The following is a 112430-nucleotide window of genomic DNA, read 5'->3' as shown; positions in this document are numbered from 1 at the left end:
CCTGGGACGGGGTGCCGGTGGACGCGATGGACGGGGTGATGTTCAGCCCCGGCGAGGCGTACCTGGTGTTCGGCACGTTCACCGACGAGGGGGAGCGGCCCAGCGACTACACCGGGCAGGACATCTACTACCGCTCGCTGCGCCGGCGCATCCGGGACACGCTCACCACGTACGACTATCTCTGGCGCTGGGACACCGACTGGTTCTGGTGTTCCTCGGCGTTCGGCGTGCAGCACCCCGTGGTGCGCCGGCTCTGGCCCGCGCGCTACCGGCGCAGCGACGTCTACCACCGTCTGGTCCGGCTCGAGCACCGCCACGGTGTCGCCGCCCGGATCGAGCGGCTACGCGGCCGGCCGGCCCGGGAACGGGTGGTGCAGGACGTGGAGATCCCATTGGAGCGGACGGCCGACTTCCTGCGCTGGTTCGCAGGCGCGGTCGGGATGACCCCGGTCTGGCTCTGCCCACTGCGACTCCGTGAGCCGGCGGGTCCCGGCTCGACCCGATCCTGGCCGCTGTATCCGCTGCGGCCGGGCCAGGACTACGTCAACATCGGTTTCTGGGGGAGCGTTCCGATCGCCGAGGGCGCCACCGACGGTGACGCCAACCGGTTGATCGAACGCGTGGTGTCGGAGATGGGCGGGCACAAGTCGCTCTACTCCGACGCGTACTACGACCGGGACTCCTTCGAGCGGCTCTACGGCGGTGCGACGTGGCGCGCCGTCCGGGACCGCTACGACCCGGAGCACCGGCTCACCGGACTGTACGAGAAGGCGGTGGCGAGAGCATGAGCCTGACCGATCGTGACCAGGGGGCCACAAGCGTCCCCGACACACCGCCGGCGGGGGGCCGGCGGTCGCGTACGACCGTGGCGGACGTGGTCCGCGCGGTGACCCTGGGTGATCTGCCGATACGGATAACGGGCTACGACGGCAGCGCCGTCGGTCCGGCCGACGCCGGGATCACGCTGGCCGTCCGCTCCGAGCGGGGGCTGTCCTATCTGCTCACCGCTCCGGGTGACCTGGGGATGGCCCGCGCGTACGTCAGCGGCGACCTGGGGTTGGAGGGAGTGCATCCGGGCGACCCGTACGAGGCGTTCCGGGTGCTCAGGGACGATGTGCGGCTGCATATGCCGGCGTTGGGCGAGGCGCTGACGCTGGTGCGGGGGCTGGGCTGGGAGCGGCTGCGGCCGCCGCCGGCCCCGCCGCAGGAGGCACAGCCGCGCTGGAAGCGGGTGATGGGCGGGCTGCGGCACTCCCGATACCGGGACAGCTCGGCGATCTCGCACCACTACGACGTCTCGAACGCGTTCTACGAGCGGGTGCTCGGCCCGTCGATGACGTACACCTGTGCGGTCTTCCGCTCTCCGGACGACACGCTGGAGCAGGCCCAGGCGTCGAAGTACGAGCTGGTCGCCGCGAAGCTGGCGCTCAAGCCGGGGATGCGGCTGCTCGACGTGGGCTGTGGCTGGGGTGGGATGGTCCGGCACGCGGCTCGCGAGTACGGCGTCAAGGCGCTCGGTGTGACGCTGTCGAAGGCGCAGGCCGAGTGGGCGCAGGCGGCGATCGAGCGGGAGGGCCTGAGCGAGCTGGCCGAGGTGCGGCACATGGACTACCGGGACGCGCCGACCGAGGAGTTCGACGCGATCTCGTCCATCGGCCTGACCGAACACATCGGGGTGCGGAACTACCCGGCCTACTTCGGGGCGCTGCGCGACCGGCTGCGCCCGGGCGGGCGGCTGCTGAACCACTGCATCACCCGGGCGGACAACCGGGCTCCGCACCGTTCCGGCGCGTTCATCGACCGGTATGTCTTCCCGGACGGTGAGTTGGCCGGGCCGGGCCGGGTGATCAGCGAGGTGCACGACGCCGGGCTGGAGGTGCACCACGAGGAGAACCTGCGGCAGCACTACGCGCTGACGTTGGCGGGCTGGTGCCGCAACCTGGTCGAGCACTGGGACTTCTGCGTCTCCGAGGTGGGCGCCGGCACCGCGCGCGTGTGGGGGCTCTACATGGCCGGGTCGCGGCTCGCGTTCGAGCGCAACAACATCCAGCTGCACCAGGTGCTGGCCACCCGCAACAACCCGGACGGGAGCAACGGCTACCCGCTGCGCCCGGACTGGCTGCCCTGACCCGCGCCTGATCCCCACGAACGGCCGCGCCATCCGCGCGGCCGTTCGTCGTTCGGTTCGCTGACATCGTCGGCCCGGTGCGCCAGTCAACCTTCGGGTGACCGCCGTCGTCCTTGTTGGGGACGGAAGGAGAACCGGTGCGGCGGAAGGAACGCTTCGAAGGGCTGGATGTCCTCGTCGCCGAACGTGGCCACGCGCTGCTCGCGACGGCGGTGCTGCTGACGGGCAGCCGTGTCGCCGGTGAGGACCTCGTGCAGGCGGCACTGGAGCGGCTGATGCGGAACTGGAACCGCGTGCACGGCGACCGGGAGGGGTACCTGCGGCGCACGCTGTACCACCTCGCGGTTGACCGGTGGCGGCTGCGCCGGCGGCGGCCGGAGGTGCTGGCCGAGGTCGAGCCGCCGAGTCAGCCGGACGGGACGGACGCTCTGCACGTCCGGCAGGCGCTCATCCAGGCCCTGGCCGAGCTGCCGCCCAGGCAGCGGGCCGTTCTGACGCTCCGTTACTGGGAGCAGCTCAGTGAGGCGGAAGCCGCCGACCTGCTCGGCTGCTCGGTCGGCACGGTCAAGTCCTCCGCCTCGCGGGGGCTGGCCCGGCTGCGTGAGCTGACGGCCGGCTGGGTTCTCGAGGACGCAGCTGTGAAGGGAGCAGGCGGATGAAGACGAATCTTGAGGATCAGTTGACCACTGGCATGCGTGACGAGGTCCGCGGTCTGGTGTTCAGTCGTGACGTCCTGGGAGACGCCGCCCGGCGGCACCGGCGGCGCGTCGCTCTGCACCGGACGGCGTACGCCGCCGGCGTGGTCGCTGTGGTGGGGGCATTGGCCACGGTCGCGACCATCGGTGCCGGTGCCCCCGAAGGCGCGGAGAGGCCGCATGGGCCGCTGGCCGAACGGCCTCCGGCGGCCAGTGCCGACTCGCCGCAGTTGCGGCTCGCCGCAGCGGCCGCGGCCAGCGAGAACATCAGCTACCGGGTGAAGGTCACGACGACCTCGAAGGACGAGGCGCCACCGGAGGGGGAGCTGCCCGAGACGGCGAGCGAAAGCTGGGTCACCACGGGGGCGTTCGATCCGACGACGGCCACCGGTTACCTCGAATCGCCGTACAACGGGAAGCTGCGGCCTGTCATCGCGGCGGGTTACGAGCACGAGCGGCTGGTCAACGGTGTCCGCTACACCGGGGCGCGGGACGGTGCGGACCTCGACAGCGGGAAGATTTTCTGGAGGAAGCACCCGGGGAAGCAGGACAACCTCGACTACGACATGGCGATGGGTGGCGGCCTGGGTGCCTCGGCGGATCCCCAGCAGCTGTTCCGGCTGCTGCGCCGGGCTGGCGCCACGGTGACGGAGAAGGCCGCCGGCGTCTATCACTTCGGGGTCACGGTGAAGGACGCTTCCGACGGAATCCTCGCCGACGAATTCGTGGGCGACGTGACGATCGGCGCGGACGACCGGATCGCGAAGGTCACCTACGCCCGTACGGCAGAGACGAGCATCCGCGGCAGTGACTACACGTACCACCTCGGCGTGGTCATCGAGCTGTCCGGTTACGGCGTGCCGGTGAAGGTTGAGGTGCCGGCCGGAGCCGACCTGCGGCCGTCCAAGTAGGCGCACGTCCCACGAAAGGCCGCGCGACACGCGCGGCCTTTCGTCGAACCGATTGACAAACAAATTTTGTACGTACAAACTGATTTTGCCATGAGAGATGTCCTGTACCTGGAACAGATCGAGCAGGCCGAGACCCTGCTCAAGCCGCAGCGCGTGGAGGTGTTGCGGCAGCTGGCCGAGCCGCGCACCTGCACCGAGGTGGCCGCCCGGTTGGAGCAGACGCCGCAGCGCGTCTACTACCACGTCAAGCAGTTGGTCGCGGCCGGCCTCGTCGACCTGGTCGCCGAGCGCAAGGTCCGCGGCATCACCGAGGGCATCTACCAGGCCGCCGCCCGGTCCTACTGGCTCTCACCCCGGCTGGTGGGCCGCATCGGGCTGCGCCGGGCTCGCGACGAGCTCAGCCTGGGCTACCTCCTCGATCTCATGGAGGAGGTCCAGGCCGACATCGCCGCCCTCGACCGGGCCGCGCCCGAACTGCCCTCGGTTGGGGTGTCGGGCGAGATCCGCGTGCCGGCGGAGCAACGCCAGCAGTTCCTGCACGACCTGCAGACCACTCTGCAGGACCTTTTCACCCGCTACGGCGGCGCCGAGGGAGACGCGTTCAAGCTCGCCGTGGCCTGCTACCCGAAGGGGAAAGACCGTGAGTGAACCGATGAAGCTGCACGCCCGTCTCGCCGCCCCGATCGAGGCGGTTCGCCAGGCCCTGACCGACGCCGCCGAGCTGCGCGTCTGGCTGGCCGAGCACGCCGAGGTCGAGCTGCCCCAGCGGTACGAGTTCTGGGGCCGCTACACCCCCGACGGTGACGCGCCGCGCCAGCGCCCGCTGCACGTCGACGACGAGACGCTGCGCTTCGCGTGGACGCTCGACGGGGTGGAGACCACCACCGAGTTCCGGCTGCGGGCCGAGAGCGCCGATTCGACGATCCTCAGCCTGAGCCAGAGCCACTGGGACTTCGCCGACGTGATCAGCGGCGCGATCCGCGGGGTGCTGCAGACGTACTGGTGCCTCTCCACCGCCAACCTCGCCCTGCACCTGGAGGGCGCGCCGCTGCTACCGAAGATCGACTTCACCTCCACCGAGATGCGCGGCGAGATCCTCATCGACGCGCCGATGGCCAAGGTGTTCACGTCGCTGACCGACTCCGAGCAGGCCAGCGCCTGGTTCGGCCACCCGATCGGCATCGAGCCGTGGGTCGGCGGCCGCTACGCCATGGGTGGTTTCGAGTCGGGTCACGCCGCGAAGGTCGTCGACCTGGACCCGGGGCGCAAGGTCTCCGTCGACTGGGGACCCATCGGCGTCACCACCTGGGAGCTGGCCGAGTCCCACGGGAAGACCAAGCTCACCTTCGTGCAGAGCGGCTTCGACGAGGCGCACCCGCCGTACGCGGGCTGGGCCGGATCGCTGAGCGGCCTGTACGAGCTGCGCCGCTACAACGAGCTGGCGGACTGGCAGCCGATGTGGCTCACCGAGGAGCCGAGCGCCGAGCCCGAGACGGTGATTACCGCCGGCTGACCCGCTGCGCCGAGGTGACGGTGTCCCGAGCCGTCGGGACACCTCCACCTCGTTGGTCCTGCTGCGGCTGCCTAACCGCGTAGCCCGTGTCGAGCCGGCGGGCATCCTGCGCAGAGCTGCTGTAGCGGGCACTCAGGCGATCGCGGCGATGTCGCCGTCGTCGAAGTAGATGGCCTGGTGCAGCCGTCCGCCAAGTGCGGCCGCGTAGCGGGCCACGACGTCCTGGCCGGAGATCCGGCCCTGCTCGATCTGGGACACTCTGCCCTTGGTGATGCCCATCCGGTCGGCGATCTGTTGCTGGGTAAATCCCCGAGCTCGGCGTATCTCCGCGAGCCGGTGGCCGACCACCTGCGCGAGGAGCTCGTCCTTGCCGGCCTGCACCGCGTCCTCGCCGCCCGCGCGTCGCACATACTCAGCCCGGATGTCCTGCCAACGCACATGACCGCTCATGCCGGTCCCCCTCCTGCTGTGCGCGCTCCTTCAAGTAGACCGCGTACCAGTGCTCGGCCAGCGGAATGGCCTGCTGGTACCAGGTCTTCCACTGTCCAGCCTTGTCTCCGGCGACCAGGAGAATGCTGGACCGCCATGGGGCGAAGACGAACGAGATGCGCACCGTTCCAGGCCGCAGTTCCCTCGTCCTGACCCGCTCGCCGAGTATAGCGATCGGTAAACATGGCGGACGGTGCCGAAGGTCAGGTGGCCGCAGGCCGGCACCTCGGTATCGGCCGACGGTGGCCCGGCGGCCGGCAGACGTCGGTCCCGGCCGGCGCGGGTTGCGCTCGGCCGGTGCGATCGCGGCCTATCCTGGCGGATCATGACGAGCAGCGAGCAGCGACTGACCGCCATCCGGGGCGGCGTGCCGCCGCGGCGGCACAACGCCCGGACGATCGCCGCGCTGACCGGCAACCCGGGCTGCACCCGGCGGGCGGTGCTGGACGGCGCCGGGGTCGACAAGACCGGCCTGGCCGAGCGAATCGGCTTCCCCGCCCGCTTCGGCCAGTCCCGGTTCGCCATCACCCGCGGCAACACCTTCGAGGCGCAGGTCAAGGCCGACGGCGGGGCCGAACTGCTCCGCCTGGTCGCCGAGCGGCTCGGCGTCGAGCCCGGCGACCGGGCCGACTGGACCGACCTCGGTGCCGCCGACGACCTGCCCGCGCGGCACACCCGGTCCCGCGAGCTGCTGACGGCCGCCGTGCCCACCGGCCCGCGCCAGCCGGCCGCACTCTTCGACCATCCGCTGCTCAGCCTGGAGGTCGCCGGGCGGCGCGTGCACCTCGAACCGGATCTGGTCGCCGCCCGGCTGGCCGGCCGGTTCCACGTCGTGGAGATCAAGTCCTTTCCGGTGATCGACGGGCAGGCCGATCCGGCGAAGGTGTCGGCCGCCGCGACCCAGTCCGCGGTGTACGTGCTGGCGCTGCGCGAACTGCTCGCCGCGTCCGGGCACGACCCCGAGCTGGTGTCACACGACGTGGTGCTGATCTGCCCGCTCGACTTCGCGAACCAGCCGGTGGCGAGCCTGCTCGACGTACGCAAGCAGCTGCTCGTGCTGCGCCGTCAACTGACCCGGATGGATCGCCTCGACGACCTGTTGGCCGCGGTGCCCGCCGACTTCACCGCCGACCTGACCGCCGACCCGGAGACACTGACCGCCGCGCTGGCCCGCGTCGAGGCCCGGTACGCGCCGGAGTGCCTGGCCAGCTGCGAGTTGTCCTACTTCTGTCGGCACGAGGCGCGTGGCCGGAGCGCTGCGATGGGACGGCCGGTCCGGGAGGCGCTCGGTGGGGTCGGCACCGTGGCGGAGGTGATGGCGCTCGCCTCCGGCGAACGCGCTCCCGAGCCGGAGCAGGCGGAGGCCGCCGCCCTGCTGCGCGCCGCCGCCCGGTTGCGCTCCGACGCCCTCGGCGCTCCGGCATGAGTACGCTGCGCGCGCTCGCGAAGGCGCAGGCCGTCGCCGCCGGGGTGGCCCAGCCGGTGGCCACCGTGCGCCACATCCACCTGCACGAACGCCCACTGGTGCTGGTGCCGCTCGCACTGGCCGGTGAGGCGAACGCCCCGTTGGCCGCCCTGGTCGGCGCGGCGCCGGACGAGGCGAAGCTGCTGATCGTGCCGCAGCCACGTAACCGGAGCCAACGCTTCGCGTTCGCAGCCGAGCTGGCCTCGGTCGTGCTGCCCCACCTGGACGCGTACCGGGGGGCGAGCGAGGCGGTGGCGGTCGACCGGGGGCGGGACGTCCGCCACCGGTACGTGGACGCGCCGCAGCTGTTGGTGCCGAACCCGGCCGGGATCACGTTCCTGCGGCTGCTCGGCCGGTCGACGCGGTTCCGCCGCCCGGACGGGGACTATCCGGTGCATCCGTCGGTGCCGCTGCTCGGGCGCTGGCTGACGTTCTTCGGCGAGCGGGCCGAACATCCCGGCTCGTCGGCGCTGCTGGCGATGACCGACGCGCTCACCCTGCACTGGGCGACCGGGCAGAGCGCGGTCGAGGACCTGCACCTGCCGGCGCTGTTCGGCTGGATCGACCCGCCGGCCGGGCTCACCGGCGCCGAGGCGGCCGCCCGGGCCGAGGATCCGTCGACGCACCCGCCGGCCGGGCCGGCCACCGATCCGGACTTCGACAACCACCGGCTCGCCCCGGCCATCGAGGCGTACGCCGAGGCGGAGGAGGACCCGCGGGCGCGTGCCGAGGCGTACGCGGAGCTCGAAGCGCTGCTGCGCGACCAGCTCGCCCCCACCTGGGAGCTGATGTGGCGCGGCGTCGGGCTGCTGCGCGGGCTGACCCCCGGCGCTCGGGTCGAGGGACGCTGGGCCGGTGACCGAGACGCTTTCACCGCGCACGCGGAGCACGTGGATTCCGGCGGTGGCCCACAACCCCGCCGGGACGGCGCGGTGGCCGCGGCGGTACGGCTGCACCGGCTGGAGCGGGCCCTCACCTCGTACGCGGTGCAGCGCGCCTACGACGATCCGCTGGTGATGGCCGAGCACCGGCTGACCGGTGAGGCGTTCGTCGGTGACGTGACGCTGGCCGACCCGAAGCGTGTCGACGACAGCGGGAAGCGGCCGGTGCTACGTCCCCGGATCCAGCTGGTTACCACCGAGCCGGTGCTCGTGCCGGTCGGTGCGACGTTGTACTGCCCGGCCCGGCCGTCGCAGAAGGCCCGGGTGGTCTTCGTGACCCCGGGCGCGGACGGCAAGACCGAGGTGGTGTTGGAGCTCTCCGGCGGGATGGGGCGCGGGCTGACCGCGCCGCCGGGCAGCGTGCCGGAGGTGGGGGAGCGCCTCTGCTACACCACTTTGTCCGATGCGTACCTGCTGTCGGGGGCGTTCCCCGCCCCGGAGGAGACGCCGTGGACCCACGGCGGCCCACCGGGTTTCGTGGCCGATGCTGCTGCCTCCGGTGAACTGCCCGGCTCGGACGGTGACCCCCGGGAGGAGTGGGCCTGATCCGGGGCAGCTCGACAGGGCGGTCAGGCAATTGTCCGACGAGCCGCCCGGTCCACTTGCGACACCGCGGTCGTGACCACGGTCCGTGATTGCTGCGCCCCGGATCGCCCAGCGGCGCGGGCGGGTGCGGAAGCACGTCAATGCGGTCGGCCGGGGCGGGGCGGGTGAGAGCCCGGAAGGTCGAGCAGGCCGCCATTGTCGCGCGAAGGTGACGCTGCGTATATCGGGAACCATCCGGTCGGCCCCTGGCGGGGCAGCCCGAACGCTGGCTAGGCTTTTCGCGTTTGGGCCGGGGCGGTCCGCGCCGCAGGGGTGCCCGCACGGGAGGGAGCCGGAGCGAGCGTGCCGCCTCAGGACCTGGAGCAGGCGCCCGCCTGCGCCCGCCCGGCGTCCGCCGACCGCGGGTCGCCCGACCGCCGCCGGACCGGCCGAGTGCCGTCCGGCTCGGCCCACCCGCGTCGGGTCGGGCTGCTGGTCGGGCTGGGCGGCGTGCTGCTGTTGACGATCTGGTTGGCGGCGGCGCTGCCGGGCGCGGCCCTGGCCAGCGACCTCGGCGCACTGCTGGTGTCCGGCTGGGCCGTGACGGCCTGCGTGGGCGCGGCGCGCCGACAGCCGGCTCCGCTGCGTCGGTTCTGGGCGCTGCTGGCCGCCAGTACCGGGCTCGCCGCGATCGGCCGGGCGCTCTGGGCGGCGCAGCGGCTCAACGGTGGCGAGTTGCCGCACATCGCGCTCGTCGCGGCGGTCTACCTCACCGGGATCCTCGCCGGCACCGTCGCGCTGCTCTGCGTGCTCACCGCGCCGCGCAGCTCGGTCGGCCGGGCCCGCGTCCTGCTGGACGGGGTGATCGTCGGGCTCGCCCTGGTGCCGATCGTCTGGGTGGTGGTGTTCCGCGACATCGACGCGGCGGAACTGGCCGATCCGGTACATACCCTCGGGCTGTTCTTTCCGATGCTCGATCTGGTGCAGCTGACCGTCCTGGTGGCGGCGGCCGGCACGACGCGTCCGGTCTGGCGGCCGATGACGATGATCGCCGGCAGCCTCGCGACGCGGGCGTTGGCCGACACGGCGTACGTCGCGCTCGCCGCGCGTGGCGACTACTTCGCCGGCCACCTCCTCGACGTGGGCTGGCCGGTGAGCTACCTGCTGATCGTCGCCGCGACCTGGTATCCGCCTCCGCCGGCCTGCACCGATCCCGACGACACCGCTGAGGCTCCGCTGCCGCCGTGGTGGCAGGTGGCCCTGCCGTACCTGCTGGTCGGTGGGGCGATCGGGGCGGTCATGCTGGCCCGGATGCCGACCGGCCAGACCCCGCACCTGGTGTTCGTGGGCATGCTGGGGCTGCTCGCCGCCCTGGCTGTACGGCAGGGCCTGGCCGCCAAACAGAACCTGTGGCTGGTGGCGCGGCTGCGCACGCTCGCCTACACCGACCAGCTGACCGGGTTGCCGAACCGGCTGATGTTCATCCGCCAGCTGCGGCGGGCGCTGCGCGTCGAAGGTCCGGTGGCGGTGCTGATGCTCGACCTGGACGGGTTCAAGCAGGTCAACGACCGGTTCGGTCACGCCACCGGGGACACGTTGCTGACCCGCCTGGCGGCGCGGATGCGCAGCGCCGTGGACGGCGACGGCACCATCGCCCGGCTCGGCGGGGACGAGTTCGCCGTACTGGTCGACGGGGAACGGTCGGCACCGCCGGAGCGGCTCGCCGAGCGGCTGCTCGACGCGCTGCGCCCCTCCGACGGTGAGGAACACGCGGGGGTGCATCCCTCGGCGAGCATCGGCATCGCCGAGTACGGCCCGCAGCACACCTCCCACACCGATCTACTGCGCGACGCCGACATCGCCATGTACGCGGCCAAGGCGGCGGGGAAGTCGGCGTACCGGGTGTGCACGCCGGAGCTGCGCGAGGCCGCGGTGTCCCGGGCGGAACTGATCGCCGACCTGCGCCGGGCGGTCGACGAGGGCCAGTTGCACCTGGAATTCCAGCCGATCGTCGACCTGGCCACCGGGGCGGTACGCAGCGCGGAGGCGCTGGTCCGCTGGCGGCACCCCCGGCTCGGACTGCTCGGCCCGGCGCGGTTCCTGCCGCTGGCCGAGGAGACCGGGCTGATCGTGCAGATCGACCGATGGGTGATCCACGAGGCGTGCCGGGCGGCGGCGACCTGGCGGGACCGGCCGACCGAGGCCACCGTCGCGGTGAACATCGCCGCCGCGCACCTGCGCCGGCCGGACCTGATCGCCACGGTCACCGCGGCCACCGCCGCCGCCGGGCTGGCGCCCCGGACGCTCACCCTGGAGCTGACCGAGTCGGCGCTGATCGACGGCAGCGAGGCGGTGTTGGAGCGGCTGCGTCAGCTGCGTGAACTGGGCATCCGGATCGCCATCGACGACTTCGGCACGGGCTACTCGTCGTTGAGTTACCTGCACCGCATCCCGGCCACCGAGCTGAAGATCGACCGTTCGTTCGTGGCCCGGCTCGACCTGGACGACGACCGGGCGTACGCCACCGTGGAGATGGTGACCCGGCTCGCCAACGCGTTCGACCTGTCGGTGGTGGCCGAAGGGGTCGAGACGGAGCGGCAGCACGCGGCGGTCGCCGCGATCGGCTGCCTGCACGGGCAGGGTTACCGGTACGGCCGCCCCGGTGGCCTGGTACAGCTGAACTCGCTGCTGGAGCGGGCAGAATCGGGCTTGACCCTCACGTAACGGCAGGCGGCAGCCTGGTTTCCGGAAGGGAGGGGGCCATGGCGTACACGGTGGGTCAGGTGGCGAAGCTCGCCGGCGTGACGGTGCGGACGCTGCACCACTACGACGAGATCGGGCTGCTCTCGCCGAGCGGGCGCGGCTCGACCGGCTACCGCCGCTACGACGATGCGGACCTGGAGCGGTTGCAGCTCATCCGGCACTACCGCGAGCTCGGGTTCCCGTTGGAGCAGATCACCGGGATCCTCGACGACCCGGCGGCCGATCCGGCCGCGCACCTGCGCCGTCAACACGAGCTGCTGACGGTACGGATCAAGCGGTTGCAGGAGATGGTCTCGGCGATCGAGTTCGCATTGGAGGCGAGGAAGTTGAACATCCGGCTGACCCCGCAGGAGCGGTTCGAGGTGTTCGGGGACTTCGACCCCGAGGCGCACGTCGAGGAGGCGGAGCAGCGGTGGGGCGGCAGCGAGGCGTACGCGGAGTCGAACCGGCGGGTGTCCCGGTACGGCACGGACGACTGGCTGCGCATCAGGCGGGAGAACGAGGACTGGGCGCGGCGAATCGTGGCGGTGATGTCCTCCGGCGCGCCGGAGGACGGCCCAGAGGCGATGGAGCTGGCCGAGGAGCACCGGCAGATTATCGGCCGCTGGTTCTACGAGTGCTCGTACGAGATCCACACCGGCCTGGCCGACATGTACCTGGCCGACGAACGGTTCACCGCGCACTACGAGAACATCGCGCCCGGCCTGACCGCGTATCTGGCTGAGGCGATCCACGCCAACGCGATCAGCCGCGCCTGAGCGTGGACCCCGTTCCGGCCCGGCGTACCCGGGGAGGGTCCGCCGGGCCGGACCGCCAGGATCACGGCTCGAAGGTGCCGGCCTGCGGTTCGACGAGGTAGTCGTAGACGGTGCGGGCCAGTCGCCGTACGGTCTCGTCGCCGCCGGCCATCGGGCCGGAGGTGAGGAATGCGACGGCGACCTGCGAGCCGGGGATGAGGTAGTAGCCGACGTCGTGCGAGGTGTCCGGCAGGTCGCCGGTCTTGTGCGCGACGGGAACCCCGGGCGGCAGCGCGGCCGGGATCTTGGTGTTCAGGGTCTGCTCGGCCATGAACGCGATCATCAGGTCGCGGGAGGCCGGGGTGAGGATCTGCGCGTCCCAGACGGCGCCGAGGAGCGCGACCACGTCGTCGGGGCTGGTGTAGTTCTCCTCGCCGCGCATGGCGGCCTCGGTGTCGAGCATCTTGCGGGCCAGGATCGTCTCCCGCTGGTTCATCGAGTCGATCAGATCGTTGACCGGCGCGAAGCCGCCGAAGTAGTCGATCAGCACGTTCGCGGCCGTGTTGTCGCTGTACTTGATCATGTATTCGGCGAGTCGGTGCAGGGTCACCACCTGGGGGAAGGTCTCGTGCTGTAGTTCGCCGGTGCCGTCGACGACCTGGGCCGGGGTGACCAGCACACCGTCGTCGAGGGAGACCTGCCCACAGTCGACCCGGCGCAGCAACTCCACCAGGATCCACAGTTTGATCACGCTGGCGGCCTTCGGGCGGAACGTGCCGTTGACCGCGATCTGCTGGTCGCCGTACCGACCGGAGAGGTCCCGCACGGTCACCCCTGCCGGGTTGGCGGTGGAGGCGTCGACGACCTGCTGGAGCTGCCCGGTGAGCGGGAGCAGCCGGCCACCGGCGACCGGGTCGCTGGGCGGCTGCGGCTCGGTGACGACCTCACCGACCAGCCCGTCCGGCCAGGCTCCGGGGCGGGTCACCTCGATGATGCCCCGGCTGCGGCCGACCAGCGGCACGTCGTACGCGTAGGTGGTTCCGTCCACCGTGACCTCGCCGCTGGCCACCCGGCCGCGTACCCGCATGCCCGGGTCGACGATCCGGCCGGTGTCGCCGTCACAGGCCCGGTAGCGCACGGTGCGGGTCTCGCTGTCGACGGAGAAGACTCCGCCCGGGAAGGCCAGCCAGGCGAGGGTGCTGGCCGGTGGTCGCCGGTCCGGCGGTCCCGGTGTCGGGGCCGGTCCGCCGCCGTCGGCCATGGCCGGTCCGGTGGGCAGCAGGGCGAGGACGACGCCCGTGGCGGCCAGCTTCGTGAGGCGTACGCGCCACGCGGGCCGTCGGGAAGATGAGACCTTCTTGTCGGTTTTCTTCACGTTCGTACGATATGAAGCCCGGGCGGCGGACGCCGTCGCCGCGGCTCGGGTCACCCGTCCGAGCGGCGAACCCAGGCAGCGGCCGGGCGGTCGAGGGGTTCGCCGATCACATCGGGGGTGGGGTGGGGATGGGTTCCGGGGGCAGGCTGGGCGCCAGCCGGCGCAGCGAGGTGAACGTCGGCACCAGCGCGTCGTACAGCTCGGCGAAGAGCGGCAACAGCGTCGCGTACGTGGCGGCGGCGGCCGGGTCGGGTTGGATGATCTCCTCGATCCGGACCAGGTCGGCCGCCACGTCGATGGAGGGGATCAGCCCGAGCGCCTGCATGCCGAGCAGCGCCGCGCCGAAGCTCGATCCCTCGTGCCCCGCCGGGAAGGCCACCGAGACGCCGAGCGCGTCGGCGAGGATCTGCCGCCACAGCCCGCTGCGGGCGAACCCGCCGCTGGCCCGGACCTCGCGTACCTCGTTGCCGGCGGAGCGTACCGAGGCGAGCACCAGCGCGAGCTGCTGGCAGACGCCCTCCATGGCGGACCGGACGAGATGCTCCCGGCGGTGCCCGTGGGTCAGGCCCACGTACGCGCCGCGGGGCAGCGCGCTCCAGTGCGGCGCGCGCTCGCTGAGCAGGTACGGCAGCATGATCAGCCCGCCGGAGCCGACGGGCGCGCGGGCGGCCAGGGCGACCAGCTCGTCCTCGGCGTGCGCGCCCAGCTCCGGGGCGAGCGCGTCGCCGGCCCAGCTCAGCACGATGCCACCGTTGTTGATCGCGCCGCCGACCGCCCAGCGGTTCTCGGTGAGCGCGTAGCAGAACACCCCGCCGAGCGGATCGACGCCCGGATGTTCCACCATGACCCGCATCGCGCCGCTGGTCCCGATCGAGCAGGCCACCATGCCGGGGTGCACCGCGCCGAGCCCCAGGTTGGCCAGCGGCCCGTCGCCGGCGCCGACCACCACCGGGGTGCGCTCGGGCAGTCCGGTGGCGGTCGCCGCCTCGGCCGTGAGCCGGGGCAGCACGGCGGTGGTGGAGACCAGTTGCGGCAGCTTCTCCGCGGTGATCCCGGCGATCGCGAGCGCCTCGGTGTCCCAGTCGAGCCGGTGGATGTCCATCAGGCCGGTGCCGGAGGCGACGGATTGGTCGGTGACCAGCATCCCGCACAGCCGCAACAGCACCCAGTCCTTGATCCCCACCCAGTGGGCGACCCGTTCGAAGAGCGCCGGCTGCTGCTCGGCGAACCAGAGCAGCTTCGGCAGCGGGGCCATCGGATGGATCGGTGTGCCGGTTCGCCGGTGCAGGGCGAGCCCGGAAGGTACGGCGCGCAGCCGCTCGGCCTGCCGGCTGGCACGTGAGTCGGCCCAGGTGACCGACGGGGTGAGCAGGGCGCCGGCACCGTCCAGCCCGATCAGGCTGTGCATCGCGGTGCCGAACGACAGGGCGGCGGGCGGGCGGTCCAGCTCGGCCACCGTGGCGCGGACCGACGTGACGACCGCGTCCAGGATGCGCTGCGGATCCTGCTCGGCGTATCCGGGCTGCGGCTCACTCAACGGGTAGCCGGCCGAGTTGCTGGCGAGCTGCCGTCCGGTCGTGTCGTAGGCGACGGCCTTGGTGCTGGTGGTGCCGATGTCCACGCCGAGCACCACCGGCGGGGCGTCGCCCGACCCGGCCATCGACGTCAACTCCCTCCTGCGCCGGCGGTGGCGAGTCCGGCTGCGGCTGACGTTACCGAGGAGTCGGCCGTCACGGAGGGCGATCACCGCTGGTCAGGCCGGGCATTGGCCGGTAGCCGGCCGGCCGTTCGGCGGCGTGGGGCTGTACGCGGGTCCCGCCGGCGACCAGAATGAGCGATCATCATGAATGTCCCTCGGACAGTGAGGTGCGGGGGTCCGGCACGGGGGAGGAATCGATGAAAACCTCAGTACGCCTCGGTGCGGCGGTGGCCGCCCTGGGGCTGATCGTCACCGGGCTCGGCAGCGTCCCGGCCGGTGCGCACCAGCGCGATCGCGGCTACTCCGCCGAGATCCGCCGCGCCTCGTACGGGGTGCCGCACATCACCGCGGCGAACTTCGCCGGCCTCGGCTTCGGCGCCGGCTACGTGCAGGCCGAGGACAACATCTGCGTCATCGCCGACACGGCGGTGACGGTCAACGGGGAGCGGTCCCGGTGGTTCGGGGCGAGCGGCCCCACCGACGCGAACGTGCGCAGCGACCTGTTCTACCGCAAGGCGATGGCGGACCGGACGGTCGAACGGATGCTCGTCGGCCGCCGCGACGGGGTGCACGCGCCCACCGACGAGATCCGCGACCTGGTGCGTGGCTTCGCCGCCGGCTACAACTCCTACCTGCGCAAGGTCGGCGTGGCGAAGCTGACCGATCCGGCGTGCCGTGGCCGGGCCTGGGTGCGCCCCCTCACCGAGCTGGACGTCTGGCGTACCAGCTGGGCCAGCATGGTCCGGGCCAGTTCGGCGGCGATGCTGGACGGGATCGTCGCGGCGGCCCCGCCGGACGCCACCGGACCCGCGGCCGTGCAGGACGCCCCGGGCGCGGCAGCGGTGCTCGCCGCCGCCGACGGCACGACCGCCGGCATCGGAAGCAACGCGTACGGGCTGGGTGAGGCGGCCACCGCCAACCGGGGCGGAATGGTGCTCGCGAACCCGCACTTCCCGTGGGACGGTCCGGACCGCTTCTACCGGATGCACCTGAAGGTGCCCGGCCGGTACGACGTGGAGGGCGCGTCGCTGATCGGCGACCCGATCATCGAGATCGGACACAACCGGAGCATCGCCTGGAGCCACACCGTCTCGACGGCGCGCCGCTTCGTCTGGCACCGGCTCGCGCTCGTCCCCGGCGATCCGACCTCGTACTACCTCGACGGCAAGCCGCGAAAGATGACCACCCGCACGGTCACCGCCCAGGTACCCGGGGCGAACGGCCGGCTCGTCCCGATCAGCCGGACCTTCCACGACACCCACTACGGGCCGGTCGTGGTGGTGCCCGGCACCTTCGACTGGACGACGAGCACCGCGTACGCCATCACCGACGTCAACGCCACCAACAACCGTGCCTTCGACGGCTGGCTCCAGATGGGCCGGGCCTCGAACGTACGGGACCTGAAGCGGGTGCTCGACCATTACCAGTTCCTGCCGTGGGTGAACGTGATCGCCGCCGACGCGCGTGGCGAGGCGCTCTACGCCGACCACTCGGTGATTCCCCGGGTCACCGACGCGCTGGCCGCCGCGTGTATTCCGGCCGAGTTCCAGCCGATGTACGCCGGCAGCGGCCAGGCCGTGCTCGACGGCTCGCGGTCGGCGTGCGCGCTCGGCTCCGACCGGGACGCCGCCGTGCCCGGAATCCTCGGCCCGGCGCGCCTTCCGGTCCGCTTCCGCAGCGACTACGTGACCAACTCCAACGACAGCTACTGGTTGGCGAACCCGAAGGCGCCGCTCGAGGGCTACCCGCGGATCATCGGTGACGAGGGCACTGCGCGCAGCCTGCGTACCCGGCTCGGGCTCGACCAGGTGCAGCAGCGGCTGGCCGGCACGGATGGACTGCCCGGGCGCGGGTTCACCGCCGAGCGGCTGTGGCAGACGGTCTTCGGCAACCGGGTGTACGGCGGTGAACTGGTCCGCGACGACCTGGTGGCGCTCTGCACCGCCCAGCCCTCCGCCTCCGCCTCCGACGGCACGACCGTGGACCTGCGCGACGCCTGCGCCACGCTCAGGCGGTGGGATCTGCACGCCGACCTGAACAGCCGAGGCGCGCACCTGTTCACCGAGTTCGTCCTCGCGGGCGGCCTGCGGTTCGCCGACGCCTTCTCGGTCGGCGATCCCGTACGCACGCCGAGGCGGCTGGCCGCCGCCGACCCGCGGGTGCTGACGGCGCTCGCCGACGCCGTGCGCCGCCTCGACGGCATCGCGCTCGACGCCCGGCTGGGCGATGTCCAGACCGAACCGCGCGGTGACCGGCGTATCCCGATCCACGGCGGACGCGCCGAGGCAGGCATCTTCAACATGATCGTCAACAACCGGGTGCCGGGTGTCGGCTATCCGAAGGTGGTGCACGGGTCCTCGTTCGTGATGGCCGTCGAGCTGGGTCCGAACGGCCCGTCGGGGCGGCAGATCCTCACCTACTCGCAGTCGACCAACCCGAACTCGCCCTGGTACGCGGACCAGACCGAGCTCTACTCACGGAAGGGCTGGGACACCATCAAGTACACCGAGGCGCAGATCAAGGCCGATCCGAACCTGCGCACGTACCGGGTGGGGGAGGGCCGCGGCCACTGACCCGCCGACTGACGCGCCCGCCGGACCCGCCTCGGGCCGGCGGGCGCGGCGCGTCCGGGGCCGCCGGTGTCGGGCGACACGCCCGGACCGGACGAACTACAGCGACAAAACCGCCCTATCGTCCATGTTGCTCCGCCGATCAGACATTTCGTCCACGTTGCCGGATGCGGCCCGAACGCCGCCGCAGTTAACACCTGTGACACCCCGGTTGGTGGCCTGCACGGCGAAGGAGTCGGCATGGCAAGGACTGATTCGACGGGTTCCACTTGGCGGTACCGCTGGGTGCACCGGCAGAACGAGCGCCGGCACCGGACGTACCGCAGCGCCGAGGCCGACTGGCGGCGGCGGGACGACGAACTGCGCCGGCTGCGCGCGCTCGCCGCCGACTTCCAGGGCTCCGCAGCCGCCGGTGGCGGCCTGCCGCTCGAACTCTCGCCCGACGAGGTGGTCTGCTGGGTGTGGCCCGCCGTACAGCTGGTCGAGGTGCGGCACACCGGCGTGCTGCCCGCGCCGGACCTGGCCGTCCGAGCCGAGGTGGCGTCGCTTCGGCCCCGCCGCCCGGACGGGGTGCGGGTCGCCGACGCCGGGATGGCCGTCGTCACCAGTCGCCGCCTGGTGCTGCTCGGCGGACGCGGTCGGCGCGACTGGGCGTACGGGAAGATGACCGGCCTCGCGCACGACCCAGCGGCACCGGTCACGCTGATCCAGACGCTCGACCGGCGCCGTACCTCCGGCGTGCTGCTGCCCGTCGAGGCGGCGGCCGATTTCCGGTTCAAGCTGACCCTGGCGTTCGCCGACGCGATCGAGCAGCGCGACGCGGTGCTCACGCAGCTCGACGAACTGACCGCCGAGCACGCGGAGCTCAAGCCGATACGGCCGGCCGTCGCCACGCCCGCGCAGGCTCGGCTCTCCGGCCTGGTGCCCGGCGGCCGGCGCACGGTCGCGGTCGCCGCAGCGATCGCCGTGCTGGTGCCCGCCGCGCTCATCGAGTCGGGGCCGTCCGACCCGGGCGCTGAGGTGGCGATCGCCGCCACCCCCGTCACCACCGCGAACGCCGCGCCGCCGGCCCGTCCGGCGGCACCCGCGCCGGTCAAGGCCGAGACGGTGGCCTCGGCGCCGGCCCTGGCGTCGCCCCGACCCAAGCGCACCAGCCCGTCACCGACACCACGCCGGGAGCGGCTCTGCGGCGCTCCGCAGAATCCGATGGGGTACGACTTCTGCGGCGGCAACCGAATCCGCAAGCCCGCGGCCGAAATCTGCGACCACTTCGACTGTGCCCAGGAGTTCTGGGCCGGCCGGGGTTATCTGGTGCAGTGCCGCGACGGTGTGGTGAGCCTGACCGGCGGCTACCGGAACGCGTGCGCCGAACACCGTGGCGTGCGCCGGACGGTGTGGACCTGACCAGGCTCTCTTCGGGCCGGTGGGCGGTCGCGGCAGGCCGCGCAGGATTTCCCGGACAGTAGGCGAATTCAGGCTTGATACCTCTGAGGCATAAATATGCCTCAGAGGTATCAGGCTCACGGTCGTAGCCGCCGCAGGTCGTTTGGGTAGCGGGCCGGCAAAGAGGTCGCACGCGAGAGGCCCCACCGTCGATGCCTTCTAGTCGCGATCGGGCCTGCTGTAAGGGTCGGTGTGCGCGCGCAGCGGTAGCAGGCCGGCGAAGACGAGCGCGGCGCCGACCGGCAGCAGGTCGAGGTTCGCCGCGAGCGCCAGGAAGCCGGCCAGGACCAGCGGCGGAGCCCAGCGTGGCAACCGGCGGGGCCGGAGGGTGGCGGCCTGGACGAGCAGCGTCAGCAGTCCGAGTTGGAACAGCAGTGGCCCGGCGGTCAACAGGGGATCCGGCAGGGGTGCCGCATCAGCGAACCCGGCGAAGAGGTCGCCGAGGATCACCCAGAGGAAGCCCGCGGCGCCGACCAGCGTCGCGCCGGTGGCGATCTCGGTGAGCGTACGCGGCTGCGGCTTGGTGCCCAGCAGCATCCGCCGAAGTTCCACGGCCAGCACGGCGAAGGCGACGATCGAGACGAGGAAGCTGGTGTGGCCGATGTTCCAGGCCCAGCCGGGTCCCCGGTCGCCGTCCAGGCCGTCGGCCAGGCGGCAAACCCCGTAGAACATGAGCAGGAGCGGCGCGGTGGCGGCGGCCAGCCGCATCCGGGGCACGGGCCGTAGAGTGACTCGGGCATTGGCTACAGTCATTGTTTCAGCCTGATCGGATGGCGTTCGGCGGGCCATCCGGGCTTCCCCGGAACGTGCCCGGAATCGCCATCCCCGAGCGTCCTCGGGGCTGCCGGGAGATCGGCGCTGCGAGTTGACCCCGGCTGATCATGTGTCCGTTTTGTTCATTAATGAGGTCTCCATCCGACATGATGCGGTTATGGAGATACGCTCCGACGATGGTGCGCGGCTGAGGCTCCGGCCGGTCGGCTACCAGCCGGGCGTCGAGCCGCCGGTCGATGTCGAGCAGGCGGAGGACTGGGACGACTGGCTCCTCATCGAGGCGGATGCCCGTACCGCGGACGGCCAGGCCTGGTCGCACTGCGATCCGTGCCTGACCGTGGCCGAGGCGGGGATTCTCGCCGACTGGCTGCGCCTGCAGGCCGAGCTGGGCGCCTCGCCCACCGCGCTGCCCGCGCAGCTGCGGTTCGCCGAACCGAACCTCGCGTTCCGTACCCGCGTCATCCGGCGCCGGCGAATGGAGCTGACCGTCGAGTTCTCCTACGAGTCGCTGCCGCCGTGGATGCGCCGCCCGCTGACCGCGGTGTACCCGCTCGCGCTGACCGTCTCGGCCGACGCTCTCGCCGTGGCGGCCGAGCAGTGGACCCGGGAGGCGGCGGCGTACCCACAACGGGTCATCTCCTGACACAGTGCGGCGTGAAGCCCAAATCTCTCTTACCGGAATAAAGGGAAGCATCGATCCCTGGCGCGTTTCCTGTCGTCCACGCGAGCGGTTGTACCGCCCGTGACCACCACATCACCCGGCACCCTTGTACCGGCGACCGCGCTGCCGACCTGGCGGGTCGCCTGGGCGGACCGCGAGAACGACCGTCGCCGCCGCGCCCACCACGCCGAACTCGAGACGTGGCGTCACCGCGCCGACGAGTTGACCCGGCAACGGATCGAGGCGGCCACCTTCCTCGGCTGCACCGAACCCCGCACCGGACTGCCCGTGGAACTCGACCCGTACGAACTCGTTTTCCGGATCATCCCCACCGCGGAGCTGGTCGAGGTGGTGGCCCGGCACGTACCCGGACTGCCGCAGCCCGCGCTCAGCGTCGGACCGCACGACCCGTCGAGCCGTACGCTGCCGAAGGGCCTGCGGGTCGCGGACGCCGGCGTCGCCATCGTCACCAGCCACCGCGTGGCGTTCGCCGGCCGCGACGTCCGTCGCGAGTGGTGGTACGAGGATCTCGACGCACCCGCCCACCACCCGGACGTGCCGCTCACCCTCCTGCACCCGAGGCGGCCGGGCAGGCTGGCCGGCCTGCGGGTGCCGACGGTCGTCGTCGCGAACACCCGCTTCTACCTCGCCCTGGCCCTCGCCTCCGCCCGGAACGAGCGCGGCGCCGTCGTCGCGGAACTCGACGATCTGCTGGCCGCCCACCATCGCAATCGTCCGATGCCGCCGGTGCCGGTCGAGCCGTGGCAGGCGCCGCTGACCGCACGGCGACCCGACCGCCGTGCCGCGGCCGTCGCCGCCGTCGCCGCCGCCGCGTTCGCGACGCTGACCGCCGGCGCGTACGGGTCGGGGGAGAGCGCCCCGCAGTACCGGGCCGAGTCCGGCGTCAGGAGCGACTTCGACCCGCCAATGGGGATCGGCGCCGTCATCCCGACGCTCGCCCCGGTGCCCGGCTCACCCGGCGGTGGGGCGGTCGCGCCCACGAGCCCGGCACCTGGAGGCACCTCAGGTGGCGGGCCGGAGGGCGACCCGACCGGACCGGCACGATCGACGGGCGCCGGCTCGACCGACCGGCCGGCGACCGGGGGCGCCGGCGGAGGCTCGCGCCCGGACGCGGCGCCGCCGACCACCGCCGCGACGCCCACCGCCCCGCCCAGCACGGCAGCACCGTCGAGCCCGGCTCCGGCACCGAGCAAGCCGCCGAGCAGCAGCCCGCCCCCGCCGGCGACCTCCTCACCCGAGCCCAGCAGCGCGCCCGCCGACGAGGACGACCGCCTGCTCACCATCTGCCTCGACCCGATCCGGCTACCGCTGCTGGACCCGCTGCTCTGCCCGCGCGACAACTGACGCCGGAGACCCGCCGTCCCTGACTCCGGGTCACCCGCTGGTGCCGAGGTCAGGGGGTTGCCGTCCTCACCCCGTGGCACCGAAGTCGGGGACGGTGAGGGTGCCGTCCGGCGCGAGCGGGAATCCGGGATTCCACGCGATCTCCCAGATGTGCCCGTCCGGGTCCGCGAAGCAGCCCGCGTACCCGCCGTAGAACGTCTCCCGGGCCGGCTGCGTCACTTCCGCTCCGGCTGCGGCTGCGGCGGCCATCACCTCGTCGACCTCGGCACGCGAACGGACGTTCTGGGCGAGGGTCATCCCGGCGAACCCGCTGCCACCGGGATCGTCGACGCCTGCGTCGACGGCCAGCTTGGCGCGGTCCCAGAGCACCAGCGCCGAGCCGCCGGCCTGGAAGAAGACCGTCTGCTCGACCTCCTGGCCGCGCCAGCCCAGCCGCTCGTAGAAGACCCGGGCCCGCGGCAGGTCGGCGACGCCGAGGGTGACGAGACTGATCCGCTGCTCCATGGTCACTCCGGCTTGTGCCAGACGGCTTCGACGTTGTTCCCGTCCAGGTCCCGGACGAACGCGCCGAAGTAGGTGGCGTGGTACTCGGGCCAGACTCGCGGTGCGTGCAGCACTTCCGCGTTGGTCGCCACTGCCGCGTCGTGGAAGGCCCGCACGGCGGTTCGGGTGTCGGCCGTGAAGGCCACGTGCGTCTCCCGGGCGGTGTCAGCGGCTCCGGTCGGGCCGAGCCAGAACTCGGGACGCTCCCGGCCGTAGCCGATCACGTTCGGGAACTCCAGCAGCCGCCGGCCCCCGAGCGGAGCGAGCACGGCGTCGTAGAAGGCGGCACTGGCCGCGACGTCGCGGACCTGAATGGACAGATGATCAAGCATCGAAGCTCCTTCGGCCGGTTGTCGGCCTCACGCTATGCGCTGCCTCTGACAACGGCCGGTGATGCGCGCGCGGCACGCCGGACTGAGCCGGGACAACCGGAACCAGGGCCTCACGCCGTACGTCCAAGGGGCATGCGTGGGAGGCTCATACACGGATTCCTGCTGGGTTGCGCGGCGATGGCGCTGATGGCCGGCTGCGGGCTGATGCCCGACCGTTCCGGTGGCGATCCTGCCGTCGGGAAACCGGAGAGCATGGAGCCGCTGCGGCAGCAGGCGCGGGAGGTCCTGACCCGCTACGACGAGGCGATCCAGGATGCCGGCGGTGAGCCGAGGTTCGCGCCGATTGGGGGGCTCACCGGCCAGCTCGGCGACTGGGAACCGCGCAACGGCGACAACAAGTTGAAGGTGAGCACCGGCAGCATCGTCGCCGCCGAGCCGTTGCCCGGCGCGCCGGCGCCGACGGGCACGGTGGCCTGGCAGGACGGGCGGGAGCGCGAGGTTCCTTTGCTCTCGGCGGGAGCGGCGCTGGACCGATTGAAGGCCGCCGGCGCCGGGGAGTGCCCGGGCTGCGTACCCCTGAAGGTCACCGGTGCGCGCCTGGCCACCGCGCGGATCCTCACGATGTTCGGCCCGGCGACCGTTCCGGTGTGGGAGTACACCGTCGAGGGCTCGAAGGTCCGGCTGACCCGGTTGGCGGTCGCCGACCAGGCCGTGGGCGCGGTGAACCGGCCGTCGTGGGATCCGAGCAAGGCGCTGGGTGCGCACGCGATCCAGTCCGCCTCCACGACGCGGGGTGGGCGGGAGCTCGCCGTCACGTTCTACGGGTCTGCGGGCCCGGCGAGTGAGCCGTGCGGGGCCGACTACGCCGCGGAGGCGGTCGAGTCGGCCGAAGCGGTGGTCGTCATCGTCACCGGCCGTGCTCGCGGATCCGCTCAGGTGTGTCCGGCGATCGCGGCGTCGCGTACGGAGAGGGTGCAGCTCGACCGGCCGCTGGGGGAGCGGGTGGTGCTCGAGATGCAGCAGGGCGTGCCGGTCCAGGTGACGATCATCGGATAGCTGACTCCGCCGCTGGGCGTCGGCAGGCACCGCGCGGACCTCCGCCAAGCCGGAGCGGCCGGCGGCGTGCTGTCATGTAGCCCGTGGAGGAGTCAGAGCTGCGGCACACCATCGACACGGTGTGGCGCATGGAGGCCGGGCGGATCGTCGCCGCCATCGCCGGGATCGTCCGCGACGTCGGGCAGGCCGAGGAACTGGCGCAGGACGCGCTGGTCGCCGCCCTCGAACAGTGGCCACGCGACGGCGTACCGGCCAACCCCGGCGCGTGGCTCACGACCGTGGGCAAACGGCGGGCGGTCGACCTGGTACGCCGCCGGCAGACCGGTGAGCGTGTGGTCGACGCGCTCGGCCGTGACCTCGACGAACAGATCACCGTGGACTTCGACGCCGCCGTCGAGGACCGGATCGAGGACGACCTGCTCCGGCTGATCTTCGTGGCCTGCCATCCGGTGCTGTCGCCGATCGCGCGGGCCGCCCTGACCCTGCGCCTGGTCGGTGGCCTCACCACCGGCGAGATCGCCCGCGCGTTCCTCACCACCGAGTCCACCGTCGGGCAGCGGATCACCCGCGCCAAGCAGACCCTCGCCGACGCCCGGGTGCCGTTCGAGGTCCCCGACCCGGCCGAGCGCGCCGAACGCCTCGGCTCGGTGCTGGAGGTCGTCTACCTGATCTTCAACGAGGGCTACGCGGCCACCGCCGGCGACGACTGGATGCGCCCCACCCTGTGTCAGGAGGCGCTGCGGCTGGCCCGGCAACTGCAGGGCCTCATGCCCGACGAACCCGAGGTGCACGGCCTCGCCGCGCTGCTGGAGATCCAGGCGTCGCGTCTGCGCGCCCGTACCGGCCCCGACGGGGAACCCATCCTCCTCAACGACCAGGACCGGACCCGCTGGGACCGGCTGCTCATCCGCCGTGGGCTCGCCGCCCTCGACCGGGCGGCGACCGAGCATCCTGGCCCGTACGCCCTCCAGGCCGAGATCGCCGCCTGCCACGCGCGGGCGCACGCGCCCGAGGAGACGGACTGGGAGCGGATCGCCGCCCTCTACGCGGAGTTGGCCCGGCTCGTACCCTCACCCGTCGTGGAACTGAACCGGGCCGTCGCGATCGCCCAGGCCCGCGGACCCGCCGCCGGCCTGGAGGTGACCCGGGCGCTGTCCGACGAGCCGGCGCTCGCGCAGTACCACCTGCTGCCCAGCGTGCTCGGCGATCTGCTCGCGAAGCTCGGTCGCCACGACGAGGCCCGGCGCGAGTTCGAGCGGGCGGCGGCCCTCACCGGCAACGCGCGCGAGCGGGAACTGCTTCTCGGACGCGCTGCCGCCTGCGCCGATTCGCCCGCGTCCGCACCTTCGGCTGACGCGTGACGCCCGTCACAACAAAACGTTGGCTCTTGATGTCGGATCGCGGCCGACACGATCGACGCGTCAGTGAGAGCCACCAAGACTCGCCGTTTGAGAGGAAGTCCTTCAGATGCGTTACATGCTCATGCACAAGCTCGACGAGGACCAGCCCGGCACCTTCGACCCGAGCCCGGAGTTCATCGAGCGGATGGGTGCCTTCGTCGGTGAGGCGGCGCAGGCCGGCGTGCTGCTCGCGGGCGAGGGGTTGCTGAAGAGCAGCAAGGAGTCGGGCCGCATCACCGTCGAGAAGGGCAAGACCACCGTCATCGACGGCCCGTTCACCGAGACCAAGGAACTCATCGCCGGGTTCGCGCTGTTGGAGGTGCGCTCCAAGGACGAGGCGATGGAGTGGGCGAAGCGGTTCGTCGACCTCTTCATCGCCGACGGGGTCGACGTCGAGGTCGACGTACGCCGCGTCAACGAGGGCCCGGTCGACTGACCGGCAGTTCGTCGCCGCTGGGTCGCTGAGCCGGGCAAAGGCCGAGGGCGCGGACCACGACGGTCCGCGCCCTAACCTTTTGCCCGTACACACCCGAGGTATATACGCGAGGTATACGCTCAGCGTATGGTGAGCGGCATGAGCGTTCCCATGACTCTCCTCGGCCTGCTCGAACGCGAGCCCAGCCACGGCTACGACCTGAAGCGCGACTACGACACCTTCTTCAGCCGTGGAAAGCCACTGCCGTTCGGCCAGGTCTACGCGACCCTCAGCCGCCTCGCCCGCGACGGCAAGATCGTGGTCGGCGAGGTCGAGCCGGGCGTGGGTCCCGAACGCAAGCGCTACGTCATCACCGAGCGGGGTGCGACCGACGTCGAGTCGTGGCTGACCGAGCCGGTCGAGGCCGAACCCAACCTGCAGAGCGTGCTGTTCACCAAGGTCGTGCTCGCGCTCATGCTCGGCCGTCCCGCCGAGGAGTACCTCGACGTCCAGCGCGCCACGCACCTGCGCCGGATGAAGGAACTCACCGAAATCAAGCGCAGTGGCAACCTGGTCGACACCATGTTGGCCGACCACGGCCTGTTCCACCTGGAGGCCGACCTGCACTGGATCGACACCACGGCCGCGCGGCTGGACGCACTCGCGAAGGAGGTGCGGGGATGACGGCCGTCGAGGCACGTGACGTGAAGCTGTCCTTCGGCGAGACCTCGGCGCTGCGTGGCGCCAGCGTCGCGGTGGAGCCGGGCGAGATCGTCGCCGTCATGGGCCCGAGCGGCTCCGGCAAGTCCACGCTGCTGCACTGCCTGGCGGGGATCCTGGTGCCGGATGCCGGTGAGATCCATTTCGACGGCCGGCGGATCGACACCCTCAGCGAGACCCGGCGCAGCGTCCTGCGCCGGGACCGGTTCGGCTTCGTGTTCCAGTCCGGGCAGCTCGTGCCGGAGCTGACCGCCGAGGAGAACGTCGCGCTGCCGCTGCTGCTCAACGGGGTGAAGCGGGCCGCCGCGCTGAAGCAGGCGCGGCCCTGGTTCGAGCGGCTCGACCTGGCCGGCCTGGAGCGGCGCCGCTCCGGCGAACTGTCCGGCGGGCAGGCACAACGCGTCGCGCTGGCCCGCGGGCTGGTCGCCCGGCCCGGCGTGCTGTTCGCCGACGAGCCGACCGGGGCGCTCGACTCGCTGACCGGCGAGCAGGTCATGGACCTCCTCGTCTCCTCCGCCCGCGAGGAGGGCACGACCGTCGTCCTGGTCACCCACGACGCCCGCGTCGCCGCGTACGCCGACCGGCAGGTCATCGTGCGCGACGGCAGGGTGAACGCGCTGGTGCTCTCATGATCCGGTTCGCGGTCAGGCTCTCCCTGGCCGGCGGGCGGGAAGCCGCCGCCCGGCTCGTCATCATCGCCGCGGCCGTGGCGCTCGGCGTCGGCATGCTCCTCACCACACTCGCCGGCATGAACGCGGTCGGCGCGCAGAACCAGCGCTACGGCTGGCTCAACAGCGCCGCCGCGCCAGCCTCCTCCGACGCGTCCGTGGACCCGATGTGGTGGCTGATCCGGGAGGACTACTACCACGGCGACTCCATCGGGCGGGTCGACGTGGCCGCGACCGGCCCGGACTCGCCCGTCCCACCGGGCATCCCGCGCCTGCCCGGGCCAGGCGAGTACTACGTCTCACCCGCCCTCGGCGAGCTGCTGCGGAGCACGCCCGCCGCGGAGCTCGCGGATCGCTTCCCCGGTCACGGCATCGGCACGATCGGCCGGGCGGCGCTGCCTTCCCCCGACTCCCTGCTGATCCTCATCGGCCGCGTCCCCGGGGAACTGGAGCAACTGGGAGCCCAGCAGGTCACCCAGATCATGACCACCTCCCCGAGCGACTGCAGCCACGGCTGCTTCATCGGGATCAACGGCTCCGGCATGACACTCGTGCTGTCCGTCGTCGCAGCCGCGCTGCTGTTCCCGGTGCTCATCTTCATCGGCACCGCGACCCGGCTGGCCGCGACCCGCCGAGAGCAGCGCTTCGCCGCGATGCGGCTGATCGGCGCCACGCCCCGGCAGATCTCAGTCATCTCGGCCGTGGAGTCGACAGTCGCAGCCGCAGCGGGCATGGCCGCCGGGTTCGGCTTGTTCTTCGCGTTCCGGCCGGGACTCGCGGCGATCCCGTTCGCCGGCGAACCGTTCTTCGCCGCCGACCTGTCGCTCACCGTCATGGACGTACTGGCGATCGCGCTCGGCATTCCGCTCGGTGCGGTCGTGGCGTCCTGGCTGGCGCTGCGCCGGGTGCAGATCTCGCCGCTGGGCGTGAGCCGGCGGGTGACCCCGAAACCCCCGCGCGCCTGGCGCGTGATCCCCCTGGTCGCCGGGCTCGCCGAGCTGTCGTACTTCATCGGCCGGCGCCCCGAGACGACCAACGGCCAGATCACCGCGTACCTCTCCGGTTTCCTGCTGATCCTGATCGGGCTCGTGCTGGCGGGGCCCTGGCTGACCATGATCGGCGCCCGGGTGCTGGCCGGGCGGGCGAGCCGGCCGGCCGCGCTCATCGCCGGGCGGCGCCTCGCGGACAACCCGCAGGCAGGCTTCCGGTCCGTGAGCGGGTTGATCGTGGCGCTGTTCATCACGAGCGTGGCGACCGGCACCATCACCACGTACGTCGCCAACCGTGGCGAACCGCGCACCGACTCGGTGGCCGCCACCTCACTGGCGAAGAACTTCTGGCCGGAGGACGGGCCAGCGCCGACCGCAGATCAGATTCCCGCCGGCCTCACCGCGATCCCGGGGGTGCGCAGTGTCACGGTCGTGCACCGCAACCCCGACCCGGACGGTTGGCACGGTCTGGTCACCTGCGCCGAGCTGGATCGCCTGGCGGTGTTCGGCAACTGCCCCGCCGGCGCAGAGGTCGCGGCCGTGCCCAGCGACCTCATCGGCATGCGCGCGGTCGACCTGACCAACGACACGTACGCCTGGGACGCCGCCGCCATCGCCCCCGTCGAGGTCGACCGGCAGCCGATCCTGTCGGTGGTCGTCAACACGACCAGCCGATCCGCGTTTGAGCAGGTCCGCACGATGCTGATCAACGCGTTTCCGCTCGGGCGCTTCCCGGCGAGCGTCGGCGAGTGGGAGGCGAACTCCGCACGGCAGATGGTGCAGTTCCAGCAGCTGGCCAACGTGGTCATGCTGGCCAGCCTGCCGATCGCCGGGTGCAGCCTGGCGGTGAGCGTCGCCGGTGGGCTCAGCGATCGGAAGCGGCCCTTCAGCATGCTGCGGCTCACCGGGGTGCAGCTGCGTACGCTGCGCCGGGTGGTGGGGCTGGAGACCGTCGTGCCGCTGCTGACCGTCGCGGCGGTGGCGATCGGGATGGGCTTCCTGGCTGCGCACCTGTTCCTGCGCGCGCAGCTGGACTACACGCTGCTCGCACCGAAGCCGTCGTTCTACCTGATGGTGGCCGCCGGGCTGGCGGTGTCGCTGGGCATCGTCGCGTCGACGCTGCCGCTGCTGCGCCGCCTCACCGGCCCGGAGACCGCCCGCAACGACTGAGTTCGTCCGGGGAGGACACGGCGACCTCGTCGGGTCCTCCCCGGACGCTGACGTGCACCCGGCGTCGGCGACCGGGATGCCGGATCGATCGATGCCGCCAGTCTTCGTGGTTCGGCAACCTCCGCGTCAACCCTCGCTCAATTCACGCGACCTCGCCCGTCACCTCCGGCCGAAAGCATCAATGCGTTCCGGCTGATCTCCCGAGCGAGTGAGGGTCTGTTGTGTCTGCCCTGGACGGTGCCGCACACCGAGCCCGGCGATTGTGCTGGGTGGTCCTGCCCTTGGTACTCGCCGGAGTGCTCGTCCCGGACCCCGCCTCCGCGCATCCCTTCGGCGCTCCACAACGGATCGAGGTCACGGGCGGGGGAGATCACGGCGTACGGGTCCGCTGGGTCGTCGGCGGAACCGATGACCTGAGCATGCTCGGCATCGCCCTCGGCGTACTCGGCAAGGACCGGGTGCTGCTCGACGGCGCCGTCACCTACGAGCCCGCCGACGCCGAGGCGCTCGGCAAGGCCCCCGAGTTCGCCAGGTACCTGACCGACCGGATCGGGGTGACCCAGGACGGGACACCCTGCGCGGGCCGGGTCGACGTCGCCGACGATCTCGCGTCCGACGGGGCCGAGGTGCTGTTCACCTGCCCCGGACCGGTCAGCACGGTGACCGTGACGTCCCGGATGCTCACCGACCTGCACGAGGCGTACCGGACGTTCGCCAGCGGCCCCGACGGGCAGCGGGCGGTCTACGACGGCGCACACGAGTCGGCTGACTGGCGTATCAGCGGCGGTACGGCCATCGGCCCCCGTGCCGAATCTTCCCGGACCCTCCCCGCGTCCGGCGTCACGCGCAGCGCCCGACAACTCCTGGTCATCGGGGCCGTCCTGCTGGCCGCGGTCGCCGCCGTGGCCGGCACCTTCTGGTACCGCCGACGCCGGCGTCCGTGCCAAGCGTCCCCGGACCTGACCTCAGCCACCTCCGGTGCCGACCCGGCACAACCAAAACACCCCCAACCGAAGGAGATGTCGTGACCACACGACCCCATCCGATCGCCCGAGGGTGGCGTCGCTTCGGCGCCACCGCCCTCGGGCTCGTGGTGGCCGGCAGCGCGCTGCTGCTACCCGCCCAGGACGCCGTGACCCCGGCAACCAGCCCGGTGGCGAACGCCGTCACGGTGCCGGCCGCCGACGTGCTCGACGTCGCCTTCACCGGCGGCACCACCACCGACCGTGCCCAGAGCCTCACCCCCACCACCTGGGGCGCGCCGAGCTACACCACCGACGCCACGGTCGGTCACGACATCCTGAAGGTCGACGGTGTCGACGACGCCGTCTCCTTCGACTTCGACGACCAGTGGGGCAGGTTCTCCACCGGCTTCGCCATCGAGTGCGTCTTCCGGGTCGACACCACGATGCCGGTGAGCGGCGAGAAGGACCTCTGCTCCGACAAGGAGGGCGGCGGCTTCTCGGTCTACGTCAACGGCGGCAACCTCGGCACGATGGCCCACCTCGGCGGCGGCTACAAGTCGGTGCTGACCCCGATCACCGGCAACCGCTGGTACCACGCGGTCTCGGTGTGGGACGGCCAGACGCTGCGCCTCTACCTCAACGGCCAACTCGCCGGCTCCACCGCCGCCGGCGGCGGGTTCACCCCGCCGGCCGCCACCGCCCGCCGCTTCGTGATCGGTGCCGACGCCGCACCCACCGGCATCGGGCAGGTCGCCCCGCCGTCCTCCTTCGCCGGCAGCAAGGTCTGGAGCGGGCCGCTGGACGCCGCCCAGGCCGCCGAGCTGGCGTCGGCGTACGGCCTCAAGCCGCCGGTGCCGGTCGCCGACGTGCTCGACGTCGACTTCGCCGACGGCACCCCGAAGGACGACGCGCAGAGCCTCGCCGTCACCACCGTCGGCGAGCCGGTAATCGCCGAGGACCCGGCCGTGAAGGTGCCCGTCGCGTCCTTCGACGGCGCCAATGACGCGTACGCCTACGCGATGGGCGACGCACAGTGGGCGAAGATCCGCGACCAGGTCACGATCGAGTGCACCTTCAAGGACAACGGCACCCTGCCCAACTCCGGTGAGCACTCGATCTGCTCCGAGAAGGAGAGCGGCGGATACTCGATCGTCGTCTACGGCGACAAGCTGACCTTCGCCGTGTACGCCAACGGCGCCTACCGCAACGCCCAGGTCCAGATTTCCTCCGGCCGCTGGTACCACGCCGTCGGCACCTGGGACGGCGCCACCGCCCGCCTGTACGTCGACGGCGCGCTGGCCGCCTCCGTCGCCGCGCCGGCGCCGCTCGGCCTGCCCAGCGGCGCCGCCCGCAACTCCTTCTACGTCGGCGCCGACTCGGTCAACCAGTTCTGGACGCCGGCCACCGTGCGCAACGCCCGTATCTTCTCCCGGGTACTCACCCCGGACGACGTGCAGACCCTCAACGCCGCCGCGCTCGGTGACGTCCGGGACGCGGGCGTCGCGATCACCTCGACCGTGCCCGCCGAGGGCGCCCACCTCAGCCGCCCGACCGAGCTGCGGGTGACCGTCAGCAACCAGGGCAACGCCACCGGCTGGACCTACCTGCTCGACGGCGTACCGGTCCAGGTCGGCCAGGAGGTCGGCGCCGGCCTGAGGTCCGGCGACCACACCCTGACGATCTCGGCGACCGACGTGTTCGGCAAGCCCGTCGGCAAGACGGTGCGGTTCACCTCCGACGCCATCCCGACCGGCGGCGGCACCGACGTCGGTCAGGGCAAGGGCCGGGTCACCCTGTCGGCGATCGCCCACAACCCCGACGGCGGCGAGGTGACCACCACCTTCAAGCAGGCCACCCCGAGCGTCCCGGCGGGCGGCTTCCAGGGCGTCGTCCCGGTCATGCCCGCCACGCTGGACTTCTCCTACACCGAGGGCGGCCAGATCGGCGCCGCCCCGCGCCCCGACGGCAACCTGGCGAAGAGCCCGTCCACCGGCAACATCCCGTTCCAGCGGTACGACGTCCAGGTGCCGGCCTCCGGCGCGGCTCGCCAGATCCTGTGGAGCGGCGTCGTCGACCCCGAGCGGGCGGTCACGCTGTTCGCGTGGAACCCGGACACGCAGGCGTGGGCCGAGCTGACCACCGCACGTGGCCAGGCCGAAGGCGACACCTCGGTGAAGGCCGCGGTGCGGCCGGAGCTGGTCGACAACGGCGCCGTCCACGTCCTGGTGATCGGTGAGGACCCGTTCGCCGACGACCTCGCCCCGCGTGACGGCTCCGCCGACGACCCGGCGAACCGGGACCACTTCGAGGACCCGTCGAAGTACGACTTCTCGCTCGCCCACTTCACGGACACGCAGTACCTCGCCGAGGGTGCGGCCGGCGGCACGTACGACGACTTCGACGGCGTCGACGAGCCCACCGACAAGATGACCATGGAGGAGCGGGCGCTCTGGCAGAAGTCGTACCAGGACACCACCAAGTGGCTGGCCGACAACGCCTCCGGCAAGAAGATCGCGTACACCGCGCACACCGGTGACGTCATCGAGAACGACTACTCCGACCCGCTCGCCAAGGACTCCAGCGGCAACCTGCTCTACCCGGGCCTGGACGAGCAGGTGACCCGCGAGTTCCAGTTCACCTCCGAGGCGCAGCGGACGCTCGACGAGGCCGGGCTGGTCAACCAGGTGATCGCCGGTAACCACGACAATCAGGGCGGCAACGAGACCGGCCCGACGTCCCGCTTCAACCAGTACTACGGCCCGGAGCGGTACTACGCGGGCTCCCAGAAGTGGCCGGCCGTGTCCAAGGCGTCATACCACGCGTGGGACGAGACCACCGACACGGCGGGCAACACGGTCACCCAGGGCGAGGACAACCAGAACAACTACGTCCTGTTCTCCGCCGGTGGGCTCGACTTCGTGGCCGTGGGCCTGTCGTACGGCGTCACCCAGGCCGAGGCCGACTGGGCCAGCTCGATCTTCCAGCGGTACCACGACCGCAACGGCATCCTGCTGACCCACGCCTACCTGGCCCCGTCCACCACGCCGGACGGCCGCGGCGCGAACTTCTCCACCGACGGATCCCGGGCCTTCTCGGCCATCGTCGCGTCCAACCCGAACGTGTTCCTGGTCCTCGCCGGCCACGAGCACGGCGTCGGCACCAACCTCAAGACCGGTGTCGGCGTGACGGTGGCGCACAACGTGGTCGAGCTGCTCGCCGACTACCAGTTCTACAAGATGAGCGCGGGCGAGCTGTGGCCGGAGAAGGTCGACGCCAACGGCAACCTCGACCTCAACGGCGACGGCACCGTCGACCACAAGTCGACCGACCTGCTCCAGTTCGGCGCCAGCTTCCTGCGGCTCCTGCAGATCGACGTCGACCGGGCCGAGATGAGCATCGACACCTACTCGCCGATGCTCGACAACTTCGGTGCCACCGAGTACGACGACCGCAAGCGCTACAACGGCGCCGAGGACAACATGGTGCTGCCGATCGACCTGTCCACCCGGACCACCAGCTTCGGCACGGACAGCCTGGTCGTCGTCACCCCGACCGACACCATCATCGGTTCGGCCAACGCCAAGTCGGGCTGGCCGGCCAGCGTCGAGTGGCAGGGCCTCACCGAGGGAGAGCTGTACGCCTGGACCAGCACCAGCCACACCGGCGACGGCGACCAGGTCGGCTCCGCCGACCAGTTCGGCGGCGTCTTCCTCGCCACCGCGGCCGGCACCGACGTCACCCCGCCAGTGCTCACCGTCCCCGCCACGACCTCCGTCGAGCAGGGCAAGACCTTCGACCCGCTCGCCGGCGTCAAGGCGGTCGACAACACCGACGGCGACGTCACCGACCGGATCCAGGTCGTCGGCACCGTCGACACCGGGACACCCGGCAGTTACCCGCTCACCTACCTGGTCTCCGACATCAACGGCAACCAGACGGTCGCCAACCGTGTGGTCACCGTGACGAAGGCCCCGGTCGACACCCGGATCAAGACGACGGTACGCGCCGACGACGTGACGGCCACCTGGCGCAAGAAGGCCAAGCTGACCGCCACCGTCCAGCCCGGCGCGGCTTCCGGTCCCGTGCAGTTCCTCCTCGGTGAGGACGTGCTGTGCGAGGCCCCGCTGAAGAAGGGCGTCGCCACCTGCGACGTCGACCGGCTGCCCAGCCCCGGCACCCACCGGATCCGGGTGGTCTACGGCGGCGACAAGAAGCACGCGCCGTCGTACACCGAGTTCACCCTGAAGGTGGTCGAGCGCCGGAATTGATCGAGCGCTGAACTGTGAGCGGGGCCGGTCCGGAAAGGGCCGGCCCCGCTTCTCGTCGCCAGGTCTCAGGGCGGCGGATACAGGAGTACTCGCACCTCGGGTAAGTCGACGAGCGCGGCCTCGATGAGGGGTCGGATGTCGGCCCAGTCGAAGCTGCCGTTGCCGCAGCCCAGTGCCGGCACCGCCACCGAGGTGATGCGGTGCTCGCGGAGGACGCGTACCAGATCGGGAAGCCCGGCGGCGACGTCAGCCAGCCGCGACGGGGAGCGCCAGTGGCGCTTCGTCGGGAAGTTGATCACGTAGCGGTGCCCGCCGGGTACACCCGAGTCGTACACGAACATCTGCCCGAGGCGGACGACGCCGGAAGCGCACGCGGCGCGGTAGGCCGCGTAGTTCGCGGGGTAAGCCTGCTTGAACGCCAGTGCGATGCCCTTGCCCATCACCCCGACGGTGTTGACGGCGTTTACGAGAGCCTCGGCGTCCGCGTCGAGCAGGTTCCCATGCCGAATCGTGATCACACGCTCGTGCTATCAGCCGGGTCCGACATGCTCTTGCCCTCGGCCGCGACGACGAACCGGGTTTGAGTAGATGGTTCGGCGCTGCTTGTGTTGACTGCCATCCGTGCTCGCCGATTGGTCGGCCGCGGCCATCTTGGCTCGGCCGGCGGCACAGACCTTCGAATCGGCGTCGGCAGACATGACGAAAGCGCGCGCCCCGTCCCACCAGCCGGAGCGGCTCGGTGAGGCGGGGCGTTTGGCTTTACAAAGCGGCGGGCCGTGTGGTTGAAGGTCAGCTCAGTGCGAGCCTCTCACCGTCGAACACGGCCACGAAGTCGGCTCGGCCATCCAGCGCCTCAATGTAGCGCTGCACGGTCCCGACCTCGGTGCGTGGTAGTTCGCCGTTCTCGATCGCGGCGACGCGGGGTTGTGTGACCTGCATCCGGTCGGCGACCTGCTGCTGCGTCATGCCGCGCCCCTCGCGAAGCTCCCGCAGGCGTGCGCCGCGCTGCTCGGCGACCATGCGCTCCTTGATCTGCGCGATCTTGTCTTCGTCGAGGTTCATGCGGGAGCGGACGTCCCGCCAGTTACGCGCCATCACTGCCTTCCCTTCAGCTCTCGCAGGTGTTCGGCGAACTTCTGGTCTGCGGCGAGGATGCTCGTCTCGTACCAGCCTCTCCAGTTGCCCGATTTGTCTCCAGCGACCAGAAGGATGGCTTCCCGCTGGAGATCGAAGGCAAACAGGACTCGGATCTCGCTCGTTCCCGCCGATCCTGGCCGGAGTTCCTTCATGTTGCGGTAGGTGGATCCCTTGACCTGGTCGACGAGCGGTCGACCCAGCGCCGGGCCCTCCGCCTCTAGCATGTCGATAGCAGCGGCTACCTGGTCAGCAGAGTCAGGATCGTTCTTGGAAAGTTCGAGCAGCCAGTCTTCAACCCTCTTCAGTGAGGTTGACTTCCCAGCTGCTCATGCGGCCACTATAACGCACAACATTACTCCTGCGTTATGTCGTTCGGCATCTTGGCGAGCGCATCTCGGACGCTCCACGCCTGGTCCCGGTGCCCGACGTCATGCACTGCGCCTCGGTCATCTGGCCGGGGAGGGTCTGGCGCCGGGCAAACCCTCCCGCCACCGGCACACTGGCGCCCCACCGCCAGTTGGCGATCGCGCTGACTAGCATTTCCCGCTCGCCGGGTTGCTGCCTGCGCCGCTGGTGCCGATACAACATCAACTGCCGATGAAGCGCGGCTGCGGGTGGTAGCCGGGCAAGCCCGAAAGGATGCCATGCCGAGCCGCGATCACACGGCTGTGACTATCAGCCGGGTCGACATGCTCTTGCCTGCCCTGCACCGACGACGAACCGGTTCGTGGCAGCCAAGCCGCAGCTGGGCGTCGCGGCGGACTAGGGGCCACGGCGATCGTGTGGGTTGTGCGAGCATGGTCTGTCCGTTGTGCACGGTCCCGATCCCGCCGGGAGGCAACCTCGTGGCAGACACCGCCCCGTCCGCCGTCACCGACCAGATCACGACGATCGACACCAGCGTGCCGCACTCCGCGCGCATCTGGAACTACTGGCTGGGCGGCAAGGACAACTTCGAAGCCGACCGCGCCGCCGGCGAGCAGGTCCGCGCCATCTTCCCGGCGATGGTCGAGACCGCCCGGCAGTCGCGGGCGTTCCTGACCCGCGCCGTACGCTTCCTCGCCGGCGAGGCCGGCATTCGGCAGTTCCTCGACCTCGGCACGGGCCTACCCACCGCGGACAACACCCACCAGGTGGCGCAGCGGGTCCGACCGGAGAGCCGCATCGTCTACGTCGACAACGACCCGATGGTGCTCGCCCACGCCCGTGCACTGCTCGTCGGCGCACCCGAGGGCCTGACGAAGTATCTGCACGCCGACCTCCGCGACCCCGACGCGGTGCTGCGCCAAGCCGCCGAGCACCTCGACTTCACGCAGCCCGTCGCCGTCCTGCTGTTCGGCGTCATGGGCCACATCGGCGACGACGACCAGGTCGCCGCCATCATCCGTACGCTGCTCGCCGCCGTACCCTCCGGCAGCTACCTCGCCATGTCCGACGGCACCGACACCAGCGAAGCGGTCGTCGAGTCGCACCGGCAGTACAACGAGAGCGGCGCCATGCCGTACCACCTGCGCAGCCCGGAGCAGATCGCCCGATTCTTCGACGGGTTGGAGTTGGTCGAGCCCGGCCTGGTGCCGTTCACCCAGTGGCGCCCCGAGGGCGAGGGCACCCCTGCCCTGGTCGACGGATACGCCGCCGTCGGCCGCAAGCCCTGACGGGTCTGCTGGGCGTCGGGTCAGGCTGCGATCGCTCGGGCGGCGGTGTACATGTCGGCGGGCAGCGCATGCTGCAACCGCCACAGGACGCGCATCGGGCGGTCGCCGGTGTGCGACTCGTATGTCATCAGTCCGGCGTACGTGTAGGGCGGGGCACCGAGGTTGCCGTCGGCCACCTTCGTCTCTCGAACGAACAGGTGCACCGTCGACCCGAGCTTCTCGTGGTTGATGTACCGCTGACCAGTCGCTGAGGCGGATGACGTCGTGCTCTGCGAATCCCACTGGAAGAGCGTTTCGGTGATGGCCCGGTCGGCGTACATCGTTGTGGGGGAGTAGTGCTGCTCAGACTTCACCAGCGTGACGAAGAAGAGGTCGGCCTGTTCGTTCGGCAGCCACTTCACGCCCTCCCGAAGCGATCCCGGGTTCGGCATGCCGAAGGCGGCGCAGGCTTCGTTGCGGGTGTACCGGGCGTGCACCCGCAGCGGCACCTTGCCCAGCCCGATCGGCTCGGTGACCCGGTGGATCCGTTCCCGCAGCACCTCGGCGACCTGGCGCAGTTCGTCGCAGTGGGCGGCGTCCTGGCGGAGCTGGTTCAGCCGGACACGCTGTTCGGCGAGAGGCACGTTCGGCCCCCAGAGGCTGAAATGCAGCATGTCCAAGAGCCGCCCCGTCGGCACTGACCCGCGAGCCGTTGCCTGCTCCCACAACTCCAGCCGGTCGAGGTCGTCCGTGTGGAGCATCCGGCCGATTGCCCGGCCCAGCTCGCGGTCGTCCGGCGCCGGCGTTGACGTGTCCAGGCTCGCGAGCCGTCGCAGCCCGGTCCAGCCGCCGAGCGTTGCTGACCGGTAGACATCCTCAATTTCAACACCGGTTTCCCGCAGGAACTCCGCGAGCGTCACGTTCCCGAGCTGGCGGAGTTCGGCCACCAGGCTGTTCTTCGAGGACGGCACGGCCCGCTCCAGATTTCGGAGCACGATGTCTTTGGCCACCCGATCCAGCTCGATGTGGCACCCGCTCGGCAAGGTCGGGAAGTCCTGCTCGACCGCGTCGTGCACCTCTCGGCGGCTGACCCCGGTCAGGGCCCGCCAACGGAGGTCAAACCGGAAGTTGGCATGTTGCCCGCCGATGAAGTCGAGGACAGTGAGGCAGGGTTTGTCGTCGTCCAGGCGCAGGCCACGGCCAAGCTGCTGAAGGAAGATGGTGGCGCTCTCGGTGGGCCGCAGCAGGAAAATCGTGTCGACCATCGGTAGGTCGACGCCCTCGTTAAACAGGTCGACGGTGAAGAGCGCACGCAGCTTGCCGGCTTTGAAGTCCCGAATGAGGTTGTGCTGCTCCGGACGGTTGACCTCCGAGGTGACTGCTGCCGACGGCACGCCGTGACGCGTGAACCATTCCGCCATGAACTCGGCGTGTCCGATGCTCACGCAGAATCCGAGCGCCCGCATCCGCCCCACGTCGACGAGCTTCTGAGCGGTCCGCAGCACCACCCGAGCCCGCGCCTGGTTGCCGGTGTAGAGGCCCTCCAACTCCGACCGGTCGTAGCCCTGCCCGCGTTTCCACGTCACCTGTGAGAGGTCCACGTCATCGTGTAGGCCGAAGTAGTGGAACGGCGCCAGCAACTGGCGGTCCAGCGCTTCCCGCAGGTGCAACTCCACGGCCGCGCGGCCGTCGAACCACCGACGTACGTCGCCACCGTCGGGCCGATCGGGGGTCGCGGTCAGCCCCAGGAGTACGCGGGGTCGCAGCCGCTCCAACAACCGCGCGTACGTGGGTGCCTCGGCGTGGTGGAACTCGTCCACGATCACCATGTCGAAGTGCTCGGGGTCGATCTCACGGCGGTGCAGAGATTGGATCGACGCGAACACGTGCCGCCACTTTGTCGGCTTGTCTCCGGCGACCAGCGTTTCGCCGAAGCTGCCGTCGCCCATCACGTGCCGGAACGTCGACCGGCTCTGCCGGAGAATCTGCTCCTGATGGGCGATGAACAGCAGCGAGTCGACGGTCTTGTTACGAACCAACCGGCGATAGTCCAACGCCGCGATCACCGTCTTGCCGGTGCCTGTCGCCATGACGACCAGGTTGCGCCACCGGCCGTGTACCTGCCGCTCTGCATCCAGGTCGGAGAGCACCTCCGCCTGATACGGGTAGGGCCGCACGTCCAGGTTGGCGATCTCGGTCGGTGGCTCGTCGCTTCGCTCACCCCGCAGCGCGTGCCCCAGCCGTGCGGCATCCTGCATCGGGTCGTACGCCTCGAACGCAGGGTCGTTCCAGTAGTCCTCGAAGGTGGCGGTGAATGTGTCTATGACGTGCGGCTGCTCGACGTTCGAGATCCGCACATTCCACTCCACGCCGTCGACCAGTGCTGCCTTCGACAGGTTCGACGAGCCGACGTAGGCGGTGGTCATGCCGTTGTTGCGGCGGAACAGCCACGCCTTCGCGTGTAGGCGGGTGGTCCTGGTCTCGTAGGAGACCTTGATGTCGGCCCCCAACTCGGCGAGCCGGTCCAGGGCGCGTTGGTCGGTCGCGCCCAGGTACGTGGTGGTGATGACGCGGAGGCGGCCGCCGCGAGCGGTCAGCTCCCGGATGGCGGGCTCAATGAGGCGCAGGCCGTGCCACTTGATGAATGCACAGAGCAGGTCGACGGAGTCGGCGGAGGCCATCTCGTAGGTGACCTCGTGGCCAATCCGCGGCTGGTGTTTACCGTTCACGAGGAGAGCGCCGCTGGCGAGCGGAGTCGTTGGACGCGGCGGGAACATGGGCTGCGCAGGCGGGGTCGGCGGCGCGGCGATGGCGTGCAGCAGATGCTTGGCGTCGGTCACCTGGTCGTGTGCGCTGGCGGCTTGCGGGCTGAGGATGGCGATTGCGTCCGCTATGCGGTTGGCGAGGACGACCTGGCGTTGGAGCTTGTCGTCTCCGGCCGGAACGGCTTGCAGGGCGCGGGCGGCCATGGCGGCGATGTGACGGGCGAGGGCCTGGTGCACGTCGGCGGGATCGAGCTTGTTGCGTTGGACCAGGGCGGGGTCGACATGCTGGAGGCGGTCGGCCAGCTCACGCGTGATGAGGTTCTCGTAGACGCCCCGCTCAAGATCCGTCATTCCAGCAACCTAGCCGTTCTGAAGCCTGGTTTGCGGCCCCGGCCGCATGCGATTCGTTAGCGGCGCCGGGGCAGCAGCACTGAGAAGCGTGCGGCGCCGGCTAGGGACTGCGACTGGTCAAGCCGCTTCCGGTCGGAGGACAAAGGCGTACATATCTATGATTTGCCCTGAGGTCGTTCTGTTACGAAGACCCCGAGCCCTTGATGGCCGTACAGTTCGCCGGTCTCGATGAGGATCGTGATGGCTTGGCGCACCGTTGTCGCGCTGCCGACCTCGTACATCTCGGCCAGCGCCTTGGTCGACGGCAGCTTGTGGCCGGGTGGCCATTCGCCCGAGGCGATGCGCCCTCGGATGTCGGCGATGATCCGTCGGTAGTGCGGTTCGAACTGTCGTCTGGGCATGCGAAGGACTCCCAGCTAAGACAGGCCCGGGGCGGGTGCCGGGGTCCGGCGGCTGCTCACACCGCGTCGCATCGTCTCCAAAAGGCTGAACCAGGAAGTCCGCTCGTGATCGGGCCCCTGAGAATCGCCGGCTCGGACCACCGCCACTCGGCTCTCCTGGAGCAGCTCGGTGCTGCGGACGAACGCAGGGTGGGCGGTCAGGGCTGGCTTTGCATACGGCAGGACGAAGATGGGGAGAAGTAGGCCGAGCGCGTCGTTGAGGATGCCGAGGGCGAGGTTGTCGCTGATGCCGAGCGCCCACTTGTTGATGGTGTTGAAGGTGGCTGGGGCGACCACCACAACGTCCGCCTTGGGCAACACGTCCGGCTCACCCGGCCGCCGCCATTCCGAGCGGACCGGGTAACCGGTCTGTTCGGCTAGCGCGTCCCTGTCGATCCAGGTCGCTGCGGTCGGCGTCGCGATCACGCAAACGGTCCAGCCGTCCGTCATCAGCAGTTCGATGAGTTCGCCGATCTGGAGTGCCGGCGGCGCGGCGCAGACGACGAGGTACAGGACCTTCTTGTCAGTCATGCGAGCAGTCCGGCGCGTACCGCCATCGGTCGGAGGCCGGGCGTCGTGGAGCGGCGTTCCTTCGAGAGCAGGTTGAGCAGCAGCGATCGTGCCTGGACGTTGGCGCCGAGCACTTCGGGTGCGACTCGTTCAGCCTCCAGGAGGTGCAGAACGGCGAGCGAGCTGCCGTCACTGCCGATCGCGCTCGCCTGCGCCAGGTCGAGGTGTACTTGTGCCCGCCGGCCGACCAGGGCAACCGGCAGCCGCGACGTGTCCAACTGGGCTCCGATTTCGATGGCGCGTTCGGCATTTCCGGCGGTCAACGCCGCGGACACCGTGTGGATGGCGACGTTGGTCGGGCCGAATCCGGTCCACAGCCGGTTCTGGTCGGATCCGAGGTCCGCGGCGACCGTCTGCGCCTGTCCGAGGTGACGGCCAGCAGTTCTCACATCACCCCGTCGTGCCGCGATGATGGCGGCGAGGAGCAGGAGCGCGCCTCGCGCGGAGATGAGGTCCAGGCTCGGTGATGAACGCAATCGCGCCAGGTGTTCGATGCTCGCATCGGTCACCGCCTCAGCCTCGTCGAGCCGGTCCGGTAGCCGGAGCAGGGCGCAGGCCGTCTGGTACGCGGCTACCGCCGCCAGGGCCTGCTCGCCGGCGAACTGCGCCGACGTGCCGGCCCGGTCGGCGGTGAGCAGCGCCGTCTCGCCGTCACCGACCTTGCAGGCGATTTTCGACGCCGCGACGTATCCCGCGGCGAGGAGTTTGAAGGCGGTCGCGCGGTGTGTGCCAGCTCCGGACTGGGTCAGCTCGGTCGCGGCGCGGAGGACGTCAGGGATGTACCGCGAGGCGGGCACGTAGCTGGCACGCTGATACAGCCCGTGTACCCGGGCAACGGCCCGCCGTACTTCCGGCAGGGAGGCGCGCACGCTTCCGGCGTTCTCAGTCGGTAGGTAGCGCGTGAGGAACGCACGCAGGCCGGCGAGCAGGTCGGCGCGGATTACGGGCTGACTGTGGCTGGTGTTGTCTCCCATGATGCTTCCTCGGGGCGTCGCGACGGAGACATCATCAAGGATCTCCTGGAGTCGGTCCAGGGGCACCTGCAGGGTTTCGGCGATCCGGATCCGATGCCAGGGCTGGGGGTCGTTCTCGGCCCGTTCCCACCGCACGACCGTGGAGCGTTCCACGCCGAGGATTTCGGCCAGTCGCTCCTGGCTGAAACCGAGCATCTTGCGCCGCTGCACGAGCCGGTATCGCTTGAGAGCCACGCGGTTCTCCTTCCGGACGACGCCACTCTAGTGACTGTGCGTCGTCCAGCGCGTGACAGGCGGTGCCTCAGTTTTGCCTCACTTGAGCGCCACGAGCGCTGTAGTTCCTGCTCACTGTCGGTCTCAGAGTGGGAAGACAAGGCCCTGGGGCGGGTGCCGGCTCCGTTCGGTACGGACGCGCGGTCGTATCGGGCGCTCCCGCCCGCCTCGGCGTTTCACCCCAGCGACCGGTGCCCTCGACCATGGAAAGGAACGCCATGGACTCGATCGACGAGATCCTCGGTGAGCTTCCCCTGCCGCCCTACGTGACCGCCGAAGACGTCGGCTTCGCAATCAAGGCGGTCACCGTGCATGCCGCCGAGCAGTGGCCGGACGGACCGCGCTGCCGTAACGACGGCGCCCCGCACCCGTGCCGGTTGTACCGCTGGGGCCGCCGCGTGATCGACAGTCGTGGCCGCACCGACCGGCAGGTTCGTTCGCTGATCGCCGAGCAGGAAGCACCACTGCCGTGATCTACGTGACCGGCCAGCGTCTCCAACCGCCGCACATCAGGATGGCGTCGTTCGACCGCCGCTGCCGAGGGCTCGACCCATCCCAGGTGCACGACTATCTCGACCGGGTCGCTGACGAGCTGGAGCGCCTGCGTCGCGAGCTGACCACGGCGAACACGGAGGCCGAACGCATCCGCCAGGCTCTACGGCAGTGGCAGTCGCGTCACAGCGACTGCCGCCATCGGCAGCCGGGTGCGGCCAACGGAAGGTGGCCGAGATGACCGCCTCCCGCTGGATCATTCACCTGCCGACCGCGCTGACCAGCGTCGACGGCGCAGCGATCCTTGCGATGGCTCTGCGCGACTCGCTCGGGCACGTCACAGCCATCGACTTCGGCGAGACCACGCTCAGCGAGGAGGACAGCCAGTTCCTGCGTACCCGAGTGTGGTGTGACGCCCGGCTCGACGGTGCCGGCCGCTGCCGGCGGCGCGACGGGCACGCCGGGCCGTGCGGCCTCGCCGACGAAGAGCTGCCCCCGATAGCAGCGACGGGTGGCACCGAGGAGGCACCACCCGTCGTCTGACGTGTTCCGCTACGCGCCGGGGACCACCACGAGACCGTTGTTGTAGTCGGCCAGCAGCACGTCCTTGTGGCCGTCGCCGTTGATGTCGCCGACCGCCAGACCGCGGTGCTCGTAGTGGGAGGCGTAGTAGGCGTTGTAGCCCTGCTGCTCCCGGCCCAGGCGGCCGTCGGGGCGCTGGAGCATGACGCCCACCTGGTACCAGCCGCCGTGGGCGACCACCACGTCCAGCCGCGAGTCGCCGTCCATGTCTTCGAGGACGACCGGCTCGGGCATGTCGGACGCGACGTAGACCTGCCATGCGCCGAGCGCCCCGGAGGCGTCGTGCGTCAGCACGGAGATCCGCGGGTCGGGCATGTTGCCGGTGACGGTGACAACCACGTCGGCCCGGCCGTCGCCGGTGACGTCGCCGGCCGCGAACGAGTGCGCGTCGATCTCCTGCCCCTCCGGCACGGGAATGCCGGCCGGAGCGGCGAAGGTGCGCGCGGAGGTCTGCTCCACGACGATGACCTTCCGGCCGTCGAGGCGTACCAGGTCCAGGCCGGGACCGCCGGTCACGTCGGCGACTCCCAGGACCGGACCGGAAAGCGGCGTGGTCACGGCAACCGGCGCGGCGAACTCGCCCGTCCCGGTGCCGTAGCGCACGAGCACCGACTCGTTGGTGGTCGCCACCAGGTCCAGCTTGCCGTCCTGGTCGAGGTCGATGACGTGTACGTCGCCGAGGGCCGCGCCGAACGGCAGCGCCACCGGTGCGGCGAGCCCGCCGGCGGACTGCCGGTACACGTCCAGCCCGTCGCCGGAGGCGACCAGCAGCTCGTTGCGGCCGTCGCCGTCGATGTCGGCGATGACCGGGACCATGCTGCCGCCGGTCGGCACCGACGTGGCGTAGCGGACGGGCGCGGCGAGCCGGTGCTCCGGCAGCTGGACGTAGAGGAACGCCGAGTGGTTGAGGTCCCCGGCGTCGGCCTCGGTCCCGGTGGTGAGCACCACGTCGGTGAGCCCGTCGCCGGTGAGGTCGCCGGCGGCGATGGCCGTTTCGGTCGAGCCCGCCCGGGCCGCCTCGGACGGGCCGAAGGACACCTCGCCGTACGCCGGGTCGACCTGCAACGGCAGGTCAGCCGAGGAGCTGCCACCGTTGTTCGGATTGGTGCCGTAGCCCTCGAAGCGGGCGTAGTAGGTCACCGAGCTGGCCGTCGGGGTGATCACCGTCGCGGCGTACCCGTGCCAGAGGGTGGCCTGGCCGACGACCTCGCCGCCGGCGACGAAAACCACCTTGCCCCACGGCTCGGACCCGTCCGCGGTGCGGACCCGCGCGGACAGCGCCACCAACTGGCCCTGCTCGGAGCGGGTCGGGTCGACGGCGATCGTGGTGGTGCTCGCCAGGCCGGTGTACGCGGCCCCGGACGCGAACGGGCCGGCCGCGCCGTTCGCGGCCAGGGCGCGCACCTTGTACTGGTAGTAGTAGCCGTCCGAGCGTCCGGTCTCGCGGAAAGACGGCTCGGTGGTCGTGGCGATCAGGCTGTCCCCGTCGATCGGGTGGTGCCGGTACACCTCGTAGCGGGCCGCGCCGGGAACCGCCGCCCAGGTCAGCTCCATCGTGGATGGGGTGCCGGTGAGCCGCAGGCCGCTCGGTGCCGCCAGCACCGGCAGGGTGGTGGCGCTGGCCTGGGGTGACTGGCCGGAGAGCTTGTTCCGGTACTCGGCCTGCACCACGTAGTAGTAGGTGGTGGCCGGGGCGAGCCCGGAGTCGAGGAATTCCAGGCCGGTGCTGCTGCCGACCTGGGTGTACGGGCCACTCGACCCGGTCGAGCGCGATACCCGGTAGGCGGAGGCCCGCGGCGCCGCCTGCCAGTTCACCCGGATCTGGGCGGACGAAAGTGCCGTCGCGCTGGTCGCCGGCGGTGGGGAGATCGCCGGCCCGGCCTGGGCGGGCGCCGCGGTCAGTTGGGTCACCGCGACGAGCGCCGCCACCAGGGCGATGCCGAGCCGTCGTAAGCGGGTGGGTGTGTGCGCCATCGGGCGTCCTCCGGTCCCCGTGATGATCATTCCGTGAGTACGGCGTCTCGCCGTCGTACCGCGTCACATAGACCGCCGGGCGGATCAAGCCTCTGGCGTGACGTCCGGCTCGACGGCGGCGGCCGTTGCCGGCGGCGCGCCGAGCACGGCGGGCCGTGCGGGACGGCGGAGTAGTAGCCTCCGGGGATGCCCGCCGCATTGATCGACGACCTGTTGACCGGTTTCACGCCCGCGCAGCCGTACACCGCAGCTTCCGCCGCCAGCGCCCCGGCGGCGCGCGGCGTGCACGTGGTCCTCGACGGGGGCACCGTCGTCTACGTCGGCTGGACAGCGAACCTGCGCCGGCGGCTGCGGCAGCACCTGACGGGCAGCCGGGATTCGTCGGTGCTGCACGAGCAGGTCGGTCAGCTCCTCGACACCCCGGACCGGGCGGCGACGGCCGAGGACATCGCCGGCTGGCTGGGCCGGCGCGAGGTCCGCTGGCAGGAGACCGACAACCCGGAGGGTACGAAGGACGCGCTGGTCCTGGCCCTCATGCCGTGTTTCAACCGGCAGGTCCCCAAGCCCCGCCGGCTCGCCTGACCGGGCGCAACCGGCCCGGTTGCCTCACGTGGTTCGTAGGCCGAGCAGTTCTGCCGTGCGGTCCCACAGGTGGGCCGCCAACTGGTCGTCCTCGGCGTGCGGGTGGACCGGGCCGTTGGGCTCGAGGCCGTGGTAGTAGTCGCCGTTGGCCGTCTCCGGGTCCGGCATCGTGGCCAGGTGTACCAGCGGCGCGGCTCCCTCCTCGACGGTGGCCACCGGGCCAAGTAGGCGGTACCGGGACAGCGCGGCGATCAGCGGGCTGCTCCGGTTGAGTTCGGTGCCGGGCACCACGCCCGGGTGGAACGCCGTCGCGGTCAGCCCGGTGCCCCGCGTACGGCGGGCCAGCTCGCGGGTGAACATGATGTTCTGCAGTTTCGTGATCCCATACCGGAGCATCTCGGATCGCTGGCGCGCGCCTTCCAGGTCGTCGAGGTCGATGCCGGCGGACCGGTTGGCCTTGCTGGAGGTGGCGATGACCCGGGCCGGTCCGGCGGTGGTGAGCCGGTCCAGCAGCAGGTTGGTGAGCAGGAACGGGGCCAGGTAGTTGACCTGGAACATCGTGTCGTGGCCGTCCTCGGTGCGGCTGCGCCTGGTCAGCACGACACCGGCGTTGTTTGCGAGGACGTCGATGCGGGGGTAGCGGTCCAGGAGGGTGTCGGCGAGCTCGCGTACGTCGGTCAGCCGGGCGAAATCGGCGACCAGGGGCTCGGCGCCGATTTCGCGGGCGACGGCGGTGGTCTTCTCCGGTGACCGGCCGACCACCGCCACGGTCGCGCCCAGCCGGGCCAGCCGGCGGGCCGCCTCGGCGCCGAGGCCCGCGCTGGCCCCGGTGATCACGACGGTCCTACCTGCCATGGGCCGATCGTTCACGGAATCCATCCTCACCGATGAGACGACGGCTCATCGTAGGAGATCGAACAGGGCGCCTGCCACCGGATCGGTGACAGGCGCCCTGGGCGCGAACAGCTCAGATCAGGCGGCGCCGCCCGGCTGGACGACGCCGTTGACCTTCAGGGTGTACGGCGCGTACTGGGTGACCTGCTCGGTCGGCTCGTCGTAGGCGACCACGGCGACGACCTTCGGGAACCTGCTCAGCTTCGCCAGCTGCGGCCGGTTGAGGGTGAGGTCGGACGTGCCGTCGAACTCGAACTGGGAGGCAAGTGAGTGCTTCTCGTCGATTCCGATGAGGCGCAGGTTCCAGTTGTCGACGGCGACCGGCTTGATCTCGGTGGGCGAGTCGAACGGAGCCAGACTGCTGCCGTCGCTGACCGTGGTGCCGCCGACGGTGATGTCGTCGACCAGCCAGCCGCCCTCGTTGACGCCGCCGTCGCTGACGTACCGGAAGCCGAGCAGGATCGGCTTGCCGGCGTACGCGGACAGGTCGTAGCTGTGCGCCTCGAACCCGTTGGTGGTGCCGTTGACGCCCGGGCCGAGCGGCCCGTCGACGGTCTTGTCACCGGGGATGACGGTGTAGGTGGCACCACCGTCGGTGGACACGGTGACGTAGCCGTAGTCGAAGCCGAGCTCCGCGCCGTACTTGGCGACGAAACGCAGCGTCGGGTCGGTCGTCGGCACGGTGACCTCGGTGACTGCACCCGCGTCGGTGTTGTTGCCGTTGCCGGAGAACAGCACCGGGTTGCCCGCGCGGTCCGGGTCGTCGGTCACCACGGTCCAGGCCTGCGGCTGCGCCGGCAGGGTCTTGCTGCCCTGGAACGACAGCGACTTCAGGTCACTTCCGCGCAGCAGCTTGCCGTTGGAGTTCTGCAGCGGCACGTAGTCGGCGCCGTTCGGGGCCGCGCCCGGGGTGGCGTACGCGGCCGGGTTGTCCAGGTTGACCGTGGAACGCAGGCTCTCGCTGGTCACCCGGCTCTTCGGCACGCCGAGCATGGTTCCGCGGTTGGAATCCCCGACGATCTTGTCGACCAGCGTCATCGTCTGGTAGTCGTGGATGACCTGGTACATGTCGTTGGCGCCCTCGGCCTTCAGCGCCTCCTTCAGGCTCGCCAGGCCCTGCCGGTCACCGTCGTTGTGCAGGCGGTGGACGATGTCGTTGCCGTACCGGTCGTAGAGGAACTGGATGAACGCGTAGGCGTTGCCGTAGTCGGCCAGCACCGCGTTCGCGTTGGGGCTCTCGTCCCACAGGTTCAGCGAGTTCTCCGGGCCGCCGCAGTCGCGCGGGTTCACGTTGTACGGCGTCTGCACGGTGCCGAAGCCCTGGTAGCAGAAGAGGTGACCGTCGGCGCCCGGGTCGAACACGGTCGCCTTGGTGTCGACGTACCCGGTGAGCGTCTGGGCGAAGTCGGACATGCCCTCGTTGAGCCAGACGCCCTCGAACGGGTCGGTGTAGTACTGCGCCAGGTGCTGCCACTCGTGGGCGAAGGTGCCCTCGTAGCTGAACGGCCGGGCCGGGCGGCTGGTGCACAGGTCGTCGGTCGGCTCGTTCGGCGGGTTCGCCCCGGTGCGGTGCAACCAGTCGTACGCGTCGATGGTCATCACGTTGCGGTCGAACAGCTCGTTGAGCTGCGCCGAGAAGAAGCCGGCGATGTAGGTGGGGGCGGCCGGGAAGTCGTAGTAGTTGTCGTCCCGGACGTTGTCGACCAGCGTGACCGTCTTGTTGCCGGCCCCGGTGTAGTCACCACCGTTGCCGTCGGTGTCCGGCCCGACCTGGGCGTTGGTGCCGTCCCGGTCCGGCGGCCGGCTGAACGCCACCGTCTCCTTCGGGTACATGTTGGTGTCGAACTCGTGGACGAAGTTCTGCACCTGCTCGTCGGTGATCTGCGTCGACGTGGCCACCTGGTTGCGGCAGTCGTCCGCCGGGAACGAGACGTCGTTGGCGACCCAGACCTCGATGTTCTCGCCGACACCCCGCAGCGTGTAGTCCTTGCGGTAGTAGGTGCCGTCGATGTCGTCGAGCCCGAGCCACTGGCGGACCGTGCCGACCGTCGGCGTCTGCGCCGCGGCCCTGGTCGCCGAGCGCGCCTGGGCGCGCGGCTGGTAGCGGCTCGGGGTCGTGACCTCGTGACCGTCGACCTTGTACGTCTTGCGGGCGAGTTCGCGGGTGTCGTCGCTGGGCCGGTCGTTCTTCGCAGCGGGCTGGGCGGGAGCGGCGGCCGCGCCGGACGCGGGAAGGACGCCCAGAAGCGGTAGGACGAGTGCGATGGCTGCGGCACCGGCTATCCGGGTGCGTGCCATGAGCCCCCCTTTGGGTTGGCTGAGTTTCGGTGGCTGACGCTCCGTTGCACGCCACCGGAATATCGCTCATGTTCGTACGCCGGATGGTTGCCCTGCGCAATGATCGGCCCGCATGATCCACAGCACTGTCCACAAAGCTGGACCAGGTCGGAAGCCCGTCGCGGGACCGGCGACGTCCGTCCGCCGACGGTCCGGCCGGGTCAGCCGACCCGGAGGGCGGTGGCGGCCGGCGGCCAGGTGCGGTCGTCGGTGACGTCGGCCAGCTTGATCCCCTTCAGGATTCTGACCATCTCGGCCTCGGTGAGCCGGCCGCCGCTGGCCACCTGGATGGTGGTCCTGCCGTCCGAGGTCCACGAGGTGCAGAAGCCGTTACCGCACCGCGGCTCGGGCGGCGGCTGCTCGCCGTCCTTCAGCGACTGGTTGGACCTGACGTTGGGCAGCACGAGGATCTGGAAGCTGCCCGGCGGGTCGTCGCCTTCGGGGCCGCCGTACGGCTCGGTGAGTCCGGTGATGGGCAGGGCCGGGGCGGCGAAGATGGCGCCGCCGTAGTTGCCGTCGCCGGCGCTGGCGATGCCGTTCAAGCTGGCGAAGGCGTGCTGGCCGATCTCGGCGGCGTGGTAGCCGGCGGGCACGTACCCGACGCTGAACGGCACCCGCGCCGGTGCGGGCACGCTGGGCCGTAGCCCGCCGACCAGTCCGCGCAGGTCGGCGAAGCCGACATCCGACGGGTCCGCGAAGGCCTCCGCGACGGCCCAGGCATTGTCGGTGTACTCCCAGGCGAGCGCCCGACGCAGGTTCTCGCCGTAGGACGGTCCTTCCTGCTCGATCGCCTGGTGCCCGTCGATGGTGAGCCGGTCCCCGGTGAACCTGTGCGGGTCGAAGGCGCCCGGACGGTACACCGTCAGGTAGGCGTAGAGGGACCGGTCACCGCCGTGCGGCCGCATGATCGTCGCGGCGTCGACGGCGTGGTCGTTGGTGACCAGCCCGTCGATGTGCAACGCGGCGATCTGGTACGCCCGGGACACGACGATCGGGTCCTGCACGTGGAGCTTGCCGGCGTCGAACCGCTGGAAGACGTAGGTGAACGGATCGTCGGGGAAGTCCCAGGTGGCGGCCGGGGTGAGCGGCGAGGCCGTCGCGGCCAGGGACGTGTCCGCGGGGGGCAGTTCACCGGCGGGCGGGCGGGCCGCGGTGCCGGGCAGACCGATGCTGACCGCCGCGACCACGCCGGTGACGGCGAGCGCGGCGGAGGCCATGGTCCACGCCGTACGGCGGCGCCGCTGCACCGTCCGGCCGGCGGCCACGATGTCGTCGACGGTGTACCGCGGCGGCGGCGCGTCCGACGTCGCCGTCTCCACCAGCTCATGCACGTGCACCGGTCTTCTCCCGTTCTGGCTCGATGGTCTCGTCGAGGTCGATCCGTTCAGCACCCAGCACCTCGCGCAGCCGGGCGAGGCCGCGGGAGGTCTGGCTCTTGGCGGTGCCGACGTGGCAGCCGAGCGCGTCGGCCGTCTCCTCCAGGCTCATGCCGAGGTAGTGCCGGCAGAGCACGGCGGCGCGCTGCCCTGGCGAGATGGACCGCAGGGCGGCCCAGACCCGCAGCCGTTCGTCGACCAGCGTCATCTCGTCACGCTGGGTCACTTCGGACAGGGCGTCACCTGCAGGGTGTTCCCGTCGCCACGGGCGGCGCTTCTCGTCGATGGCGGCACGAACCACCATCGTCCGTACGTACAGGTCGGGTCGGTCCAGTCGCCGCCACCGCGGGTACAGCTTGGCCAGCGCGTTCGCCACCGCGTCCTCTGCCGCGTGCCAGTCACCGCAGGTGACGTACGCGAGTTTCCGCAGCACCGGCAGCTGGGCGGCGACGAACTCCCGGAAACGGTCCTCGTCCTCGGCTTTCACGCCGGTAGGACGGTGCAGGTGTCGCCAAATGTTGTCGCGTGTGAGGAAGTTTTCTCCTCCGCCTTCCGGGGCCCGCCCGGCCGCTGCGGCGCTGGCCGCGATCAGCCTCGGTGTCGCGCCGGGCGTAACCCTGACCCGGCCGAGGCCAACTTCGTCGTCGACGCGCACAGCAACCGGGCCATCACCGGAAAGCTGAGCTGGTCGGGCAGCGTACGGAACCGGAAGACCGGGGCCGCCCTGCCACTGGAGTTCATCAACCACCCGCCGGTGATCCTCGGTGACAGTTTCTTCGCCCGCAATCCGCGCACCATCCGCCGGCACCACGCGGGACGGGAAGATCGTGCTCGCCACCATCGACGGCCGGCAGACCACCAGCGTCGGCACCACCATGGACGAGACGGCCGCCGTCGCCCAGGCGCTCGGCATGACCGACGCGATCAACCTCGACGGCGGCGGCTCCACCGCGATGGCCGTCGACGGTGCCCTGGTCAGCCACCCGAGCGGCGCCGAGCGAGCCGTCGGTGACGCGTTCGTCTACGTCGACGGCCGTTACCGCAACGGGCACTGACACCTCAGCAGCAGCGTGCGGGTGGTGCCGGCCATCGCGCCGGCGGCACCCGCACGCCGTTCTGCGTCGAGCCTTGGGGCGAGGGCTAGCACCTCGGATGCTTTCGAGCTGAATCGTTTGCGACAGCAGATGTCGGGGCTGGCTGGTGCATAAGACCCTGGTGCAAAAGACCCTGATGCGTTCGCGACATCAGCTCTGAAGGATATGAGATGGACGTCCCCACCGCGACCAGCCGGGACCCACCACACCGTTCTCCCGCCGAGCGGCCGGTGGGCGGCCAGCTGCTCAGGCCCCCGGCGGCTGGTACTTGAGCTGCTGGCGGGTGGCCTCGTCGACCTCTTGCGGCGTCAGCAGCGGGGTGACCCGCGTGTCGACGCCCCCGGCCGCCCGGATGGCGATGGCCAGTGCGGCCGCGGTCTTGTGATCGGGCAGCTCGCACACCACGTACGTGTCGTGCGCCCCGAGGCCGAAGCAGAGCGACTCCACCCGTCCGCCGAGTCCTTCGATCGCCTTGATGGCGGCCTCGGCCCGTTTGCTGCCGCCGTCCTTGAGCAGGCCCTTGATCCCGTCAAGGGTGTAGGTCGATTTGAGCAGGAACTTCGCCATTTCGGCGTCACCTCTCCACGCGTCGGTGCGCCGCACGGGCGCGCCGGCTCCGGACCGCTCGTGCGGCGTACCACGGCTGCGGTCAGCTGCCTTGGCGTTGCACCCGTTCGCTGCCTTCGACCTTGGCCCGCCCGTGGTCCCGTTCCGAGCCGGAGGTGCCGGTGGCGGCGCGCAGGTGCCGGCGCTCCGGCGAGCGTTCCACCTCCGAGCCTTGCCGGCCTCGGGCACCGCTGCCCGGATGACGTCGGCCGCGCGCCGACTCGCCGCCAGGATCGTGCTTGTTCGGCTTGTGGCTACCCATGGCCGGCGCGTACCCGGTCCGTCGGCGGCTAGTCCATCCGTTCCGCCTGGTACGGCTGCCCCGCCGCGACGGCGTCCGCACCGGTGCCGACGCCGTGGCTCGACCGGGCCGCACCGGCAGGTAGCCGGTAGGGTGCGGGCAGCGGCGAGTGGGGGTGAGGCACGTGCTGGCTGGGCTGGAGCTGCCGCCCGCGGTGGAGGCGGAACAGGTCATCGGGGCGGTCCTGGCCGACCTGCGCTCCGGCGAGCACCGTGGTGTGGTCGTCGACTCGCCGCCCGGCGCCGGGAAGTCGACGCTGGTCGTCCGGGCCGCGGTCGAACTGGCCGAGGCCGGCGAAACCCTGATCATCGTGGCGCAGACCAACGAGCAGGTCGACGACCTCATCGACCGTCTCGCCCGCAAGGCCCCCGAGCTGCGGATCGGCCGCCTCTCCGCCGCCGACTACCAGCCCTCGGAGCGGGTGCGGGGGCACGCGACGGTGCGGGTGGCCGCGAAGGTCGCGGACCTCGGCCGCCCGGCCGTCATCATCGGTACGGCCGCCAAGTGGGCCACGGTCAGCGAGGGCTGCTGGCCGTGGGCGATCGTGGACGAGGCATACCAGATGCGTTCGGACGCCCTGCTGCGGGTGGCCGGCAGGTTCGAGCGGGCACTGTTCGTGGGCGATCCTGGGCAGCTCGACCCGTTCTCCACTGTGGAAACGGCGCGCTGGACCGGCCTCAGCTGGGATCCGATGCAGTCCGCGGTGGCCGTGCTGCTGCGACACAACCCCGAGCTGCCGGTGCACCGGCTGCCGGTCTCGTGGCGGCTGCCGTCGTCGGCCGCGCCGGTGGTCGCCCGGGCGTTCTACCCGTTCACCGGCTTCCGCGCCGGCACCGGCCCCGACGACCGGGCGCTGTCGCTGACGAAGGCAGGGCCGGGGGACGCGGTCGACACCACGATCGAGGTGGCCGCCGCGTCCGGTTGGGGGCTGTACGAGCTGCCCGAGCGGCAGACCCTGCGTACCGACGTGGAGGCCGCCGCGGCGTGCGCGGCGCTCGCGGTGCGGCTGCTCGAGCGTGGCGCGGTCGCCGTCTCCGAGCACCACCCGGCGGGCGCGCCGGTGACCGCCGACCGGATCGCCGTCGGGGCGGCGCACCGCGACCAGGCGGCGGTCATCCGCGCGCAGCTCGGTGCGGCGGGCGAGGGCATCACCGTCGACACCGCCAACCGGCTGCAGGGCCGGGAGTACGACGTGACGATCGTGCTGCACCCGCTCTCCGGTCGGCGCGACGCCACCGCGTTCCACCTGGAGTCGGGGCGGCTGTGCGTGCTGGCGTCCCGGCACCGGCACGCCTGCATCGTGGTGGCCCGTGACGGCATCGCCGACCTGCTCGACGCCCACCCGTCGACCGAGCCCATGCACCTCGACGTGCCGGTCAGGTTCCCGGACGGCTGGGAGGCGAACCATTCGATGATCAATTACCTGAAGGAGCGCGGCCTCCGGGGCTGAACCGCAGACCGCGCTTCTCCTGATCGTCCGGTCAGTGACGGCCGATGAAGATGCCGATGCCGTTGGCGACCGCGCGCTCCGTTCGGCTCGCAGACACGATCCGAGGCGGGGTGTGCGGGCGATGGCCGGGCGCAGGACTCGACGCCGACGGCCGGGAGGTCAGGGCGTGCGATGCGTGCGACGGTCGCGCTCGGCCGCCCGGTCGTGGGCGCACCCGATCAGTCGCTCGACCTCGGCGAGGCTGCGTGGGCCCGGGTTGAGCACGCACGCCCAGGCGGCGGTGCCGTAGACCGGATGGGGCAGCACCTCGTCGAGGACGCTGCTGTCGATCGACGCCCGCCGGTCGTCGGACTCCGCCGGCGGGTAGCCGAAGAGGCGTTCGAACTCGCGCCGGCCGAGGTCGAGATTGAGCCGGAAGACGCCGGGACGGTCCAGCCGCGAGTCCTCGTCGAAGCCCGCCATGTCGCGCTCACCGATGGTCGCGAACGGCCGGCGGCGGTCCGCACCCACGTAGAAGAAGCGCCAGCCCCACGCCGCCTCCGGTGCGCCGGACTCCTCGGTGGCCACGGGCAGCTCGACACCGGGCAGGGCGAGGATCCGATCGGCGATCTCGTCGGCGGTGGGCCCGGATCCGACCGCGGGTGATTCAACAGTCATAACCTCAACCGTATCGTTGAACTTGCTTTTGAAACTTCACACGACGAACGACCGGGAGAAGCGTGCTTAACCCTCAAACCGCAGAACACTCCTACCGGCCGGTGGACCTGGCCCGGGAGCACGGCATCTCCACGCAGGCCGTACGCAACTACGAACGCGACGGCGTCATCCCCACCGCCCGGCGCAGCCCGACCGGCTACCGCGCGTACACCGAACTGCACGCCGCCGCGCTCCGCGCCTACCTGGCGCTCATCCCGGCGTACGGCTACGCGGTCGGCGCCGAGATCATGCGCGCGGCGAACCGGGGCGACGTCGACGCCGCGCTGCGCGCCGTGGACCAGGGCCACGCGCAGCTGCTACGGGACCGCGAGACCCTCGACGCCGTCGAGACGACAGTCGGCCTGCTCACCGCCGCGCCGACCGGTGACCGGCCCGAGCGGCCGCTCCCCGTCGGCGCCCTCGCGCACCGGCTCGGCGTGACCCCGGCGACGCTGCGCAAGTGGGAACGGGCGGGCATCCTCACCCCGGCCCGCGACCGGGTCACCCGGCAACGCCACTACGGCCCCGACGACGTACGCGACGCCGAGCTGGCCCACCTGCTGCGCCGGGGCGGCTACCTGCTCGACCACATCGCCACCGTCATGCGGCAGGTACGAGCGGCCGACGGCCCCGAACCGCTGGCCGCGTCCCTCGACGGGTGGCGGCAGCGACTCACGTCCCGGGGTCGAGCCATGCTGGTCGCCGCCGCCCGCCTCGGCGAGTACCTGGCGGCGTCCGGATACTGACGGCTCTGTCGCGTGGTCGTCGGCCTCCGGCTAGAGGGAAGGGGCTGGTTGCTCGGGTGGGCCTCCGCGGGCTCGGATGCCGTCCGCGATGGCGACGCCCAGCAGGACGAGGGTTGCGGTCAGGCCGGCCACCAATGCGGGTGCGAGCATCAGGGCGGGTCCGGTGACGACCAGTACCAGCAGCGCGACCAGTCGGGACGGTGACACCCGACTGAACACCTCGTATTCGAATCGCGCTCGTCCGACCAGGAACAATGCGGGACCGCCGACCATGATGGCGGCCAGCCAGGGCGTAGCGCGCTCGGCGGGGTGAGCGATGACGACTTCGAAACCTGCGGAGGCGACGACCACGCCGGCCACCATGATCAGGTGGGTGTTGGGCGCGGACCGCACGAAGCCGCCCGGATCCCGGGAGGATTCGATGGTGGCTTGTAGCAGGGCCCCGGCGCGGTGGACATAGATCTGCCACAGCAGCACGGTGGTGCCGAACGCGGTTACGAGCGCCGCCGTACGGCCGGCCGTCGCCCCGTGCTCGGCGTACGTCAGGGTGGTGAGGAGGATGAGATCGCCGAGGGTGAGAGTGAAGAATTGTTGGTAGCGCTCCGCCAGGTGGTCGGCTGCCACCCTGTACTGGGACAGCGGTACGCGACCGAGCCGGGGCGTGGGATAACGGAGCAAGGCCGCCCCGTAGTCGATGGCGAGCGCCGCGGCCCACAGCAGGCCCCGCGGCGAGCCTGCCACGAGCGCACCGGCGAGCCACGGCACCGCGGACACCACGAACCAGAAGATGAACCGGTTGGCGTGCAGTCGGGCGGTCCGCCCGTGCAGGGCGGCGACCAGGAAGATGCCACGCCCCACCTGAATCGCCACGTATGCGCCCGCGAAGACGAGCGCTTGGTCGGAGAAGGCGGTGGGCAGCGTGCCAGCCATCAGGATCGTTCCCAACATGACCCAGAGCGTCATGACGAAGATGGGGGGCCGCTGCGCGTGGTAAAGGTCGGTCGCCAGTGCGGTGACGGACCAGACCCACCAGATCGCCATCAGCAGCACCACGGTCTGGAAGGCGCCGGCCCAGCTGAGATTCAGCGCCAGGGTTCGTGACGTCAGCGCGAGCGCGGCGACGAACACCAGGTCGAGAAAGAGCTCCAGCAGCGTCGCCCGCTGAGGACCCTCACCCTTCCAGGCCAGCCCTACTGCTTGGTCGATCGTCATCAGTTTCCCGTCCATTCGCTCCGGGTCCCGTAGAGACTGGAGAGCGGCCTACGGCAGGCGGGAACCGGCCGAGTCGGGTGGCAAAGCGTCAACAATTTCGGTCGTATCATGCGGGCTGCCGTGAACACGGGGATTTGTCCGTATCAGCTGATATGGGCTGACTACCTCCAGATGGCCCGAGAACCTGCCGTGAGGCGTACGGTGAGCTTGGCGCTCGGGCTCCCGTAGCGCGTCCGCACCGCCGTCCGTGAACAGGACCCTTCCAGGCGGCTTCCCATGGGAGCATCGGATGAGGATCGCCAGGCAGCGGATCGTCAGCATTCTTCGCCAACGTGGCCAGCAGGTCAGGGCCGATTGGGTCGAGCGCGAGCTACCCGATTGGGTGGACGCCGACGACCACGCCGGGCTGCTCGCCACCTTGCATCTCGATCCAGCCGATCTCGTCGACCCGCCGTCAGCGTGAGGGATGCTCTGCTCGGACCGGGCTGGCGAGTTGCCGTAGCTGAGACAAGCCGACGGAGAAGATCAGCGGGAGCAGTCATCGTGAGCGATACCAGCCTCGGCACAGACCGGCAGCGGGGCAGCGACTACGCGGACCTGTCCCGGCTGGTCCGCGCAGCGGGTCTACTCGGGCGGCGGCACAACTACTACGCGCTGCGCATCGGCCTTGTCGTCGCTTCCTTCACCGGACTATGCGTCCTGTTCGCCAAGCTGGGTGAATCGTGGTGGCAGCTCGGCGTCGCGGTGGCCCTCGCCGTGGTCTTCGCCCAGGCCGGGTTCATCGGGCACGACGCGGGGCACCGGCAGATAACCCGCTCGCGGCGGGTGAACGACCTGATCGGCATCGTGCACGGCAACCTCCTGACCGGGATCAGCTACGGCTGGTGGGTGGACAAGCACAACCGGCACCACGCCCATCCCAACACGGAAGGCAAGGACCCCGACATAGGTCTCGAGCCGCTGTCGTTCACTACCGACCAGGCCCGGCGACAACACGGCCTCGGTGCACTGGTCGTGCGTTACCAGGCATATCTGTTCTTTCCGTTGCTCCTGCTGGAAGGCCTGCATTTGCATGCCAACAGCGTCAAGGCGGTCCTCGGCCCACGTCGTATCGCCCGCCGGCCCGCCGAAGCCGCACTGCTGGCCCTGCATCTGGGCGGCTACCTCACCGCCGTTTTCCTGCTCCTGACCCCCGCGCAGGCGGTCGCGTTCATTCTCGTCAATCAGGGCCTGCTCGGGCTCTACCTCGGCTGCTCGTTCGCCCCGAACCACAAGGGCATGCCGATCCTCGGCGCCGACGACAACCTCGACTACCTACGGCGCCAAGTCCTCACCTCCCGCAACGTTCGCGGTGGAGTGTTCCTCGACATCGTGCTCGGCGGCCTGAACTACCAGATCGAACACCACCTGTTCCCGAGCATGCCGTGCTCCAACCTGCGCCGCGCCCGACCATTGATCCGGAGATTCTGCGCCGAGCGCGGCATCGACTACCACGAAACCACGCTGGGTCGCTCCTGGGCCGAGGCGCTGCGCCACCTGCACGACGTCGGGTCCCTCGCGTCTCCGACCGGCGTCGCCCCGCGCTGAGCGGCCATGCCGCCCGAGCAGGAGCCAGGATCCCGCTACTGGCCCATCCGGTCGTCAGCCGGCGCCGCCACGGCGGTGGCGACGCCCGTCCATGGGGGGTCAGCGCCGGTTGTAGCGGTACATGGTGAGCGTGCCGAAGACCACCACGAAGCCGGCGCTCCACAACAGCAGCCACATCGTGTTCGTTAGATCCGACCTACCGGCCATCGCCGCACGTACCGCGGCCACCAGGTGGGTGATCGGGTTGGCCTTCACGAACGCTTGGAGCCAGCCCGGCATGGTGCTCGGCTCGACGAATACGTTGCTGAGGAAGGTCAGCGGGAAGAGCACCATCATGCTCACCCCCATCACCGACTTCTCGCTGCGCAGGACCAGGCCGAAGAACGTCCAGACCCAGGAGAACGCGAACGAGAAGACCACCAGCAGGCCGATCCCGGCGGCCACGCCCAGCACCCCGCCGCCCGGGCGGAAGCCGAGCACCAAGCCGACGCCGAGGATCACCACGGCCGCCAGGACGTACCGGAGCACGTCGCCGAAGATCATCCCGACCAGCGCCGCCGGCCGCCAGACCGGCAGCGTACGGAAGCGGTCGAAGACGCCCTTCTCGATGTCGCTGTTGAGTCCGACCCCGGTGTACATGGTGATCATGACGACGCTGGTCACCATGATGCCGGGCAGGAAGAACTGCAGGTAGTCACGCGGACTGTCGGCGAGCGCCCCGCCGAACAGGTACGTGAACATCAGCACCATGATGATCGGGAAAGCCGTCACGTCGAACAACTGCTCCGGCACGTGCTTGATCTTCAGCAGGGCCCGCCAGCCGAAGGTCAGCGACGCGGACAACGCGCTCGGTCTCGCCGGCCGCTCTCCAGGTGCGAGGACGGTCGCCAACGCCTCGGCGGACGGTACGAAGACGGACGGCGCGCGGCCGCTCGTGGTCGCGGCGTTGCTCATCGTGCTGCCTCCAGCTGCTCGTCCCGCTCGTCGGCCGGGCCGGCGGGGTGATCGGTCAGGGCCAGGAAGACCTCGTCCAGGCTGGGCTGGCCGAGGGAGAAATCGTCGACGACGATGCCCGCGCGGGCCAGGTCCGCCAGCGCGCGAGCCGCCTGCTCACCGGCGGCCAGATCGTTGCCCTCGCTGCCCACCCGGGCGGTGAGCGCGAGCGGATCGGCTTCGAGCTGCACCGGTACGCCGAGCGCCACCCGCAGCACCTTCTCGGCCTCGGGCCGCTGCGCCGCGTCACGCAGCCGCAGGTGGACGGTGCCGGAACCGACCGACGACTTCAACTCGCCCGGCGTGCCCTCCGCGATGACCCGGCCGTGGTCGACCACCGCGATCCGCCCGGCGAGCTGATCCGCCTCGTCCAGGTACTGCGTGGTCAGCAGCACCGTGGTGCCGTGCGCCACCACCGCCCGGACGATCTCCCACACCTGGTTGCGGCTGCGCGGGTCCAGGCCGGTCGTCGGCTCGTCGAGAAAGAGCAGGTCCGGGGTGTTCAGGATGCTCGCCGCGATGTCGATGCGTCGCCGCATTCCGCCGGAGTACTTCTTCACCTGCCGGGCACCCGCCTCGGTCAGCCCGAACGCGGCGAGCAACTGGTCCGCCCGCTCCCGGGCGGCCGGCTTGCGCAGCCCGAGCAGCCGGCCGAGCAGCACCAGGTTCTCGACGCCGGTCAGGTCCTCGTCGATCGAGGCGTACTGGCCGGTCAGGCTGACCCGGGCGCGAACCTTGTCGGGCTGGCCGACCACGTCGTGCCCGAAGACCCGCGCCCGGCCACCGTCCGGCCGCAGCAACGTCGCCAGCACCCGCACCGCCGTGGTCTTGCCGGCCCCGTTCGGGCCGAGCAGGCCGTAGACGGTGCCGGCCGGCACCTGGAGATCCATCCCGGCCAACGCCCGGGTCTCCCCGAACGAGCGGGTCAGGCCCTCGGCCTCGATGGCCAGGCCGGTCGTGCGCTCACTCATCATCTGAACCTTCCTTGGTTGCGTTCACGAGACATAGGGGCGCGCCGCAACCGGCTTGGCCTGCCACTCGTCGTACGCGAAGTCGATCGCCTGTTTCAACGAGGCCGCAAAGCTGTGGTTGTACTCGGGCGGGACCACCCGAACGCTTATGTCGTCCCGGTGCCATGCGTGCCCGCCCGGCCGTCCAGGTGCCGCACCCTGGTGGCGCGGGACGGCCGCCAGCTGCGTTCTGGCGGAAGTCCGACCGCATCGTCGAGGGTCGTCGCCGCGTTGTCGGTGGCATGCGGTTGACTGCCGGCCGACGACGAGGGGGGTGGGCATGGCGCAGGTGCGGATCACGCCGTGGAGCGAGGACGACCTGGCTCTGCTGCGAAGGCTCAACGCGCCGGAGGTCCGGGCGCACACCGGTGGCTCGGAGACCGACGAGCAGGTTCTGTCCCGGCACGAGCGTTACGTGCAATTCGCCGGAACAGGCAAGGGCTGCATGTTCACGGTGGTGCTTCCCGACGGGGCGAAGGTCGGCAGCGTCGGCTACTGGGACCGGGAGTGGCGCGGCGAGCAGGTCTACGAGATGGGCTGGGCGGTGCTGCCCGAGTACCAGGGGCGCGGGCTGGCGACTGCGGCGGTGCGCGCGGTCGCGGCGGCGGCGCGGGACCGTCGTACCCGCCGCTGGGCGCACGCCTACCCGTCGGTCGGCAATCCCGCCTCGAACGCGGTCTGCCGCAAGGCGGGATTCACCCTGCTCGGAGAAATCGACTTCGAGTACCCGCCGGGGGAGCTCATGCGCTCCAACGACTGGCGCCTCGACCTGACGACGGCGATCGAGCGGGCCTGACCCGGCCGGCGGTCCACGGTGAACCGGTTGGCCGCGTCATCCGTGCCGGTGGTGACCCTGTTCCGCTAACTGGAGTAACCGATGTCGCAGCCGGCCGATCCGTCGCAGAACCCTTACCCCAGCTACCCGCCCGCACCGTCCGGACCGCCGCCCGCGCCCGTGACGTACGGCCCCCCGTCGCGGCCGCCGTCCAGGACCACGTTCCTGCAGAAGATGCTGATCGCGGTCGGCGCGGTCGTCGTGCTGGTCGCGGCGGTCTTCGTGGGTATGGTCATCGCCAGCCCCGCCGAGGTCGACAGCGCCTCCGGGGACGCGGCCGGAACGGTCACCACCACCGGGAGCCCGCAGCCGTCGCAGTCCGCCGGGGCGGACCCGGACGTGCCCGGCCGGGTGGTGACCATCGCCGCGCCGCAGACCCTCGGGGGTCGCCCGAAAATCGATCTCGGGTCCGAGGACGGCGGCGTGTCCGCGGAGACGGGGCTCCCGGAGGATTCCGGGGTGCCGGCGGTGACCGCCACGGCGCAGGGTCTCTACGGCGACATCGCGAAGCAGGACATCGTGATCGTCAACGCGGTGGCGTCGACCGGCGCCACCCGCGAGAGCCGCCTCTCACTGTTCATCTCCGGGGTCACCAAGGCGCTCAGCGTCGGCGACTTCACCGAGGCCGACCCGGGTCCGCTCGGTGGGCAGGCGTTCTGCGGCGACGGCAACATCAACGGTGTGCCGGCCGCGGTCTGCGTCTGGTCCGACGGCGGCAGCACCGGCGCGCTCGTCCACGCGCTGCAGAGCCAGCAGAAGTTCCGGACGGAATTTCCCGCGCTGCGGGCCGAGATCGAGCAGGCCTCCTGACCGTCGGCGTGACGTGCCGGAAGGGGGACCTGCCAGGCCCCATCCGGCCGTCGCCGGCCGGTATCGCCCGCGCACGCCCGCCGGCTTCGCCGCGCTGAATGGCCGGCCGCGTCCGCGCACGAGGGCCGGGAGCGCCGGCAACGACCGGACAAGGGGCGAGCAACGCCCCATCCGGCCAGGCCGGGCCGCCGACGCGAATCGGCGAGCAGGCGACCGCCGTTAGAGTGGTCGGATGTCAGACGGTCAGGTCAGCGCCACGCGCGACCGTGAGATGAGCGGCAACGCGCCGGGTGGGAACGCCGTCGAGGTCACCGGCCTGACCGTCACGTACGGGTCGACGACCGTACTCGACCAGGTGGACCTCCAGGTGCCGACCGGGGCCGTGGTCGCGCTCACCGGCGAGAACGGGGTCGGCAAGTCCACCCTGCTGCGCTGCGTCACCGGCCTGCAGCAGCCCTCCGGCGGCACGGTCGCCGTCTTCGGTGAGCCGCCCGAGAGCGGTCCCGGGTTCTGGCGGCAGGTGGCGACCACCGTCGAGTCGCCGACCTGGTACCACGGCCTGACCGTGCGGGAACATCTGGACCTCGTACGGGTCGCCAACGGGGAGGACCCGGCCGACGGGCGTATCGACGAGGTGTGCGCGTTGCTGGGCATCACCGGCCTGGCCGACAGCCTGCCGATCACCCTCTCCTCCGGCCAGCGTCAACGGTTCCTGCTCGCCGCGACGTTCGTCCGCCCGAGCCGGCTACTGGTGCTCGACGAACCGGAGCAGCGCCTCGACACCGCGGCGAAGCGTGCCCTCGCCGCCCACCTGCGCGGCTACCTGGCCGGCGGCGGGACGCTGCTGATGGCCAGCCACGACGAGCAGTTCTGGCACGACGTCGGCGCGGACGAGGTCGGCCTGCACAGGGCGGAGGGCTGAGCCGGTGACCAGCATCCGCGTACGAGCGAGCGTGCCCGCCCGGCGGCTGAGCCGGTGACCACCACCCACATGCCGGCTCCCACCCCGGCTGGTCAGGTCGACATGCGCCGCCACGTCCGGCGGATGCGGATCGCCGCCGTCGGTCGAGTGGATCCGAGCAGCGTCTACTGCGTGCTGCTCGGGATCGTGATGGCCGTGGTGCTGTTCGGGCGGCCGCTCGGCATCGTCGTCTGGCCCGCCGAGGCCACCGGTCCGTCGGTGCCGGTGCTGGTCGGTGCCGCCCTGGTCCTGCTGGCCTTCCTCGGTGTGCTCCGCCGGCTCGGCCCGGTGGTCGTCACCCGTGCGGACGCCACCTGGCTGCTGCCCGCGCCCGTGCCCCGGCGTACGTTGCTCACCCCCGCGCTGCTGCTCACCGCGTTCTCGGCGACCGTCGTGGGCGGGTTGGTCGGGCTGGCCGTCGCCGGCCGCGTCGCCGAACGACCCGCGACGTCGACCGTCCTCCTCGCGGGGCTCGCCGGGGGCGCCGCCGTCGGTCTCCTGCTGGCGTTGCTCGCGGTACGCGCCCAGAACACGGCGCGTACCGGCCGGGCCGTGGACCTGTCCGCCGGCGCGGTCGCCGCGGCGCTCGTCGCGGCCGCGGTCGGCGAGCGGCTGGTCGGTGGGTACGCCCCACCGCGTGACGTCCTGCCGTCGGCGTCGGTGACGCTGGTGGCGGCGGTCGTCGTGTTGCTGCTCGCCGTCGTCGCCCTCGCCCGGGTGTGGTGGCGGCTGGGCAGCTGGCCCACCCACCGGATCGCCGAGGCGTCAGCCGCAGCCGGTTCGTACGCCGACGCGGCCTACGCCATCGAGCCGTCGTTCCTCTCCGAGCAGAGCAGCCGCCGGTACTGGCGGACCCAGACCGGCATCCGCACCTCTCAACTGCTGCGGGGCCGTCGACTGCCGCCGCTGACGGCCCAGGATCTGCTCCAGGTCCAGCGCAAGCCGGGGCGGCTGCCCTGGCTGGTGGGCAGCGCCCTGGCCCCCGCAGTCGTCGCCGACGGGCCGGTCTGGTTGCTGATCGGCGTCGTCCTGGTGGGTGCGCTCGCCGCGGCCAGTATCACCGGCGAAGCGACCCACGCGGACGCGTCGAACCCCGCCGCGCTGCGGCTGCTCGGACTCACCTCCCGGCAGGTCTACGGGCAGCGGCTCGTGGTTCCCGCCGCCGTCGCGGCCCTCTGGGGCGCGCTCGCCCTGGGGATGGTGCAGGCGACGGGTGTGCTCTCCGGCCCCTGGTGGGCGCTCGGCCTGGCGGCGGGCCCGGCTGCCGCCGTCGCCGCGCTTCACCGCGCGAAGGCCAGTGCCACCAGCCTCGGCCACATCTTCATCGACACCCCGCTGGGGGCGTTCCCCAGCGGGGTGCTGCTCTGGCTGGTCAACGGCCTGGACGTGATGGCCGTGCTGGCGCTGCCGGTGGTGATCGCCCTCGTGGGCGCGCGGGCCCCGGAACAACTCGACGGGTCCGCGGTGGTCGTGCAGGCGGCGCTGTCGGCCGCCGGGTGCCTCGTGCTGCTGCGACGTGGCTCCAACGCACGCACCATCGGGCTGTAGGAGGGCACGCGGTCGCACCCCGGCGAGCCCGCGCCCGGAACGTCACCAGGGCAGGACGCCGTAGCCGCCGCCGGCGTCCATCTGGAATCCCCAGAGCTGCCCGCTGGGTCCATCGGCCGGCAGGGTCGCCAGGTGCACGCTGACCTCCGCGCCCTGCTCCGGTGTGCGGAAGCCGCTGTTGTGGTTGAAGTCGGTGGCGCAGTAGCCCGGGTTGGCGGCGTTCACCTTGATCGGAGTGTCCCGCAGCTCCTTGGCGTACATGGCGGTGGTCATGTTCAACGCCGCCTTCGACGAGGGGTACGGCACCGAGGTCAGCTCGAACAGGGCTCCCTGCGGGTCGGTCATCACGGCGATCGAGCCCACCTCGCTGGAGACGTTCACGATCCTGGCGGCCGGGGCGTTGCGCAGCAGCGGCAGGAACGCGTTCGTCACCGCCACCACCCCGAACACGTTCGTCTCGTACACCTCGCGCAACGTGGCGACGGTGGTCTCGCTGGGCAGCGCCGACCCGTCCGCCCGGACGATGCCGGCGTTGTTGACCAGGATGTCCAGGTGGCCGTACTCCCGCTCGACCAGCTCGGCCGCGGCGGCGCAGGACGCCTCGTCGGTGACGTCCAACGGCACGAAGCGGGCGTCCACCCCGTCGCTGCGCAACTTCCCTTCCGCGTCCCGGCCTCGCGTGGCGTCCCGCGCGCCGACCAGCACGGTCATCCCACGTTCGCCGAGCTGGCGGGCCGTGGCGTACCCGATTCCCCTGTTGGCTCCGGTGACCAGGGCGATCATGTTCGTCGTCATGCCCTCGACGCTGCCGCCGCGGCGGTGCGCGCGGGAGAGACCCGGCGATGCTGGTATCGGCCGTACCACCCAGCCCCCCGGCAACCGGGGCATGCTTGGCTGCGTGACGAGCACCGGCCTGCGCCGCGACGAACTGGCGGCGTTCCTGCGTACCCGCCGCGCCCGGTTGCGCCCCGCCGAGGTGGGCCTCCCCGAGGGGTTACGCCGCCGCACGCCCGGCCTGCGCCGGCAGGAGGTCGCCCAGCTCGCCGGCATGTCGGTCGACTACTACATCCGGCTGGAGCAGGGGCGCGGCCCGCACCCGTCCCGGCAGGTGCTCGCCGCGCTGGCCCGGGCGCTGCTGCTCAGCCGGGACGAGCGGGCGTACCTGTTCCGGGTGGCGGGGGAGAGCCCGCCGCCGTCGGCGGGACCGAGCCGGGAGGTGAGCCCCGGGTTGCGGCACCTGCTCGACGCGATGACGGAGACCCCGGCGTACCTGGTCGACGCCAGCTATCACGTGCTCGCGTGGAACCGGCTGGCCCGCCACTTCGTCGGGGATCTGTCGGCGGTGCCGCCGGCCGAGCGGAACACCATCCGCTGGACGTTCCGCCAACCGGACGACGACGCCCACTGGAGCGACCAGGACGTCGTGAGCTTCGTCCGTACCTCGGTGGCCGACCTGCGCGCCGCCTACGGCCGCTACCCGAACGACCCGAGCATCCGGCAGCTGGTCACCGAGTTGCTCGGCACCTCGCCCCGGTTCGCGCAGCTGTGGGCCGAACACGACGTGGCCGAACGCCGCCCGGTCGTCAAACGGGTGGCGCATCCCGAGCTCGGGCCGCTGGAGTTCGAGTGCCGGGTGTTGTACGTGCCGGAGAGCGACCAGCGGCTGATCACGTACGTCCCCGAGCCCGGCTCGCCCACCCAGGCGACCTTCCGGCAGCTCGCCGAGCGCGTCGCCCCCTGATCGGACCGGCACGACGCCCTGAGCGGGCGCGTCCGGACGCGCCCGCCCAGGGGGTGGCTCAGGCGATCTTTCCGAGCGCGGTGGTGGCGAGCGGAGCGATCTTGGTGAGCAGCTCGGTCGCGGCGGCGAGGTCGCCGTTCTCACCCGACACGTCCAACTCCATGACGAAGTTGCCGCGCGTGACGAAGAGCGTGCACTGGTGCCGGGTCGAATTGCCCTTCAGGCGCTCGCAGAAGGTGATCACGTCGGGCCCGTTGGGGACCGGGGGCGGCGAGGGACGCACGATGGTGGAGATGCGGCCGTCGTTCGGCACCTCGTACTGCGTGCAGTTCTTCAGCACCGACCGCAGTTCGTCGGCGAGCTTGCGTCCGGGCACCTTCAGGTAGCCGACCACGTACTGCCGGATCCACACCGTGTCGCCGTCCCAGACCCGTTCCCGGTAGGCCGTCCGTTTGCGGTCCGACGGAAGGCTGTCCTTACACAGCGAGATCAGCTTCCAGGCGTCGCTGTTCTCCTCGGTGAACGCGGCCGTCTCCGGGTGGAACTTCTCGTCCAGGTCCAACATCGCGGTCTTCACCCGGGTACTCACCTCCGCCTTGGAGGTCGGTGCCGGTGGGGGCGGTGGCGGCGCCGGGGACTCCGGTGCGGCCCAGCGGGGCGCTCCGGCCGCCGAACTCGGGCCGCAGGCGGTGACACCGAGCAGGAGGAGCAATGAGAGCAGGGGGATGGTGGCACGGCGGAGCGACATCGCGGCGGCGCGATCCTTTCGTACGCGAGGAGGGGGCCTGACGGCCCCCTCCTGTGTGCGTCACGACCCCGCCGGGTGTTACGTCAGGCCGGCACCCAGTCGAACGTGTCGGGGTGGGCGCCCTGCCGCCCGGCCTCACCCCGGTCGAGGGAGGTGATCCGCTCCATCGCGGTGTCGTCCAGCTCGAAGTCGAAGATGCGGAAGTTCTCCTCGATCCGGGCCGGCGTCGTCGACTTCGGGAAGATGATGTCGCCGCGCTGCACGTGCCAGCGGAGCACCACCTGCGCCGGCGTACGCCCCACCAGCTCGGCGATGTCGGTGATCGTCGGATCGTCGAGCACCTTGCCCTGCGCGATCGGCGACCAGCCCTCGGTGAGGATGTTGTGCTTCTGGCCGTACTCGCGCACCTCGTCGTTGGTGAAGTACGGATGCACCTCGATCTGGTTGACCGCCGGCACCACCTGGGCCTCGGTGGCCAGCCGCTCCAGGTGCGGCACCTGGAAGTTCGACACACCGATCGAGCGGGCGCGCCCGTCCCGCTGGAACTCCTCCAGCGCCTTCCAGGTCGACACGAAGTCGCCGTCGTAGAGCGTGGGCAGCGGCCAGTGGATGAGGAACAGGTCGACGTACTCCATGCCCAGTGCCGCGAGCGTCGCGTCGAACGCGCGGCGGGCGTCGTCCGGCCGGTGCGCGGCGTTGCTCAGCTTGCTGGTCACGAAGATGTCGCTGCGGTCCAGCCCGGAAGCATGGATCGCCTGGCCGACCTCGGCCTCGTTGCGGTACATCTGCGCGGTGTCGATGTGCCGGTAGCCGACCTCCAGCGCCTGCGCGACCGCCTGCGCGGTGTCTCTCGGCTCGATCTGGAAGACCCCGAAGCCGAGCTGCGGGATGGTGTTGCCGTCGTTGAGGCTGATGGCGGGAATCGTGTTCGCCACTACGGCTCCTTCGCGCGTCGTCCGAAAAGTTCGGCCTGGGGCACGTCCCCCCGAACAGACCGAACCTACCAATCAACTCCCATACCCGGTCGGGTCGCCGCCTCACCCGCGACGCCGAAATCCGGAGAATCGGGCGTTCAGCCGGGAGCGTCGAAGAGTACCGGCCAGGGACGCTGCGTCGGCGCCTGCGGCGGCGAGCCGACCGTCGGCTCGGCGTCGGCCAGCACCTCGGCGGCGACCTGCGCGAACATCAGCGCGGCCGGGTGCGCGGAACCCTCCGGCCAGGCCGCCGAGGTGCGCTTCACCAGGGGGGTGCCGGCGATCGGCCGCCACGCGATGCGAGGCTCCCGGCGCGCGGTCGTGGCAGGCTCGATCGCCACCGCGCCGCCGGCCAGCACCAGCCCGAAGAGGAACTCCGGGTTGTGGGCCGGCCGTACCCGGCCGGGTGGGAAGCCGTGCCGCCGGCACACCTCCAGCAGGTGGTCGTGCCAGCCCGGCGCGGTGGCGCGTGGCGCCGTCACCAGGTCCAACCCGGTCAGCGCCGCCAGCTCCACCTCGCGCCGCCGGGCCAGCGGCGCGGTGCGTGGCAACAGCACCCCCAGGGGTACGTCGACCGGCGCGCCGAAGCGCAGTCCCTCCGCCTCGATCGGATGATGCACCAGCCCCACGTCGAGCCGGCGCTCGGCGAGCATCCGCAGCTGCTCGCCGCTGGTCAGTTCGTGCAGCTCCACGTCAAGCCCCGGGGCCCGGTCGGCGAGCCAGTCGAGCAGGGCGTGCAGTCGTACGGCCGGGGTGTCCGGCGGGACACCGGCCCGCAGTACGCCGAGCGCGCCCGCGCGCACCTGGCGCATCAGGTTGCGCAACCGCCCCTCGGCGGCGAGGAACTCCTCCGCCTCGCCGAGCAGCAGCTCACCGGCGGTGGTGAGGCGTACCTGGCGGCGGGACCGGTCGAAGAGTTCGACCTCCAGCTCCCGCTCCAGCCGCTGGATGGACTGGCTCAGCGGTGGCTGGGCCATGCCGAGCAGTTCGGCGGCCCGCCCGAAGTGCAGCTCACGGGCGACCAGCACGAAATGCCGCAGGTGTCGGAGCAGGTCCACGGGCCGGACCATACGCCGGCGCAGTGGGCGAGCCGTGGTCGTCGTCCCGGCGCCGTCCGGCGTGGATACCGTGCTGAGGTGGCAACGGTAGAGCACGTCGAGGGCATCTTCGCCCGGGCCGGGGTGACCGGGAACCTGCACGTGGTGGACCTCGACGACCCCGCCGCGGGGACCGGCGCCGGCGGTCGGGAGGTCGCCGTCGGGGCGGACGAGCAGGTCGTGATCGCCTCGATCTTCAAGATCCTGCTGGTGCTGGAGTTCGCCCGGCAGGTCACCGACGGTCAGCTCGATCCGACCGAACGGGTGCTGGTCACCGCCGCCGACCGGCTCGGCGGTTGGGGGCTGGCCGGCTGCGACGACGACGCCGAGGTGACGCTGCGCGACCTCGCCTACTTCGCCATGTCGGTCAGCGACAACACCGCCGCCGATCTGCTGCTGCGCCGGGTCGGCCCGGACCTGCTGCCGATGCTCGCCGCCGAGCTGGGTTTGGGCCGGACCCGGATTCTCGGTGGGCCACGGGAGCTCGTCGAGGTGATGCTCGCCGACGTCGGGGCGCGTACCGAGGCCGAGTTCGCGCGGATCTTTCCCACGTTGAGCGCCGACCGGGTCCGTGCCATGCGGGTCTTCGACCCGGAGCGGACCACCTCCAGCACCGCGCGGGACATCACCCGGCTGCTCGGTCTGATCTGGCGGGACGAGGCAGGCCCCGCCGCGGCCTGCGCCATGGTGCGCGGCTGGATGGCCCGCCAGCTCTTCTGGACCCGGCTGGCGGCCGGCTTCCCGCCGGGGGTGCGGGTGTCCGGCAAGACCGGCACGCTGCCCGGGCTGCACCTGGAAGCCGGCGTCGCCGAGTACCCCGACGGCGGCCGGTACGCGATCGCCGTCTTCGCCCGCACCGCTCAACTCGCCACCCGGCGGATCGACGTCGATCTGGCGATGGGGGACGTCGCCCGTACGGCGGTCGAGGCGCTGCGCGGGGAATGATTTTTCGGCCGTGGGACCGGCTTGCGCACCCGACCTGAACAGGTCCGATACCTGCTGGCATATCGACGGTACGGCTGGGTGATCTTGGACGTGCGGCCACCGGCGTTGGTTGGCTCTGCACCGACCGATCGCCCAGTTCACAGGGAGCGAAGCCCATGTCCAGTCTCGACCGCCGCCGGTTCCTGCGCGACGCCGCCGCCTCCACCGCCCTGGTCGCCACCGGTGGACTCACCTCGACCGCCCTCGGCGCACCGGCGCAGGCCGCGCCGGCCCCCGCCGCCGCGACCCGGCGCCGCCCCGGTCCGGCCGGGTTCCGCTGGTGGGGCACCGCCGGCTGGCGCATCGACATCGGCGACCGGACCGTGCTGGTGGACCCGTTCCTCAGCCGGATCGACACCGGGCTGTTCACCGGCGCCTTCACGGAGTCCACCCCGCTCCAGGTGCGCGCCGGCGTCGTCGACGGGTACGTCGACCGGGCCGAGACGGTGCTGGTGACGCACACCCACTGGGACCACTTCATGGACGTGCCGTACATCGCCGGGCGCACCGGCGCCCGGGTCTTCGGGACGTTGACCGCGTACCACCTCGGGCTCGCGTACGGGGTGCCGGCCGGGCAGCTCAGCGCGGTGAAGGGGGGCGAGGTGATGGACTTCGGCGACTACACCGTCGAGGTCGTCGCCTCGCTGCACAGCCGCAACGCGTCGTACGCGGTGGCGTTCCCCGGGGTGCGGGTGGACCCGCCGGCGAAGCCGGCCACCATCGCCGATCTGCCCGAGGGGGACACGTTGAACTACGTCCTGCGGGTCGCCGGTGGGCCGACGGTGTTCTTCATGGGCGCCAGCGACTTCGTGGCGCGCAACCTGGCCGGCATCGCGCCGGACGTGGCCATGGTGGCGTTGAACAGCACCACGGTGACCGCCGACTACGTGTCCCGGCTGATGGTGGCGCTGGATCACCCGAAGGTCGTCGTGCCGGTGCACTTCGACAACTTCGAGACCGAGCTGCGTAATCCGCCCATCGTGGCGCCGAGCGACCGTACCCGTCTCGACCAGTTGATCGCCGCGGTGCGGAAGTCGTCGCCGGGCAGCCGGGTGCTGGTGCCCGAGTACGACACGGCGTACCACTTCTGATCGGGGATGCGGGTGGTCGCGGGGTACGCGACCACCCGCCGGATCATCCGGCGGCCAGCTCCGCCAGCGCCCGTACCGACTTCCAGTTGCGGGTGGTGGCCACCACGCCGAGCTTCTTCTCCAGGTAGGCGTTGGTGAACTTCGACCGGCCGTAGCCGCCGTCGGGGTAGTGCAGGTAGACCTCCCGCCGGGCCACCGTGAAGGCCACGCTCTCCCCGCCGGGCGCGGTCAGCGCAGCCACGGTGGACGGTTTCGGGATGGTGCGCAGGAACGCCACCAGCAGCCGGGTGGGATCGGCCTCCCGGCCGGCGTACGGGTTGCCGTCGACGACCGCGGCCAGTTCTCGGGCGCTACGTACCAGCGCCGGCACGGTCAGCCCCAGCTCGTCGGCGATCACCTGCTCGATGCCGGCGGCGAGCCGCTCCGTGTCCGGGACGTCGCTGCCGAAGACGACGTTGCCGCTCTGCACGTACGTCCGGACGTCGTGATGCCCGAGCGCGCTGACGAGCCGGCGCAGGTCGGCCATCCCGATCCGGTTGGTTGCTCCCAGGTTGATCCCACGCAGTAGGGCGACGTACCGGTCCACTGGTGGCCTCCTCGTCCGTGGTTGTCCGGGGCGGTGCTACCGACAGCCTAGGCGCGCCGGGTGACGGTGCCGAGGATGTGTTGCACGGAACTACGTAACTTCGTAGTATCGAGTTATGACGGATCTGGAGCAGCGGCTGGCCGCGTTGGAGGCGCAGGTCGCCGGCCTCGTCGAGCGGTTCGCCACAGGAGAACAGCCGGCGGCGGAGGTTTCCGGCGACACCTTCTGGGCGCTCGAAGGGCTCAAGCAACGGCTGCCCGAGGGCGGCGGTGGGGCGGTGCTCTACACCGGCGCCGTTCGCCTCGCCGACCAGCACTACGACTGGCAGTACGGCCTCACCGTCGACGGCGTCCTCGACGCCGACTGGGCGGAGCTGGCCGGCACCCTGACCGCACTGGCCCATCCCGTCCGGCTCCGCCTGCTGCGCGAGATCCTCGGCGGCCGGCAGGGCACCGCCGAGCTGGGCGAGATCGAGGGGCTGGGCACCAGCGGCCAGCTGCACCACCACCTGCGGCAGCTCACCGCCGCCGGATGGCTGCGCAGCACCGGCCGCGGCCGGTACGCCGTACCGGCCGAACGGGTCGTCCCGCTGCTGGCCATCCTCACCGCCGCTCGCCGCTGAGCGGCCCCGCCCTACCCGACCACCGGCGGCACCCCCGCGCCGACGGATCGGCGGAAGGAGCATCATGCGCAAGCCGACCGCGATCGCGCTCGTCGTCGGGCTCGTCGCCACCGCGGCGGGATTCCTCATCGCGCCCGGCGCGCCCAGCCTCGGCGGCCGGCACACCGGAGACGCCGAACTGGCCGCCGCCACCCGGGCCGCCCTGGACGGCGCCCGAGGCTACCGGGGCCTCGCCGTCGCCCTGGTCGAGCCCGACCGGGTACGCACCGCCGGGCTCGGCGATCTGGCCCCCGGTGGTCCGCCCGTCGAGCCCGGCACTCCGTTCGAGATCGGGTCGATCGGCAAGACCCTGACCGGGATGCTGCTCGCGCACCGCGCCACCACCGACGCGGTGCGGCCGGACGATCCGCTCGGCGTCGTACTACCGCAGGTCACCGGCCCGACCCGCGAGGTCACTCTCGCCGAGCTGGCGAGCCACCGCTCCGGCCTGCCGCGGCTGGCCACGTCCCCGGTGGACCTGGCGCGACTCGCCTGGACGAACCTCAGCGCGGGCAACCCGTACGCCCGCTGGGACGTCGACCGCGTCGTCGACGCCGCCAGCGAGGAGAGCCCCGGCGACGGGCGCGGCGAGGTGCACTACTCCAACTTCGGGGTGGCGCTGCTCGGGCAGGCGTTGGCCGCCCAGGCCGGCACCGGCTACCCCGAACTGCTCGACCGTGAACTGCTGCGCCCGCTGGGCATGACGCGGACCGTGGTCGCCACCGGCCCCGGGCGGCTCCCGGCCGACCGGGCCGCCGGCACGAAGCTGAACGGCCGCCCCGCCGACCCCTGGCTCGGCGGCGGATACGCCCCGGCCGGCATCGGCGTCTGGTCGACCGCCGAGGACCTGGCCCGGCTGCTCGTCGGGCTGCTCGCCGGCACCGCCCCCGGGGCCGACGCCGCCACCCCCCGCTTCACCGAAGACGACCACACCCGGATCGGGTACGGCTGGTTCACCAGTCGACACGGCGACCGGGAGGTGGTCTGGCACAACGGCGGCACCGGCGGGTTCCGGTCGTACCTGGCGATCGAGCGGGCCACCGGCCGGGGCGTGGTGGTGCTCGGCAACACCGAGCACGACGTCGACCGGATCGGCCTGCGCCTGCTCGGCGTGCCCGACGACCCGACGGAGGACGGACCGGACGTGCCGCTCGCCGGCTGGATCGGGGCCGCCCTGGCCCTCGGGTTCTCGTTCCTCGGCGGGCTGGGCCTGCTGCGCGCGGCACGTCGGATGCCGGACCGGCTCAGCCTCGCCGGTTCCGCCGTGTGGGCCCCGCTCTATCTCGCCCTCGGGCACCGGCTCGGCAACTGGTCCCTGGTACCCGGCTGGCTCTGGCCGCTGGGGTTCGGGCTGTCGGTCGCCGGGCTGGTGGTGGCCGCGCGTCACTGGCCGACGCTGCCGACGATCGCCGACCCGCCGGCGTGGAAGCGCCTGGCCTCCCTCGCCGGCTCCGTGCTCGTCGCCGTGCCCTTGCTCATCGCCGTCGCCGCCTGACCCCGGCCACCCGCCAGCCCGACCAACCGCGCACCCGTTGCGACGGCGAGCTGCCGGCGTACCCGGCCGGCTTCAGTCTTGAGGGCGTGAGTCGAGTACCCGGCCGGGGGAGTGCGAGTCAGGTGCGCGAAACCGTCGCCCGGCCGGCGTCAACCCGGCGGGCGGGACGCGCGCCGGGCACCGGGATCGCGCCACGGCGTGGCCGGGCCGACCAGTCCCGTCTCGTACGCGACGATGACCAGTTGCGCACGGTCCCGCACCGCCAGCTTGGTGAGCAGCCGACCGACGTGCGTCTTCACCGTGGCGAGGCTGAGCTGGAGGTGCGCGGCCAGCTCCGCGTTGGACAGACCGCGGGCTATCAGGGTGAGCACCTCCCTCTCCCGCTCGGTCACCCCGTCCAGCCGGCGCGGCAGTGAGCGCGTCGGCTCCGGCCGCCGGGCGAACTCGTCGATCAGCCGTCGGGTGACCGTCGGCGCGAGCAGTCCTTCGCCCGCCGCTACTACCCGAACGGCGGCCAGCAGGTCGGCCGGTGGGGTGTCCTTGAGCAGGAAGCCGCTCGCCCCGGCCCGCAGGGCGCCGTACACGTACTCGTCCAGGTCGAACGTGGTCAGGATGAGCACCCGGGTACCCGCCGTCGCCGGGTCGGCGCAGATGAGCCGGGTCGCCTCGATGCCGTCCATCTCGGGCATGCGGACGTCCATCAGCACCACGTCCGGGCGGTGCCGGGCGGCCAGCGCGACGGCCTCGGCGCCGCTCCCCGCCTCGGCGACCGTGGTGCAGCCGGGGTCCAGGTCGATCAACACTCGGAAGCTGCCGCGCAGCAGGGCCTGGTCGTCGGCGATGAGCACCCGGATCATCCGACCTCCCGGTATGGCAGGCGGGCGGACACCGCGAAACCACCGCCGGGGCGCGGACCGGCCGAGAAATCCCCGCCGTGCAGCGCCACCCGCTCACGCATGCCGGTCAGCCCGTGGCCGTACCCGTTCATCCGGACCGGCCGCCGGCCGTCGTCGACGACCTCCACCCGTACCTCGCCGGGCTGCACGACGACTGTGGTGTGGCAGCCGGCCGGCGCGGCGTGCTTGACCACGTTGGTGACCGCCTCCTGCACGATCCGGTACGCCGCCAGGCCCACCGACTCCGGCACCGCGCTCACGCCCGGAACGTCCTGCCGCACGTCCAGCCGTACGTCCACCCCGCCGATCGCCGCGCGGTCGGCGAGTTCCGGTAGCTCACCGATACCGGGCGCCGGGGCGTACTCGATGCCCTCGCGAAGCGCGCCCAGCACTCGGCGGATGTCGGTCAGCGCGCTGCGGCCGGTCCGCTCGATGACCCGCAGTGCGTCCCGCGCCTCATCCGGGTCGGCGTCGGCGACATGGTTGGCCACCGCCGCCTTCACCACGATCAGGCTCATCGTGTGGGCCACCACGTCGTGCAGCTCGCGAGCGACTCGCAGCCGCTCCTCGGTGGCCGCCTGCCGCACCAGTTGCTCGCTCTGGCTGGCGGCGAGCGCGCGTCGTTCCCGTATCGACCAGCCCAGCAACCAAGCCGGCGCGATCATGACGGTGGCGTAGCCGGCCGCGCCACCACGGGTCCACAGGTCACCGGCCGTCGACGCGAGCCCGAGGCTCATCACCGCCAGGCAGACCACGGCGTATGCCAACGACCGGCGGGCGGGCTCGGCCACGGCCAGCGTGTAGAAGGCCAGCCCGATGGCGACCGCCGGAGCGGCTGCGGCGAAGTTCGGTATCAGACCGGTCACCAGCGCGACAGCGGCGGCCAGGCTAACCGCGACTGCCACCGTGACCGGCCAGCGTCGCCGGACGGCCACTGGCAATCCGATGACCAGCCCCGTGACCACCGAGACCCACACCGGTTCGCGCACGCCGCCGTTCTGCGGGGCCTCCAGCGCCGCGTACGCGCAGAGCGCCGCACCGAGCACGACGGCCAGCACACCGTCCACCAGGTACAGATCGATCGGCCGAGGCCGTCGGGCAAGCAGGTGGGTGCTCACCTGCGCAACGGTAACCGCCGGTCGAACCTCGCGCGTCCACCCGAGGCAGGTCATTCCCCAGGATGACAGCACGCCGACGACCGCCCCCGGTCTCCGCCCTGAGCACCATCGGAGAATGCAGTCCCCGGCGCGACGCGCCAGGCGTCGCCGAGCGGGCACCGTGGCGGCATGACCACAGACACGCTCACGCTGATCGGACTCCGGGCCGTGTTCGGCTCGGGCAACCGGCGGGTGACGGCGCTCGACGGCGTGACGACCAGCTTCGCCAGCGGCACGTTCACGGCGGTGATGGGTCCCTCCGGCTCCGGAAAGTCCACCCTGCTGCACTGCGCCGCGGGGCTGGACCGGCCGGTGGAAGGGACCGTCACCATCGACGGGATCCAGCTGAACCACCTGTCCGAGGAGGACCTGACCCGGCTGCGCCGGGACCGGATCGGCTTCGTGTTCCAGTCGTTCAACCTGGTCTCGTCGCTAACCGCGGCGCAGAACGTCGAACTGCCGCTGCGCCTGGCCGGCCGACGTCCAGCCGACCGGGACGTCACCGCGGCGCTCGCCGCCGTCGGGCTCGCCGGCCGGGCCCGGCACCGCCCGAGCGAGCTCTCCGGTGGCGAGCAGCAACGGGTCGCCGTCGCCCGGGCGCTGATCACCCGGCCGTCGGTGGTGTTCGCGGACGAACCCACCGGCGCGCTCGACAGTGCCACGTCCCACCAGGTGCTGCGGCTGCTGCGGGGACTCGTCGACGACCACGGACAGACCGTCGTGATGGTGACCCACGATCCCGCCGCCGCCGCGTACGCCGACCGCCTCCTCCTGCTCGCCGACGGTCGCCTCGCCGACGAGCTGACGGATTCGCTCACCCCCTCCTCCGTCGCCGCCCTGATCGCGGCCGCGACCTCCCCGGAGCCGTCATGATGAGCGCCCGACGATCGGCCGGCGCATTCGTCGCCGTCGCCATCGGAGTCGCGCTGGTCGCCGCGGCCACACTGCTGCTCGCCTCCGGCCGTCCGCAGACGCCGGACCGGCTGGCGCAGGCGGCCGTCGTCGTGACCAGTCCCAAGACGGGCAGCCCCGCCGATCCCTTCCCGCCCGAGCGTCCCTGGTCCTCGGCGAGGACCACCGAACTCGTCGCACGGCTCACCGCCCTGCCCGGCGTCGCGGCCGCCGTGCCCGACCGGACCTTCTACGCCCAGCCACTCGTGGACGGTCGACCGGCAAAAGCTCACGGCCAGCGGCAGGACGCCCACGAGGGGCACGGGTGGTCCAGCGCCCGTCTCGGTGGGTTGACGTTGACGGCCGGTGCCCCTCCGCACCGTCCCGGTGAGGTGGTTGTCGATGCCGCACTCGGCCTGCGTCCCGGCGCACCGGTCACCCTGCTGACGGCGTCCGGCCCACAGCCGTACACCGTCACCGGTCTGCTCGACGCGCCCGGAGTGCACGTCGCGGACGAGGTAGCCGCCGCGCTCGCGCCCGGAGTCCGCGTCATCGGCCTGATGCTGGCCCTGGACGCCGACCCCGGCCGGGTAGCAGCCGCCGCCGAAGGCGTGCTGGGCGGCGACGGCCGGGTCGTCACCGGCGACGGCCGGGGTGTGCTGGAACCCCGGGAGGATGCCCGTACCCGCTGGATCGGCATGCAGGTGCTCACTGCCACCGCCGCCCTCGCCGGCTTCGTGACGGTCTTCGTGGTCGCCGCGACCTTCGCGTACGCCGTCGCGCAGCGCCGCCGGGAGTTGGCGCTGCTGCGCGCCGTCGGTGCCACCCCTCGGCAGGTCCGCCGCCTGCTCTACCGGCACGCGATCGCGGTGGGCGCCGGTGCCGCGCTCGTCGGCCTGCTGGCCGGTGCCGCGCTTGCTCCCGCCGTCGGCCGGCTGTTGGTGGACGTCGGGTTCGAACCGTCGACCTTCCGCGTCCGGTACACCTTTTGGCCGGTCGGCGTTTCGCTCGCGACCGGGCCGGTGGTGGCGCTACTGGCCGTCTGGGCGGCGGCCGGGCGTGCGGCGCGGGTGCGGCCGCTGGAGGCGCTGCGCGAGGCGGCGGTGGAACAGCGGCCCCTCGGATGGCTGCGTGCGACGATCGGCGGGCTTCTCGTCGCGGTCGGCGTGGCGTTCGGGCTCGCGACGGCCGCGGCCGGCAACGCACAGGACGGGGCGGATCGTGCCCTGCCCATGGTCATGGCCCTGGTCGGCGGCGCCGCCGTGCTGGCCCCGGTGTTCGTCGGTCCGATCGCGGGCCTGCTCGCCCCGACGGTACGGCGACGCGGTGGGGCGGTCTCGCTGCTGCTGCGCGCCGGAGCGCGGACCGCCGCCCGGCGGTCCGGAGCGACTGCCGCGCCCGTGCTGCTCACCGTCGCCTTCGCGGTGCTGGTGTCGGGAATGGTGCGCACGTCCACGCCGGTGTACGCGACGAACCGGATCAACGCCGTCAATGCCGACTGGGTGCTCCTCCCGGACCGGGCCCCCGGCCTCTCCGACCAGGCAGTCGAGGCGGCTTCCGGCGCGGCCGTGTTATCGACCACCGTGTTCGTCGACGGCGACAGTTCGGCGGAGCAGATCCGTCCGCTGACCGCGCTCGGCATCGATCCGGCGGCATTCACCGCGGCGAACCGGATGCTCACCGTCATCAGCGGATCCCTGGCCGACCTGCACGGCGACGGCACGGCAGTGGTCAAGGCCTCGCTGGCCGGTACGACCGCGCTGCCCGACCAGCCCTACCCGGTGGTACTGCCCGACGGGGAACGCGTGCCGCTGCGCATCGTGGCCGTGGTGACCGACGACTCCTTCCCCGGCGATCTGCTCCTGCCCCGGGCCGCAGTGCGGGCGCACGACCCCTCCGCACTGACCGAGGCGGTGTACCTGAGTTCCCCGATCGCCCCGCCGGTCGGGGCGCGGGTGGTCGACGTACCCACCTGGGCCGCCGAGGTGGATCGGGCCGAGGACCGGCTGGTGTGGCTGGCCACCCTGCTGCTGATCGGGGTGACGGCCGGCTACGGCGGAATCGCCGTGGTCAACACGTTGCTGATGGCGGCCGTCGGCCGGGCACGCGACCTGCGGCTCATCCGGCTGGTCGGGGCGACCCGCCGACAGGTCGTCCGGCTGGTGGCCGCGGAGTCCGCGCTGGTGGTACTGGTCGGTGCCGTGCTCGGCGGGGCGGTCGCGTTTGTCGGTCTGCTGAGCCTCCGGGCGGGCCTCGTCGAGCAGGTCGGCGCCCCGGTCGACCTCGTCGTCCCCTGGTCGGTGGTCGGCGGGGTCGTGGGGCTGTGCCTCCTGCTCGCGCTGGCGTCGAGCGCGATACCGGCCTGGCGGCTGCTCCGCCGACGGTCCACCGCGGACGCAGAATGACGAGCTGCACGCCGGCTGCCGCGTCGCGGGTGGGACAGCGCCTGCGACGCGGACCGGCTACGGTGCCGAGATGCGATTCGCGCGCCCGGCCGGGCTGCTCCTCGCGATCGTCGCCGCCGGATTCTGGGCGGTCAACATGACGGTCCTGCAGCCCCTGACCGAGCCGGTCGGGCCGTGGCCGGAGGCACTTCCCGGCAACAACGCCTACTGGGCCCGTGACCTGCGGTTCGCCAGCATCGTCGCGGTCGTCCTCGGGCTGCTGCTCGCCGGGCGGGGCGACAGCTGGTGGCTGCGCCCGGCCGTGGTGCTGGGCGGCGTGTGGATCGCCGCCGACGTGGCCGTCGACCGGGCCGACCCGACCGGCACCGGGTGGACGGTGCTGCTCACCGCCGGCGGCTGCGCGGTGGTCGCGGCGTTCGCCTTGTCCGCCGTGCTCGCCGTACGCCGCAGGCGCGACGCGGCCCGGCCGGGCGTACACCGCCGGACGCTGACGGGCGCGGCCTGTGTGGCGGCGGCGATGACCCTGGTGGCCGCCGGCATCGAGTCGCCGACGGATCGGGAACCCGAGCTGCACCCCGCCGCGTTCGGCACCGCCACGCTGCTGCTCGTGCTGGCCGTGAGCTGCGCCCTGACGGCGGCGCCGGCGCCGACCCGGCCTCGGGGCTGGCTCGCCGTGGCTGTGGGCGCCGCGAGCGTGCTCGGCGTCCTGTTCGTCCGCGTCACCTCGCCGGGCGGCGGGCTGCTGCCGTACTCGCTGCTCGGCGGGGTCCTGCTCACCGGGGTGACGCTGCTGGCCTGGGACTGGCCGGGCGGCCGGCCGGCCTGGTCGCGGCACGGCCTGGCCGCGCTCGCCGCGCTGATCGTCCAGCCTGTGCTGCTGTTCTGCGCGGTCATCATCATGATGGTGCTTCCCATCGCCCGATCGTTGACCCAGCTGGCCGGCAACCTCGCCATCAACGCCGCGGACTCCGACCTCCTGCACTCGTTCGCCGGGGTGCTCTCCGGCCTCGGGGTGTCGCTGCTGCTCGCCTGGCCGTCGGTGCTGGCGGAGCGCCCCGCCCCGGTCGCGTCGCCCGGTAGCTGACCGTCGCAGGCCCCGCCCGGTCCCGGCAGCTACCAGGACCGGGCAGGTCACCTCACCGGCGATCGGGCTCCGGCTCGCTCGGCTGGTCGGCGGTGGGCAGGACCGCTCGCCCGGTCAACCGCCAGTACTGCCGCCGCTGCTCGTCCCGCACCACCACCCCGAGCCGGCCCAGCTCCCGGCGCAGTTCCCGGGCGTCGTCGCGGCGATCCCGTTCGATCGCGCGTTCCCGGGCCCGCAGCAGCGCGTCCGCGCCGGCCGGCAGCCCGGGCAGCTCGGGCACCCACAGCCGGTACGCGGCCCGGTGCGGATCCTCCTCCGCCCACGGCCAGCCGTGCGCCCGGAACGCCGCCCGTAGCCGGTCCCGATCCAGCTCCGAACGTTCCCGGAGCAGTTCGCCGCCGTCGCCGTCGAGCAGCACCAGGTCGCCGCCGTCGACGAGGACGACCCGGACCTGGTGCCGGGGCGTCTCCTGTTGCTTGCCGTCCCGGCGTAGGGCGACCCGCTCACGGTCGACGGTCACGGTGAGCCGTTCGGCGGTGCCGGCCCCGGCGAGCAGCAGACCGGCCAACGCCCCGAGCACCGCCGCGCCGATGGAGACCTGCGGCTGCGGCAGCCGGGACAGCGCCTCGAACAGGCCCTGCAGCGGGACCCACGGCAGGTCGGCGATCCAACCCGCCGCGGAGGCGAGCAGCCAGCCGGCCCCGGCGCCGAGCGGCGGGAAGCCGCCCCAGAGCAGTACCAGCTCGGCCGGCCCGCCGCCGACCCTGGTGCGGGCGTCGCCGGTCATGGTCAGGCCACCTCGCGGCGCAGCGTCCGGACCAGGCCGGCGGCCAGCGGCACCACCACCCAGACCAACAGCGACACCCCCAGCCGGGCCCACTGGTCGCCGGCCATGGAACCGGTCAGGAGCGGCTCCATGGTGCGGCCGGTGTCCAGCCAGCCAGCCGCCCCATGCAGCGCCGGCACCAGTTCGCCGACGATCGACCACACGGTGGGCAGCAACAGGTAGGTGACGATGGCGAGCGGCGTGTTGAGCAGCAGCAGTCCGAACCCGACGCCCATCAGCACGTTGGCGAGTTGGAAGACGACCGAGTTGAGCAGCAGGGTCTCGTCGAACTCCCACCGGCCCGCCGCGCCGGTCGCCCCGGCGATCAGCGTGCCGACCGCGGCCACCGCGAGGCTGATCACCAGCGAGGCGAGGGTGGCCAGCACCAACGCGGCCAGCTTCGCGGCGGTCACCCGTTCGCGCCGGGGCACCAGGGCGTACGTGACGAGCGCCGTGCGCTGTGACCACTCGGACGTGATCGAGAGGATGCCCAGCACGGGCAGGAGCACCCCGACCGGCAACAGCGACGGCACGAAGAAGTTCACGAAGGTTTGGTCCGCGGCGTCGGCGAAGATGAGCTGGAGGGTGACGATGACGGCGGTGGTCAGCCCGATGATGATCAGCAGCCAGAGTCCGGCCCGGGTGTCGGCGAGCTTGCGCAGCTCCACCGCGGTTAGCCGCGGCAGCGACGGCCGCCGGACGCCGGGACGCGGCACGGGCTCGACGCTGCTCGCGTGGGGTGCGGTCGTGGTGGTCACTTCCCGGCCTCCTTGGTCGACTCGGCGGTGAGGGTGAGGAAGAGGTGCTCGAGGCCACCGCCGGCCGGGCGCAGCTCGGTCAGCACGACCCCGGCGTCCGCGGACGCCTGCCCGACGGCCTCGGTCTCGGCGTGGACCAGCAGCCCGTCGCCGGTCTCCTGAACGGTGAGCCCGGCGGCGGCCATGGCCCGGCGCAGCGCCTCGGCGTCGCGGGCGCGCACCAGCGTGCCGTTGCCGGAGAGCAACTCGGTCTTGTCTCCCTGGGCCACGATCCGGCCGCCCCCGATCACCACCAGCCGGTCCGCGACCGCCTCCACCTCGCGCAGCAGGTGGGAGGAGAGCAACACGGTGCCGCCCCGGTCCGCGAAGTCGCGCAGCAGGCCGCGCATCCAGAAGATCCCCTCGGGGTCGAGCCCGTTGGCCGGCTCGTCGAGGATCAGCACCCGCGGGTCACCGAGCAGTGCCAGCGCCAGGCCGAGTCGTTGCCGCATGCCCAGCGAGTACGCCCGGACCCGCCGCCTCGCCGCCGCCCCGTCGAGCCCGACCAGCTCCAGCTTGGCCGCGACCGCCCGCCGGTCCAGACCCATGGTGTACGCGGCCACGCCAAGGGCCTCCCGGCCGGTCCGCCCGGCGTGCTGGGCCGAGGCGTCCAGTAGCACCCCGATCTCCCGCCCCGGGTTCTCCAGGTCCCGGTACGGGCGTCCGACCACCGTCGCCCGGCCGGTGGTCGGCGAGGTCAGCCCGCAGATCATCCGCAGGGTGGTGGACTTGCCCGCCCCGTTCGGTCCGAGGAATCCGGTCACCGTTCCCGGTTCACAGCGGAACGACACGTCGTCGACGGCCTGATGCCGGCCGTACCGCTTGCTCAGGTTCTCCACGCTGATCATGCGTCGAGCCTGCGCGAGCCGCCCGGCTGCCCGCAGCGGCCGACGGTCGCCGATCGCAGCGACCTTGGTCTACGCGAGGATCTCGACTTTGGTAGCTGGCTGGCCGGTGCCCGCGCTGCCTAGCATTGGCGCGTGACCAGCGCCGTCGTGCCGGACCACCCCTGGCTGCTGCCCGGGGCGCTCGCCGTGCCGGCCGAGCGGGCCCGCTCCCGCCTGCGGCGCACGACCCGGGACTGGATCGTCGACAGCGTGGCCTTCGTGCTCTCCCTGTTCTGGGTGCTGTTCGCCACGCTGGACGCCCTCACCCCGGCCCCCGAGCTCGCCACTCGGCTGCCCCACGGCTGGATGATCGTCGTGGACTCCGTGATCGGGCTGGTCTGCTGCGGACTGCTGTGGGTGCGCCGGCGCTGGCCGCTCGGCCTGGCGGCGGCGACCCTGCCACTGACCGCGTTCTCCATGGCCGGCGCCTTCCCACTGGTGATCATCTACTTCACCGTGGTGGTGCACCGACGCACCACTGTCGCGTTGGCCGTCACCGCGGCCGGACTCGGCACCAACTTCGCCTTCGGCTACCTGCGGCCCGAGCCGAACCTGCCGTACTGGGCGGCCACCGTGTGGGGCGTGGTGCTCAGCGTGACGGTGCTGGCCTGGGGGATGTTCGTGCGCGCCCGCCGGCAGTTGGTGGTGTCGCTGCGGGAGCGCGCCGAACGGGCCGAGGCGGAGCAACAGTTGCGGGTGGCGCAGGCCCGCCAGTTGGAGCGCACCCGGATCGCCCGGGAGATGCACGACGTGCTCGCGCACCGGATCTCGCTGCTCAGCCTGCACGCCGGGGCGCTCGAGTTCCGCCCCGACGCGCCGCCGGACGAGGTGGCGAAGGCCGCCGGGGTGATCCGGGGCAGCGCGCACGCTGCGTTGCAGGATCTGCGCGAGGTGATCGGTGTGCTGCGTACGGAGAGCGGGGTCGAGGAGGATCCGGAGCGTCCGCAACCCACCCTGGCGGACCTGCCGGCGCTGATCGAGGAGTCCCGGGACGCGGGCGTACGAGTCAACGCCACCCAACTGGTCGCCGCCGCGGACGCCGTGCCGGCGGCGGTCGGGCGCAGTGCGTACCGGATCGTGCAGGAGGGGCTGACCAACGCCCGTAAGCACGCTCCCGGCACCGTGGTCACCGTCGGCGTGGCCGGCGCGCCGGGCGCGGGGCTCAGCATCGACATCCGCAACCGGTGGCCGGTCGGTGGGGCGACCGACGCGGGGATCCCCGGTACGGGCACCGGGCTGGTCGGCATCGCCGAGCGGGTCACGCTGGCGGGCGGCCGCATCGAGTACGGGCGGGACGAGATGGGCGACTTCCGCCTGACGGCGTGGTTGCCGTGGGCGGCGTGACCGGGCCGGGCCAGGCCAGGCCGGCATGAACGACCCGGGCCCGGTCGGGCAGGGCGTGGACGTCGACCCGGCCGCCGGGGCGTCGGATGCCGCAGGCACGGCGTCGGACGGCGGGCCCGTGCGGGTGCTGATCGTCGACGACGACCCGTTGGTCCGGGCCGGGCTGTCGATGATCCTCGGCGGTGTGCCGGACCTGCGGGTGGTGGGGGAGGCGGCCGACGGTAGCGAGGTGCCCGCCGCTGTCGACACCGGCCGGCCGGACGTGGTGCTCATGGACATCCGGATGCCCCGGTTGGACGGGCTGGCCGCGACCGAGGCGCTGCGCGCGTCGCCGGACCCGCCGGAGGTGCTGGTGCTGACCACCTTCCACGCCGACGAGCAGGTGCTCCGGGCGCTGCGCGCCGGCGCTTCCGGTTTCCTGCTGAAGGACACCCCGCCCGGGGAGATCGTGCAGGCGGTGCGCCGGGTGGCGGCGGGCGAGGCGACCCTGTCCCCGGCGGTAACCCGGGCGTTGATCGCGCACGTCACCGGTGCTACGCCCGCCCCGACCGGGCCCGACCCGCGTCGGGAGCGCGCGTTGCGGCTGCTGAGCACGCTCAGCGAGCGGGAGCGGGAGGTCGCCGTCGCGCTCGGCGAGGGCCGGACCAATGCCGAGATCGCCGCGGAGCTCTACATGAGCGTGGCGACCGTGAAGGCGTACGTGTCCCGGCTGTTGTCCCGCCTCGACCTGAACAACCGGGTGCAGGTGGCCCTGCTCGTGCACGACGCCGGTCTGGTCTGACCAGCACTGCTTTCCACCAGGCCGTCGCGGGAGACCCGGTACAACGTCGCCGACCCGTACCTCCGGTTCTGGCTGTCGTTCCTCGGGCCCTACCTGCCGGAGATCGAGCGCGGACGCGGCGACCTGACCCTGGGCCGGATCAGCACGGCGTGGACGACCTGGCGCGGACGGGCCATCGAGCCGGTCGTACGCGAAGCCCTGCGCCGGCTGCCTGCGGACCGGCTGCCGGAGGGCACACGTGAGATCGGCGGCTACTGGACCCGGACCGACGACCCGGAGATCGATCTCGTCGGGGCCGATCGGGGGCCGATCGCCAAGCGGATCACCTTCATGGGTTCGGTCAAATGGTTGGAGAATCGGCCCTTCGACGCGCACGACCTGGGCCGGCTGCTTCAGCACCGCTCCCGCGCTGGGCCGCCCGGGCCGCGCCGGTCGGAGAGAGTGGGACGCTGCGGCAGGACGCCGGCCCGGCGCGGGATCCCCCCATCCCCCGTACCGGGCCGGCGTCGCTGCGGCGGTTGCTCAGTTGTTGCGGACCCCGCAGTCCGGCGCGGACCAACTCGTGCTGTTGCGGATGCCGTCATCGTTGTTCTCGCGACGCGAGTCCACGTGCACGTGGTCGTCGTGGTTCGGGTAGCCAGGCCCGAAGATTCCGCTGAAGCCCTTGGTGCGGGCGTCGCGGGCGACCTCGCAGAGCGACGAGGTGCGGGACACCACGTCGGCGGCGGTGCCGTAGAGGTGCTGGCTGTCCGACGCCCCGCCCACCTGGTTGTTGCACGCCTTGCTGCGGAAGCCGCTGGTCACGTAGAGGGGCTTGTCACCGAGGCTGCGGCGCAGCGCCTCCAGCTTCCACATCGTGCGCAGCGCGTTCTGGCGCGTCTCGCTGGCCGACAGCGGGCCCCCGCTGTACCCGCCCTGGCCGCAGCCGCCGTCCAGCTCGCTGTAGGTGAAGTGACGCGGTGTGCAGTCGTTGTCCTGGAGTTCGTAGAGCTTGGCGTACGTCTCGGGGCCGGCGATGCCGTCGACCCGCAGCCCGTACGCCTGCTGGAACCGCCGGACCGCGGCGTCGGTCTTCGGCCCGAAGATGCCGTCGGTCTCGACGATGTCCCGGTTGCCGGCCCAGCCGGCCACCCGGACCTGCAACTCCCGGACGTCGGAGCCGGATCGCCCCTGGTAGAGGTTGCGGTCCCACGTGTAGCAGCCGTCGGCATGGGCCGCTGGCGCGGCGACCACCGCGGCGATCGCGGCGCCTGGCAGAGCCAGGGCGAATGCGACGGCAGCCCGCTTCAGGGTGTTTACGCGCACGGAAGTCCTCCCGATAGGAACGTGAATGGGGTGGCCTTCGGGACATTGACCGGGGCGTCCCGTGATTTCCACCCTGGCAGCTATCGGACGCGTTGGGGGCAGTTAACGAGAATCGTCCTCATGATTTGCGGTTGCTGAGCGGTCGCTGTAAATGTGGTGGATCAGCGAATCAGCCAGTCCTGCCGTGAAACGTCGAGTAGGCGTAAAGGCGGCGAAACTTGCGGAATGCCCCACCCGGGGTGATGTTCTCCCGGATCCGCTGAGCGGTAACGTCAGCCTCCGGGGCGACGCGCGGGGGAGGTGGACGTGGCGCGGGGAGGCGTCTTCTGCGTCGAAGGTCAGTGGCACCGCGACCTCAACGAGCGGGGGTCCGTGCTGCCCACGCTCGAACTGCTCGAGCGGCTGGGCAAGATCCGGTTCATCCACAAGGACGCGGCGACCCGCGACGAGCTCTTCTACTTCCTCGACCGGTGGTTGCTCAAGCAGTACGCCGACCATCGGGTGGGATTCTTCGCGATGCACGGCGAGCCGAGCCGGCTCCGGCTGACCGACTGGAACTCCGTCGAACTCTCCGACGTCGCCGAACTGATGGCCGGGCGTTGCGAAGGGCGGCGGCTCTACTTCGGCAGCTGTTCCGTGCTGCGGGCCTCGGACGCGGCGCTGCGCGAGTTCCTCCAGCTCACCGGAGCCGCACTGATCTGCGGTTTCACCCGGGACGTGGACTGGGTCGAATCGGCGGCCTTCGAAACCGTCCTGCTCGACGTACTGGCCAACGGTCAGCGGCACAACGCCGCGGAGTTGCGGATGGGTTCGGCGCACTGGGCGCCCCTCGCCTCGTACCTGGGATTCCGGGTGATCTACGCCAACGGGCGCGCCTGGCGGCCATCGATGAGGCCCCGGGTGCCCGCGCAGCAGGTCGCGGAGCGCAACGCCATCCGCCCCGACTGAACGGGACATCCGGCGGCGGGCCTGGTAGAAACGACCCGTGGCACGCAGCATCGCGACGAACACCAAGGTCGACCGCGACGGCCTGATCGAATTCCTCCGGCCCCGGCACCGCGTGGTGCTGATGACGACCCGAGCGGACGGCCGACCGCAGGCCTCGCCGGTCACCGCGGGCGTGGACACCGCCGGCCGGCTGGTGATCTCCACCTATCCGGAACGGGTCAAGGCGGCCAACGTCCGCCGCGACCCGCGGGTGTCGGCCTGTGTGCTCTCCGACGACTGGAACGGGCCCTGGGTGCAGATCGACGGCACGGCCGAGGTGCTGGACCTGCCCGAGGCGCTCGAACCCCTGGTGGAGTACTTCCGCTGCATCTCGGGCGAGCACCCCGACTGGGACGAGTACCGCGCGGCCATGGTGCAGCAGGGCAAGTCCCTGATCCGGCTGACCGTCGAGCGGTGGAGCCCGATCGCCACCGGCGGTTTCCCCGCCCGCCTCGCCGGCTGAGACCCGGCTCCGCGTACGAACCTCAGTACGCCACGCTGAAGCGCATGTTCTCGTGGCGCGGGTTCTCGATCTCGTCGACGATCGCCACCGCGAGGTCCTCGTAGGTGAGCACCGAGCGGCCCTGATCGTCGGTGACCGGCTCGTCGGTGCCGGTGCGGTAGTGCCCGCTCCGCTCGCCGGGGTGGAACTCCAGCGGCGGCGGCGAGACGTACGTCCAGGTCACCCCGTCGGCCTGGCTGCGGTAGTAGTCGAGGGCGTCGGCCTGCCCCTGGGCCGAGTCCTGGTACGCCTCGGGGAAGTCCGGCTCGTCCAGGTACCGCGTCCCCTTCGGGGTGAGCAGCGTCGACCCGCCGCCGAGGTGGATGATCCGGGGCGCGTCCGGCAGCCCGCGCAGCGTGGTGACCAGCGCCCGCGCCGCGTCGAGCCAGAGCCCGCGCTCGCCTCCGCCGATCGCGACCAGCATGACGTCGGCCTCCGGGGCCAATTCCCGTACGCTCCGCTCGCTGGTGGCGTCCCCGGTCACCACCTGCACCCCTGCGGGCAGGTAGGAGACCGCTTCCGGGCGGCGTACCGCGGCGGTGACCCGGTGTCCGCGTCCGACCGCCTCGGCGGTGACCCGGGAGCCGGCGGTGCCACCCGCGCCGAACACCACGATGCTGCTCATGACCGCCTCCCGCCGGACGTGACCTCCGGTCCTCAAGGCTATTGACCGGGTCGGCCGCCGGTGGCGTTACCGGGAGAACCCGAGGCTGGTCAGTCCACGAGCGCCGAGTAGACGAGTTGGCGCAGCTGCGGCCGGATCGGGTACGCGCTGGAGGGCATCAGCTGGGTGAAGAAGAGCGCCGTGATCTCCTCCACCGGGTCGACCCAGAAAGCGGTGCTCGCCACGCCACCCCAGTAGTACTCGCCGACGCTGCTCGGCACCCGGCTGGGCATCGGGTCGTCGACCACCGCGAAGCCGAGCCCGAAGCCGATCCCGTCGAGGGTGGTCTCGGCGAACCCGCCGGTGGAGAGGGTGCCCAGGTCCTGGCCGCCGGGGAGGTGGTTGCGGGCCATGAAGCGCACGGTGCGCGGGCCGAGCAGGCGTACCCCGTCCAGCTCGCCGCCACGCAACAGCATCTGGGTGAAGCGGTGGTAGTCGGCGGCGGAGGAGATGAGACCACCTCCGCCGGAGAACAGGGCCGGTTTCCGGTACGCGAGCGTGCCGAGCTGGTCGTGGCGCATGGCCCGCCCGGTGCGTGGGTCCGGGCCGTAGAGCGCCGCTAGCCGGCCGGCCTCGTCGTCCTCGACGTACCAGCGGGTGTCGGTCATCCCGAGCGGCCGGAAGATCCGGTCGCTGAAGAACGCGTCGAGGCTCTGCCCGGAGACCACCTCGATCAGCCGGCCGAGCACGTCCGTGGCGACCGAGTAGCCCCAGGCGGTGCCGGGCTGGAACAGCAGCGGTAGCTGGCCGAAAGCGGCGCAGGCACCCGCCAGGTCGACGTCCGACGGGGGGTACAGGTCGTAGCCGGCGGCCCGGTAGAGGCCGTCGACCACCGAGGTCTGCATGAAGCCGTAGGTGAGGCCGGAGGTGTGGGTGAGCAGGTGCCACACGCGGATCGGTTCGACGGCAGGCACCGTGTACGGCTTGAGCGTCGAGCCCTTGGCGTAGACCCGCAGGTCGGTGAACTCAGGCAGCCAGCGGCTGATCTCGTCGGTCAGCTCGAAGCGCCCCTCCTCCCAGAGGATCATCGCGGCGACCGAGGTGACCGGTTTGGTCATCGAGTAGATCCGCCACAGGGTGTCCGCCTCGACCGGGGTGCCCGCCTCCCGGTCGCGCAGCCCGTACGCGGTCGAGTGGACCACCTCGCCACGGCGGGTGACGACCGCCTGCCAACCGGCGAGCCGGCCATCGTCGACGTACCTGCCGAAGTGCTCGTCGATCCGCGTCAGCCGCGCCGGGTCGAAGCCGACCTGGTCCGGATCGATGCTTCTCACCACACTCACCTCGCCGAACCTACCCGGCGGTACCCCCGACGGGAATAGCCACCGACCACACATGTCGGTGTTCGTCGGTAGCCTGGCCCGATGCCCGAGCTGACCGAGGACGCGACCTTCCGCAACGAGGACTGGTACGGCGAGGAACTGACCGATCGGCGCTTCGTCCGCTGCTCGTTCTTCGAGGTCGACCTCACCGAGGCGGTCAGCCGGGGCGCGGTCTTCGACGGCTGCACCTTCGGCAACGTGACGTTCAACGCCTCCCGGCACACCGACTCGGCCTTCACCCGGTGCGCCTTCCAGCGGTGCAACCTCTTCGAGGCCGAATTCACCGGCTGCAAGCTGGTCGGCAGCACCTTCGCCCAGTGCGACCTGCGACCGTTGACGATCGCCGGGGGCGACTGGTCGTTCGTCGCCCTGCCCCGCGCCGACCTGCGCGGGGTACGGATCACCGACGTGCGGATGCGGGAGGTCGACCTCACCGGCGCCAATCTGACCGGCGCCACGATCGCCGGCATCGACCTCTCCGCCGCGCAGCTGCACGGCGCGCGGCTCTCCGGCGCCGACCTGCGGGGCACCGACCTGACCGCACTCGATCCGCTGGTGGTGGAGCGGGCGGGGGCGATCATCGACGTGGAGCAGTCGCTGGTGATCGCTCAGGCGCTCGGCTTCGAGATCCGTTGAGGGTCCGACCTCTCTGGTCCTCGGGAGCCGGCCGCGGCATCGGCAACGGCTTCGAACCGGCCGTCGCGCTGAGCTGAGCCGCGCCTCGGGCCGATGGCCACCGTCGTTCCTTCGCCGGACCGTGGGCGTAGCCCGGCGGTAGCGTGGGCGTCGACTGCGAAGGATCCGAGAGGAGTCGCCCATGACCGCGAGCGAGGACGTGCTGGACAGCCCCACGAACTGGGTCGCCAGCCACATCCACCGGTATCTCGAGACCGACGGGGCCGACGGGCACGAGTGGCGGCCGGGCGTGTTCACGCTGCTGCTGACCACTCGGGGCCGGCACAGCGGCAAGCTGCGTCGCACCGCGCTCATCTACGGACGGGACGGCGAGAACTACCTGGTCGTCGCCTCGCAGGGCGGCGCGCCCCAGCACCCGGCCTGGTACCTCAACCTGCTGACCGACCCGCAGGTCGACGTGCAGGTCGCTGGCGAGCGGTTCACCGCCCGGGCCCGGACCGCCACCGCAGAGGAGAAGCCCCGGATGTGGGCGACGATGGCAAAGATCTGGCCCGCGTACGAGGAATACCAGACCAAGACGGACCGGGAGATCCCGGTGGTGGTGCTGGAACGCGTCTGATCCGCCGCCGGGTGCCGGCGCCGACCGCGCCCGGCCACCGTCCGGCCGGTCATCGCGATCCCCACCCGGAACGCGGGACAGTTTGTCCGTCGCCCTCGGTCGATGGCGTCGTAACTTTCTGCTGTCCCGGTCCGACCATCCTGTGTGGAGGATTGTGCAGATGAGCATCAGCACCGCCCACCGTGTCCGTCCGGTCGTCCAGGCCGATCCCGCCGAGTCGCCCGACGACACGCTGCGGGAGATTCCGCTGCCGCCGTACGTGACCGGCGAGGACGTGCAGTTCGCCCTCCGGGCGGTGGTGGTGCACGCGCCGCAACGCTGGTCCGGCGGGACGATCTGCCGCAACGACGCCAATCCACACCCCTGCCGCCTGCACCGTTGGGGCGCGCGGGTGTTGGCGCTGCGCGGGCTGCGCGACGCCGACATCGACGCGCTCATCGAGCGCGGCGACCCGGCGGCGCCGCTCCCGCCCCGCCCGAGTGCCTGACGTGCCGGGCCCCTGTTCCGGGGCCCGGCACGAGGAACCGCCTCTCGCGAACGGGTTCGGTGAGGAACGGACCCTGCTCAGCAGGCGATCGGCTTGACCCAGGAACACTCGAAGCCCTCGGGCACCTGCGGTGCCTCGGGCGTGGCGCGCGGCGCGACGCGCGCCACGCCCACGCTCTTCTCGCTGTAGCCCGCGAGCGCGACCGCGATCTGGTCCTCCAGCCCCTTCACCGACGAGACCAGGTAGTTGTTCAGCAGGATCGAGAACGCCAGCACCCGGCCGTCGGCGTCGGTGACGTAGCCGGAGAGGCTGGAAGCGCCGGTGAGGCTGCCCGTCTTGGCGTGCACGTTCCCGGCCGCCGGCGTGCCCTGCATCCGGCTGCGCAGCGTGCCGCCGACGAACCGCTCGGGCTGCCCGGCGATGGGCAGTGCCGCGTACCAGGCGTCGAACCAGGGTTCGGCGCGGACGGCGGCGAGCAGGTCGACGAACTCGCCGGCCGGGATCATGTTGCGACGGGAGAGGCCGGAGCCGTCCCGCTGCCGCAGCGTGCCGGTGTCCATGCCGACGCTCGCCACGTACCCGCTGACGGCGGCGAGCCCCGCTGACCAGGTGCCCGAGCCGGCCACGACCCGGCCGATCTCCTTGGCGAGCACCTCGGCGTGCCCGTTGTTGGAGAGCTTGAGGAACGGCACCATCAACTCGGCCAGCGTCATCGAGTCGTGGCGGGCGACGGTGGTCGCCGCGGTCGGGGTGGGCTGCCCGAGCAGCGTGCGCCCTTGAATTCGTACGCCGTGCCGTTGCAGGGCGGCCCGGAACACGTCTGCCGCGTAGCCGGTCGGCTCCCAGACCGTCACCCAGTCGCTGGCCGGCTCGCCGCCCGTCGCGATCTGGCCGGTGATCACGATGGTGTTGCTGCCGTGCTCGCGCTCGAACGAGATGGCCGTCTCGCCGTCGGCCACCGTCTTCGCTCGGTTGTCGAACCGCAGGTAGTCCGTCGGCGGGGTGGTGGTGAGCACGGGTGCCTCGCCGGCCCGTTTTCCGGGTGCGGCGTGCACGATCACGGTGCCCGCGTCGTAGTCGGTGTCCGGTGCGACGGTCAGCGCGGAGACCTGCGCCGCGTAGTACCAGGGTTCGTCGTCCCAGGTCCAGTCCGGTCCGAGCCGGTTGTGGTCGTAGCGGGTGTCGTCGGCGACCAGGTCGCCCTTCACGACGCGTACGCCCGCAGCCGCCACCTGCGCCGCGAGCGCGTCGTAGTCGGCGGCGAGCATGGTCGGGTCACCGCCGCCGCGCAGGTAGAGGTCGCCGGTGACCACGCCGGCGCGGCGCTTGCCGCTGGTGCGTACGTCCGTGGTGAAGCGGTGGTCCGGTCCGAGCAGCGCCATGGCCGCCGTGGAGGTGAGCAGCTTGGTGTTGGAGGCCGGCACCAGCCGGCGGTCGCCGTTGCGGTTGTAGAGGGTCTGGCCGGTCGCAGTGTCCGCCACCACCACCGACGCCTGTGCCCCGGCCAGTCGGGAGTCGGCGAGGATCGCGTCGATGGTCGCGTTCAGGCGGGTCACGGACGGGGCGGGGGACTCGGCGGTCGCACCGGGAGCGCCGGCGGTCGCGGCGGCGGCGACCAGCGCGACCAGGGCGAGCGTGCGGGGGAAGAGACGACGTTGCATGCCTCGATGCTGTCATGGCGATAATCGCCGGGAAAGGCTCAATGGCGAAGGTTTTTGCCGGCCAGGGTTGAGTCGTCGGTGCGCCGGACGGCGGCGACGGACGGATCGTGCGGTGGCGTCCGGACGTCAGGCCGGCTGAGGCTCTTCGGCGTCCCCTGGCACGGACGGGGGTGTGTCCGGCCTGGCGAACAGCGGTGCCACGAGTGCGGCCAGTGCTCCACCGAACAGCGGGAAGACGATGAACACCCACAACTGCCGCAGCGCGGCCCCGCCCTCGAAGACGGCAGGGCCGAAGGATCGGGCCGGGTTGACCGACGCACCGTCCAGGGCGACGCCGACCAGGTGCGCCACGGCGAGCGCCAGCCCGATGGCGACCCCGGCGACGGAGGTCTGCTCGGCGCGGCTGGTCACCACGAGCACCACCAGTACGAACAGGAACGTCAGCAGGGTCTCCAGCAGCGCGGCCCCGAAGCGGTTGATGTGCGCGCCGTATCCGTTGCTGCCCAGCGCCCCGGTCTGGTCGACCACGTCACCCCACCGGGTGAGCGCCCACAGCAGGAAGGCGCCGACGGTGGCGCCCGCGAACTGGGCGATCCAGTAGGCGACCGCGCCGACGGGTGAGATGCGGCCGGACAGCAGCATTCCGAGGGTGACCGCCGGGTTCACGTGACTGCCCGTGAGTGGGCCGAGCGTGTAGACGAGGACCAGCATGACGAATCCGAAGGCGAGTGCGACCACCACCACGCCGCCCTGGACCCGGGCGGCCACGGCACTGCCCACCCCGAAGAAGACCAGCAGCAGAGTGCCGAGGAACTCGGCGGCGTAGCGCCGTATGTCCGTCATATCGGCAGTTTATGGGCGTGGACTCCGATGTCGCGGCGTTCGCCCGGCGGGTCGGCCCGCGGATGTGAGCGGGGAGACGACCGCGGCGGGCAGAACGGCCGAGTGTTTTCGGTTGCACGGTGCGTGGACACGCGCTCGGTCGACGTGGTGGTGATCGGTGCCGGTCAGGCCGGCCTCTCCGCCGGATATCACCTGCACCGGACCGGCTTCACCCCCGGAACCGGCTTCGTGATCCTGGACGGCGACGACGGCCCCGGCGGCGCGTGGCGGCACCGCTGGCCGACGCTGACGGTGGACCGGGTGCACGGCTTCCACGACCTGCCCGCCATGCCGTTCCCCGCCGCCGCACCGGACCGCCGGGCATCCGAGGTGGTCAGCGACTACTTCGCCGCGTACGAGCGGAAGTTCGAACTGCCGGTGGAGCGCCCCGTCCGGGTTGAGTCGGTGCATTCGCTGCCCGACGGGCGGCTGGACGTGCGTACGGACGGTGGACGCTGGACCGCGCGAGCCCTGATCAACGCCACGGGTACCTGGAGCCGGCCGTTCTGGCCGCACTATCCGGGCCGGGCCGACTTCCGCGGCCGGCAGCTGCACACTGCCGACTACCGGGGCCCGGCGGAGTTCGCCGGCCAGCGGGTGGTGGTGGTCGGTGCCGGCACCTCGGCGGTGCAACTCCTCGGCGAGATCTCCCCGGTCGCCGCGAGCACCACCTGGGTCAGTCGTCGCCCGCCCGACTTCCGCGAGATCGAGTTCACCCCCGAGCACGGTCGGGCCGCGGTGGCCCTGGTCGAGGCCCGGGTGCGGGCGGGCCGCCCGCCGAGCAGCGTGGTCGGGGTGACCGGACTGCCGGTGACCCCCGAGGTTCGCCGCCTGCGCGAGCAGGGCGTGCTCGATCGTCTACCCATGTTCGAGCGGATCACGCCCGACGGGGTCGCCTGGGCGGACGGGCGCTTCGTCGCCGCCGACGTGATCCTCTGGTGCACCGGTTTCCGGGCCGCCATCGACCATCTCACCCCGCTGCACCTGCGCGGCGCCGGCGGCGGAATCGTGATGGACGGGACCCGGGTGGCCGCCGACGGGCGGATTCACCTGATCGGGTACGGCCCCTCGGCGAGCACGGTCGGGGCCAACCGGGCGGGCCGTGCCGCCGTACGGGAAATCCGAGCGCTGCTCGGCTCCCCGGCCGCGCTCGACTGATCAGGGTCTATTTGACGGATCGCCCGGCGACGTGCAACGTAGGTAGTGACGGGGCTCTCACCTGCCCCGATGCGGTTGGCGGCGACTGAGTGCCGCGCAATCACCTCCCACGTGCACCGGCCACGTGCTCATCACCGGTCTGCGCCGTTTCGACCGCGCTCCGAGCGAATCCACGAGGAGTTTCCAGCATGCTCACCATGACCGACAACGCCGTCCTGGTCATTCGCGATCTCGCCAACCAGCAGGACGTCGGCGAGGACGGCGGGGTGCGCATCGCCGCCGACGCGGCGGCGGGCTCGCTCACCGTCGAGTTGGTCGCCGCGCCCACGCAGGGCGACCACGTGGTCGACAACCAGGGGGCCCGAATCTTCCTGGATTCCGACGCCGTGGAAATCCTCGGCGACGCCTCGGTCGACGCGACCGTCGACGACCAGGGCATCGTTCAGTTCGGTTTCACCGAGAAGCAGTAGTTCGTTCTCGCCGCACCCCGCGGGCCCCACGGCCCCGCGGGGTGCGCCGTGCCTCCACCGGAGGATCAGGCGGTCGTGCCGCCCCTGCGCGGCCACCACCGCGGAAGCCCACCCGGACCCCGCCGCGCGGGTGCCGGGTCAGTCGTCGTCATCGTCGTCGGCCTGCTCCTGCTCCGCCCGGAGTACCGCGCCGTTGTCCCGGTCGACGTCGATGTCGTGCTCGACATCGCCGGACACGATCTCGACGCTCCACACCGGGCGGCCGTGCTCCTGCTCGGCCTCGATTTCCGTGATCCGACCGCCGCCGGCCCGCGCCAGCGCGATCTCTGCCGCCCGCTGCGGTCCGATCCGGTCGCCGCCGGTGTTCCCCGACGGAGCGCCGCTGCTGGACGGGGCGCCGCTCGGCGTGCCGGCCGTGGTGCTCGGCGCGCCGCTGCCGGCGCTGTCATCCGGGGCGGCACTGTCGTCCGGTGCGGTCGGGGCGGTGGTGGCGGCGGCCAACGTGGTGTCCCGGTCGCGCCGCTCGTCGGCGACCGTGGCGCCGATCGCCACACCGGCCACCGCGAGTACGGCCGCGCCGCCGGCCGACGCCAGGAGCATTGAACTGCGCTTCATCGTCCCCACCTCTCTCGGTTCCTACCGATGAGGATCGGTCCGGGGCGGATAGGGCGGCGCTGCCGGAAGACTAAGGCCGGGTTAAGAAACCCTCGGCGGACCCAGCCGGAGCCGCACCTCGGCCCCGCCGCCCGTCGCCGTACCCAGTTCCAGCCGCCCGCCCGTGGCCTGCGCGGCCCGGCGGGCGATGTCCAGGCCGAGTCCCGTCGAGCCGGCGGCGCTCGCGCCCCGCCGGGCCGCGTCAGCCGGCAGGCCCGGACCCTCGTCGGCCACGGTAAGCACCACCTGCCCGTCGCCGACGGCCAGCCGCACCGTGAAAGGCGTGCCGTCCGGGGTGTGCGCGAAGACGTTGCCGAGCAGCGCGTCCACCGCGGCCGCCAGTTCGTCGGCGGGCACGCCGACCGGCAGCGGACCGGGCGCTAGGTCGAGCGTCACCGGGCGGCCGGTGTCCTCCGCGAGCACCGACCAGAACGCCACCCGCGCGCCGACGATCGCGGCCGCGTCCGAGCCCGTCGGGCCGGCCGCCGAGGTCCGCCGCCAACGGGCCTGGCGGATGAGGCCGGTGACGGCCCGTTCGAGGCCGTCCACAGCGGCGGTGATCCGCGACGCGTCGTCCGGGTCGCGCAGCGACTCCGCCTCCAGCCGTAGCGCGGTCAGTGGTGTACGCAACCGGTGCGACAGGTCGGCGACCTGCTCGCGTTCCTGCAACAGCAGCACCTGGATCCGTCCGGCCAGATGGTTGAGCGCACCGGCGACCTCCCGCAACTCGGGCGGTCCCGACAGGGTGACCCGGGCGTCGAGCTCGGCGTTGGCGAGCCGGTGCGACACCGCCGAGAGATCCCCGATCGGCCGGACGAGCGTGCGGGCCAGCCGGTCCGCGACCACCAGCCCGATGAGCACCAGGAGCAGGCCGAGCAGGGCGAGCACCAGCCAGGCGCGGGTCACCCCGTCGGTCAGCTCGTCCCGGGGCACCGCGACCCGGATCACCCCGGTGCCGTCGGTCCGGCCCTGTACGGCGATGACGACCTCCCGGCCGGAGGCCGACTCCCCGGTCAGGCTCTGCCCACGGGCGGCCAGCGCGACCGCCGGCGTACGAGGCACGGGCGTGCCGAGCACGCTGCCGTCGGGCAGGTACACGCTCACCGGCCGGCCGGAATCGGCGGCCAACTGCTCGACGGTCAGCCGGATGGTGGTCGCGTCGGCGGTGCCCACCACCGGGACCAGACTCTGCGCGTCGGCGGTGGCGCGTACGGTCGCGCGGTCCTCGGCGACGGTGCGCACCAGCAGCGCCAGCGGCACCAGGAACGCGATCAGGATGAGCACGCTGACCGCGGCGACCAGGAGCGCCAGCCGCGCCCTCATCCGGCTGCCCGCGGCGCTTCCAACCGCACCCCGACGCCCCGCACGGTGTGCAGGTAGCGCGGCTCCTGGGCACTCTCACCCAGCTTGCGGCGCAGCCAGGACAGGTGCACGTCGACGGTCTTGTCGGCGCCGCCGTACGGGATCTGCCACACCTCGGTGAGCAGTTCACGCTTGGTGACCACCTGTCCGGGGTGGGCGGCGAGGTGGTGCAGCAGATCGAACTCCCGTGGGGTCAGCTCGACCTGCGTTCCGTCCAGGGTGACCTGCCGGGACCGGGGATCGACGCGCAGCCCACCGACCACGAGCGCCGGTTCGGGGGTGCCGCCGCCGGGCGATCGGCGCAGCACCGCCCGGGCGCGAGCGTCCAGCTGCGCCGCGGTGAACGGCTTGACCACGTAGTCGTCGGCGCCCGCGTCCAGCACCCGGACGATCTCCGTCTCGTCGTCGCGGGCGGTGGCCACGATCACCGGCACCGAGCTGACCGCGCGCAGCATCCGCAGCAGTTCGCGTCCGTCCAGATCAGGCAGTCCGAGATCGAGCACGACGAGGTCGGGCCGGTCCTCCAGCGCGTCGCGCAGCCCGGCCATCGCCGTCGAGGCGGCGGCCACCGCGTGCCCGCGCTCCCGCAGCGCCCGGATCAGCGGCGTACGGATGGTGAGGTCGTCCTCGATGAGCAGCAGGCGGGCCACGTCTGGCAGGCTAACCGCTGCCGTCGTGCCAGGCCGGATCGTTAACCGTCTCTTAGCGTCGCGCCGTGCCGGGGCCAACCTGCGGTCGGGCACACTCGCAGCATGCGTCGCCGTTGGCTCCTCGTCGTGGTCGGGTGGTTGGCCACCGCCGCCCTCGCCACAGTGATCGGCCTCGGCGCGATCCGGCTGGTCGGTGAGAGCCTCACCGGAACTCCCGGCGGGGTGCGCGGCGAGGACGAGATCGCTCGGGCGCTCGCCTCCGCCCCACCTGCACTGGCGCGCTCCGGTGCCCCGTCCACTTCGTCGCCGTCCGCGCCGTCGGCGGGCGACTCGCCGGTCCGGCGCACCTTCACCACGGGCGGCGGCAGCGCGGTGGCCGAGTGCGTGCCGGAGGGAGTGCGGCTGGTCTCCTGGGCGCCGGCGCAGGGCTTCCGGGTGCGCGACGTCGACCGGGGGCCGGACGACGACGTCGAGGTCAGCTTCGAGGGGGGCGCCGGAGAGTACGAGCTGAAGGTGCGCTGCCTCGGCCGGGAACCGGTCGCCGTCGAGGACGACTGACAGCCGATGCGCCGACGGTGCCGGCCCGGCCGAATCGGGCGCGGACGAGCGCACGGCGCCGCCCGACCCAGGTCGGAACGTCGCCGCGCTCTGGCCGTCTCCCACCACCGCAGCCGTTCGGCGGTACGACAGCGGGGACCTGGCTCAACCGACGGATCGCCGGTCTGAGAACCTCAATCCCCGGCCGGTACGGCTGCAAACCTCGGTGAAGTGGCGAATTCCACCATCTGCGAGTCCCGGAGTGGCACGACGACCGAACGGGTATGGCGTCGGCATGGAGCATTTCACGATCGCGACCGTCGCCGAGAAGAGCCCCGACTTCCGCCGAGTGCTGTGGACCGGTGCGCACACCCAGTTGGTGATCATGACGATCCCGCCGGGTGGTGAGATCGGCGAAGAGGTACACGAGGGCATCGACCAGATCCTCACCTTCGTCAGCGGCACCGGCGAGGCCCGCGTGGCGGGCGAGAAGCGGGAGGTGACGCAGGGCGATCTCGTGGTCGTGCCGGCGGGTACGAAGCACAACTTCGTCAACACCGGCCCCAACCCGCTGGTGCTCTACACCGTGTACGGCCCGCCGGAGCACGCCGACCAGGCGGTGCACCGTACGAAGGAGGAGGCGGACGCCGCGGAGGCCGCCGGCGACGACGAGCCACCGAACTGACGGAGCGGCTTCGTTGGATCCCGCTCGATCGGGGTACCCCTGGCGGGTGGGTCAGCCGGCGATCTCCGACTACGGATTCCTCTCCGACTGCCGTTCGGGGGCACTGGTGAGCCGGGACGGCTCGGTCGACTGGTGGTGTCCGGACCGGTTCGACGGCTCCGCCGTCTTCGCCAGAGTCCTCGGACCGCAAGCCGGCCACTTCCGGCTGGCCCCGGTCGGCGCGGGCCGCCCCGGTCACCGGGTCGAGCGGAGCTACCACCCCGACACGCTGGTGCTGCGCACCGTGCACCACACCCCTGAGGGGAGCGTCGCGGTCACCGACGCGCTGGCCGCCGAGATCGGGGCTCGGGCGCACCAGCTCGGTATGAACTCCCCAGCCGTGCTGCTCCGGGCGGTCGAGGGGTTGAGCGGCCGGGTCCGAATGGCGCTGGAGTACGTACCGCGCCCCGCACACGGCCTGCTCACGCCGTACCTGCACGATCAGCCGGACGGCAGCGTGCTCGCCACCGCCGGTTCGGTCGTGCTGGTGCTGGGCACCGACGGGCTGCCGTTGAAGGCCGAACAGGACCGGGTGTACGAGGAGTTCGAGGTCTGCGACGGGCAGGTCGTCGGCTTCAACCTGGCATACGGCGAGGCGTACGGGAGACCACCGGTCCGGCTCGACCCGCTGACCACCCTCGCCGAGACGATCCAGGCGTGGGAGGCGTACCGGGAGACGCACCAGTACCCCGGTCGGTACCCGGAGCTGGTCCGCCCCAGCGCCACCCTGCTGACGGGTCTCACGTACGCGCGCAGCGGCGCGGTCGCGGCGGCGGCGACGACCTCGCTGCCCGAGCAGTTGGGCGGCGATCGCAACTACGACTACCGCTACTCCTGGCTGCGTGACTTCTCCATGACGTTGCGCGCACTCTGGGTGGCGGCCTGCCCGCACGAGGCGTCTCGCCTCTTCGCCTGGGTGACCCGCTCGATCGGTCGGATCGGCGACAAGCCCGTGCCGGTGGTCTTCGGGCTCGAAGGGGAGCGGGACCTCACCGAGCACGAGTGCCCGCACCTGCCGGGCTACGCCGGGTCCGGGCCGGTCCGGATGGGGAACGACGCCTGGTGCCAGCGGCAGCTCGACGTGCCGGGCGAGATCATGACCGCGGTCTGGCGGCTGCGCGACTACCTCGGCGAGACCTTCGACGAGGAACTGCGCGAGATGGTGCTGGGCCTGACCGAGCAGGTGGCGTCCACCTGGCGGCTGCCCGACCGGGGGATGTGGGAGACGCGCGACGAGGAGCGCCACTACCTGTCGTCGAAGGTGCTCTGCTGGGCGGCCATGGACCGGGCGGTGAAACTGGCCGACCGGCTCGGTGACCGCGCAGATCCACGGCGCTGGGCTGTGATACGCGACGAGATTCGCGACACCGTGCTCCGTGAAGGCTGGAACGACCGGCTCGGCGCGTTCACGGCCGCGTTCGGCTCCACCGAGCTGGACGCCTCGGCGCTCTTTCTGCCGGTGGTGCACTTCCTGCCGGCGAACGACCCGCGGATGCGCGCGACCATCTCGGTGATCGAGCGCGAGCTGAGCACCGAGGGCGGCTTGGTCCGGCGCTGGAACAGCGATCCCGCGGGCTTCCTGCTCTGCTCGTTCTGGCTGGTCGAGTGTCTGGTGATGACCGGTGAACAGCGTCGGGCCGAGGAGCTCTTCGAGCGTGTCTCCGGGTACGCCAACGACGTCGGTCTGTTCAGCGAGCAGATCGACCTGATCACGGGGGCGCAGCTCGGCAACACCCCACAGGCGTTGTCGCACATCGGCCAGATCAACGCGGCCTGGCGGTTGACCGACCCGACCGCGTTCTGACCGGCCCCTACGCCCTGGTCGGCCTCACGCCAGCACCGGCACGGCGGAGACGTCCACCGTCTCCGGGTATTTCAGGCCCGCACCGGTGTTGAGCACCACCACCCGCTCGCCCGCCCGGATCCAGCCGCCGGCGCGCAGCTGCCGGGCCGCGGTCAGGCAGGCCGCACCCTCCGGGCAGAGGAGCAGCCCTTCCCGGGCGGCGAAGCTCCGCAGGTCGGTCAGGATCTCCTCGTCGGGCACGGCGACGGCCGTACCGGCGCTTTCCCGCAGCGCGGCCAGGATCAGCTCGTCGCCGAGCGGCGCCGGCACCGTGATGCCGAACGCGACGGTGTGCGCGTCCACCCACGGTTCGGCACGCTCCTCACCGGCCGCGAACGCCCGCACGATCGGTGCGCAGCCGGTGGACTGCACCGCCACCAGCCGGGGCAGCCGGTCGGAGATCCAGCCCAGCTCGCGCAGCTCGTGCAACGCCTTGTGGATGCCGATCAGCCCGACGCCACCGCCGGTCGGATAGATGATCACGTCGGGCACCTGCCAGCCGAGCTGCTCGACGATCTCGTACCCCATGGTCTTCTTGCCCTCGAGCCGGTACGGCTCGCGCAGCGTGCCGGCGTCGAAGATCGCTCCGCCGGAGTCGCCGACGAGCTGCGCCACCCGGCGGCCGGCGTCGCTGATCAGACCGTCGACAAGGCGCAGGTCGGCGCCGGCGGCCACGCACTCGCGCCGGCAGATGGTGGGCGCGTCGAGCGGCATGACGATGGTCGCGCCCATCCCGGCCCGGGCCGCGTAGGTGGCCCAGGCCGCGCCGGCGTTGCCGTTGGTCGGCATGGCGATGCGCCGCACGCCCAGCTCACGGGCCCGGCTGATGCCGACCGCCGCGCCGCGGGCCTTGAACGAGCCGGTGGGGATGAGGCCCTCGTCCTTGACGATGAGGTCGGTGACGCCGATCTCCGCGCCGTAGCTGGGGGCGCGCAGCAGCGGCGTCCAGCCCTCACCGAGGCTGGTGACGTGCCGCGGGTCGGCGACCGGCAACACCTCCCGGTAACGCCACAGGTCGGCGGGACGCAGCGGGAGCTGTTCGGGGGTGACCGCGCGGGCCACGGCGGCGAGGTCGTACCGGACCAGCAGGGGCGAGCCGCAGTCGCAGAGGTTCTGCGGCCGGTCCGCCGGATGCTCCTTGCCGCAGCGCGGGCACTCCAGGTGGGTCAGGTACACGTCGCTCCTCGCCGTCAGGTCGCGTCGATGCTCAACCAGCGTCGGCTGCTTCGGCCCGCCTCGTAGCCCGAGTCGAGTCGCTTCGCCACCACCCCGGGGAGCCCCTGCTCTCGGCTGGTGCGCAGGGCCTCGGCGCCGGTACCGGGGAACCACGGCGGAGTCTGCCAGTGCGCGCCCGCCAGCGCCAGACCGTCGAGCAGCTCGCGGCGTTGGGCGTACGGCAGATCGAGACAGGTCACGCCCTCCAGCCAGAGCAGGTCGACCAGGAGGTACTGGGCGCCGGCGGGCACCCGGCTGCCCGAGGTGGGCGGGGCCGGGCGCACCCCGCCACCGCCGCCGATGCGGACCAGGAGGCCGTCCAGCACCGCCTCGGTCGGCGCCATCGCCTCGGCGAGATCGCGCAGCCAGGAGTACCCGCCGGTGATCTCCTCATCGGTCTCGGAGAGCAATCGCAGCCGCCCGCCCGACACGTACGCGATCGCGCGGGTTCCGTCCCAGCGCAGCTCGTACCCCCAGGCGGTCTGGTCCCGGGGGAGGCGGGCGGCGGGAGTGGGACGCATCGGGCGGACCAGCTCGGGCATGCTCGTCCAGCCCTCCGGTGCGGGGTCCATCCGCCGGACCATCCAGTCCCGGCCCTCCTTGCCGCCGGTGGCGAAGAGGACGTACCGCCCGGACGTCCGCTCCCCGTCGAGCACCACGATGACCTCGTCGTCGCGCCATTTCTCGCGGCGATAGGTCCCGCGGTCGTGGATCGTCATCGTGCCGCCGCCGTACTCGCCGGCCGGGATCTCCCCGTGGAAGTCGAGGTACTCCATCGGGTGGTCCTCGGTGTGCACGGCGAGGTGGTTACGACCCGTGTCCCGGGGCAGGCCGCGCGGCACCGCCCAGGACGCGAGCACTCCGTCGTGCTCCAGCCGGAGGTCCCAGTGCAGGCTGCGCGCGTGGTGCTGCTGGATGACGAAGCGGCCGGTCTCGTCGTCGCTCCGCCGCCGGCCGCGCGGCTTCTTCTCCGGCACCGGCTCAGGGGTGCGGGCCGCGTCCCTCCGGCGTCGATACTCGTCAAGCCGGTCGGTCACAGCCCGCATTCTCCGGCAATCCCGGGGTCTCCGCGGGGCGGAGCGGCGCGTTGTTTCGCTCGCACGGCGGGGCGATGACGGGTAGAACGGTCGTCATGGACCACGACGACCAGCCCACCATCCTGCTGCCGGGCGAGGTGCGGATGCCCCTGCTCGGCTTCGGCACCTGGCGGGCCACCGGGAAGGCCGGCTACGACGCCGTACTGGCCGCGCTCGACGCCGGCTACCGGCACATCGACACCGCGACCGTGTACGGCAACGAGAAGGAGGTCGGCCAGGCGGTGCAGGAGAGCGACCTGCGCCGGGAGGACCTCTTCATCACGACCAAGCTGCCGCCGGACCGGGTGGGCCGGGAGCGCGAGACGCTGGAAGCGAGCCTGCGGTCGCTCGGCACCGACTACGTGGACCTGTGGCTGATCCACTGGCCGCCGTCCTCGCCCGGCGACAGCATCCCGCTCTGGCGGGAGCTCCTCGCCGCCAGGGAGGAGAATCTGGTCCGGGCGGTCGGGGTGAGCAACTACAGCACCCCTCAGATCGACGAGTTGATCCAGGCCACCGAGGAGAACCCGGCGGTCAACCAGATCCGGTGGAGCCCTTTCCTGTACGACCGGCAGCGGCACGCCGAGCATCGGGACCGTGGCGTCGTGCTGGAGGGGTACAGCCCGCTCGACACCAGCGACCTCTCCCACCCGGTGCTGGCCCGGATCGCCGCCGCGCACGACGTCTCGCCGGCGCAGGTGGTGCTCCGCTGGCACATCGACCACGAGATCGTGGTCATCCCGAAGAGCGTGACGCCGGAGCGGATCCAGGCCAACGCCGACGTCTTCCGCTTCTCGCTCACCGCCGAGGAGATGCGCGAACTCGACGCGCTCGGCTCGGCCTGACCGCTTGCCAATTTCCTTCACCCGCGCGGCAGGGATTGAAGGGTGCCGACCTTCGCGTACCTGTGGCGGTAGCGTGCCGCCATCACGTCCGTCGATGCGTTGTGACCCCCTCCGCCGCGCGGACCAGCTGAAGGAGTCTCATGGCCACGTCCCGATCCCTCGCCACCGCCGCCGGAAACCGCACGGTCGCCGTCGACCAGCGCGCCACCGGTGGCCAATGGCGCACACTCGGGGCGTTCGCCCTGCCGACCGGCGACACCAACCGCGTGGCGGTGAGCCGGTGGAGCTCGGCCGGCGGTCTGGTCATCGCCGACGCCGTGCGCCTCACCCGCGTCTGACCAGCGCTGTCGGTCGGGCACCGGCAGCCGGGCGGGGCGGCTCCGTGCGTCAGGCGGGGTCGCCCCATCGTTTCGGCGGGCCCCGGTCGCCGATACCGCCGCCGTACCCGCACGCTGGCCGCCCCCGCGGCTGACCTGCCCGAACGCCCCGACCGGAGCGTGCGCCCTCCTGGCACCAAAGCGCCGTGCACCTTGGTGCCACCGCCGTTCTAGTGACTTACCCGGTGCCGCTGGCCATTCTTGTCTCACGGGCCGATCGAGCCCCGGAATTAGGCCGGAAGGGGAGCGGAAGAATGAGGCGGGGAGTTCGAATGACGGTAGTGGCGATCGCAATCTCGATGCTGGGCGTCGCCGTTTCGCCAACGATGGCATCGGCCGCGCCCGCTCCTATCTCAGGGCCGATGTCCGGGGGTAGCGAATGGGGGTGACGTGCACATCGTCAGGGTGGACATGCGGTACTGCAACACAGGCTCACCCTCGCTTTCCGCAGCAGTCATCACCGACCTGATCTGGGCGTACGCCCTACCCGCCGACGGCGTTGAGCACCTGAGGGTGCGGTTGTCCGACCGTCTGGCCTCAATCGTCATCTTCGTTCGCGCTGCCGGGCCGGACCAGGCGCTAATCAAGGCCGACGGCGTCGTGAGACGGGCCGCGAGGTCTCCGGGTCTGCGCGGTTACGAAATTCTTTAGCAAGCATCTGAACGCGTCTGGACGACGCTCCCGCGGGAGACGTTGTCGCGATGTTTCGCGCCCAAAAACAGGCACCTGAAGGAGTATGAATATGTTCGAGAGCAACATTGCGCTGCGGCGCGCCGTCACCGGTCTCGTCGGGGTCTCCCTCGCTGCCGGGCTCGGTGTCCTCGGCGGCCTCGCGACGGAGGTGACCGCCGCGCCACTGGCCGCGTACGCCTCCTCCAACCAGGGGGGCGAGATCACCCGGTCGGAGGTCCTGGCCCGGGCACAGGACTGGGCCGACCACGACTACACCTACACCCAGACCGGCTACGCCTCGGACGTCGAGGGAGACCACTCCTACCGGCGCGACTGCTCCGGCCTGGTGTCGATGGCGTGGCACCTGACCACCTCGTACAACACCGGCGACTACATGAACGGGGCGGCCAGCTACACGCTCGGCAGCCTGAACGACCTCAAGCCGGGGGACGCGATGGTGCGGGACGGGCACATGGAGCTCTTCGCCCGGTGGAAGAGCGACTCGGACCACTCCCAGGGCGCCTACGTCTACTCCTTCAACACCTCCGGCGAGACCGTCCGTAGCCCCAACGGCGAGAGCAACTTCGGCAACCGCGGCTTCAACTCCTGGTCGGAGATGTCCACCTACCGACCCATCCGGTACGACAAGATCGTCGATGACCCGACGCCCACGCCGCCGGAGGACATCCCGATCTCGGGCGACTGGGACGGCGACGGCGACAAGACCATCGGCGTCTACCGGCCGACCACCTCGACCTTCTACCTGCGCAACGTCAACAGTGGCGCCGCCACGATCATCTTCAAGTTCGGCCATGGTCCGTCAGGTGACATCCCGGTCGTCGGTGACTGGAACAACGACGGCAAGGACACGGTCGGTGTGTTCCGGCCGAGTGAGTCGATGTGGTACCTGACGAACGGCACGACGAGTACGGACCTGTCGTTCAAGTTCGGCCATGGTCCGTCGGGCGACCTTCCGGTGGCGGGTGACTGGAACAACGACGGCAAGGACACCGTCGGTGTGTTCCGGCCGAGTGAGTCGATGTGGTACCTGACGAACGGCACCACGAGCATGGACCTGTCGTTCAAGTTCGGCCATGGTCCGTCGGGCGACCTTCCGGTGGCGGGTGACTGGAACAACGACGGCAAGGACACGGTCGGTGTGTTCCGGCCGAGTTCCTCGACGTGGTACCTGACGAACGGCACCACCAGCACCGACCTCTCGTTCATCTACGGCCACGGCCCCTCCGGCGACGTGCCGGTGCCGGGCGACTGGGACGGCGACGGCGACGACACCCCCGGCGTGCGCCGGCCGAGCGACAACACCGTCTACCTCCGCAACACCAACAGCGGCGGGGCGGTGGACAGCCAGTTCGTCTACGGCATCTGAACCGATCGCCAGCGATGCGGGGCCCGGGATCCTTCCCGGGCCCCGCCGTCGTGCTCGTACGGCGACGTTCAGATCCAGCCCCGTCGGCCGGCCTCCAAGCCGGCCTGGAACCGGCTCCGCGCATCGAGGCGATCCATGAGGTCGGCGGCCATGCGCCGGACCGTACGCAGGGAGACGCCGAGCTTGCGGGAGGCCATGTCGTCGGTCTGCCCGACGGCCAGCAGTTCGAGGAGCTGCCTCGTCTGTGGATCGAGCCCGTTGGCGTCGACCGGAGTCGATTCACCGAACGGCACCGCCCCGGCCCACAGTTGCTCGAACAACGCGAGCACGGCCGCCACCACGCCGGGACTGCGTACCTCCACCGCGCCGAGCCTGGTGTTGGCCGGGTCGAGCGGGAGCAGGGCGACCTCGCGGTCGTAGACGACGGCGAGCAGCGGGATCGTCGATGTCGTCCGCAGCTGACCGCCGAGCCCGGTCAGCCACCGGGCGTAGGTGACCAGAGCCGGATCGTTGCGATAGCTCTCCTGGTAGATGCAGCGCAGCTGGATCCCGCGACCGAGCATCTGCTCATTGAGCCGGCCGCTGGCCGCCTTCGCGTCCGGCGTCTGGGCGCTGCGCGGGTTGAGCGAGACGCACTCGGTGCGCGCGCCTCGAGTGAGCTCCTCGATGCGGGCTCGAACCGCCCCGACACCCTCCAACCGGGTCGCGCTCTCTCGCTGTGTCTGCCGTTGCTGTTCGAGTGCGATGGCAGCGATCGCGTCGCGTGTCTCCACAAGCTGGCGCTGGCGATCGAGCATCTCCGACTCGGCCTTGGCCAGCAGTGCGCTCAGCCCAATGGTCGGCTGGACCACGCGCACGCCGTCACCGATCCCGTCCTCGGCCAGCAGCGACAGATCGGCGAGTTGGTCCAGTGCCTGTCGGACCTGCCGTTCGGAGGCGCCCAGGCGTTCCGCCAGGTGCTGCACAGTCCAGGTGTGGTCCGACAGCATCGCCCGGTACACGGTCTCGGTGAATTGATTGATGCCTAACGAGGACAACACTTGTCACGCTCCCATATGCGCATGCGCATGCGGGAGTATGAATGTACGCCGAGTTGACGCACAAGATCCGTTGCGTGACGGGGCGGTGCGCGTCTGGCGGGGTGTCCTGACGCTGCCGCGTGACGCGTTCGACTACCGACGGGAGCGGTGAACCCGGGTCCGAGGCCGCCGGGGGACGGGTGGCCGGAAGTGGGGTCCTCCGGTTGGTGCCTTCGTCCGGGTGCGGGCGGCCCAGGCGGCAGGCCGGTCGGGCCGGGCAGCGGAACGAGATCACCAGGTGGCAGGCGCGTACGGCCCAGCCGGCGGGGCTGACCCACCCGGCGACCCGAACCTCCCTCCACGTGACCGACCACGACCACCGCCGGGAGCGTTCCCGGTGGCCGATCAGCCCTGGTGTGCGCTGATTGCACCGAGTAGTGTCCTGTATCCGACGCGTGCCGAACCCCTCCGGAGGCGTGTACCACCATGCGTGGCTCCCCCCTGCGCATCCTCATCGTCGGCGCGGGCATCGCCGGCCTCGCCGTCGCCCGGGCGCTGCGGTTGGCGGGCTTCCGCCCCGACGTGACGGAGAAGTTGCCGCCGGGGGAGTCCCACGAGACCGGTCTCTACCTTCCCGGCAATGCCGCCCGAGCGCTGCGCCGGCTGGACCTGCACGACCCGGTGCGCCGGCTCGGGCACGTCGTCAACCGGCAGCGCTTCCTGGACGCCGCCGGCGAGCCGCTCTGCGAGGTCGACCTCGACACGCTCTGGGCCGGGGTCGGCGAGTGCCGCGCCCTGCCCCGGGCCGAACTGCACCGGGTGCTGCTCACCGGTGCCGGTGGAGCGGTGCGGCACGGTGCCGAGGTGCGCACCCTCGACCTGCTGCCCGCCGGCGTCGGGGTGACCTTCGTCGACGGCACCAGCGCCGAGTACGACCTCGTGATCGGCGCCGACGGGCCGCGCTCGTCGGTACGCGCCCTGGCGGCGCTCGGCGGCCCGCCCCGTCCCGCGGGCCAGGTGGTCTACCGCACGGTGCTGCGCGACGCCCCGCCCATCACCGAGTGGACCGCGCTGCTCGGGCAGCGCTCCGGTTTCCTGATGGTGCCGATCGGCGCCGGGCGGCTGCACTGCTACGCCGACGAGGCCGGCACCGAACCGCCCGCCGACCCGGTGGCCCGGCTTCGGGAGGTCTTCGGCTCGTACGGCGGCCCGGTGCCCGAGGTGCTCGACGCGGTGCAGTGGGTGAACGTGGGTGTCACCGACGAGGTGGAACTGGGGCGCTGGCACCGGGGACGGGTGTTGCTCGTCGGCGACGCCGCGCACGCCACCGCGCCGACGCTCTCCCAGGGAGCCGCGATGGCCCTCGAGGACGCCGTCGTGCTCGCCGAGTCGTTGACGGCCGCGGGCGACGTCGAGACGGCCCTGATGGCGTACGAGAGTCGCCGGCGCCCGCGTACCCGATGGGTGCGGGACCGCACCCGCGACCGCAACCGGACCCGCGACGTCCCGCCGGCCCTGCGCGACCCGCTGCTGCGCGGTCGGGGCGGCCGCATCTTCGGCGCGCACTACCGGTTGCTGTTGGGTCCGCTCTGAGCCGTCCGGCGCGGCCGATGATCGTAGCTGCCCACCCCACGCAGCGCTGCCACCTGCCGGGGACTATCCTCCTTGCGGATGACGGCTCGCCAGTTCAGCGCGTGCCGAGCGGGACAACCGAGAACCGGAGGCCACTCGTGACCACCGTCGCACCCAAGCCGGTCGTGACCCGGCCCTGGCCGGTCCGAGAACCGGTCAAGGGGTCGGCCATCGCGCGGCTGCTGCGGACCACGGACGCGAAGCAGATCGGGATCATGTACATGGTCACCGCGTTCGCGTTCTTCATGATCGGTGGCCTGATGGCCCTGACCATGCGGGCCGAGTTGGCCCGGCCGGGGCTGCAGTTCCTGTCGCCGGAGCAGTACAACCAGCTCTTCACCATGCACGGCACGATCATGATGTTGTTCTTCGCAACGCCGATCGTGTTCGCCTTCGCCAACTACCTCGTGCCGATCCAGATCGGCGCGCCCGACGTCTCCTTCCCGCGGCTGAACAGCTTCGCCTTCTGGCTGTTCGTGTTCGGCGGCGCCATCGCCACCGCCGGCTTCCTCACCCCGGGCGGTGCCGCCGACTTCGGCTGGTTCGCCTACGCCCCGCTGAGCAGCGTGGAGCACTCCCCGGGCGTCGGCGCCAACATGTGGGTCATGGGTCTGGCCATCTCCGGTCTGGGCACCATCCTCGGCGCGGTCAACATGATCACCACGATCCTGACCCTGCGCGCGCCCGGCATGACCATGTTCCGGATGCCGATCTTCACCTGGAACATCCTGGTCACCAGCCTGCTGGTGATCCTGGTCTTCCCGCTGTTCGCCGCCGCGCTCTTCGCTCTCGCCGCGGACCGGCTGATCGGTGCCCACGTGTTCGACGCGGCAACCGGCGGGCCGATGCTCTGGCAGCACCTCTTCTGGTTCTTCGGCCATCCCGAGGTGTACGTGGTCGCGCTGCCGTTCTTCGGCATCATCAGCGAGATCATCCCGGTCTTCTCGCGCAAGCCGATCTTCGGCTACAAGGGTCTGGTGGCCGCGACGCTCTCCATCGCCGCCCTGTCGATGAGCGTGTGGGCGCACCACCTGTTCGCCACCGGCCAGGTGCTGCTGCCGTTCTTCAGCTTCCTGAGCTTCATGATCGCGGTGCCCACCGGTATGAAGTTCTTCAACTGGATCGGCACCATGTGGCGCGGCCAGGTCAGCTTCGAGACGCCGATGCTCTTCTCGATCGGCTTCCTGGTGACGTTCCTCTTCGGTGGTCTCACCGGTGTGCTGCTGGCCAGCCCGCCGTTGGACTTCCACGTCTCCGACTCGTACTTCGTGGTGGCGCACTTCCACTACGTGCTCTTCGGCACCATCGTGTTCGCGGTCTTCGCCGGCGTCTACTTCTGGTTCCCGAAGATGTTCGGCCGGATGCTCGACGAGCGGCTGGGGAAGGTGCACTTCTGGCTCACCTTCGTCGGTTTCCACACCACGTTCCTGGTGCAGCACTGGCTGGGTGCTGAGGGATTCCCGCGGCGTTACGCCGACTACCTGCCCGAAGACGGCTTCACCACGTTGAACACGGTCTCCACCATCGGTGCCTTCATCACCGGCATCTCGACGCTTCCGTTCATCTACAACTGCTGGAAGTCGTACAAGACCGGTCCGGTGGTCGAGGTCAACGACCCGTGGGGCCACGGCAACTCGTTGGAGTGGGCCACCAGCTCCCCGCCGCCGCTGCGGAACTTCGACCGGATGCCGCGGATCCGCTCCGAGCGGCCGGCGTTCGACCTCAAGTTCCCGGAGCTGGCCGCCGGCGGCCAGAGCCTGGCCGGGCCGCCGGAGGGTGGTGCCAAGCCGCTGACCAGCGAGTCGGACGGCGGGGCCCGCTACACCGAGGACACCACCACCAACATCGACCGGGCCTGACCGGTCAGATCCACGGCACCCACGACGGGCGCCGCCCCCGGACCACCCGGGAGCGGCGCCCGTCGCCATTTCCGTCCCGCCTCCCGCCTGCCCCTGCCCGCCTCCCGCCCGCCTCGCATCCCTCGTCCCGGCCTGCCCTGCCCGGGTCTTCCTCGCCCGTTCTCTTCTTGCCCGGGTCTGTCCTTGCCCGGGTCTGTCCTTGCCCGGGTCTGTCCTTGCCCAGGTCTGTCCTCGCCCAGGTCTGTCCTCGCCCAGGTCTGTCCTCGCCCGGGCCTTCCTCGCCCGGGCCTTCCTCGCCCGGGTTCTTCTCGGCGGGGTTCTCCTTGATCGGGTTCTCCTTGGCCGGGTTCTTCTTGGTCGGGCTCGGTTGGCGCGGCCAGGTCCTCGGTCAGTGCTGGCGTGATCAACTCGACTTCAAGGAAGTCGGGGCGTTCGAACGGTCGGGATAACCCGAATTCCATGAAGTCGGGTCGGTCATCTCGCTCTGGTCCCGCCCCGCCCACCCGACCCCACCCCGCCCGGCCCGGCCGGCCCGGCTGAAGATCAGGAAGGCAGCGACCACCAGGAACGCGAGCTGCGCCAGCCGGGGACGGCGTGGTGCCAGCAGGGCCAGGGCGGCCACCCCGAGGC

Annotated in this window: 106 protein-coding genes and 4 pseudogenes (1 of these 110 running past the window's edge); 62 read left to right on the top strand and 48 right to left on the bottom strand. The window is 71.6% G+C overall.

Annotated elements, in window-relative coordinates:
• From ABZS42_RS14275 to ABZS42_RS14250, 6 genes are all read left to right on the top strand, one after another.
• On the top strand, nt 1-788 hold the 3' portion of the coding sequence (locus ABZS42_RS14275; RefSeq protein WP_355145191.1) for an FAD-binding oxidoreductase. Its footprint begins 613 nt before the window's first position; only the last 788 of its 1401 coding nucleotides appear in the window; the start codon falls outside the window, past its left edge; it ends in the stop codon at nt 786-788.
• On the top strand, nt 785-2128 hold the full coding sequence (locus ABZS42_RS14270) for a class I SAM-dependent methyltransferase (protein WP_355145189.1): 1344 nt from the start codon (nt 785-787) through the stop codon (nt 2126-2128). Before ABZS42_RS14275 ends, ABZS42_RS14270 begins: the two co-directional genes overlap by 4 nt.
• A 137-nt stretch (nt 2129-2265) precedes the next feature.
• Nucleotides 2266-2787, top strand: a complete 522-nt coding sequence (locus ABZS42_RS14265) for a SigE family RNA polymerase sigma factor (RefSeq protein ID WP_355145187.1) — start codon at nt 2266-2268, stop codon at nt 2785-2787.
• Nucleotides 2784-3734, top strand: coding sequence for a hypothetical protein (locus tag ABZS42_RS14260; protein WP_355145185.1), 951 nt, complete (start codon nt 2784-2786; stop codon nt 3732-3734). Before ABZS42_RS14265 ends, ABZS42_RS14260 begins: the two co-directional genes overlap by 4 nt.
• 90 nt (nt 3735-3824) lie before the next feature.
• Nucleotides 3825-4382, top strand: a complete 558-nt coding sequence (locus ABZS42_RS14255; RefSeq protein WP_355145183.1) for a helix-turn-helix domain-containing protein — start codon at nt 3825-3827, stop codon at nt 4380-4382.
• Nucleotides 4375-5247, top strand: coding sequence for an SRPBCC family protein (locus ABZS42_RS14250; protein ID WP_355145181.1), 873 nt, complete (start codon nt 4375-4377; stop codon nt 5245-5247). Before ABZS42_RS14255 ends, ABZS42_RS14250 begins: the two co-directional genes overlap by 8 nt.
• A 132-nt stretch (nt 5248-5379) precedes the next feature.
• Here ABZS42_RS14250 and ABZS42_RS14245 read toward each other — a convergent pair whose 3' ends face one another.
• Both ABZS42_RS14245 and ABZS42_RS14240 read right to left on the bottom strand, forming a co-directional pair.
• Nucleotides 5380-5697, bottom strand: coding sequence for a helix-turn-helix transcriptional regulator (locus ABZS42_RS14245; protein ID WP_355145179.1), 318 nt, complete (start codon nt 5695-5697; stop codon nt 5380-5382).
• Nucleotides 5660-5881 (bottom strand): annotated as a pseudogene (locus ABZS42_RS14240) (type II toxin-antitoxin system RelE/ParE family toxin); the annotation flags it as partial. The pseudogene ABZS42_RS14240 and the gene ABZS42_RS14245, both read right to left, overlap by 38 nt.
• 180 nt (nt 5882-6061) lie before the next feature.
• Here ABZS42_RS14240 and ABZS42_RS14235 point away from each other — a divergent pair.
• The 4 genes from ABZS42_RS14235 (at nt 6062) to ABZS42_RS14220 (ending at nt 12188) form a co-directional block, all read left to right on the top strand.
• Entirely contained in the window at nt 6062-7162 is a 1101-nt protein-coding gene (locus ABZS42_RS14235) for a hypothetical protein (protein WP_355145177.1), read from the top strand.
• Nucleotides 7159-8688 (top strand): hypothetical protein, encoded by a 1530-nt coding sequence (locus tag ABZS42_RS14230; protein WP_355145175.1) that lies wholly within the window; start codon nt 7159-7161, stop codon nt 8686-8688. Before ABZS42_RS14235 ends, ABZS42_RS14230 begins: the two co-directional genes overlap by 4 nt.
• Nucleotides 8689-9030: 342 nt before the next feature.
• Nucleotides 9031-11391, top strand: a complete 2361-nt coding sequence (locus tag ABZS42_RS14225; protein ID WP_355145173.1) for an EAL domain-containing protein — start codon at nt 9031-9033, stop codon at nt 11389-11391.
• A 38-nt stretch (nt 11392-11429) separates the two neighbouring features.
• Nucleotides 11430-12188, top strand: a complete 759-nt coding sequence (locus ABZS42_RS14220) for a MerR family transcriptional regulator (protein WP_355145171.1) — start codon at nt 11430-11432, stop codon at nt 12186-12188.
• A gap of 61 nt (nt 12189-12249) precedes the next feature.
• Here ABZS42_RS14220 and ABZS42_RS14215 read toward each other — a convergent pair whose 3' ends face one another.
• Together ABZS42_RS14215 and ABZS42_RS14210 are read right to left on the bottom strand one after the other, a co-directional pair.
• Nucleotides 12250-13542 (bottom strand): serine hydrolase, encoded by a 1293-nt coding sequence (locus ABZS42_RS14215; RefSeq protein WP_355145169.1) that lies wholly within the window; start codon nt 13540-13542, stop codon nt 12250-12252.
• Nucleotides 13543-13648: 106 nt separating this feature from the next.
• A complete protein-coding gene (locus ABZS42_RS14210; protein WP_355145167.1) occupies nt 13649-15202 on the bottom strand; it encodes a gluconokinase in 1554 nt (517 codons plus the stop codon).
• A 236-nt stretch (nt 15203-15438) separates the two neighbouring features.
• On the opposite strand from ABZS42_RS14210, the gene ABZS42_RS14205 reads away from it, so the two are divergent.
• Nucleotides 15439-17814: an acylase gene (locus ABZS42_RS14205; RefSeq protein WP_355145165.1), complete on the top strand. Its 2376-nt coding sequence runs from the start codon at nt 15439-15441 to the stop codon at nt 17812-17814.
• A gap of 237 nt (nt 17815-18051) precedes the next feature.
• On the top strand, nt 18052-19215 hold the full coding sequence (locus ABZS42_RS14200) for a hypothetical protein (protein WP_355145163.1): 1164 nt from the start codon (nt 18052-18054) through the stop codon (nt 19213-19215).
• 198 nt (nt 19216-19413) lie between these two features.
• Here the strand turns inward: ABZS42_RS14200 and ABZS42_RS14195 are convergent, their stop codons facing one another.
• Nucleotides 19414-20007: a hypothetical protein gene (locus ABZS42_RS14195; protein ID WP_355145161.1), complete on the bottom strand. Its 594-nt coding sequence runs from the start codon at nt 20005-20007 to the stop codon at nt 19414-19416.
• A 178-nt stretch (nt 20008-20185) separates the two neighbouring features.
• Between ABZS42_RS14195 and ABZS42_RS14190 the strand changes: the two genes are divergently transcribed.
• Together ABZS42_RS14190 and ABZS42_RS14185 are read left to right on the top strand one after the other, a co-directional pair.
• A complete protein-coding gene (locus tag ABZS42_RS14190; RefSeq protein ID WP_355145159.1) occupies nt 20186-20671 on the top strand; it encodes a hypothetical protein in 486 nt (161 codons plus the stop codon).
• A 99-nt stretch (nt 20672-20770) separates the two neighbouring features.
• On the top strand, nt 20771-22054 hold the full coding sequence (locus tag ABZS42_RS14185; protein WP_355145157.1) for a hypothetical protein: 1284 nt from the start codon (nt 20771-20773) through the stop codon (nt 22052-22054).
• A gap of 66 nt (nt 22055-22120) precedes the next feature.
• Here the strand turns inward: ABZS42_RS14185 and ABZS42_RS14180 are convergent, their stop codons facing one another.
• Both ABZS42_RS14180 and ABZS42_RS14175 read right to left on the bottom strand, forming a co-directional pair.
• A complete protein-coding gene (locus ABZS42_RS14180) occupies nt 22121-22558 on the bottom strand; it encodes a VOC family protein (RefSeq protein WP_355145155.1) in 438 nt (145 codons plus the stop codon).
• Nucleotides 22559-22560: 2 nt separating this feature from the next.
• Nucleotides 22561-22929 (bottom strand): VOC family protein, encoded by a 369-nt coding sequence (locus ABZS42_RS14175; protein WP_355145153.1) that lies wholly within the window; start codon nt 22927-22929, stop codon nt 22561-22563.
• Between the two features lie 132 nt (nt 22930-23061).
• On the opposite strand from ABZS42_RS14175, the gene ABZS42_RS14170 reads away from it, so the two are divergent.
• From ABZS42_RS14170 to ABZS42_RS14135, 8 genes are all read left to right on the top strand, one after another.
• Entirely contained in the window at nt 23062-23985 is a 924-nt protein-coding gene (locus ABZS42_RS14170) for a hypothetical protein (protein ID WP_355145151.1), read from the top strand.
• An 83-nt stretch (nt 23986-24068) separates the two neighbouring features.
• Nucleotides 24069-25346 carry an RNA polymerase sigma factor gene (locus ABZS42_RS14165; RefSeq protein ID WP_355145149.1) on the top strand — a complete coding sequence of 426 codons (1278 nt, stop codon included), beginning with the start codon at nt 24069-24071 and terminating at the stop codon, nt 25344-25346.
• A 106-nt stretch (nt 25347-25452) separates the two neighbouring features.
• Entirely contained in the window at nt 25453-25821 is a 369-nt protein-coding gene (locus ABZS42_RS14160; RefSeq protein ID WP_355145147.1) for a YciI family protein, read from the top strand.
• 138 nt (nt 25822-25959) lie between these two features.
• The gene (locus tag ABZS42_RS14155; RefSeq protein WP_355145145.1) at nt 25960-26484 is read left to right on the top strand and encodes a PadR family transcriptional regulator; all 525 of its coding nucleotides are present in this window, start codon (nt 25960-25962) and stop codon (nt 26482-26484) included.
• On the top strand, nt 26481-27152 hold the full coding sequence (locus ABZS42_RS14150) for an ABC transporter ATP-binding protein (protein ID WP_355145143.1): 672 nt from the start codon (nt 26481-26483) through the stop codon (nt 27150-27152). The genes ABZS42_RS14155 and ABZS42_RS14150 overlap by 4 nt, the downstream gene beginning before the upstream one ends.
• Nucleotides 27149-29347 carry an FtsX-like permease family protein gene (locus ABZS42_RS14145; protein WP_355145141.1) on the top strand — a complete coding sequence of 733 codons (2199 nt, stop codon included), beginning with the start codon at nt 27149-27151 and terminating at the stop codon, nt 29345-29347. The genes ABZS42_RS14150 and ABZS42_RS14145 overlap by 4 nt, the downstream gene beginning before the upstream one ends.
• A gap of 269 nt (nt 29348-29616) precedes the next feature.
• Complete coding sequence (locus tag ABZS42_RS14140) at nt 29617-30375, top strand: hypothetical protein (RefSeq protein WP_355145139.1); 759 nt, start codon at nt 29617-29619, stop codon at nt 30373-30375.
• Nucleotides 30372-34580 carry a LamG-like jellyroll fold domain-containing protein gene (locus ABZS42_RS14135; protein WP_355145137.1) on the top strand — a complete coding sequence of 1403 codons (4209 nt, stop codon included), beginning with the start codon at nt 30372-30374 and terminating at the stop codon, nt 34578-34580. The genes ABZS42_RS14140 and ABZS42_RS14135 overlap by 4 nt, the downstream gene beginning before the upstream one ends.
• A 65-nt stretch (nt 34581-34645) precedes the next feature.
• Here ABZS42_RS14135 and ABZS42_RS14130 read toward each other — a convergent pair whose 3' ends face one another.
• From ABZS42_RS14130 to ABZS42_RS14120, 3 genes are all read right to left on the bottom strand, one after another.
• Nucleotides 34646-35098 (bottom strand): macro domain-containing protein, encoded by a 453-nt coding sequence (locus ABZS42_RS14130; RefSeq protein ID WP_355145135.1) that lies wholly within the window; start codon nt 35096-35098, stop codon nt 34646-34648.
• 271 nt (nt 35099-35369) lie between these two features.
• On the bottom strand, nt 35370-35675 hold the full coding sequence (locus ABZS42_RS14125; protein ID WP_355145133.1) for a helix-turn-helix transcriptional regulator: 306 nt from the start codon (nt 35673-35675) through the stop codon (nt 35370-35372).
• Nucleotides 35675-35941, bottom strand: coding sequence for a type II toxin-antitoxin system RelE/ParE family toxin (locus ABZS42_RS14120; RefSeq protein WP_355145131.1), 267 nt, complete (start codon nt 35939-35941; stop codon nt 35675-35677). Before ABZS42_RS14120 ends, ABZS42_RS14125 begins: the two co-directional genes overlap by 1 nt.
• A 621-nt stretch (nt 35942-36562) precedes the next feature.
• On the opposite strand from ABZS42_RS14120, the gene ABZS42_RS14115 reads away from it, so the two are divergent.
• Nucleotides 36563-37372, top strand: coding sequence for an SAM-dependent methyltransferase (locus ABZS42_RS14115; protein WP_355145129.1), 810 nt, complete (start codon nt 36563-36565; stop codon nt 37370-37372).
• Between the two features lie 20 nt (nt 37373-37392).
• Here the strand turns inward: ABZS42_RS14115 and ABZS42_RS14110 are convergent, their stop codons facing one another.
• From ABZS42_RS14110 to ABZS42_RS14095, 4 genes are all read right to left on the bottom strand, one after another.
• A complete protein-coding gene (locus ABZS42_RS14110) occupies nt 37393-40467 on the bottom strand; it encodes a DUF3427 domain-containing protein (RefSeq protein ID WP_355145127.1) in 3075 nt (1024 codons plus the stop codon).
• A gap of 155 nt (nt 40468-40622) precedes the next feature.
• Nucleotides 40623-40868, bottom strand: coding sequence for a GntR family transcriptional regulator (locus tag ABZS42_RS14105; RefSeq protein ID WP_355145126.1), 246 nt, complete (start codon nt 40866-40868; stop codon nt 40623-40625).
• Between the two features lie 15 nt (nt 40869-40883).
• Nucleotides 40884-41438, bottom strand: coding sequence for a flavoprotein (locus ABZS42_RS14100; RefSeq protein ID WP_355145124.1), 555 nt, complete (start codon nt 41436-41438; stop codon nt 40884-40886).
• Nucleotides 41435-42685, bottom strand: coding sequence for a helix-turn-helix transcriptional regulator (locus ABZS42_RS14095; RefSeq protein ID WP_355145122.1), 1251 nt, complete (start codon nt 42683-42685; stop codon nt 41435-41437). Before ABZS42_RS14095 ends, ABZS42_RS14100 begins: the two co-directional genes overlap by 4 nt.
• Before the next feature lie 257 nt (nt 42686-42942).
• Between ABZS42_RS14095 and ABZS42_RS14090 the strand changes: the two genes are divergently transcribed.
• The 3 genes from ABZS42_RS14090 to ABZS42_RS14080 are packed head-to-tail and all read left to right on the top strand — an operon-like array spanning nt 42943 to nt 43759.
• Nucleotides 42943-43197: a hypothetical protein gene (locus ABZS42_RS14090; RefSeq protein WP_355145120.1), complete on the top strand. Its 255-nt coding sequence runs from the start codon at nt 42943-42945 to the stop codon at nt 43195-43197.
• A complete protein-coding gene (locus ABZS42_RS14085) occupies nt 43194-43457 on the top strand; it encodes a DivIVA domain-containing protein (protein WP_355145118.1) in 264 nt (87 codons plus the stop codon). Before ABZS42_RS14090 ends, ABZS42_RS14085 begins: the two co-directional genes overlap by 4 nt.
• Entirely contained in the window at nt 43454-43759 is a 306-nt protein-coding gene (locus tag ABZS42_RS14080; protein WP_355145116.1) for a hypothetical protein, read from the top strand. Before ABZS42_RS14085 ends, ABZS42_RS14080 begins: the two co-directional genes overlap by 4 nt.
• Nucleotides 43760-43768: 9 nt before the next feature.
• Here ABZS42_RS14080 and ABZS42_RS14075 read toward each other — a convergent pair whose 3' ends face one another.
• The gene (locus ABZS42_RS14075; protein WP_355145115.1) at nt 43769-45772 is read right to left on the bottom strand and encodes an FG-GAP-like repeat-containing protein; all 2004 of its coding nucleotides are present in this window, start codon (nt 45770-45772) and stop codon (nt 43769-43771) included.
• A 186-nt stretch (nt 45773-45958) separates the two neighbouring features.
• Here ABZS42_RS14075 and ABZS42_RS14070 point away from each other — a divergent pair, with 186 nt between their 5' ends.
• On the top strand, nt 45959-46354 hold the full coding sequence (locus tag ABZS42_RS14070; protein WP_355145114.1) for a hypothetical protein: 396 nt from the start codon (nt 45959-45961) through the stop codon (nt 46352-46354).
• A 24-nt stretch (nt 46355-46378) separates the two neighbouring features.
• Here ABZS42_RS14070 and ABZS42_RS14065 read toward each other — a convergent pair whose 3' ends face one another.
• From ABZS42_RS14065 to ABZS42_RS14050, 4 genes are all read right to left on the bottom strand, one after another.
• Entirely contained in the window at nt 46379-47209 is an 831-nt protein-coding gene (locus ABZS42_RS14065; RefSeq protein ID WP_355145113.1) for an SDR family NAD(P)-dependent oxidoreductase, read from the bottom strand.
• A 117-nt stretch (nt 47210-47326) separates the two neighbouring features.
• Nucleotides 47327-49546, bottom strand: a complete 2220-nt coding sequence (locus ABZS42_RS14060) for a peptidase M6 immune inhibitor A (RefSeq protein ID WP_355145112.1) — start codon at nt 49544-49546, stop codon at nt 47327-47329.
• A gap of 200 nt (nt 49547-49746) precedes the next feature.
• The gene (locus ABZS42_RS14055) at nt 49747-50922 is read right to left on the bottom strand and encodes a hypothetical protein (RefSeq protein ID WP_355145111.1); all 1176 of its coding nucleotides are present in this window, start codon (nt 50920-50922) and stop codon (nt 49747-49749) included.
• Nucleotides 50909-51448 carry a SigE family RNA polymerase sigma factor gene (locus ABZS42_RS14050; RefSeq protein WP_355145110.1) on the bottom strand — a complete coding sequence of 180 codons (540 nt, stop codon included), beginning with the start codon at nt 51446-51448 and terminating at the stop codon, nt 50909-50911. The genes ABZS42_RS14055 and ABZS42_RS14050 overlap by 14 nt, the downstream gene beginning before the upstream one ends.
• Nucleotides 51449-51601: 153 nt before the next feature.
• Between ABZS42_RS14050 and ABZS42_RS14045 the strand changes: the two are divergent.
• A pseudogene (locus ABZS42_RS14045) lies at nt 51602-52016 on the top strand (phosphodiester glycosidase family protein); the annotation flags it as partial.
• 285 nt (nt 52017-52301) lie between these two features.
• On the opposite strand, the gene ABZS42_RS14040 reads toward ABZS42_RS14045, so the two are convergent.
• A complete protein-coding gene (locus ABZS42_RS14040) occupies nt 52302-52622 on the bottom strand; it encodes a GYD domain-containing protein (protein ID WP_355145109.1) in 321 nt (106 codons plus the stop codon).
• A gap of 82 nt (nt 52623-52704) precedes the next feature.
• Entirely contained in the window at nt 52705-52923 is a 219-nt protein-coding gene (locus ABZS42_RS14035) for a hypothetical protein (RefSeq protein WP_355145107.1), read from the bottom strand.
• A 163-nt stretch (nt 52924-53086) separates the two neighbouring features.
• On the opposite strand from ABZS42_RS14035, the gene ABZS42_RS14030 reads away from it, so the two are divergent.
• Nucleotides 53087-54412 (top strand): AAA domain-containing protein, encoded by a 1326-nt coding sequence (locus ABZS42_RS14030; protein WP_355145105.1) that lies wholly within the window; start codon nt 53087-53089, stop codon nt 54410-54412.
• Nucleotides 54413-54571: 159 nt separating this feature from the next.
• On the opposite strand, the gene ABZS42_RS14025 is transcribed toward ABZS42_RS14030, so the two are convergent.
• Complete coding sequence (locus tag ABZS42_RS14025; protein WP_355145104.1) at nt 54572-55069, bottom strand: DUF6194 family protein; 498 nt, start codon at nt 55067-55069, stop codon at nt 54572-54574.
• Between the two features lie 62 nt (nt 55070-55131).
• On the opposite strand from ABZS42_RS14025, the gene ABZS42_RS14020 reads away from it, so the two are divergent.
• On the top strand, nt 55132-55854 hold the full coding sequence (locus tag ABZS42_RS14020) for a TioE family transcriptional regulator (RefSeq protein WP_355145102.1): 723 nt from the start codon (nt 55132-55134) through the stop codon (nt 55852-55854).
• A 30-nt stretch (nt 55855-55884) separates the two neighbouring features.
• On the opposite strand, the gene ABZS42_RS14015 is transcribed toward ABZS42_RS14020, so the two are convergent.
• Complete coding sequence (locus tag ABZS42_RS14015) at nt 55885-57066, bottom strand: low temperature requirement protein A (protein WP_355145100.1); 1182 nt, start codon at nt 57064-57066, stop codon at nt 55885-55887.
• Between the two features lie 289 nt (nt 57067-57355).
• Between ABZS42_RS14015 and ABZS42_RS14010 the strand changes: the two genes are divergently transcribed.
• Entirely contained in the window at nt 57356-57529 is a 174-nt protein-coding gene (locus ABZS42_RS14010; RefSeq protein WP_355145098.1) for a hypothetical protein, read from the top strand.
• Between the two features lie 80 nt (nt 57530-57609).
• Nucleotides 57610-58653 (top strand): acyl-CoA desaturase, encoded by a 1044-nt coding sequence (locus ABZS42_RS14005; protein WP_355145096.1) that lies wholly within the window; start codon nt 57610-57612, stop codon nt 58651-58653.
• Between the two features lie 99 nt (nt 58654-58752).
• Here ABZS42_RS14005 and ABZS42_RS14000 read toward each other — a convergent pair whose 3' ends face one another.
• The 3 genes and pseudogenes from ABZS42_RS14000 to ABZS42_RS13990 form a co-directional block, all read right to left on the bottom strand.
• Nucleotides 58753-59607, bottom strand: coding sequence for an ABC transporter permease (locus ABZS42_RS14000; RefSeq protein ID WP_355145095.1), 855 nt, complete (start codon nt 59605-59607; stop codon nt 58753-58755).
• Nucleotides 59604-60617, bottom strand: coding sequence for an ATP-binding cassette domain-containing protein (locus tag ABZS42_RS13995; RefSeq protein ID WP_355145093.1), 1014 nt, complete (start codon nt 60615-60617; stop codon nt 59604-59606). Before ABZS42_RS13995 ends, ABZS42_RS14000 begins: the two co-directional genes overlap by 4 nt.
• Nucleotides 60618-60665: 48 nt before the next feature.
• Nucleotides 60666-60755 (bottom strand): annotated as a pseudogene (locus ABZS42_RS13990) (NAD(P)H-dependent oxidoreductase); the annotation flags it as partial.
• A 181-nt stretch (nt 60756-60936) separates the two neighbouring features.
• On the opposite strand from ABZS42_RS13990, the gene ABZS42_RS13985 reads away from it, so the two are divergent.
• From ABZS42_RS13985 to ABZS42_RS13970, 4 genes are all read left to right on the top strand, one after another.
• On the top strand, nt 60937-61452 hold the full coding sequence (locus ABZS42_RS13985) for a GNAT family N-acetyltransferase (RefSeq protein ID WP_355145091.1): 516 nt from the start codon (nt 60937-60939) through the stop codon (nt 61450-61452).
• Nucleotides 61453-61533: 81 nt separating this feature from the next.
• Nucleotides 61534-62301 (top strand): hypothetical protein, encoded by a 768-nt coding sequence (locus ABZS42_RS13980; protein WP_355145089.1) that lies wholly within the window; start codon nt 61534-61536, stop codon nt 62299-62301.
• A 271-nt stretch (nt 62302-62572) separates the two neighbouring features.
• Complete coding sequence (locus tag ABZS42_RS13975) at nt 62573-63223, top strand: ABC transporter ATP-binding protein (protein WP_355145231.1); 651 nt, start codon at nt 62573-62575, stop codon at nt 63221-63223.
• Nucleotides 63224-63292: 69 nt separating this feature from the next.
• A complete protein-coding gene (locus ABZS42_RS13970; RefSeq protein ID WP_355145229.1) occupies nt 63293-64810 on the top strand; it encodes a DUF6297 family protein in 1518 nt (505 codons plus the stop codon).
• Nucleotides 64811-64852: 42 nt separating this feature from the next.
• Here ABZS42_RS13970 and ABZS42_RS13965 read toward each other — a convergent pair whose 3' ends face one another.
• Nucleotides 64853-65605: an SDR family oxidoreductase gene (locus ABZS42_RS13965; protein ID WP_355145087.1), complete on the bottom strand. Its 753-nt coding sequence runs from the start codon at nt 65603-65605 to the stop codon at nt 64853-64855.
• A 103-nt stretch (nt 65606-65708) separates the two neighbouring features.
• Between ABZS42_RS13965 and ABZS42_RS13960 the strand changes: the two genes are divergently transcribed.
• Complete coding sequence (locus tag ABZS42_RS13960; protein WP_355145085.1) at nt 65709-66551, top strand: helix-turn-helix transcriptional regulator; 843 nt, start codon at nt 65709-65711, stop codon at nt 66549-66551.
• Nucleotides 66552-66609: 58 nt separating this feature from the next.
• On the opposite strand, the gene ABZS42_RS13955 is transcribed toward ABZS42_RS13960, so the two are convergent.
• The 3 genes from ABZS42_RS13955 to ABZS42_RS13945 all read right to left on the bottom strand — a co-directional run bounded on the left by ABZS42_RS13955 (nt 66610) and on the right by ABZS42_RS13945 (nt 69331).
• The gene (locus ABZS42_RS13955) at nt 66610-67299 is read right to left on the bottom strand and encodes a hypothetical protein (RefSeq protein ID WP_355145083.1); all 690 of its coding nucleotides are present in this window, start codon (nt 67297-67299) and stop codon (nt 66610-66612) included.
• Nucleotides 67300-67382: 83 nt separating this feature from the next.
• Entirely contained in the window at nt 67383-68234 is an 852-nt protein-coding gene (locus ABZS42_RS13950) for an aldo/keto reductase (RefSeq protein WP_355145081.1), read from the bottom strand.
• A gap of 137 nt (nt 68235-68371) precedes the next feature.
• Complete coding sequence (locus tag ABZS42_RS13945) at nt 68372-69331, bottom strand: LysR substrate-binding domain-containing protein (protein ID WP_355145079.1); 960 nt, start codon at nt 69329-69331, stop codon at nt 68372-68374.
• 78 nt (nt 69332-69409) lie between these two features.
• Between ABZS42_RS13945 and ABZS42_RS13940 the strand changes: the two genes are divergently transcribed.
• Nucleotides 69410-70315 (top strand): serine hydrolase, encoded by a 906-nt coding sequence (locus tag ABZS42_RS13940; protein WP_355145077.1) that lies wholly within the window; start codon nt 69410-69412, stop codon nt 70313-70315.
• Between the two features lie 155 nt (nt 70316-70470).
• Nucleotides 70471-71445 (top strand): MBL fold metallo-hydrolase, encoded by a 975-nt coding sequence (locus tag ABZS42_RS13935; protein ID WP_355145075.1) that lies wholly within the window; start codon nt 70471-70473, stop codon nt 71443-71445.
• A 43-nt stretch (nt 71446-71488) separates the two neighbouring features.
• Here ABZS42_RS13935 and ABZS42_RS13930 read toward each other — a convergent pair whose 3' ends face one another.
• Entirely contained in the window at nt 71489-72031 is a 543-nt protein-coding gene (locus ABZS42_RS13930; RefSeq protein ID WP_355145073.1) for a DUF1697 domain-containing protein, read from the bottom strand.
• A 115-nt stretch (nt 72032-72146) separates the two neighbouring features.
• Here ABZS42_RS13930 and ABZS42_RS13925 point away from each other — a divergent pair, with 115 nt between their 5' ends.
• Together ABZS42_RS13925 and ABZS42_RS13920 are read left to right on the top strand one after the other, a co-directional pair.
• A complete protein-coding gene (locus ABZS42_RS13925) occupies nt 72147-72653 on the top strand; it encodes a helix-turn-helix domain-containing protein (protein WP_355145071.1) in 507 nt (168 codons plus the stop codon).
• Nucleotides 72654-72717: 64 nt separating this feature from the next.
• Nucleotides 72718-74187, top strand: coding sequence for a serine hydrolase domain-containing protein (locus ABZS42_RS13920; protein ID WP_355145069.1), 1470 nt, complete (start codon nt 72718-72720; stop codon nt 74185-74187).
• 149 nt (nt 74188-74336) lie between these two features.
• On the opposite strand, the gene ABZS42_RS13915 is transcribed toward ABZS42_RS13920, so the two are convergent.
• Nucleotides 74337-75044 (bottom strand): response regulator transcription factor, encoded by a 708-nt coding sequence (locus tag ABZS42_RS13915; protein WP_355145067.1) that lies wholly within the window; start codon nt 75042-75044, stop codon nt 74337-74339.
• Nucleotides 75041-76201, bottom strand: a complete 1161-nt coding sequence (locus tag ABZS42_RS13910) for a sensor histidine kinase (protein ID WP_355145065.1) — start codon at nt 76199-76201, stop codon at nt 75041-75043. Before ABZS42_RS13910 ends, ABZS42_RS13915 begins: the two co-directional genes overlap by 4 nt.
• A 168-nt stretch (nt 76202-76369) precedes the next feature.
• Between ABZS42_RS13910 and ABZS42_RS13905 the strand changes: the two genes are divergently transcribed.
• From ABZS42_RS13905 to ABZS42_RS13895, 3 genes are all read left to right on the top strand, one after another.
• Nucleotides 76370-77113, top strand: a complete 744-nt coding sequence (locus ABZS42_RS13905; RefSeq protein WP_355145063.1) for an ABC transporter ATP-binding protein — start codon at nt 76370-76372, stop codon at nt 77111-77113.
• Nucleotides 77113-79536 (top strand): ABC transporter permease, encoded by a 2424-nt coding sequence (locus ABZS42_RS13900; protein ID WP_355145061.1) that lies wholly within the window; start codon nt 77113-77115, stop codon nt 79534-79536. The genes ABZS42_RS13905 and ABZS42_RS13900 overlap by 1 nt, the downstream gene beginning before the upstream one ends.
• A gap of 70 nt (nt 79537-79606) precedes the next feature.
• Nucleotides 79607-80620, top strand: a complete 1014-nt coding sequence (locus tag ABZS42_RS13895) for a hypothetical protein (RefSeq protein WP_355145059.1) — start codon at nt 79607-79609, stop codon at nt 80618-80620.
• 52 nt (nt 80621-80672) lie between these two features.
• On the opposite strand, the gene ABZS42_RS13890 is transcribed toward ABZS42_RS13895, so the two are convergent.
• The 3 genes from ABZS42_RS13890 to ABZS42_RS13880 are packed head-to-tail and all read right to left on the bottom strand — an operon-like array spanning nt 80673 to nt 83091.
• Nucleotides 80673-81407, bottom strand: coding sequence for a hypothetical protein (locus tag ABZS42_RS13890; protein WP_355145057.1), 735 nt, complete (start codon nt 81405-81407; stop codon nt 80673-80675).
• Between the two features lie 2 nt (nt 81408-81409).
• Nucleotides 81410-82162, bottom strand: a complete 753-nt coding sequence (locus ABZS42_RS13885) for an ABC transporter permease (protein WP_355145227.1) — start codon at nt 82160-82162, stop codon at nt 81410-81412.
• 38 nt (nt 82163-82200) lie between these two features.
• Nucleotides 82201-83091, bottom strand: a complete 891-nt coding sequence (locus ABZS42_RS13880) for an ATP-binding cassette domain-containing protein (RefSeq protein WP_355145056.1) — start codon at nt 83089-83091, stop codon at nt 82201-82203.
• Between the two features lie 132 nt (nt 83092-83223).
• Here ABZS42_RS13880 and ABZS42_RS13875 point away from each other — a divergent pair, with 132 nt between their 5' ends.
• The 3 genes and pseudogenes from ABZS42_RS13875 to ABZS42_RS13865 all read left to right on the top strand — a co-directional run.
• On the top strand, nt 83224-84474 hold the full coding sequence (locus ABZS42_RS13875; protein ID WP_355145054.1) for a histidine kinase: 1251 nt from the start codon (nt 83224-83226) through the stop codon (nt 84472-84474).
• Between the two features lie 25 nt (nt 84475-84499).
• Nucleotides 84500-85255: a response regulator transcription factor gene (locus ABZS42_RS13870; protein ID WP_355145052.1), complete on the top strand. Its 756-nt coding sequence runs from the start codon at nt 84500-84502 to the stop codon at nt 85253-85255.
• Between the two features lie 6 nt (nt 85256-85261).
• Nucleotides 85262-85597: pseudogene (locus ABZS42_RS13865) on the top strand (DUF234 domain-containing protein); the annotation flags it as partial.
• 180 nt (nt 85598-85777) lie between these two features.
• On the opposite strand, the gene ABZS42_RS13860 reads toward ABZS42_RS13865, so the two are convergent.
• Nucleotides 85778-86560, bottom strand: a complete 783-nt coding sequence (locus ABZS42_RS13860) for a M15 family metallopeptidase (RefSeq protein ID WP_355145050.1) — start codon at nt 86558-86560, stop codon at nt 85778-85780.
• A gap of 306 nt (nt 86561-86866) precedes the next feature.
• On the opposite strand from ABZS42_RS13860, the gene ABZS42_RS13855 reads away from it, so the two are divergent.
• Both ABZS42_RS13855 and ABZS42_RS13850 read left to right on the top strand, forming a co-directional pair.
• Entirely contained in the window at nt 86867-87508 is a 642-nt protein-coding gene (locus tag ABZS42_RS13855) for a hypothetical protein (protein WP_355145048.1), read from the top strand.
• A 37-nt stretch (nt 87509-87545) separates the two neighbouring features.
• A complete protein-coding gene (locus tag ABZS42_RS13850; RefSeq protein ID WP_355145046.1) occupies nt 87546-88010 on the top strand; it encodes a PPOX class F420-dependent oxidoreductase in 465 nt (154 codons plus the stop codon).
• Nucleotides 88011-88032: 22 nt separating this feature from the next.
• Here the strand turns inward: ABZS42_RS13850 and ABZS42_RS13845 are convergent, their stop codons facing one another.
• Together ABZS42_RS13845 and ABZS42_RS13840 are read right to left on the bottom strand one after the other, a co-directional pair.
• The gene (locus ABZS42_RS13845; protein WP_355145044.1) at nt 88033-88674 is read right to left on the bottom strand and encodes an NAD(P)H-binding protein; all 642 of its coding nucleotides are present in this window, start codon (nt 88672-88674) and stop codon (nt 88033-88035) included.
• A gap of 89 nt (nt 88675-88763) precedes the next feature.
• Complete coding sequence (locus ABZS42_RS13840) at nt 88764-89996, bottom strand: serine hydrolase domain-containing protein (protein ID WP_355145042.1); 1233 nt, start codon at nt 89994-89996, stop codon at nt 88764-88766.
• Nucleotides 89997-90077: 81 nt separating this feature from the next.
• Here ABZS42_RS13840 and ABZS42_RS13835 point away from each other — a divergent pair, with 81 nt between their 5' ends.
• From ABZS42_RS13835 to ABZS42_RS13825, 3 genes are all read left to right on the top strand, one after another.
• Nucleotides 90078-90671 (top strand): pentapeptide repeat-containing protein, encoded by a 594-nt coding sequence (locus tag ABZS42_RS13835; RefSeq protein ID WP_355145040.1) that lies wholly within the window; start codon nt 90078-90080, stop codon nt 90669-90671.
• Between the two features lie 181 nt (nt 90672-90852).
• A complete protein-coding gene (locus ABZS42_RS13830) occupies nt 90853-91290 on the top strand; it encodes a nitroreductase family deazaflavin-dependent oxidoreductase (protein ID WP_355145038.1) in 438 nt (145 codons plus the stop codon).
• Nucleotides 91291-91450: 160 nt separating this feature from the next.
• Nucleotides 91451-91777, top strand: coding sequence for a hypothetical protein (locus ABZS42_RS13825; protein ID WP_355145036.1), 327 nt, complete (start codon nt 91451-91453; stop codon nt 91775-91777).
• Between the two features lie 77 nt (nt 91778-91854).
• On the opposite strand, the gene dacB is transcribed toward ABZS42_RS13825, so the two are convergent.
• Nucleotides 91855-93438, bottom strand: a complete 1584-nt coding sequence (gene dacB / locus ABZS42_RS13820) for a D-alanyl-D-alanine carboxypeptidase/D-alanyl-D-alanine-endopeptidase (RefSeq protein ID WP_355145034.1) — start codon at nt 93436-93438, stop codon at nt 91855-91857.
• 126 nt (nt 93439-93564) lie between these two features.
• Nucleotides 93565-94281: an aquaporin gene (locus ABZS42_RS13815; RefSeq protein WP_355145032.1), complete on the bottom strand. Its 717-nt coding sequence runs from the start codon at nt 94279-94281 to the stop codon at nt 93565-93567.
• A 123-nt stretch (nt 94282-94404) separates the two neighbouring features.
• Between ABZS42_RS13815 and ABZS42_RS13810 the strand changes: the two genes are divergently transcribed.
• Nucleotides 94405-95478 carry an NAD(P)-binding domain-containing protein gene (locus ABZS42_RS13810; protein ID WP_355145030.1) on the top strand — a complete coding sequence of 358 codons (1074 nt, stop codon included), beginning with the start codon at nt 94405-94407 and terminating at the stop codon, nt 95476-95478.
• A gap of 188 nt (nt 95479-95666) precedes the next feature.
• Complete coding sequence (locus tag ABZS42_RS13805; RefSeq protein WP_355145028.1) at nt 95667-95948, top strand: adhesin; 282 nt, start codon at nt 95667-95669, stop codon at nt 95946-95948.
• A 138-nt stretch (nt 95949-96086) separates the two neighbouring features.
• On the opposite strand, the gene ABZS42_RS13800 is transcribed toward ABZS42_RS13805, so the two are convergent.
• The 3 genes from ABZS42_RS13800 to ABZS42_RS13790 all read right to left on the bottom strand — a co-directional run bounded on the left by ABZS42_RS13800 (nt 96087) and on the right by ABZS42_RS13790 (nt 98614).
• Nucleotides 96087-96563, bottom strand: coding sequence for a PepSY domain-containing protein (locus ABZS42_RS13800; protein ID WP_355145026.1), 477 nt, complete (start codon nt 96561-96563; stop codon nt 96087-96089).
• A gap of 81 nt (nt 96564-96644) precedes the next feature.
• Complete coding sequence (locus ABZS42_RS13795) at nt 96645-97925, bottom strand: HAMP domain-containing sensor histidine kinase (protein ID WP_355145024.1); 1281 nt, start codon at nt 97923-97925, stop codon at nt 96645-96647.
• The gene (locus ABZS42_RS13790) at nt 97922-98614 is read right to left on the bottom strand and encodes a response regulator transcription factor (protein WP_355145022.1); all 693 of its coding nucleotides are present in this window, start codon (nt 98612-98614) and stop codon (nt 97922-97924) included. Before ABZS42_RS13790 ends, ABZS42_RS13795 begins: the two co-directional genes overlap by 4 nt.
• A gap of 102 nt (nt 98615-98716) precedes the next feature.
• Between ABZS42_RS13790 and ABZS42_RS13785 the strand changes: the two genes are divergently transcribed.
• The 3 genes from ABZS42_RS13785 (at nt 98717) to ABZS42_RS13775 (ending at nt 101679) form a co-directional block, all read left to right on the top strand.
• Complete coding sequence (locus ABZS42_RS13785) at nt 98717-99172, top strand: septum formation initiator (protein WP_355145020.1); 456 nt, start codon at nt 98717-98719, stop codon at nt 99170-99172.
• A 274-nt stretch (nt 99173-99446) separates the two neighbouring features.
• Nucleotides 99447-99836: a cupin domain-containing protein gene (locus ABZS42_RS13780; protein WP_355145018.1), complete on the top strand. Its 390-nt coding sequence runs from the start codon at nt 99447-99449 to the stop codon at nt 99834-99836.
• Between the two features lie 46 nt (nt 99837-99882).
• On the top strand, nt 99883-101679 hold the full coding sequence (locus ABZS42_RS13775) for a glycoside hydrolase family 15 protein (protein WP_355145016.1): 1797 nt from the start codon (nt 99883-99885) through the stop codon (nt 101677-101679).
• A 24-nt stretch (nt 101680-101703) separates the two neighbouring features.
• Here ABZS42_RS13775 and ABZS42_RS13770 read toward each other — a convergent pair whose 3' ends face one another.
• Both ABZS42_RS13770 and ABZS42_RS13765 read right to left on the bottom strand, forming a co-directional pair.
• The gene (locus tag ABZS42_RS13770; protein ID WP_355145014.1) at nt 101704-102894 is read right to left on the bottom strand and encodes a threonine synthase; all 1191 of its coding nucleotides are present in this window, start codon (nt 102892-102894) and stop codon (nt 101704-101706) included.
• A gap of 14 nt (nt 102895-102908) precedes the next feature.
• A complete protein-coding gene (locus ABZS42_RS13765) occupies nt 102909-103970 on the bottom strand; it encodes a DNA polymerase ligase N-terminal domain-containing protein (RefSeq protein WP_355145012.1) in 1062 nt (353 codons plus the stop codon).
• 95 nt (nt 103971-104065) lie between these two features.
• Here ABZS42_RS13765 and ABZS42_RS13760 point away from each other — a divergent pair, with 95 nt between their 5' ends.
• From ABZS42_RS13760 to ABZS42_RS13750, 3 genes are all read left to right on the top strand, one after another.
• On the top strand, nt 104066-104854 hold the full coding sequence (locus ABZS42_RS13760) for an aldo/keto reductase (protein ID WP_355145010.1): 789 nt from the start codon (nt 104066-104068) through the stop codon (nt 104852-104854).
• A gap of 140 nt (nt 104855-104994) precedes the next feature.
• Nucleotides 104995-105192 (top strand): hypothetical protein, encoded by a 198-nt coding sequence (locus ABZS42_RS13755; protein WP_355145008.1) that lies wholly within the window; start codon nt 104995-104997, stop codon nt 105190-105192.
• A 781-nt stretch (nt 105193-105973) separates the two neighbouring features.
• Entirely contained in the window at nt 105974-107290 is a 1317-nt protein-coding gene (locus ABZS42_RS13750; protein WP_355145006.1) for a hypothetical protein, read from the top strand.
• A gap of 68 nt (nt 107291-107358) precedes the next feature.
• Here the strand turns inward: ABZS42_RS13750 and ABZS42_RS13745 are convergent, their stop codons facing one another.
• Nucleotides 107359-108330: a LuxR C-terminal-related transcriptional regulator gene (locus tag ABZS42_RS13745; RefSeq protein WP_355145004.1), complete on the bottom strand. Its 972-nt coding sequence runs from the start codon at nt 108328-108330 to the stop codon at nt 107359-107361.
• Between the two features lie 465 nt (nt 108331-108795).
• On the opposite strand from ABZS42_RS13745, the gene ABZS42_RS13740 reads away from it, so the two are divergent.
• Both ABZS42_RS13740 and ctaD read left to right on the top strand, forming a co-directional pair.
• Complete coding sequence (locus ABZS42_RS13740; RefSeq protein WP_355145002.1) at nt 108796-109902, top strand: FAD-dependent monooxygenase; 1107 nt, start codon at nt 108796-108798, stop codon at nt 109900-109902.
• Between the two features lie 137 nt (nt 109903-110039).
• Complete coding sequence (gene ctaD, locus ABZS42_RS13735; protein ID WP_355145000.1) at nt 110040-111800, top strand: cytochrome c oxidase subunit I; 1761 nt, start codon at nt 110040-110042, stop codon at nt 111798-111800.
• A gap of 403 nt (nt 111801-112203) precedes the next feature.
• Here ctaD and ABZS42_RS13730 read toward each other — a convergent pair.
• The coding region (locus tag ABZS42_RS13730) for a hypothetical protein (RefSeq protein ID WP_355144998.1) at nt 112204-112430 on the bottom strand (227 nt) is incomplete at its 5' end.

The organism is Micromonospora sp. NPDC005367, assembly GCF_040606825.1.
In the GTDB taxonomy this organism is placed as follows: Bacteria; Actinomycetota; Actinomycetes; order Mycobacteriales; family Micromonosporaceae; genus Micromonospora.
The sequence above is the reverse complement of the archived record's forward strand: the minus strand, read 5'-3'. Positions and strand labels throughout refer to the sequence as shown.

Coding starts and splice junctions, on each gene's coding strand:
- ABZS42_RS14270 (WP_355145189.1), top strand. CDS start 785: ATGAGCCTGACCGATCGTGACCAGGGGGCCACAAGCGTCCCCGACACA.
- ABZS42_RS14260 (WP_355145185.1), top strand. CDS start 2,784: ATGAAGACGAATCTTGAGGATCAGTTGACCACTGGCATGCGTGACGAG.
- ABZS42_RS14255 (WP_355145183.1), top strand. CDS start 3,825: ATGAGAGATGTCCTGTACCTGGAACAGATCGAGCAGGCCGAGACCCTG.
- ABZS42_RS14245 (WP_355145179.1), bottom strand. CDS start 5,697: ATGAGCGGTCATGTGCGTTGGCAGGACATCCGGGCTGAGTATGTGCGA.
- ABZS42_RS14235 (WP_355145177.1), top strand. CDS start 6,062: ATGACGAGCAGCGAGCAGCGACTGACCGCCATCCGGGGCGGCGTGCCG.
- ABZS42_RS14230 (WP_355145175.1), top strand. CDS start 7,159: ATGAGTACGCTGCGCGCGCTCGCGAAGGCGCAGGCCGTCGCCGCCGGG.
- ABZS42_RS14220 (WP_355145171.1), top strand. CDS start 11,430: ATGGCGTACACGGTGGGTCAGGTGGCGAAGCTCGCCGGCGTGACGGTG.
- ABZS42_RS14210 (WP_355145167.1), bottom strand. CDS start 15,202: ATGGCCGGGTCGGGCGACGCCCCGCCGGTGGTGCTCGGCGTGGACATC.
- ABZS42_RS14205 (WP_355145165.1), top strand. CDS start 15,439: ATGAAAACCTCAGTACGCCTCGGTGCGGCGGTGGCCGCCCTGGGGCTG.
- ABZS42_RS14200 (WP_355145163.1), top strand. CDS start 18,052: ATGGCAAGGACTGATTCGACGGGTTCCACTTGGCGGTACCGCTGGGTG.
- ABZS42_RS14195 (WP_355145161.1), bottom strand. CDS start 20,007: ATGACTGTAGCCAATGCCCGAGTCACTCTACGGCCCGTGCCCCGGATG.
- ABZS42_RS14190 (WP_355145159.1), top strand. CDS start 20,186: ATGGAGATACGCTCCGACGATGGTGCGCGGCTGAGGCTCCGGCCGGTC.
- ABZS42_RS14180 (WP_355145155.1), bottom strand. CDS start 22,558: ATGGAGCAGCGGATCAGTCTCGTCACCCTCGGCGTCGCCGACCTGCCG.
- ABZS42_RS14175 (WP_355145153.1), bottom strand. CDS start 22,929: ATGCTTGATCATCTGTCCATTCAGGTCCGCGACGTCGCGGCCAGTGCC.
- ABZS42_RS14170 (WP_355145151.1), top strand. CDS start 23,062: ATGCGTGGGAGGCTCATACACGGATTCCTGCTGGGTTGCGCGGCGATG.
- ABZS42_RS14160 (WP_355145147.1), top strand. CDS start 25,453: ATGCGTTACATGCTCATGCACAAGCTCGACGAGGACCAGCCCGGCACC.
- ABZS42_RS14155 (WP_355145145.1), top strand. CDS start 25,960: ATGAGCGTTCCCATGACTCTCCTCGGCCTGCTCGAACGCGAGCCCAGC.
- ABZS42_RS14150 (WP_355145143.1), top strand. CDS start 26,481: ATGACGGCCGTCGAGGCACGTGACGTGAAGCTGTCCTTCGGCGAGACC.
- ABZS42_RS14145 (WP_355145141.1), top strand. CDS start 27,149: ATGATCCGGTTCGCGGTCAGGCTCTCCCTGGCCGGCGGGCGGGAAGCC.
- ABZS42_RS14125 (WP_355145133.1), bottom strand. CDS start 35,675: ATGGCGCGTAACTGGCGGGACGTCCGCTCCCGCATGAACCTCGACGAA.
- ABZS42_RS14120 (WP_355145131.1), bottom strand. CDS start 35,941: ATGCTAGAGGCGGAGGGCCCGGCGCTGGGTCGACCGCTCGTCGACCAG.
- ABZS42_RS14110 (WP_355145127.1), bottom strand. CDS start 40,467: ATGACGGATCTTGAGCGGGGCGTCTACGAGAACCTCATCACGCGTGAG.
- ABZS42_RS14105 (WP_355145126.1), bottom strand. CDS start 40,868: ATGCCCAGACGACAGTTCGAACCGCACTACCGACGGATCATCGCCGAC.
- ABZS42_RS14100 (WP_355145124.1), bottom strand. CDS start 41,438: ATGACTGACAAGAAGGTCCTGTACCTCGTCGTCTGCGCCGCGCCGCCG.
- ABZS42_RS14090 (WP_355145120.1), top strand. CDS start 42,943: ATGGACTCGATCGACGAGATCCTCGGTGAGCTTCCCCTGCCGCCCTAC.
- ABZS42_RS14080 (WP_355145116.1), top strand. CDS start 43,454: ATGACCGCCTCCCGCTGGATCATTCACCTGCCGACCGCGCTGACCAGC.
- ABZS42_RS14075 (WP_355145115.1), bottom strand. CDS start 45,772: ATGGCGCACACACCCACCCGCTTACGACGGCTCGGCATCGCCCTGGTG.
- ABZS42_RS14070 (WP_355145114.1), top strand. CDS start 45,959: ATGCCCGCCGCATTGATCGACGACCTGTTGACCGGTTTCACGCCCGCG.
- ABZS42_RS14065 (WP_355145113.1), bottom strand. CDS start 47,209: ATGGCAGGTAGGACCGTCGTGATCACCGGGGCCAGCGCGGGCCTCGGC.
- ABZS42_RS14060 (WP_355145112.1), bottom strand. CDS start 49,546: ATGGCACGCACCCGGATAGCCGGTGCCGCAGCCATCGCACTCGTCCTA.
- ABZS42_RS14040 (WP_355145109.1), bottom strand. CDS start 52,622: ATGGCGAAGTTCCTGCTCAAATCGACCTACACCCTTGACGGGATCAAG.
- ABZS42_RS14035 (WP_355145107.1), bottom strand. CDS start 52,923: ATGGGTAGCCACAAGCCGAACAAGCACGATCCTGGCGGCGAGTCGGCG.
- ABZS42_RS14025 (WP_355145104.1), bottom strand. CDS start 55,069: ATGACTGTTGAATCACCCGCGGTCGGATCCGGGCCCACCGCCGACGAG.
- ABZS42_RS14015 (WP_355145100.1), bottom strand. CDS start 57,066: ATGACGATCGACCAAGCAGTAGGGCTGGCCTGGAAGGGTGAGGGTCCT.
- ABZS42_RS14010 (WP_355145098.1), top strand. CDS start 57,356: ATGAGGATCGCCAGGCAGCGGATCGTCAGCATTCTTCGCCAACGTGGC.
- ABZS42_RS14000 (WP_355145095.1), bottom strand. CDS start 59,607: ATGAGCAACGCCGCGACCACGAGCGGCCGCGCGCCGTCCGTCTTCGTA.
- ABZS42_RS13995 (WP_355145093.1), bottom strand. CDS start 60,617: ATGAGTGAGCGCACGACCGGCCTGGCCATCGAGGCCGAGGGCCTGACC.
- ABZS42_RS13985 (WP_355145091.1), top strand. CDS start 60,937: ATGGCGCAGGTGCGGATCACGCCGTGGAGCGAGGACGACCTGGCTCTG.
- ABZS42_RS13980 (WP_355145089.1), top strand. CDS start 61,534: ATGTCGCAGCCGGCCGATCCGTCGCAGAACCCTTACCCCAGCTACCCG.
- ABZS42_RS13975 (WP_355145231.1), top strand. CDS start 62,573: ATGAGCGGCAACGCGCCGGGTGGGAACGCCGTCGAGGTCACCGGCCTG.
- ABZS42_RS13970 (WP_355145229.1), top strand. CDS start 63,293: ATGCCGGCTCCCACCCCGGCTGGTCAGGTCGACATGCGCCGCCACGTC.
- ABZS42_RS13965 (WP_355145087.1), bottom strand. CDS start 65,605: ATGACGACGAACATGATCGCCCTGGTCACCGGAGCCAACAGGGGAATC.
- ABZS42_RS13955 (WP_355145083.1), bottom strand. CDS start 67,299: ATGTCGCTCCGCCGTGCCACCATCCCCCTGCTCTCATTGCTCCTCCTG.
- ABZS42_RS13935 (WP_355145075.1), top strand. CDS start 70,471: ATGTCCAGTCTCGACCGCCGCCGGTTCCTGCGCGACGCCGCCGCCTCC.
- ABZS42_RS13925 (WP_355145071.1), top strand. CDS start 72,147: ATGACGGATCTGGAGCAGCGGCTGGCCGCGTTGGAGGCGCAGGTCGCC.
- ABZS42_RS13920 (WP_355145069.1), top strand. CDS start 72,718: ATGCGCAAGCCGACCGCGATCGCGCTCGTCGTCGGGCTCGTCGCCACC.
- ABZS42_RS13915 (WP_355145067.1), bottom strand. CDS start 75,044: ATGATCCGGGTGCTCATCGCCGACGACCAGGCCCTGCTGCGCGGCAGC.
- ABZS42_RS13905 (WP_355145063.1), top strand. CDS start 76,370: ATGACCACAGACACGCTCACGCTGATCGGACTCCGGGCCGTGTTCGGC.
- ABZS42_RS13900 (WP_355145061.1), top strand. CDS start 77,113: ATGAGCGCCCGACGATCGGCCGGCGCATTCGTCGCCGTCGCCATCGGA.
- ABZS42_RS13895 (WP_355145059.1), top strand. CDS start 79,607: ATGCGATTCGCGCGCCCGGCCGGGCTGCTCCTCGCGATCGTCGCCGCC.
- ABZS42_RS13890 (WP_355145057.1), bottom strand. CDS start 81,407: ATGACCGGCGACGCCCGCACCAGGGTCGGCGGCGGGCCGGCCGAGCTG.
- ABZS42_RS13880 (WP_355145056.1), bottom strand. CDS start 83,091: ATGATCAGCGTGGAGAACCTGAGCAAGCGGTACGGCCGGCATCAGGCC.
- ABZS42_RS13870 (WP_355145052.1), top strand. CDS start 84,500: ATGAACGACCCGGGCCCGGTCGGGCAGGGCGTGGACGTCGACCCGGCC.
- ABZS42_RS13845 (WP_355145044.1), bottom strand. CDS start 88,674: ATGAGCAGCATCGTGGTGTTCGGCGCGGGTGGCACCGCCGGCTCCCGG.
- ABZS42_RS13835 (WP_355145040.1), top strand. CDS start 90,078: ATGCCCGAGCTGACCGAGGACGCGACCTTCCGCAACGAGGACTGGTAC.
- ABZS42_RS13830 (WP_355145038.1), top strand. CDS start 90,853: ATGACCGCGAGCGAGGACGTGCTGGACAGCCCCACGAACTGGGTCGCC.
- ABZS42_RS13825 (WP_355145036.1), top strand. CDS start 91,451: ATGAGCATCAGCACCGCCCACCGTGTCCGTCCGGTCGTCCAGGCCGAT.
- dacB (WP_355145034.1), bottom strand. CDS start 93,438: ATGCAACGTCGTCTCTTCCCCCGCACGCTCGCCCTGGTCGCGCTGGTC.
- ABZS42_RS13815 (WP_355145032.1), bottom strand. CDS start 94,281: ATGACGGACATACGGCGCTACGCCGCCGAGTTCCTCGGCACTCTGCTG.
- ABZS42_RS13805 (WP_355145028.1), top strand. CDS start 95,667: ATGCTCACCATGACCGACAACGCCGTCCTGGTCATTCGCGATCTCGCC.
- ABZS42_RS13800 (WP_355145026.1), bottom strand. CDS start 96,563: ATGAAGCGCAGTTCAATGCTCCTGGCGTCGGCCGGCGGCGCGGCCGTA.
- ABZS42_RS13795 (WP_355145024.1), bottom strand. CDS start 97,925: ATGAGGGCGCGGCTGGCGCTCCTGGTCGCCGCGGTCAGCGTGCTCATC.
- ABZS42_RS13785 (WP_355145020.1), top strand. CDS start 98,717: ATGCGTCGCCGTTGGCTCCTCGTCGTGGTCGGGTGGTTGGCCACCGCC.
- ABZS42_RS13780 (WP_355145018.1), top strand. CDS start 99,447: ATGGAGCATTTCACGATCGCGACCGTCGCCGAGAAGAGCCCCGACTTC.
- ABZS42_RS13760 (WP_355145010.1), top strand. CDS start 104,066: ATGGACCACGACGACCAGCCCACCATCCTGCTGCCGGGCGAGGTGCGG.
- ABZS42_RS13755 (WP_355145008.1), top strand. CDS start 104,995: ATGGCCACGTCCCGATCCCTCGCCACCGCCGCCGGAAACCGCACGGTC.
- ABZS42_RS13750 (WP_355145006.1), top strand. CDS start 105,974: ATGTTCGAGAGCAACATTGCGCTGCGGCGCGCCGTCACCGGTCTCGTC.
- ABZS42_RS13740 (WP_355145002.1), top strand. CDS start 108,796: ATGCGTGGCTCCCCCCTGCGCATCCTCATCGTCGGCGCGGGCATCGCC.